Raw genomic sequence first — 111,975 nt, 5'->3', positions numbered from 1 at the left:
TGGAATCGTGCCGGGTTGAGTAGAGACATTGGTGGCGAGGGACTCGCGGAGTAAGCTGGATATCCCGGCGCTTAAAGGCTGGCTGTGGGAGGCGGCCTGCGTTATTCGGGGTCCTGTGGACGCTCCGAAGTTTAGAGACTACATTCTCTCCCTCATCTTCTTGAAGAGCGTCTCTTATGTCTTCGAGGACGAGATTCGCCGGTACGCCGAGGAGCTGGGCGGCGAGGCTCTGGCCGCCGAGGCAGCCGGGGGCGACCGGAGGATGGTCCGCTTCTATATCCCCCCGGAGGCTCGATGATGTGGAGCCGGATATCCTGGGGGCAGGACTTACGAGTACCTGTTGAGGAAGTTCGCGGAAGGGCAGGGACAGAGCGCGGGGGAATTTTACACTCCGCGTGAGGTGGGGGTTCTTATGTCCCGCATCCTGGACCCCGCCCCGGGAATGAGCGCCTACGATCCATGCGCCGGGTCGCTCGGCCTCCTCATTAAGTGCCACCTGCGGCTGCTTGAGAAGTATGGGAAGAAGGAAAATGGGCGAAAACTCCCTTCTGAAATTCATCCTCTGATGCTGGATGGGCAGGAGATCAACCCCTCCACTTTCGCTATGGCGAAGATGAACGCCTTTATCCACGAGATGCAGGGGGAGGTGGCTCTCGGGGATACGATGAACCACCCGAGGTTTGTGGAAGACGGGAGACTGAAGCGGTGCTGCGATCTCGTCGCCGCAAACCCGATGTGGAACCAGAAATTCTCCTCCGAGGTCTACGAGCACGATCCCTACGAGAGGTTCTCCTATGGCCTTCCTCCCTCCTCAAGCGCGGACTGGGGATGGGTACAGCACATGCTCTCTTCCCTCAACGAGGGCGGTAGGATGGCCGTCGTCCTCGATACCGGGGCCGTGAGCCGGGGCAGCGGGAACACCGGCTCGAACAAAGAGCGGGACATCCGCAAGGCGTTCGTCGAGGGCAGCGCCATCTCCGAGGGGGATCTCATAGAGGCCGTTATCCTCCTGCCCGGGAACCTCTTCTGCAACACCACTGCCCCCGGAATCATCCTGATATCAACAGGAAGAAGTCCCATCCAGGGGAGATACTCCTGATCAATGCCTCCAAGCTCTTTGAGAAGAGCAGGCCGAAGAACCACCTCACCGAAGAGCACGCCGACCGGATAGCCAGGATCTACCACGAGTGGAGGGAAGAGGAGGGCATCTCTGCCATCGTCTCCCGCGAGGAGATCGCAAAGAACGGCTGCAACCTCTCTCCCAGCAGGTATGTAGCCGGGACAGAGCAGGAGGAGGCCGTACCCCTTGAAGAGGCTCTGTGGTGCTCCTGCAGGAGGCAGAGGAGGAGTGGGAGGAGGCCGACAGGAGGCTCGATGAGGTACTGCGCGGTTTGGGGCTGGGATCGCGGCGGGCTGTACAATAGAGGTTATGAACTTGCGAAGCGAGGTGCCCCGGGAGGCTCTGGAAGAGATTTGCCGACGCTACCACGTTAAGCAGCTCTCTCTCTTTGGCTCCGTGCTGCGCGAGGACTTCGGGCCGGAGAGCGACCTGGACGTGCTGGTCGAGTTTGAGCCGGGAAGGACTCCCGGCTTCGGTTTCGTAGAGCTGCAGCGGGAACTCTCTGAACTCATGGGGCATCCGGTGGACCTGCATACATACCGGAGCCTCAGCCGCTACTTCCGGGACGATGTTGTGAGGCAGAGCCAGCCGCTTTATGAGCCGGCCTCGCGGGTCTCGTAGGCCGGGGGATGAGGCCCGGCTCAGGCACATGCTAGACGCCTCCCGCCGCGCCATAGGATTAGGAGCCTAGACCCGGATGAGGAGACCGCGCTCGCTCTCGCAAGGCTACTGGAAATACTGGGAGAGGCAGCCGGGCGGGTTACCCCTGAGCTTCGGGAGAGGCATCCCGAAGTGCCGTGGAGGGAGATAGCGGATACCCGCAACCGCGTCATCCACGAGTATTTCGACGTGGACATGGAGATCATCGAGGCCATCGTCCGGGACGACCTTCCGAACCTGGCGGGCCGGCTGGAGGTTATCCTGAAGGAGATGGAGGAGGGAGATGACAACGCCTGAGAAACGGCATCCCGGCAATCCTCGTGGAAGCGAAGGCCGCTACGAGAAGAGGCGGCATGGGCGAGGCGCTGGAGCAGGTGAGGCGTTACCATCGGGAGGGAGAGATCATACTGAGGTATCTCGATGAGAGCGTCTTCTACCTGTGCTTGCCCTCGACACACACCTGGACGAAGAAGGGCCAGGCTTACCAGCACCGAGTGAAGAGGAGATGAGGTTCTGAGGGACGCGTCAACCTCATGGGCACGCTGCTCCGGGTGGAAGGCGAAGGCCATGAGCGTCTGGAATACAGGATGCTAGAAGGTTCGTGCGACAGCGGGAAGGTGCTTCTCTACCTGGACGCCCGGGCTCACGAGGCCGAGCAGGGGGGCAAACCTTGCGTGGTGGTCTTGGACAACGCCCCGTTTCACACCGCCGGAGTCCTCCGGGAGCGTGAGGCGGAATGGGAGGGGCGGGGGCTCACTCTCTACCGGCTACCGGCCTACTGTCTGCACCTGAATCTCATCGAGGGAGTGTGGCGCAGGCTCAAGGGTTTCCTGATGCCACGGCGGTTCTATGATTCGGTGGCTGAGTTGAAGCAGGCTGTGATGCACGCTTTGCGCCTACTGGGAGCCGTGGAGGTTCAATATTCACTTGGAGATACTTAGCCTCTCTTCTTCTCTACATAGCGCACCCCGGGGATGTCTTTGAAGTCGGAGTCTTGGGTAAGAAGGATAGCCCTGTGGCGGCGAGCGGTGGCCAGGATCACGCTGTCGGCCATCGGAAGACCGAGATCGTATGCCGTCCTCGCCGCCTCCAACGAGAGCTCCGCATCCAGGTCCACCACCAGCCCGCGCTGCATCACCGCGACTACCTGCAGCGCATCGTCCTCACCACCCGGCTCCCTCAACAGCCTCTTGAACACCTCATAGAGGCTTATGGTCGGTACCACCAGCGCTGAAGTATCCTCGATCGCCTCAGAGAAGAAGTCCGCGTTCGGGCCATCGGCGAAATACTCGATCCAGCCCGAGGAGTCGACCACACGCTTTTCGGGAGCACTCACAGCTCTCGATCCGGCTCACGCTCTATAGTTGGCTCAACACCACGAAGAAATCCTCGCATCTGGCGCACCGGCCTCACCGGCACCAGCTCGATACGCCCTCGGTAGCGCATAATCGCAATTTCCTGCCCAGGATGGAGATCAAGGTCCTTGCGGATCCGCTTCGGGACCACTATCTGATACTTGGGTGATAGTTTGACAGTTTCCATCGCTTTCTCCAATCGATTATCCAGATGTGTAACACTATGCAGTATATTCGATGGCCGTATGATATTCCACATACTTGTTCTAATAAGTAATAACAAATAACACCGGCTCAGCGAGGTGAATTTCAGCGGGTGAGAAGGGGTTGAGCACCTCGATGCCGGTGCGCTTGAAGTTACGGGTGTTGGCGGTGACGAGCGCATCATACCCCTGGAGACTTTGCCTGGGTCGCCATCAGGCTGTCTATGGTACGTGTCCCGTCAAGTGTGTAATTAACACCGTGTGGCCCTACTTCCACCTCTTCTCTAGCCTCCTATTAGAGGAGGCTGATGCGCACCGGCCTGCTCTTCGCTTCGATTCTCCAGCTTCGCCAGCGAGCCGGCATCGAAGTAACGCTTGCCTACCTGCCACTCGTCATGCTGCTCATTCAAGATCGCCCCGACAAGGCGGATCACAGCAGCCTCGTTAGGAAATATGCCTACCACCTCCGTCCTACGCTTGACCTCCTTGTTTAACCTCTCCAAGGGATTGTTCTGTGAGCTCTCTGTTGCGGAAGCGACCCACCTCTTCGTCCAGCTCTTCGCAGAGCCTACTGACCTGGCTTTTTGGAGATGCCGCTCATCCCTAGAGCCTGCACCAGCTCGTCGACCTTGCGGGTCGATACCCCGTGTGTAGGTAAGCTTCCTGTACCACCGCACAGGAGCGCCCTCTCGGCTTTCCTTCTCGGATCCAACAGCGAAGGGAAAAAGCTTCCGTCGCGGACTCTTGGGACCTTCAGCTTCACCGTGCCTACCCTGGTCTCCCAGCTCCTATCCCGGTAGCCGGTGCGCTCTGCGCTACGCTCGTGGCGAGAAGCTTCGGTAGGTGCTCCTCGACCTCCAGCTCCATCAGCACCTGGCTGAGGGCTCTGACGCCCTCCCTAAGGAAATCTGCGTCGTGCTCGATGTGGGCCTTGCGCAACAACTGCTCTAAGCCTATCCTCAGTTCGTCGGCCATCGCGTGTGTCCTTCCTGTTCGATTGGCTCTCTTTCAGGAACCACACGGTGGCCTTCTCTTCGTCAACGACCTTTTCTACACACTCCCTGGGACACTACCGAGGCGCCTCTCCAAGAAGATAGAGTTTTGCTACACGCCGGTGCATGGCTCATGGCTCAACATGGCCGAGATCGAACTGAGCGTGCTCGGTAGGCAGTGTCTGGATCGACGAGTGCCAGATTTCGAGACCCTGCAGGCCGAGGCGCTAGCCTGGCAGGAACGGCGAGATGCCGCCGGCAATAAGATCGACTGGCGCTTCACTACGGAGGATGCGCGCATCAAGCTCAAGCGACTCTACCCTTCACTGCAAGAGTAACAGAGCACTAGGAAGCCGCTGATTTATTGGCCGTTTTCGGCTCGCGGATGTAGGATCGGAGCACCCTTAGCGAAGGAGCTTTTCCGATGATGCGCCGTCGCAGCGATTTGCCTCCCGTTCCTCATCAGCCGTGGTCGGAGATGATCCCCACCGACTCGTTTTACGCCCGCCTGGCCAAATATGGAGGGATGTCCTTGTTGACGACGAGGACTACGCTCCGCTATACAAGAATTCACCGAGGGGCAGGAGGCCGTCCATACCTCCGTCTTTGGTCGTCCTCGCGATGCTCCTTGAGTACCATGACGACTGCTCCGACGCCGAGGCCGAGCAGCGGATGCGCTTCGATCTGAGATGGAAGTACGCCCTCGGAATCGGACTCGAAGACGGGGGCTTTGACGCGACCGTGTTGTGCCGCTTCAGGCGCAAACTGCTCGAGTGTGGCCTGGAGCGCTCGTTGTTTGAGCGACTGGTGAACTCCGCCCGAAAGGTCGGGCTGATCGCGAAGGACGCCACCCAGCTTTTGGACAGCTCTCATATCCTCGGGGCCGCGGGAGCGAGGGATACGTACACCCTCATCCGGGGTGCTACTCGCAAGCTGTTGCGCTCGCTCGGATACGCACCGGCGAGCTGAGCCGGGCTTTCTCGGAGAGGCTTCGGTGGTACATCGATCCCCAAGCTCCCGAGAAGCCCGAGATCGATTGGTCCGACCCGGAGGAGCGCGCCGCCCACCTGAAGGAGATCGTATCCGGTAGCGAAAACAGCTCAACCACCCTCCCGTTTCTTCAGGAAGAGATCGGATAATGACAGTCCGAAGGCCTGGACGATCTTGTTTGCTACGACGATGCTGGGGATTCTCTCTGCCCGCTCAATCGTCCCGATGCAGTTGCGGTGCAGGCCGCAGATCCCGCCCGGCCGCTCCTGAGATAGACCTTGCTCCAATCTCATTCGCCGGACTAACGCTCCAAATTCCCTCGCCAGCTTCTCCCCTGCCATAGAAGCTGAAAGTCTACACCTTCTTCTTGCCGGATCATCTCCCGGCTCCGCTTCCAGTACGCTGCGTTCCGGTGCAGGGCGAACATGAATTCCTTCGGGTCCGAGAGAAAGTCAGCGCTTGTCAACCCATCGCACCTGAAATCTACCAGATCCAGCATAGTGATAGGGTTTATGTATCCAGACTCGGGCTCTTGATCGCACCCAATTGCACCTGGTCTCGATTCCAGCTTGCAGGAAGGCGTAGGCTACGGCTCTCCGAGAGCCACGCTCTAGCGCTCGAAGCGCTTCGTCCCCGGTGCCCGGCGGTAGGTGCCATACCGCTCTATGACGCCGCACATCCTCTCCGCTCCGGGAGGGTTGGCCGAGTGTACGGCTATTCTGCGGGTGGGCCATACCCCATGCTCGGCCATCCACAGGCACAGGGCGTAGCCCTCTTCTATCCCCTCTCCGAGGTCATGGTCGAGCGACATCTCCTTCACCTCGTTCTCAGATAGCAGGGAGATAATAGCCTCCTCGACCGTCCTGGCCCACTCCCAGCCCCCGGGGGCCGGGCGCAGGTCATCGAGCCACACCCTCATCCACTCTGCTCCTCTTCTCCTCGTGCTTTTTCTGCTTCTTTGGGGCGCAGGCCCGGTAGTGCTCTATGGCTTCAGGAGACTTCCATCGTTCGCGAGGGATCTCGCCCGAGATCACCCCGGCCATGAACCCTACGGCCCTCTGGGCGTCCTCGCCCTCAGCCCGCACGGTAACCCGCTCTCCTGCGAGCAGGGGAGTCTCAAAAGCTCCCATGAACTTCAGCATGTTCCGGACGCTGGCCGAGTGCTCTCCCTGACAGACCGTGATCTCCGACTCGGCCACCTGCCTCACCTTCCTGTCCCCCTTCCCGAAGAGATCGGGGAGGAGATTATACAGCGCGGCCGGACGGGCCCCGGAGACGCTTCTCCGGAGCCCCTCGGAAACAAACGGAGGAGGAAAGAGCCTCCCTCAGAGAGAGAAGCGCCTCTGGACCTTCTGTTCGGTCAGGTAACGGTACGCTCCGGGATAGCGACTCTTGAGAGAGTGCAGCATATAAGCACTGCCCTGAGACTGGTGCCCTTTCTCCACCAGATCCCGAAGTGCAGGAGGGATATAAGGGGGGTATCCTTCCTCCCTGATCGCTCTCTTGCGCTCCTCAATGAGTTTCTTGTGGAGATCCATTCCCAAGACATTTTACCAGAGCGTGGAGGGGGAACTCGGACTCCCGCAGGCCAGAAGCTAATAAGGCAAGTAGCGTATCGTATAATTAAATCAGACCTTGTGGTTATGGTGAGGAGGGGGTTCGCAAGAGATAGGGGAAGGGAGTAGGCTGCGGACGGCGGTAGTCTTGCGCGGGGCCGGGAATGGTGACCTCGATGCGATGCTCGATGAGAGCTATGCGGAGCGCGGATGCGACACCGGGCGTCCCGTGGATCTCGGCAGCTGATGCAACTTCTCGACACGGATATCCTGAGCAACTTGATGGAGCGCTCCCCGCCCGGCGGGCTGGTTTCGAGGGTGTCGGAGAGCTCATCTACGGGGCGTACAGGCTCAGGGAGCATACCGCCACCATCGAAGACACACTGCTCCCCAACCTGACCGTCTTACCCTTCGATGCTGCCGCTGCCAGGCGCTATGGAGGGATACGGGCGAGCTGGAGCGGTTGGGCGCGCCCGTAGGCGACGCCGGCGTGCGGATAGCCCCCATCAGAGAGAGGGCAGCGGCGTGACGCGGCTCAGAGCCAGCCCCGTCTCCGACATCCAGATGGCCCCCGAGTGCATGAGCTGCGCCCGCCGCTGCAGCACACCCGGCCACCTGTCCAGCTCCGAATCGAGCACAGTGGTCATGATCACGAGCTCGCTGTCTCTGGCCAGCTCCGTAATACCGCGCTGCTGCTCGAGCGCCGCCTCCGGAGGGAGGCGGCGCTCCCAGTCGTAGTTGACCCACATGGGGCGCCCGTCGTCCGGCCGGTCCTCTACCAGCCGCCTCAGCTCATCGGCGCGCCTCCCCGGAACCTCGCTCTCGGCAGCGAGATGCAGCGCCGCGTCCAGCCCCTCGCTCTCCAGCTCGGCGCGCAGCCTCTCCGCGGACTGCTCCCGACCCTCGCCACGGTACTTGACGAGCGTTCCGCCCCGCGCCTCTCCCACCCGGAAGAACGCCGCGTTCAGCCGGAGCATGAGATCGGGGGTCTGAGTGACGGCGAATACGTTGTCCGGTATCTCCAGAAAAGCGCGCAGCCTGTCCGCCAGCGTGCCGGAACGCTCGTTCCTCCGCACGAACTCCTCAACCGCCGAGCGCCGGATGCGCCAGGAGCGCCCAATCTTAGCACAGGGTAACACCCCCTCCCGACACCAGCGCCAGACCGTTACCGGCTCTACCCCCAGATACCCGGCGACTTCCTCAGTGCTGAGCAGCTCCTCTTCCAAATCTTCCCCCTCTGCTCGACCGAACCGGCCACCCCCGCCTCACAATCATCGTACTATAGCGTACTCCACCTCCCTAAACCGCCACAGAGACGGCGGCCGGGGACACCCCGCCGCTCTCCGTTCCTTTATATTATAAAAAGCGCTAATGTACGGTAAAATACGGTAAATTTGAGGATGATTCTCCGTGGCGGCCGGGTGCCCGGGGTGGGGTGGTGAGATTCGTCCGGTTCGGCGGGGATACGAGAGTGAAGGAGGAGAGGATGGGAGAGGCACGGAGGATACGGGAGCCTTCCGGGAAGCTGGGGGTGCTTCTGGTGGGCATGGGGGCGGTCTCCACCACCTTCATCGCGGGGGTGGAGCTGATCAAGAGAGGGCTCGGCCGGCCGGTCGGTTCCCTGACCCAGATGGCGCTCATGGAGCCTGGCGGTGAGGATGGGGCTCTGCGGAGGGTAAAGGAGCTTCTTCCTCTCTATAGACTTGAGGATCTGGTATTTGGAGGGTGGGATGTGCTGCCCGACGACGCCTACGAGGCGGCTGTTACGGCTGGGGTGCTTGAGAAGGGGCATCTTGAGGCGGTCAAGGAGGAGCTGCAGCGGGTAGTACCGTGGCCTGCGGTCTTTGAGCGGCGCTACGTGCACAGGATAGAGGGGACGAACACCAAGAGGTTTGGGTCTTTAAGGGAGGCGGCGGAGCTAATAAGGGAGGACATAAGGCGCTTCAAGCGCCAGCACGCTTTGGAGCGGGCGGTGATGATCAACTGCGCCTCAACGGAGGCCTACCTTCAGCCTGACAAGGAGGCTTACTCCTCTTTGGAGGCATTTGAGCGGGCACTGGATGTTTCGGATGAGGCCATCTCTCCGGCGATGCTCTACGCCTATGCGGCGATTAAGGAGGGGGTTGGGTATGCCAACGGGGCGCCTTCTATAGCGGCGGATATACCGGCTCTGGTGGAGCTTGCTAGGGAGAGTGGGGTACCGGTAGCGGGCAAGGACTTCAAGACGGGTCAGACGCTGATAAAGACGATAATGGCGCCTGGGTTGAAGGCCCGGATGCTTGGGATTGAGGGGTGGTACTCGACCAACATCTTGGGCAACCGGGACGGGGAGGTTTTAGACGATCCGGATTCCTTAAAGAGCAAGGAGCTAAGCAAGCTCTCGGTTCTGGAGTGGATACTGCAGCCTGAGCTCTACCCGGAGCTCTATGGGGATATATCGCATGTGGTGAAGATAGACTACTATCGGCCGAGGGGGGACTCTAAGGAAGGGTGGGACAACATAGACATCTTTGGGTGGCTTGGCTATCCGATGCAGATAAAGATCAACTTTCTGGCCCGCGACTCGATTTTGGCGGCGCCTGTGGTTTTGGATCTGGCGCTGTTTGTGGATCTTGCCGGGCGGGCGGGGATGGGGGGCATACAGGAGTGGCTTTCGTTCTACTTCAAGAGCCCCATGACTGCTCCTGGGCTCTATCCTGAGCACGATCTCTTCATACAGCTGATGAAGCTCAAGAACACCCTCAGGGAGCTGCGCGGGGAAGAGGTGCGGCGGCATGAGATCCGCCGGTAGTGAGCTCGGTGCGGCCGTCCTGGCCGCTGGCCTGGGCGAGCGGCTGCGGGCCTGCGGATGTCCGAAGCCGCTGGTGCGGGTCGCCGGCCTCCCTCTCGTAGAGCGCGCTGTGCGGACCCTGCGTGCCGGGGGCGTACGGGGGAAGACGATGGTCGTCGTTGGGCACCGGGGGGAGGAGGTCGCCGAGTTCGTCCGCTCCCGGTTTCCGGACGTGGAGGTGCTGGAGAACCCGGACTATGCGCGGGGGAACGGCACCTCCGTGCTGGGCGCCGTACCACACCTTCCGGAACGGTTCGTTGTCGCCATGGTCGACCACGTGCACACGCCCGATTCCGTGCGGCGGCTGATCGCGACACCCGGAGACTTCGTGGCGGCCGTGGACAGCCGGCCGTCGTTCGCCGATCCCGGGGAGGCCACCCGGGTGCGGCTGGAATCCGGGCGCGTGGTCGCTCTGGGGAAAGGGCTTGAGCCCTACGACGCCCTCGATGCGGGGTTGTTCGTCTGCTCGCGGGCGGCTCTCGAGCCGCTCGGGGGGGAGCCGGGACCGCTCTCCTGGAACGCGATCAAGAGGAAGTGGCTGGCCTCCGGCGGCGAGCTGGCAGCCTGCGACCTCGCCGGGGCTCCGTGGGCCGACGTGGATACGCCGGAGGACATCGAGCGCGCCGTAGACGCGGTGCTGGCCGCAACCCGGGGGAGCCGGGACGGGTTCATCTCCCGGCATCTCAACCGGCGGCTCGGACGCGGCATAACCCGCAGGCTGCTCGACACCTCCGTGACCCCCGACCAGGTAAGCCTGATGAGCTTCGCTCTCGCCGCCGCGAGCGCCGGGCTCCTCGCCCGGGGCTCGCTGGCGGCGGGTGGGGTGCTGGTGCAGCTCTCCTCGGTGCTGGACGGCTGCGACGGGGAGCTGGCCCGCGCCCGGCTGGAGAGTTCGGCCGAGGGGCAGGTTCTGGACGCCGTTCTGGACCGCGGGGCCGACGCCCTGATCATCGCGGGGATGGCGCTCGGGTCCCGTTCGCGCTGGGGTGTGCAGGCCGGGTTTCTGGCGCTGGCAGGAGCTCTAATGGTACCCTACACGCGGGCGCGGTGGGAGGCGGCGTTCGGCGAGGTGCCGGAGGAGTTCACGGGCTTCGCCGCCACCCGGGACGTCCGGCTGGGGGTGCTGGCGCTCGGAGCGCTGACGGGGGTACCCGCATCGGCGCTGTTAGCGGTCGGAGCCGGCGCCGCCGCCGAGGTTGTAAGACGCCTGCTGGCCCTGCGAGGCAGGAGGCTCGGAGAGCGAGACGGCCGGGAGGAGTCAGGCGGTGAGCATCTTTCCGACGAAGATACTCTTGGCGACCGACGGTTCGGCGGACGCGGAGCTGGCGGCGCATACGGCGGTGGAGCTGGCTAACGCCACCGGATCGGAGCTGCACGTGGCATACGTCGAACCGGCTCTGCCCATGATCGCCGGCTTTGCAGAGGCGGATGAGGAGCGGATCGGTCCCGAGTCACGGCGCCTGCTCGACGAGCAGGTGCGGCGGATAGAGGCGGCCGGAGGGACCGTCGCCCGGGCGCACCTCGATCTGGGCCGCCCGGACGAACGGATCGTCCGGCTGGCCGAAGAGATAGGCGCCGGCCTGATAGTCATGGGCAGCCGGGGGCTGGGCGGCATGAGACGGGTGCTCCTGGGCAGCATCTCGGACTCGGTGGTCCGGCACGCTCACTGTCCCGTTCTGGTAGTGCGCGGCGGAGAATCCGGCCCCGGTCCGCGGTGAGGCGCTGACCTCCAAGAGAGCCTGATGGAGATCAGGGCCGAAGGCCGCGTGGAGCTTGTGTGCGTACTCTCGCCGTGCGCGCTGTGCGATACCCCCTTCGAGCTCGCCGACGGCGACCCGCTGCTCGTGGCCCGCAGCGGCCGCGGCGAGCTCGTGGGCCGGGTGTGTTCGGGGTGCGCCTCGTCCGGCGAGGAGGAGCTCCGGGAGAGGCTTCTGGAGAGGGCCCGGCGCCTGCGGGAGAGAGCCGACCGGCTGGAAGATCTGGCCTGTGAGGAGATCCGGCTCCCGCCGCTCCGGGAATAGAAATTCCCGGGCGGATTTGTTACACTCTGCTCTGGCCTGACGCGGGGGCGTAGTTCAGTTGGTTAGAACGCCGGCCTGTCACGCCGGAGGCCGCGGGTTCGAGTCCCGTCGCTCCCGCTCTCTCCGCCGTTCAGACCCCTTGACGCCCGGGTATACTCGTTGGAGTCGGCAACCTGCGGGAGGCGGATCATGGCCAAGCCGGTGGAAGTGACGTCGGCGAATTTCGAGGAAGAGGTCCTGAACTCGGATATCCCGGTGCTCGTGGATTTCTGGGCCGAGTGGTGTCAGCCCTGCCGGGCGGTGGCGCCGGTGATGGAGGAGATCGCCCGGGACTACGAAGGGGCGGTCAAGGTGGCGAAGGTGGACGTCGACGCCGAGAACGAGCTCGCCGGACACTTCGGGATTTCCAGCATCCCGACCGTAGCCTTCTTTGAACCGGACGAGCGGCCGAAGGCCGTCGTCGGGGCCATGCCGCGTGAGATGCTGGAGGAAGCGTTCAGGCTGGAGCGTTTCAGGCGCTCCGGAGACTAGACAGCCCTTGATACGGCTCTCTCCGTAAACTAGAATCTGCACGCGGCCACCGGGCGGGATAGCTCAGTTGGTAGAGCACATGACTGAAAATCATGGTGTCCCCGGTTCGAATCCGGGTCCCGCCACTTATAAAATCCCTGCAAGTGGCAGGAAAAGCCCTCGGGCGGTGACCCGGGGGCTCTCCTTTTGACACCACCGCGCTGCGGCCCGGAGTCCTATCTCCGTGTGACTGGGCGCACCGGTCCGTTCGCGGTTTCTCACTGCCCGTTATAGCGTGAGGGGCTCCGGCTTCCCCGCCGCTCCTTTTGAGACGGAAGCGGCTTCACGCAACCGGCCGCCGGATGCTATCTTGTTGGCAGAAGAGCGGGGTAAGAGAGGAGGTTATCGGACCGTGACGGATCTGGCACTGCTGGTCTTGCGCACCGTCATGGGCTCCCTGATGCTGGGGCACGGAGCCCAGAAACTGTTCGGCTGGTGGGGAGGGTACGGGCTGGAGGGTACCAGCGGCTGGCTGGAGTCGATGGGGCTTCGCCCCGGACGTCCCTGGGCCATCCTGGCCGGAGGCTCCGAGTTCGGCGGCGGAGTGCTCTCGCTGCTGGGACTGCTCAACCCGCTCGGCCCCCTCGGAGTCATAGGCGCTATGACCATGGCCACGAGAAAGGCTCACTGGGGCAAGCCCATCTGGGTGACCGAGGGCGGGCCGGAGCTGCCGGTCACCAATATCTCCATCGCCACGGCCCTCATGCTGGCCGGCCCGGGTAAATACTCTCTGGACCGGGCGCTGGGCATCCGGCTGCCGCGCTGGATAGCCCTCGCGGGCCTCTTGATTATAGCCATCACCGTCTACCTCGCCGCAAAGAGCGAGCCTCAGGGACAAGAGGAAGGGGAACAGGGCGAGTAACCACCCCCCCCGCAGCCCGATATAGGCCGCCCGGCACATGCCCGGTCCGCGCAGACCAGACTACACTTCCATCGCCGGACGCAGCCCGGCGGCCTTCGCCCTCCCGGCCGCCGGGCCGCTACTCTCCCCAACATAGATGTTATCTATAAAAACGATCAAAACAAAAAATTAGACTTATGCCGCGATCTGGGTGTAGATTGTCGGTGCAGGGCCGGGAGCGAGAAGGAGGCGTGCGATGGTTGCGGTGCATTACAGAGACGCTGAGACTGGGGAGCAGCTCGGGCGCAGGTTTGAGGAGGTTCCGCCCCGGTTGGGGGAGAGGGTTTCGCTGGACGGTGCCGGCGATTGCCTCATCCTCTACTACTGGGAGCTCAGGCCGGAGTCCTGCGACGTCTTCGCCCGGCGGATAGGCTCTCCGGGCGACACCGCTTAGTTTCGCCTGTCCCACACCCTGGGAGGCCCGGTCCCCCATCCGCCGGGCCTCTCTTTTTTCAGCTCAGGAGCAGGTAGAGCAGCATTGAACCTGACGAGAGCCCGGCCGTCCTGGATCAATGATCCGCTCGGGCACCCTTCGCTGCTCTGGCCTGCAGGTGAACAGGCTTCAAATCCTTTATAGATACATCGATTGGCAGCACAATGTGGCGAAGGATATGCCGGGTTTCTTCTCCACGCTCGATATGATCGAGCAGCAAATGCATGGCCTTGCTGCCCATCTCATACGAGGGCAAAACAGCGGCAATCGTGGCAAACGGCAGGAGATCGTGGGGACCTACATCGTCCATCCCGGCGAGAACCGCTTCTTCCTCAGACAAGTTTACTCCGAGGTGGATCAAGTCTTTAACCAGGAGCGCCATCACGTAGCCGTTCACACAGAGGAAAGCGGATGGACGGTGGGGCGCTTCCAGCCACGATTGCAGAAGTTCGCTGCGCTTTCTCTCCGGCAGCTTCTCGTATGAGATTAGAGCCGCCAGCTCGGGAATGATAGGAAGTCCGTGCTCTTGTAGGGCCCGCCGGTATCCGGACAGGCGATCCTGCACACTTGTACACTGGGTATCTCCCCAAAGAGTGGCGATGTAGCGGTGTCCCTTGCCGATCAGGTAGTCTGTTAGCTGATAGCCGATCGCGAAGTTGTCCGGCACCACCACGTCGGTTACCAGACCGGGGTAATAGCGGTCGACCATGACTAGCGGCAGCCCCCGCTCGAGCAGTTTGTTGAAGTGAGTGGAATTGGAGTAGCCATCAACTGGACACACGATCAGGCCGCTGACTTCGGCGTCGAGTGCCCGCTGCAGGTTGTGTGCTTCCTTCTCAGCCGACTCGGCCGAGTCGAAGAGCAGTACGCGATACCCAGCTTCCCTGCAAACGGATTCGATTCCACTGAGCATCTCCGACATATGCCGGCCCTGGAGCCCACTGAAGATACAGCCCAACGTTCTGGTGTTGCGGCTCGGGATGCTCTCTCGCACTTGCCGTTTGTCAGTGACGAACGTACCGCGCCCCCGTTTCCGAACCAGTACGCCTTCCCGTACGAGATCATCAAGAGCGCGCACGGCGGTGGTGGTGCTCACTCCAAAACGGCTGCAGACCTCGCGCGTGGTGATGAACGGCTCATCCGGAGCGTAATCGGAACTCTCTATCTCCCGGAGCAGCGCTTGCTTGACTCTATGGTACTGTGGAACCGGAACCTCGGACACGTTCCCCTCTATGCGGTCGGTTTCTTCTCCACCCTAAGTTTAACTGGCGGAAAATAGCACATCAATATCCTTTTATTTATACGGTACAGATCTTGAATATTTAATGTATTGACACATTAAACTAGTCAGACGTAGAATAGGCGGCAATCGGGGGGAAGCGGCACGCGCAGGGGTGAGGAGAGTGGGCAGGATCGACCACTGCACTTTTCTACGATGGACAGGGCCATGGCCGCGCTCGCAGGAGCAGGCCGGTTGCAGCAGGCTGCCCTGGTTCGCCCGGGAACTTTTGGCGACACACCTTCTCATCTACCGGAGGGTGCGGGTTTATCCGCATCTGCACTGCATTGCGTCTCTCAAGCGCAGGGGAGTGGTCAGAGAGATGCACCGCCACCTGCCAGAAGGACAAGTAGTGGAGAGGAGGGGCCGGGTCGAACAGAGCGCCAAGCCACCAGATGTATGTATCACATTTGCAAGTATAGATCTGCCTGACGGGGAGGGAGGAAATCATGATGCGTGAGGTAAGAGGAAACATTCTGTGGATAGTCCTGCCGGCGATGTTGGCGATGACCTTGCTTCTGGTTGCCTGCGGTGGTGGCGGGGACAGGGGAGAGGAAGCGGTCCCGGAGGGAGGCGAGGTTCTCACCGGGGGTGAAGGAGACCCTGATGCCGAGGAGGTAGTCTTCTGGATACCGTCGATCTTCAATGAAGTGGATACCGAATCCATAACTGGCATAGTCGAGAGCTTTAATGAAGAGAACCCAGACATCCGGGTTACGATGGTTCGGGTGCCGGGGGATGAGACCGATACGGCCAAGCTCATGACGGCCGTGCGCGGCGGCGTCGGTCCCGACGTGTATCTCCTCGACCGCTTCACTGTGGCCCAGCGGGCGGCTGACGGTGTTCTGCAGGACCTCGGCGGGTTTATGGAGGAGGGTCTTGCGGACCAGTATCTGGAGTTCGCCTGGAGCGAGGTGATGTTCGATGGCAGGCCGTATGCTCTGCCGTTCGATACCGACGTGCGCGCTCTGTTCTACCGGAAGGATCTCCTGGAGGAGGCGGGCGTGGACCCGGCGGAGCTGGATCCCGGTAACGGACTCATAACCATCGAGCGTCTCAATGAGATAGCCGCTCGGGTCGACGAGACCGATAACAGCGGTGCGTACACCCGGATGGGAATGGTGCCCTGGATAGATCAGGGCTGGCACTATACCTGGGGGTTCGTCTATGGCGGCGAGTTCTTCGACCCGCAAAGCTGCGAGGTAACGCCGACGCATCCGGGAGTGGTCGAGGGATTCCGGTTCATGTACGACTGGGCCGAGGAGAAGGATCCCGCCAGGGTCCAGGCGTTCGTAGACACCTACGTACCACCGGACAACCCGCCCTCCCAACACCCGCTCATAACTGGCCGGGTCGCGATGATGGTCGGTGTCGACGCGTTTATTTCCCTCATAGATCGGTACGCGCCGGATCTTGATTACGGGATCACCTACATCCCGGTGCCGGAGGAAGGCCAGGAGCCAGCCACCTGGTCCGGAGGATGGGCGCTTGTCATTCCGGAAGGCGCAGAACAGCCTGAAGCAGCCTACCGCTTCATGGAGTACATGGCTGGAGAAGAAGGCCAGCGAGTCTACGTCCGAGAGACCCAGCACCTGCCGACGCTGGAGCGGTTGCTGGACGAGGACGAGATCTACGCCGAGAGCCACATCTTTCTCAAGGAGCTGCTGCCCATATCAAATAACCGGCCGCCGCTTCCCGTGGGAGCCCAGTATTGGGACGAGCTGACCGCAGCCCAGGAGGCGGTTACGTTGAACCGCCAGCACCCAGAGGCTGCTCTGGAGAGCGTCGCCAACCGGGTGCAGCCTAGGCTGGAACAATTCTGCCCCCTGGAGGTGGGATGATGTAACAGAGGCGAGAAAGGGCATGAGGGGAGCATGTGTGGAAGGTAGAGTGTTATGAGCGCGTCGGAGTACGTTCCTGCCAGAAGTGGGCTGGCGAAACGGTTCAGGCTCAACCTGAGCCGGAAGGAGCGGCGCAACCTCTTGCTGGGGCTGGCGTTTATAAGCCCGTGGATCTTCGGCTTTCTGGCCTTCATGGTCTATCCCATCTACGTCTCCCTGCGGCTGAGTTTTAGCCGGTACAGCGGCTTTGGTGAGCCTATCTGGATTGGTCTGGAGAACTACAGGACCCTGCTCGGCGACGGTCTGTTCTGGCAGTCGCTGTACAACACTCTGTACTACACGGCTCTGGCGGTGCCGATGGGGGTTGTGGCCTCCATGATAATCGCGCTGGCGATGAACCAGCCGGTGCGGGAGGTCTCGATCTACCGGACCATCCTCTATCTGCCGTCGGTGCTCCCCATATTCGCCCTGGCGTTCATCTTCGTCTGGCTGATGAACCCCCGGTACGGGCTCCTGAACTTCATCCTCGTACAGTTGGGGCTCCCGTCCATCAACTGGCTGGGCGATCCCGCTTGGGCCAAGTTCTCCATCGTATTGCTGGCCCAGTTGGGAGCGGGGCAGGTCGCCCTGATCTACCTCGCCGGGCTCCGGGCGATCCCCCGGGATCTCTACGACGCCGCGAAGCTCGACGGCGCAGGAGTCTGGCGTCAGTTCTGGCACATAACCCTACCGCTGATGACGCCGGTGATCCTGTACTCCGTAATACTGGGACTGACGCTGGGCCTGCAGGTGTTCGTTCAGGCCTACATAATGACCGAGGGCGGGCCCAACAACTCCACGCTGTTCTACGTGTACTACCTCTACCAGAACGGCTTCCAGTACAGCCAGATGGGCTACGCGTCGGCGATGGCCTGGGTTCTGTTCGTTATAAGCCTGATTCTCGCCATGCTCGTGTTCCGGTGGTCCAGGCGCTGGGTTCATTACGAGTTGAGTTAGGAGGAGCTCGAGATGGCCGCTAAAGCCGTTAGCGCCTTCAAAAGACCCGATGATGTTCGGCACCGGCAAGCCCGGCGCCAGCGACACTACCGCTGGTTCAGAGAGAAAGTCTTGCCCAGGCTCGTCCTGATCTTCATGTGCCTGCTCTTTGTAACCCCGCTGTACTGGATGGTGGTAACCGCCCTGAAGCCGACTGCTGAGCTCACCACATTCCCGCCGACCCTGTGGCCCGAGCAGTTCCGGTGGTCCAACTTCTCGGAGGCCGTCAACTTTATTCCGTTCTGGAGGTATCTGGCGAACACCTCGATAATCACCTTCTTTACCGTGCTGGGTGCGGTGATCTCTAACCCAATCATCGCCTACGGGTTCTCCCGCATCGAGTGGCCGGGGCGCGACACCGTCTTCTACTTCGTTATCGCAACCATCTTCATTCCGTTTCCGGTGCTTATGGTCGCCTTGTTCGACATCTTTGCCCGGCTGGGGTGGGTGAACACGTTCCTGCCACTAATCGTGCCGATGTTCTTCGGTAATGCGTTCTGGATCTTCCTGATGCGCCAGTTCATGATGCAGATACCGCACGAGATCTCAGATGCAGCAAGGGTGGACGGAGCGAACGAATTCCAGATCTTCGTCTGGATCATTCTACCGCTCTGCAAGCCCGCCATCGCGGTGGTGGCGATCTTTGCTGCGGTGACTGCCTGGAACGATTTTCTGGGACCGCTGATCTATCTGCAGGACGAGAGCATGTACACGCTAGCGATCGGGCTGCAGTTCTTCCGCTCGCTTTATGACGTGGAGTTCAACTTGCTTATGGCAGCATCAACCCTAGTGGTCCTGCCCGTGGTGGTGATCTTCCTGGCCTTCCAGAGGTTCTTCATCGAAGGCATCTCTCTGGGGAGCGTGAAGTAACGGCAGGGGTCTCTGCACAAGAGGGATGGGCAAATTCTAGTCGGGAGGGATTTTTGTGATCGTGCACATGATAGGTAACGCGCATATAGATCCCGTATGGCTCTGGCGCTGGCAGCAGGGTGTGGACGAAGCGCTGGCGACATTCCGTTCGGCAGTGGATCGCTGCGATGAGTACCCGGAGTTCATCTTTACTCGCGGAGAAGCTTGGCTCTACCGGCAGGTCGAGAAGATCGACCCCGAGCTCTTCGAGCGAGTGCGGCAGCTGATAGAGCGCGGTCAGTGGCATATCACAGGCGGACAGTACATCCAGCCGGATGCCAACCTGCCCACGGTGACCGGCTGGCAGCGACAGATCCTGCACGGCCAGCGCTACTTTCAAGAACGATTCGGCATCACACCGAACGTTGGCTACAACGTGGATACCTTCGGCCATCCAGCTGCCCTGCCCGACATCCTGGAGGGTTTCGGATACATCGGCTACGTCTTCCACCGCCCGGGAGCGCACCAGATGGAACTGCCGGCCCAGACTTTCCGCTGGAGGGGCGCTGGTGGGGGGGAGGTGCTGGCGTGCCGGATAGTACCCAACTACGTCACCCACACGGACGATCTCTATGGCCAGATCATGCTCTCCGTAGAGGCAGCCGACCCGAACCTCGGCCATACGATGTGCTTCTACGGGGTAGGGAACCACGGTGGAGGTCCGACAAAGGGCAACGTCGAGTACATTCTCGAACACAAGAACGCTCTGCCAGGGATCGAGCTTAGATTCAGCACTCCCCTGGCTTTCTTCGAAGCCGTCGCGGAGCAGCGTGAAAAACTGCCGGTGGTGGTAGGGGAGCTGCAACACTGCTTCCCCGGCTGCTACAGCGTCATGCATGATATAAAGCAGCGCCAGGTATACAGCGAGCACCTCCTTGCCCAATGCGAGCAGGTGATAGAGACCCTGGTCGAAGACGGACCGGAGAGGCGAGAGTACCACGAACGGCTCGATGCCGCCTGGAACGACCTGCTGTTTACCCAGTTTCACGATATCCTGGCGGGAACCTCCATTCCTTCAGCTTGGGAGTCGGTAAGGGCGATCCAGGGTCGGGCCAGGATAACAGGCGAGGAGATTGTTCTGGAGGCCACCCGGCGCTGGGCGCGCCGGAACCTGCCCCAAGTTAACCAGCAACAGATAGCAATCCTGAATCCCGATCCGGTGCCGTGGGAGGGCTTTATCGAGACGGAGCCGTTTCTCGACTTCGATGCCTGGGGTGGCCGCTGGTTGAGCGATCTGGACGGCAACCCAGTAGATTTCCAACTCGTCCAGCCTGAGGCTCCGCAGATGGTGAATCGGATTGTTTTTCCTGCTTGCGTGCAAGCCAGAGGACATCATCTGGTCCTAGTGCGCGACGATCCCCGACCCGAGCATCCGGTCACCACAGACCTGGAGGTGTCGCCGCGGAGGCTCTCCAACCGGCACCTTGAAGTAAGACTATCCGACTACGGTATCGCCAGCATCGTGTTCGACGGGAAGGAATTGCTGGGTGATGGAGGTGTCAGCCTACACCTGCGCCACGACCACACGGATACCTGGACCTTCCACACGGATCGTTTTGTCGAGCCGATCGCCAAGACCTTCTCGGGCGGGGAATGGGTGGTCGAAGAACAAGGTCCCCTGAGAGCCCGTGTCCGCCTGGAGAGCCGGCTTGGAGATTCGCCGTTCCGCTGGACGCTGACCCTGTACAGAAGCGAACCCCGGCTGCTGGTACAGTTAGAGGTCAACTTCAATGAGAGGTTCAAGATACTTCAAATGCCAGTGCGGCTGGCGGCGGCCCCGGCAGCTTGGATTGATGGCTCTGGCAGCGGGTATGTGAAGCGTATGCCGGGCCCGGTGGAGTGGCCGGTGCAAGGCTGGTCCCTTGTAGATGCAGGGGGCAAACAGCTGGCCGTGGTGACCCACGACGCCTACAGCCTGAGCCTGGACGGAGAGAGCTGGCAGTGGACTCTGTTGCGCAGCCCAAAGATGGCCTGGGGAGGCGCGGACCCGGAAGTCTATGCTGGGCGCGACTGGTACACGGATCAGGGTGAGCACGTCTTCGAGTTCCTTCTGGAGATGGGAGACCGGTTAGGAATTGCCGAGTTGAGCACCACGGCGCGCCAGCGAGCCCGGCAGCCGGTAGTGTTCGACCGTTACGAGGGGCTGAATCGCCCACCCTGGGGCAACAGCCCACCGCGAGCTTTGTGGCTAGGGGCGGAGCAACGGGCTCTGGCAGATGGTCGAATGCTCCACCTGCTGGCCGAGACCGAGCCGGGGGATAGGGTGATGTAGAGTAAAGAGTCTGCGGTAGGTTCCCGCTTTAGCTCAGGAGCAGGTAGAGCAGCGCCTTCTGGGCGTGCAGCCTGTTCTCGGCCTGGTCGAAGACGCGGCTCTGCGGGCCGTCTATGACTCCGGCGGTCACCTCTTCCTCGCGGTGGGCGGGGAGGCAGTGCAGGAAGATGGCCTCGGGTGCGGCGCGGCTCATGAGCTCCTCGTCGACTTGGTAGGGCAGGAACTTCTTGCGGCGCTCCCCGGCCTCGTCTTCCTGGCCCATGCTGGCCCACACGTCGGTGTAGACGGCACGCGCTCCGGCGGCCGCTTCGTACGGGTCTTCGGTGAGGTGAGGCGAGCCGCCGAGCCTGTGTGCCAGATCTACTACCTCCGGGCTCGGGGCGTGGCCGGGCGGGTGCGCGATAGCGAACTCCGCGCCGGTGAGGGCGCAGCCGAGCATTAGCGAGTGGGCGACGTTGTTGCCGTCTCCGATGAACGCCACGCGCACGCCCTCCGGCGAGCCGAATTCTTCCCGGATGGTGAGCAGGTCGGCGAGCGCCTGACAGGGGTGGTGCGTGTCGGAGAGCCCGTTGATGACCGGGACTTCGGCGGCTGCGGCCAGCTCCTCGACCTCCTCGTGACCGAAGACCCGGGCCATTATGGCGTCGGTGTACCGGGCGAGAGTTCTGCCGGTGTCGGAGATCGTCTCCCTTACTCCCATCTGGAGCTCCTGCGGCCCTAGAAAGATGGCGTGCCCGCCGAGCTGGTACATCCCGGTCTCGAACGAGACCCGGGTGCGGTTGGAGGGCTTTTGGAAGATCATGGCCAGTGTCTTGCCCCGCAGCGGCTGGAACGGGGCCCCGGCCCTGCGCAGGGACTTCAGCCGGGCGGCCTCGTCCAGGATGAGCGACACCTCCTCCGGCGTGTACTCAGCCAGCGTCAGGCAGTCGCGGCCGAAGAGGGGAGAGGTGGCCGGCTGTGGCTCGTATTTAAGCGGTGAGATCATTGCTTCCTCCCTCTAGGCGACGGCCCGGGCGGGGACGCCCGCGGCCCGCCGCAGGGCGTCCAGACCCTGTCTTATCTCGGAACGGGTCACGGTGAGCGGGGGCGCGATCCTGATGGTTCTGCCGCCGACGAGGTTCACCAGCACGCCCTGCTCCAGACACTTCTGGAAGACCTCCGGCGCGGCCTCCGGGCCGAGATCCAGTCCCAGGAGCAGTCCGGCCCCGCGCACCTCCGCGTCCGGGAAGCGCGCCGCCAGCGTCTCGAGCGCGCTCCGGAGCACCTTGCCCTTGAACCTGACCTCCTCTAGGAAGGCGGGCTCGGAGACGGTCTCCAGCACGACCTTCGCCGCAGCCATCGCGAGCGGGTTGCCGCCGAAGGTGCAGCCGTGATCGCCGGGACCGAGAGCTGCGCACTCCTCTTTGACCAGCAGCGCCCCGACCGGGACGCCGCCGCCCAGGCCCTTGGCGCTGGTTATGGCATCCGGCACGACGCCCGCCCCCTGATAGGCGAAGAGGTGGCCCGTCCGGCCGACGCCGGTCTGCACCTCGTCGAAGATGAGCAGCGCACCGTGCGCGTCGCACAGCTCCCTCAGGCCCTGCAGGAAGCCCTCCGACGGGACGTTGACGCCGCCCTCACCCTGCACCGGCTCGACCAGCACCGCGGCGGTCCTGCCGCCCATCGCTTCTTTCGCGGCCTCCAGGTCGCCGAACGGCGCGTACTTAAACCCGGGGAGCATGGGGCCGAAGCCCGCGTGGAACTTGGTCTGAGCGGTAGCGGTAAGCCCGCCGTAGGTGCGCCCGTGGAAGGAGGAGGTGAAGGTCAGGATCTCGTGCTTCTCCGGGCCGTGGCGGGTGGCGGCGTGCTTGCGGGCGAGCTTGATGGCCGCCTCGTTGGCCTCGGTCCCGGAGTTGCAGAAGAAGACCCGGTCGAAGTCCGTCAGACCGGTCAGCAAATCCGCCACCTCGGCCTGGAGCGGGATCTCGTACAGGTTGGAGCAGTGGATCAGGGCCGCCGCCTGCTGCTGGACGGCCTCGACCAGCCCGGGGTGCGCGTGCCCCAGGGTGTTGGTGGCGAGGCCCGAGATGAAGTCCAGGTATCCGCGGCCCTCAGCGTCGAAGAGCCAGCTGCCCCGGCCCCGCTCCGGAGCTATGTTGAGCCGTTTGTATGTCTCCATCACGGACTTCATGCGACCACCCTTTCAGATACCAGCGTCCCTACCTGCTCCCCGGCGAGCGCCCTCTTCAGCGCGCCGGGCCTGTTGCCGTTCAGTATCCTGACCTGAACCCCCCTCTGCGCCGCTGCACGAGCGGCTCGCAGCTTGGGGATCATGCCCTTCACGGCGAGCCCGTTGCGCACGTAGTGCTCGCAGTCTTCCGGGGTGATCCCGGGTACCACCTCGCCGTCTCTGAGGAGTCCGTCTACGTCCGTGAGCAGGAACAGGTGCCCGGCCTCCAGCCCGGTGGCGAGCGCTGCGGCGGCCGCGTCGCCGTTTACGTTGTACGCGCCCTCCGGCCCGAGTCCCAGCGGAGCCACGACCGGCACGAAGCCTCCGCTCCAGAGCGTCCGCACCAGCTGTGGCTCTACCCGCTCCACCTCCCCGACCCGGCCGAGTGCCTCGACGGGCCGCACCAGCAGCGTCGGTCCATCGGTGCCGGAGATCCCGACCGCAGGTATCCCGAGCTCCTGCAGCCCGCGCGCCAGCTCCTTGTTGACCCGCCCGGCGAAGACCATCTCCGCAACCTCGACCGTCCGCTCGTCGGTTACCCGCATTCCCTCGCGGAAGCGGGTCGGGATCTCCAGCGCGGCGAGCATCTGCGTGAGCTGCGCGCCGCCGCCGTGCACCAGCGCCACCGGCCAACCCCCGGAGGTCACGTCCCTCAGATCTTCCAGCGCGCTGCCGGAGATGGCTCCGCCCCCGACCTTGACCACGACCGGCTTCACGTCCGGTAATCCCCGTTGATCCTGACGTACTCGTAGGTGAGGTCGCAGCCCCAGGCCGTCGCCGCTCCGGGCCCCTCGCCCACGCTGGCGGTTATGTACACCTCGTCGCCCGCGAGCGCCGCGTTCGCCGCCTCCACGTCGTGAGGAACGGGGGCTCCGGCCGCGAAGACCTCCACCGGCCCGAAGGAGATGCGGGTGCTCTCCGGATCGAAGCCCACCCCCGCATATCCCATCGCGCAGAGCACCCGGCCCCAGTTGGCGTCCTCCCCGAAGACCGCCGCCTTGACGAGGCTGCTTCCCGCAACGGACCGCGCGAGCGCCGCCGCCGCACCCTCGTCCGGCGCGCCTTCCACCACCACCTCCAGCAGCCGGGTGGCGCCCTCGCCGTCGCGTGCTATCTGCCTGGCCAGCTCCCGCATGACATCCTCGACTGCCGCGTAGAACACCGGATACTCCGGAGCGCCCAGGGTCACGGGCTCGTTCGCCGCCACGCCATTGGCGAGCAGCAGCACCATGTCGTTGGTGGAGGTGTCGCCGTCGACCGTGATCCGGTTGAAGGTCCGGTCCGCAGCCCGCCGGACGGTCGCCTCCAGACACTCCCGCTCCACCGCGGCGTCAGTGGTGATAAACGCCAGCATGGTCGCCATGTCGGGGTGGATCATGCCGCTCCCCTTGGCGGTGCCCCCGACGGTGACGGTCGCTCCCCCGATCTCCACCCGCGCCACGGCCTCCTTGGTGCAGGTGTCGGTGGTCAGGATGGCCTCTGCGAAAGATCTCCCATCCCGGCTCAGGCTCGCCGCCGCCTCCCGGATGCCGGACCCGACCCGATCTACCGGCAGATACTCCCCGATCACACCCGTAGACGCCACGACTACCTGCCGGGGCGCGAGCCCGAGCTCCTCAGCCGCCAGCCGCTGCATCTCATAGGCATCCCGCAGCCCCCGCTCGCCGGTGGCCGCGTTGGCGTTGCCGCTGTTCACGACCAGCGCCCGCACCTCTGCGGCCTCCACGGCCTCCCGCGCTACCCGCACAGGAGCGGCCTTTACCACGTTCGTCGTGTAGACGGCCGCCGCCGCGGTCCGCTCGCTCGGCGTATACAGCAGCCCCACGTCCCGGAGCCCCTTCCGCCGGACGCCACAGCTCACCCCGGCGGCTAGAAAACCCTCCGGCGCAGTCACCCCGCCGCGAGCTTCTATTCCATGTACTGAATTTTTATCGGTGATCTCCAAAACTCTCTTTGTATAGCCACATGTCCGGTCTTCAGGTGCCGTATTCTCGCATGCGCAGACCGGATGATCAACCTTTTTATTCAAATATTTGAATATTTATCGGGGAGATGGTCTAATACCGGGCATGGGACTTAGCGTTGGGATATACGGTGGCAGCGGGTATGCGGGAGTGGAGCTGGTACGGTTGCTCTCCGGGCACCCGGAGGTGGGGAGCCTGCTGGTCGGGTCGCGGGGGTATGCCGGGTGCCGGGCCGGGGAGGTTTATCCGCAGCTGGGATGGGACGGGGAGTTCGTAGGGCCGGAAGCTCTCGATGCGGCGGAGCTGGACGTTGCGTTCGTCGCCTACCCGCACGGGGAGAGTGCGGCGGTTGTGCCGGGGTTGCTGGAGCGGGGGATTCGGCTGGTCGTGGATCTCTCGGCCGACTTCCGGCTGCCGGACGCCGGGATGTACGGGGAGTGGTACGGTACAGAGCATCCTGCGCCGGAGCTGCTGGCGGAGGCGCACTACGGTCTGCCGGAGGTGTTCGGGGTTGCGGAGGGGCGGCTGGTAGCCAACCCCGGCTGCTACCCCACGGCGGCGATCTTGGCGCTAGCGCCGGTGGTGAGGCGGTTGCGGGCCGGTTCGGTGGTCGTGAGCGCGCTCTCGGGCGTGAGTGGGGCCGGGGCGAAGCCGAGCGCGAAGACGCACTTCGTGAGCGTCAACGAGAGTGCGGCGGCGTACGGTACGCCGCGGCACCGGCACACGCCGGAGATAGAGTCGGCGCTCGGGGCGGTGGGGGAGATCCCGGCCGCCGTTACATTCGTGCCGCACCTCATCCCGGTGACGCGGGGCATTCTGGAGACGATCGTCGTAGACGCGCCGGAGCTTCCGGACGCGGCCGAGGTTCTGGGCTGGTATGGGGAGGACTATGCGGGCTGGAAGTTCGTGAGCGCGGCGGAGCGGTACCCCGAGATCTCGCACGTCGCCAACACTAACCGCGTCCGGCTCTCGGCAGCGGCAGACCGGCGGGCCGGGAAGCTGCTGCTCTTCGCCGCGGTGGACAACCTGCTCAAGGGTGCGGCGGGGGCTGCGGTGCAGAACATGAACCTGGCGCTCGGGTATTCGGAGGAGCTCGGGCTCGAACATCTGGTGTAAGGAGGCAGAGTGGGAGTGACGCTATCTTCCGTGGACAAACAGACCAGGCAGGATCTCATACTCGGGGTCATCTCCGAGCGGGAGGTGGGTACCCAGCAAGAGCTGATCGAGGCCCTGAAGGACGTGGGGGTGGAGGTCGCGCAGGCGACCGTCAGCCGGGATCTGGCCGAGCTCGGGGTGCTGAAGGTGGGCAGCCGGTATCTTGCGCTGCCGCACGAGCCGGGCTCCGCGGGCATAGAGGTTTTGCCCAGCTTCGTGCTCGGCGTGACCCCGGCGCAGAACATCGTCGTCATCCACACCCGCGACGGGACCGCCGGCGCCGTCTCCAACGTGCTGGACCGCGTGCGGGGGCTCAGGCTTGTCGGCACCATTGCCGGGCAGGACACCGTGATGGGCGTGGCCCCGGACAGCGGGGCCGCAGAAGAGGTGGCGAACCTCATCGCCGACGTCTGCCGGGCCAGGACCCGCCCGGCGGGGAGCATCGAGTGACGGAGGGGGTGATGCTGGACGGAGTAAAGGTGGTGCTCTCCTACTCGGGCGGGCTGGATACCTCGGTCTGCCTGAAGTGGTTCCGGGAGCAGGGGGCGGAACCGTATGCGCTGTACCTGGATCTGGGACAGGGCGAGAGCGCGCAGGACGTGGAGGCGAAGGCGCTGCGGATCGGCGCGGCCGGAGCTTTCGTGCGCGACGCGAGGGAGGAGTTCGCCGCCGAGTATATAGCCCCCGCTATCAAAGCCAACGCCCTCTACGGCGGGAAGTACCCGCTCTTCACCGCCCTGGGCCGCCCGCTCATCGCTAAGAAGCTGGTGGAGGCGGCACGCGAGGTGGGGGCGACGCACATCGCCCACGGCTCGACGGGCAAGGGCAACGACCAGGTCCGCTTCGACGTGACCACGGCCTCCATCGCACCGGACCTGAAGGTCGTCGCTCCGGTACGGGACTGGAACATGAGCCGTCCGGAGGAGATCGAGTACGCGAAGAGACACGGCATCCCGGTCCCGGTGACCAAAGAGTCGCCCTACAGCGTTGACGCCAACCTCTGGGGACGCTCCATCGAGGCCGGGCCGCTCGAAGACCCGGACCACGAACCGGCCGAGGACGTCTTCGAGCTGACCACCGCCCCCGAAGCGGCCCCGGACGAGCCGGAGTACGTCGAGATCTCCTTCGAGGAAGGGCTTCCTACCGCGCTGAACGGCGAGGAACTGGAGCTCGCCGAGCTTATCGGGGCGCTCAATGCACAGGCCGGAGCACACGGCGTGGGCCGCATAGACATGATCGAGGACCGGCTGGTCGGTATCAAGAGCCGCGAGATCTACGAAGCCCCCGCAGCCCTCACCATCATCCAAGCCCATAGAGAACTGGAATCCCTCACCCTCACCAAAGACGTGCTGCGCTTCAAAGCGCAAGTGGAGCAGCGCTACGCCGAACTCACCTACGACGGCCTCTGGTTCACCCCGCTCAAGTCCGCCCTCGACGCCTTCGTCGAGGAGACCCAGAAGACCGTCACCGGAACCGTGCGCCTCAAGCTCTACAAGGGCTCCAGCACCGTCGCCGGCCGCTCCGCTCCCCGGGCCCTCTACAACAAAGAGCTCGCAACCTACGACCCTAATAGCACCTTCGACGAATCCGCCGCAGCAGGCTTTATCACCCTCTGGGGCCTCCCCGCCCGCCAGTGGGCCGCCGTCAACGGCGGACAGACCGTCCCTCATTAGCCAGTCCCACCTCTCCAAAGGCTCCCGGGAGCCCCCCGGGAGCCTTTGTCTTGACATATCAAGATAAGTTGATATAAGTTGGCCAGGTCATATATGCGGTTGCCGAGGGGCGGTGCATTGCTCATGGGTGATGAGTTGAGGGATCTCGTCCGGAAGAAGTATTCGGGTGCGGCTCAGGGGGTGAGGAGCGGTGGTTGCTGCGGCTCTGGCGAGGGGGCTTGTGGTGCAGACCTCACGGCCGGCGCCTACTCGCCGGAAGAGGTGTCTGGGATGCCGGAGGCCGCCGGGGCTTCGCTGGGGTGCGGGAACCCGGTGGCTCTGGCGGAGCTTGCGCCGGGGGAGGTGGTCCTGGATCTGGGCAGCGGGGGAGGGCTGGACGTGCTGCTCTCGGCCCGGCGGGTCGCTCCCGGCGGGAAGGCTTACGGGCTGGACATGACCGAGGAGATGCTGAAGCTCGCCCGCCGGCATCAGCTGGAGGCCGGGGTGGAGAACGCGGAGTTCCTAAAGGGAGAGATAGAGGACATACCCCTGCCCGGCGGGAGCGTGGATGTCGTGATCAGCAACTGCGTTATCAACCTCTCCACCGACAAGGACCGGGCGCTCGCCGAAGCTTACAGGGTGCTCAGGCCCGGGGGACGGTTCGCGGTCTATGACATGGTGTTCCCCGGCGAGAAGAGCGCCTTCCCCGGGGAGGCCCGGTGGCGGGCCGAGCTCTGGGCCGGTTGCATCTCCGGGGCCCTTTCGGAGGGTGAATACCGGGAGAAGCTGGAGGCTGCGGGGTTCTTGGACGTCTCCATCGAGAAGACCCGGACGTACTCTGCCGGGGGCGCTTGCTGCGGGGACGGCGGAGTCTCCATCGCCAGCGCGTTCGTCCGGGCCCGGAAGCCGGAGTAGCCGTGGCGGAAGCGCCGATCATGCCCGAGGAGCGGGTCGAAAAGCTCGTCGCGCTCGGGCGCGCGATCTCGGACCCCATCCGGGTGCGGATGCTCGCTATGATGGCCGCCGGCCGGGGCTGCTGCGGCTTCGCCGGCGGTGGGGTCCCGGCCCGGGGTGAGGGCGACGGCATCTGCGTCTGCGAGTTCGTGACCTACTTCGGAATGGCCCAGTCGAAGGTCTCCTACCACCTCGGCAGGCTGAAGGAGGCCGGCCTGGTAAGGGAGGAGAAGCGCGGCCGGTGGTCCTTCTACTCTCTGAACCGGCCCGTGGCGCAGGAGCTCGTCCGCGAGACCGCCGGGTTGCTGCAGGTGCCGGCACCCCGAAACGGTTCCTCCCCCGGCGGCGAAGTCCGGAAGAAAGCCCCGTGAGCGAGCCCCTCGACACGGAGATGATGCAGCTCGCCCTGGAGGCCGCCCGCCGGGCCGCCGAACGGGGCGAAGTCCCCGTCGGCGCCGTCGTGGTGCGCGGCAGAGAGATACTCGCGGTCGCCTCCAACGAACGGGAGACCACCGGAGACCCCACAGCCCACGCCGAACTGCTCGCCATCCGGCGCGCCGCGGAGAAGCTCGGCGGATGGCGGCTGGCCGGCTGCACCCTCTACTCCACCCTCGAACCCTGCCCCATGTGCGCCGGAGCCGCCCACGCCGCCCGCATCTCACGCCTGGTCTACGGAGCCCCAGACCCCAAAGCCGGCTTCGCCGGAACCCTCCACAACCTCCCGGGAGACTCCCGTCTCAACCACACCTTCCCCGTAACCCCCGGCGTACTCCAGAAAGAAGCCGCCGACCTCCTGCAGAGCTTCTTCCGTACCCGCCGCAAAACACATAGAAACAGATAGATACTAAACCTGAAGTTATAGTACAATGTATAGGCGTGGTGTTCGGCATTCATAAACCACGGCTTCAGGTATTCGTCTCTCCTTCAGATAAAGGTATTCGTTTTGCTGGAGATTTCTCGAGATCTGGTACAGGTGAAAAAAATTCGCGAAAAAATTTTCGCCGGGTTCCGCAGGGCTGAAGTCGGCTAAGAAATGGGGATGTGGAGCGCTGGCGGTACGTTAAGTTGAACAAAAGGGTTAAATACTGGCTATTGGATTCCAAAATGTGGTGTGTTAGGTTTTTCCCGTACCAGATGTGGTGTTGAGGAGAGGGCCTGGAGTTCTTGAGATGCGCTGTCCTTACTGTGACTTTGAGGATACCAAAGTAATAGACTCGCGTCTTTCCGAGTCCAAGGACGCTGTACGGAGGCGGCGGGAGTGTCTGAGTTGTGGCGAGCGTTTCACCACGTACGAGCGCCGGGAGCCGTTACGGCTTACGGTTGTGAAGCGCGATGGTGGGCGGGAGCCGTTCCGGCGGGAGAAGCTCCGGGCGGGTTTGATGAAGGCCTGTACCAAGCGGGGGATAGGGGAGGAAGAGATTGAGGAGATCGTTGATGAGATAGAGGCGGGGTTGCGGGAGCGGCGGCGTCATGAGGTCACTTCGCGGCGCATAGGGGAGATGGCTCTGTTGCGGCTCAGGAAGTTGGACATGGTGGCGTACATGCGGTTCGCCTCGGTCTACCGGCAGTACACGGATGTGGATCAGTTTCGCTCGGAGCTGGTCAAGCTTGCGGGCTCGAACGCGACAAACGGGAGGTAGGGGAGAAGCGAATGGAGCAGAAGCGGAGAGAGCGGCTTACGGACATTGAGCTCACGGACAACGCGCTGGCGATTTTGAAGAAGCGCTATCTGAAGAAGAACGAGCGGGGCGAGGCCATCGAGGAACCGATAGACATGTTCCGCCGGGTGGCGTCCAACATCGCCGAGGGGGAGTTGTGCTTCAAGGAGGGTGAGGAGGGCCGGAGGCTCTACGAGGAGTGGAGCGAGAAGTTTCTCCAGCTGATGCTTGATAGGCGCTTCATGCCCAATTCGCCCACGCTCATGAACGCCGGCAGGGAGCTGCAGCAGCTCTCGGCGTGCTTCGTCCTGCCGGTTGAGGATTCGATCGACGGCATCTACGACACGCTCAAGCACCAGGCCATCATCCACAAGAGCGGGGGCGGGACGGGGTTTGCCTTCTCGCGTCTGAGGCCCAAGAACGACATCGTGAAGAGCACGATGGGCGTCTCCAGCGGGCCGGTTTCATTCATGAGCATCTACGACGCTTCGACCGACAAGATCAAGCAGGGAGGCACTCGGAGGGGGGCGAACATGGGCATCCTCCGGGTGGACCACCCGGACATCGAGGAGTTCATAGAGTGCAAGCGCGACAACGAGAAGATAAACAACTTCAACATCTCGGTCGCGATCACCGACGAGTTCATGGAGGCTGTGGACGGGGACGATGACTTCGGTCTGGTGAACCCCAGGAACGGCGAGGTCGTGAGAACCGTGCGGGCCCGCGACCTCTTCCGGAAGATCGTTGAGGGGGCGTGGTTGAACGGCGAGCCGGGTGTGATCTTCATAGACCGGATCAACGCCACAAACCCCACGCCGCAGTTTCCCATAGAGTCCACGAACCCCTGTTCGGAGGCGCACCTGCCTCCCTACGACTCGTGCAATCTGGGGTCGATCAACCTGGAGCGGTTCGTCAGGACCTCCAGTGGGGAGCGGGCCTCTCTGGCGGACGGCAACACGGCCGGCTCCACCCATGTCGACTGGGAGGATCTGCGCGAGGCGGTGCACACGGCGGTCCGCTTCCTGGACAACGTGATCGAGATGAACAACTACCCGCTGCCCGAGATCGAGCAGATGAGCAAGGGCAACCGCCGCATCGGGCTCGGGGTTATGGGCTTTGCCGACGCCCTGATCAAGCTCGGCATCACCTACGACTCGGAGGAGGGCCTCGCCTTCGCCGAGAGGGTGATGAAGTTCATCGATGACGAGGCGTGGGAGGCCTCCCGCAAGCTGGCCGAGGAGCGCGGAGTGTTCGCCAACTACGAGGGCTCGCTGCACGAGGCCAGAGGCGACAGGGTGCGCAACGCCACCGTTACCACCATAGCCCCTACGGGCACGATCTCGATCATCGCGGGCTGCTCGGGCGGCATAGAACCCCTGTTCGCCGTGGCGTTCATGCGGCGGCAGGCGGACATGGAGCTGCCGGACGTAAACCCCGAGTTCGTGAGGCTCGCAAAGGAGCGGGGCTTCTACTCCGAGGAACTGATGCAGAAGGTGGCCGAGCACGGCAGCGTGCGCGAGATCCCCGAGGTGCCTGAAGACGTGCGCCGGGTGTGGGTCACCTCCCACGACATCACGCCCGAGTGGCACGTCAGGATGCAGGCGGCCTTCCAGAAGTACACCTCGATGGGTATCTCGAAGACGATCAACCTGCCCAACGAAGCCACGCCGGAGGACGTGGGCGAGGCCTACATGCTGGCCTACAAGACCGGCTGCAAGGGCATCGCCGTCTACCGTGACGGATCAAGAGAGGCCCAGGTTCTCAGCACGGGCAAGACCGAGAAGAGCTCCCACGAGCCACAGGTCAAGCACGTCTCCCTGGCCGAGGCCCGCAACGGCCGGCCGCGCACCCTCTCCGGAGTGACTAAGAAGGTCAGGACCGGTCACGGCCCGCTCTACGTCACGATGAACGACGATGAGTTTGGCCCGCGCGAGTGCTTCGTGGTCCTGGGCAAGCCGGGCGGCACCGCCGCCGCCTTCTCCGACGCCCTGGGGCGCATGATCTCGCTCGCCATGACCCATGGAGCCACACCCGCAGAGATCGTACACCAGCTGCGGGGTATCCAGGACGGTCACCCGGCCGGAGTCGGCCCCAATGCCGTGCTCTCGGTGCCCGACGGCGTCGCAAAGGCCATGGCCGAGCACTACCTCATCGAAGAGAACGCGGTCGCAGAGGAGAGCAAGCTGCCGGTCATCGGGGCCTGCCCCGAATGCGGCAGCGGCTTGACGCGCCAGGAGGGCTGCGTGGTCTGTCACTCCTGCGGCTACTCCAAGTGTAGCTAACCCTTATTTACAGGGTTGGAGATGCGGCGGGCTACACGTGTAGCCCGCCGCCCGTCTTTTTGGGTGGGAGTGCTTGCGGGGAGGCGTGTTTGCCTCTCCGGTTTCGGAGCACCCTGAACCCAAAGTGTTCGGGTCGGGAGGGCGTGCTTGAAGGGACCGGGGGCAGCGGTTACACTCTCGGCCGGAGAGGTGGCAGAGCGGACGAATGCGGCGGTCTCGAAAACCGTTGTGTCGGTTACCCCGGCACCGAGGGTTCGAATCCCTCCCTCTCCGCTCTCGCCGGGGTTTGATCTCTGGTAAACTCTGTACTCGCGCGGAGAGGTGTCCGAGCTGGCCTAAGGAGCGCGACTGGAAATCGCGTAGGCGGTTTGTAGCCGCCTCGTGGGTTCGAATCCCACCCTCTCCGCTCTTACTGCTTCAGAGCTCAAGTTCCCAGTACTCTCCGGTGAGCCTGTGCCCGAAGCTGTGGTGCTCTTCTTCTTTGGCGAGCTCGAACCCGTGTTTCTCGTAGATGTGTCGAGCTGCCTCCAGCACGCTGTTGGTCCAGAGTGTGAGCTTTTTGTAGCTGCGGCTTTTGGCGAAACGGATGCACTCCTGGACGAGGCGGCTTCCCAGGCCCAGACCCCGCGCCCCGGGTTCGACCAGGAGCAATCTTAGCTTGGCGATCGTCTCGCTCTCTTTAACCAGAAAGACGCAGCCGGCGACCTCGCCTTCCATCTCCGCGATCCAGCAGCGTTCTTTCTGCGGATCGAAGTTGTTGATGAAGTCGGCGACGATCCGGGCCACCAAAGCCTCGAAGCGCTCGTCCCAACCGTACTCCTGGGCGTAGAGAACGCCGTGCCGGTGAACCACCCAGCCCATGTCTCCGGGTTCGGGCGGGCGCAGGTAGAAGGGCTCCGAGAACTTGAAGGCCTTGCTCCCGGCGAGGATCTCCTCGATGGTCCGCATGGCTTCGAGGAGGCGTCTCTGATCCCCCTCGGAGAGATCCCTGAGCATCTCGGCCACCTCCTCGCTGGCGAGCTTATCTAGCAGGGAGAATTCCTCTCTGCCTTCAGGAGTGAGAGAGAGGAGCCGGCGGCGGGCGTCACTCTCCGAAGGGGTCTTCTCGATGAGACCTTGCTGCCGCAGACGTGCCAGGGTGCGGCTGAGGTAGCCCGGATCCAACCCCAGCTCGCGCGAGAGATCGGTCGCGGTGACCTCGTCGCGGTTGGCGATCTCGAACAGGATGCGGACCTCGGTGAGAGAGTAGGGGCTGTGCAGGAGTCCCTCGCGCAAGACCCCGATGTGGCGGGTGAAGAAACGGTTGAAGCGCCGGACGGCCTCAACCCTCGCCCCAAACTCTTCCTGCTGCATCTTCTACCTCCTCCTTTACGCAAAGTTTACTCTATTTAATTGACAGAGGCAAATAAATAATAGACATTAGCAACTGTATGGGCGGGAGATTGGAGTCGGGGAGCTGGCGTCTACCGGGTGTTGTGATGGGATTGAGGTGTGGTGGAGCTGTTGGAGTCCAACGGCGGGAGCCGCCGGTTAGCGGACGAGAGGCAGGTGGGGGCGGAAGGAGGGGGAATATCTGTCTTCCGGCTTTCATTTTGCCTGTTCGCTGGTAGAATCGGGGGTGCCGCGCTAAGCGGGGAGCTGGCGATGCCCTGTACCTGCGATCGCCTCAGCAGGGCCTAGATCCCCGCCCGAGGCGGTCCGGGTTCGGTAGAAGCCGGTGTCGCCGGCGTTGATGGTTGGGTCCCGGGCAATGAGGCCCCGTGAACCGTGTCAGGACCGGGAGGTAGCAGCACTAAGCGGGTAACCTCATGTGCACCGGGGCGGCCCGGCCGGAGCCGGCAGCCGGAAGTTCGCCGGGTCCGGGTTCGTCGACGGCGGGGTGCGCGGCACTTTTTCGGTCTCTTAAAGGCGGGGGTGCTCTTTTATACTGTGAGCGTGGATATGCGGGAGCACAGGAGCCCTCTGTAGATGGACCACGTCTCTCTCTACCGCAGATGGCGCCCCCGGAGGTTCGGCCAGATCGTGGGCCAGGAGCCCGTCGTGCGCACGCTGCGGCGGGCGATCGAGACCGGCAAAGTGGCGCACGCCTACCTGTTCGCGGGACCGCGCGGGACGGGCAAGACGAGCACGGCCAAGGTGCTCGCGATGGGGCTCAACTGCGAGCGGGGGCCGACGCCCGAGCCGTGCGGTGAATGCGCGAGTTGCCGGGCCGTCGTCAACAACTCTTCGGTGGATGTGCTGGAGATGGACGCCGCCTCCAACCGGGGGATAGACGAGATCCGGGAGCTGCGGGATCGGGTGAACCTGGCGCCCGCGCAGGGGCGGAAGAAGGTCTACATAATCGATGAGGTCCACATGCTCACCACCGAGGCGTTCAACGCGCTGCTCAAGATGCTGGAGGAGCCTCCGGAGCACGTGGTCTTCGTTCTCGCCACCACCGAGAAGCACAAAGTCCTGCCCACCATCGTGAGCCGGTGCCAGAGCTTCGACTTCCGGCGGCCGGGGGTGGACACGCTGGTTGAGAAGCTTGAGGAGATCGCCGCTGCCGAAGGCATCGAGGCCGAGCCGGAGGCGCTGGCCGCGATCGCGCGCGCCGGGAACGGCTCGTTCCGGGACGCCGAAGGGCTGCTGGACCAGCTGGCATCTTTCGCCGAGGGGCCGGTGACGGCGGCGCAGGTGCGGGAGCTTCTGGGCAGCGTCGGCCCGGAGGTGCTGCTGGAGACGGTGGATGCGCTGAACGAGCGCCGGGCCGGGGACGCCCTGCGCGTGGTAGACCGGATCTCGCGCGAGGGCCGGGACCCCGGGCAGTTCCTGCAGGACCTGCTCGCGCACTGCAAGCGGCTGATGCTGCTGCCGCACGCGCCGGAAGTAGCGCTGGCCGAGGTCGGGGGTGAGGAGAGGGCGACGCTGGAGGAGCAGGCGCGGCGCGTGCCGGCCTCGGAGGTGGTCCGGATTATCGAGACGCTCGGGGAGACCGCCGGGCGCATCAGGCGCGGCGGCGGCCCGCGGCTGGAACTGGAGCTGGCCTTCCTGAAGCTCGCGCGGGATTATGTGGAGCCCTCGGTCGAGGGCCTGCTGCTGCGTCTGGAGCGGCTGGAGAAGGCGGTGGAGAGCGGTGCAGCGCCGGCCGCTCCGCGCGAGCGCCCCCCGGAAGAGCGGGCTGAGGCCGCTCCGGAATCCGGCTCTCCAGGTTCCGGAGCGGCTGAGGGCGGGCTGGAGCGGTTCGTCTCCGGGTGGCAGGCGGTACTGCAGGATCTCAGGGACCGGCGGCAGGTGCCGACGGCGGCCGTGTTTCAGGAGGGCCGTCCCGTGAGGTACGAGGCCGGCACGCTGGAGGTGGCCTTCCCGAAGGAGCAGGCCTTCTACGTCAGGCTGGGGGAGAGCGGGCGGCACGCGGAGGCTCTGGGGAGCGTGCTAGAGGATCGGTTCGGGGAGAAGGTCAGGGTCCGGTGCAGTGTTGCGGAGGATGGCCGGAGGAGCGGGCCGCGCCCTCCTGCGGAAGAGGGGCCGGAGCGGGTCCGGGTTGAGCCCCGGCGGGAGCCGCCGCAGACCCCGCCGCCCGGCCCGGAGCCGTCCCGGGCGGAGCCCGAGGGGCGGCGAGAGGGCGATGATATAATCCAGAGCCCGCAGGAGGCCGTCGAGATGCTGCGGGACGCGCTGGGAAGCGAACGGAACGGAGGCAGGTGATACCCCGATGGGTCGCAGGAACATGCAGAAGATGATGCAGCAGGTCCAGAAGATGCAGGCCGAGATGCAGAAGGCTCAGGAAGAGCTGAAGAACGAGACCGTGACCGCCTCGGCCGGTGGCGGCGCGGTCAAGGCCACCATGACCGGTGGCATGGAGCTGGTCTCCATCGAGATAGATCCCGACGTGGTGGACCCGGAGGACGTGGAGATGCTGCAGGACATGATCCTGGCGGCCGTCAACGAGGCGCTGAACAGCGCGCAGGAGCTGGCCCAGCAGAAGCTCGGGGGCATCACCGGCGGTCTGGGCGATCTGGGGATACCGGGGCTCTAAGGGGCTTTGGCCAGGTACGCCAGACCGGTAGAACGGCTCATAAACGAGCTCTCCAGGCTGCCCTCCATCGGGCCCCGGAGCGCCCAGCGCATAGCGTTTCACATCGTCCGTGGCCGGCCGGAGGACGCCTACGCGCTCGCCGAGGCGCTGAGGGAGGTCAAGGAGCGCATAAAGCCCTGCCGGAGGTGCTTCAACCTGACCGAGAGCGAGGAGTGCGAGATCTGCACCGACCCCCGGCGGGATGCCTCGATCATCTGCGTCGTCGAGGACCCTTACGATATCGGTCCGATCGAGCGCACGGCCGAGTACTGGGGGCTCTACCACGTCCTGGGCGGTGCGCTCTCGCCGCTGGACGGCATGGAGCCCGAGGACCTGCGCATAGCCGAGCTGCTCGAGCGCGTCAGGCGGGAGGGGACGCAGGAGATAATCCTCGCCACCAACCCCAACACCACCGGGGAGGCGACCGCCATGTTCATAGCCGAGGAGCTGCGGGACCTGCCGGTGAAGGTGACGGCGCTGGCGAGCGGTTTGCCCGTAGGCGGCGACCTGGAGTACGCCGACGAGGTTACGCTGGGGCGAGCCTTCGCGGGCCGGCGCGCCATCTGAGGGGGAACGCCGTTGAGCGTCCCCGCCTTGCATCAGATAGAGGGACTGGGGCGCACCGTGGCCAAGATGCCGCCGCGCGATCCCGAGCTTGCGGATCTGCCGCCGCTGCACCCGCAGCTGAAGGAGGCCCTGGAGAACCTCGGCGTCCGGCGGCTCTACGCGCACCAGCGGGAGGCTATCGAGCTCGTGCGGGGCGGGCAGAACGTCATGGTCGCTACGGCGACGGCGAGCGGCAAATCCCTCTGCTACAAGATCCCCGCCTTCGAGAACGCCCTAAGGCGGCCGGCAGACCGCGCCGTCTTCCTCTACCCGACCAAGGCGCTCGCGCAGGATCAGCTCGGGAAGATAGAGCGGCTCGGGCTGCGCGGTGTCCGCGCCGCCACCTATGACGGCGACACCCCGCAGGCGCTCCGGGCCGATGTGCGCCGGCGGGCCAACATCGTGCTCACCAACCCGGACATGCTGAACGTCGGCATCCTGCCCAATCACGAGGGCTGGGCGGACTTCCTGCGGAATCTGAAACTGGTCGCCGTGGACGAGGCGCACGTGCTGCGCGGGATCTTCGGTTCCCACGTGGCGGCCGTGCTGCGGCGGCTGCGGCGCGTGGCGAACATCCACGGCTCGGACCCCACCTTCGTCCTGACCAGCGCCACCATAGCGAACCCCGCCGAGCTGGCCGAGGGCCTGGTGGGGGAGCCGTTCGCGCTGGTGGACCGGGACGGGGCGTCTGCCGGCGAGCGGCGGGTGGTCTTTCGCAACCCGCCGCTGCTGGACAGGGAGTCTGGCAAGCGCCGCAGCCTGCTCACCGAAGGGGCGCACGTCTTCGCCGCGCTGGTGAGCCAGGGAGTGCGCACGCTGGCCTTCGCCAAGAGCCGCAAGGGCGCGGAACTGATCTACCGCTACGCCGCCGACCGGCTGGGGCCGGAGCTGGCGCGGCGCATCTCGCCCTACCGGGCCGGGTACACCGTCCGGGAGCGGCGGGAGATAGAGGGGCGGCTCTTCAGGGGCGAGCTGCTCGGCGTCGTCTCCACGAACGCGCTGGAGCTGGGGGTGGATGTGGGCTCTCTGGACGCGGTGGTCTGCTGCGGGTACCCGGGGAGCGTGGCCTCCATCTGGCAGCAGTGGGGCCGGGCCGGGCGGGGCCGGAACCCGGCGCTCGCCGTATACATCGCCGGGGAGGACGCCCTGGACCAGTACCTCTACGAGAACCCGCAGAGGGTGCTGGGGCGGCGGGTGGAGGCCGCCAGGGTTACGCTGCAGAACCCTTACATCCTCGCGCCGCACCTGCTGGCGGCGGCGCACGAGGCCCCGTTGGAGGAGGAAGACGGGCGGTACTTCGGCCCGGAGTACGGGCGGTTTAAGGAAGAGCTCGTCGGGGGCGGGGCTCTGGTCGAGAGCGGGGGCCGGGCACACTACGCGGGAAGCTCCTCTCCGGCGCAGAACATCTCCCTGCGGTCGGCCTCTTCGGAGACCGTGCTGGTCGCGGACGAGGAGGGGGAGGTGATCGGGACCTCCGAGAAGGCTCGGGCGCTGAAGGAGCTGCATCCTGGGGCTACCTACCTGCACCGGGGCCGGGCGTACGAGGTAGAGGAGCTGGACCTCCCCCTGCGGCGGGCGCTCGCCCGGCGCGTGGCTAACCGCTTCTACACCCAGCCCCGTGTCGAGACGGACGTGGAGGTTCTGCGGGGGCTTATGAGCCGGAAGCTCGCCGGAGGGGCGGAGCTGCACTGGGGCAGGGTGCGGGTCACGGACGCCGTCACCTTCTACAAGAAGATCCGGGTCTCCGACGGCCGCGTCGCGGGCATCTTCCCGCTGGACCTGCCGGACGTGACCTTCGACACGCAGGCGTTGTGGATCACGCTCCCCCCGCCGCCCGGGCGGCCCAGCTTCCAGAGCTTCGGCGGGGCGCTGCACGCCGCCGAACACGGTGCCATCGGGCTCCTGCCGCTCTACGCCATGTGCGACCGGGCGGACATCGGGGGGCTCTCCACGCCGCTGCACCGGCAGACGGGGCTGCCCACCATCTTCGTCTACGACGGCTACCCCGGCGGGGCCGGGATCACGCAGCGCGGGTACGAGGTCTTCGAGGAGCTGGCCGGGGAGACGCTGAGGACCATCTCCGGTTGCCCCTGCGAGAGCGGCTGCCCGTCGTGCATCCAGTCCCCCAAGTGCGGCAACTGGAACGAGCCGCTGAGCAAGGGCGGGGCGATCCGGCTCCTTGAGTACCTGCTCGGCCGGACGGAGCGTTACCCGGTCTCTTGAGCGCCGGGCCGTACATCTCGGTCGTGGGCTCCGGCACCGCTTCGGGAGAGCTGTACGGGCTCGCGCGGGAGGTCGGGCGGCTCGTGGCCGGTGCGGGCGGGATCGTGGTGTGCGGAGGGCTGGGCGGCGTTATGGAGGCCGCTGCCCGCGGCGCGGCCGAGGCCGGCGGCCCCTCCATCGGCATCCTGCCCGACGAGGACCGCCGCCGGGCCAACCCGTACCTCTCCTACTCCGTCCCCACCGGGACCGGCCAGGCCCGCAATCTGGCCGTGGTCTGCTCGGGGGACGCCGTGATCGCGGTCGGCGGCGAGTACGGCACGCTCTCGGAGATCGGGCTGGCCAGGAAGGCCGGCCGGCCGGTGGTGGTGCTCAGGAGCTGGGATCTCGGCGGGCACGTGGCGGTAGCAGGGACTCCGGAGGAGGCCGTGGAAGCGGCCCTGAGGCTCGCGGCCGGTTGAGCTACCTGCGGCTGCGCTTGACCCGGTAACGGCGGTAGACGTACAGACCGGCGAGCAGCAGCACCAGGGCGACGAACACGAATCCGGCCGAACGTGCGGCCTCGACCAGATCGCTCCAGTACTGCCCGAAGAAGTACCCGGCGGTCGGGATGGTGAGGGCCCAGACCGTGACCGCCAGAAGGTTGAAGGGGAGGAAGTAGGTGTATCTCATCCCGCTCACCCCGGCGAAGAGGGGGGTGGCGCTGCGCAGCCCCGCGCCGAACCGGGCCAGAAGCAGGGTCTTCCCGCCGTGTTCGGCGAAGTACCGCTCCACCCGGCCCAGGTGCCGGAGGTCGAAGATGCGGGAGAGGATGCGGGTCTTCGAGAGCCGCTCTATGAGCGTCCGGCCGCCGATGCGCCCGATCCAGTACATCGCGCTGTCCGAGAACGCGCCGCCGAGCCCTCCGACGAGCATCACCAGCCAGAGCTCGGCCCGCTCGGTGTTCGCCAGCCAGCCCCCGGCCAGCATCACGATGTCCCCCGAGGCCGGCAGACCGAAGTTGTCCAGCGAGGTCCCGACGAAAACGACCAGGTACCCGTGCTCCAGAAACAGGTAGGTTATGAACTCCAGCAGCCCCCGCGGAGAGTCCGGTATGGACCGGATGATGGCCACTATCTGCTGTATGAGCTGTTCCATAGCCGGGCGAACGGAAGTTATATCATCTGCCGCGGAGACTCAAGACGGCTCTGCGGAATCTTCGAAGTATCAGACCCCCCAACTCCTCTTGGCGCCTTACTCGCCCCGAGCATCTCTGCCGAGAGATGGACCGGAGGATGCCCATGGAGGTCGCAGCAGAGATCAGGACGAAGCCGCGTTGAGGATCTGCCGCAGCCGCCCGGATGGTTCGGGATCAGCGCCGGTCGGGGTTGAGGGACCTGAGACTCGTCCTGAGCCTGTGCTGGAGGGAGTTGCAAACGAGATCGCAGAGGGCGTAGATGGACTCATCCGCAACCCGGTAGTAGGCGTGCAGGCCCTGCTTGCGGCGGCGGACGATCCCGGCGTCCAGCAGGATCCCGAGATGCTTCGAGACATTGGCCTGCAGGCCGCCGGTCTCCCGTATGAGCTCCGAGACCGTCTTCTCCCCGTCCATCAGGGCGTAGACGAGCTTTAGGCGCATGGGCTCCGAGAGTATCTTGAAACGGGCCGCGATCATCTCCAGCGCAGCCTCGGAGAGCTGTTCTTTCTGCTTCATCACCATGTGCTGCTCTGCCTCTCAAATCCTACCTGCTTTGTGTACTTTATCATTGTACCACTGCATCGCTGCGCGGTCATAACGGCATATAGTATCCTGAAGTATCTCCAGCGCTATGACCGGACGAGCCGGGAGGTGTATGCGGGGATGAGTCTTGAGGGGCGGGTTGTGGTAGCGGGTGCGGGGCCTGGAGGCGTGGCTGCGGTCCGGCGTCTCAGGGAGCGCGCCGGGGGCCGGCTGGAGTTGGTGCTTATCGAGCGGGAGGAGAGGGTCTGGTATCTACCGGGCACGGTGCCGGTGGCTCTCGGGGATTCGCGGGCAGATGACTGGAGTGCCGGGGTTAGGATCGAGGGCGTTCGCTTCGTTGTGGGCGAGGCCGTGGGGTTTTGCGGGGGCGGGGTTGAGCTCTCCGGCGGGGGGCGAGTGGAGGCTGATGCGGTGATCGCCGCTCCGGGGCTGCATCTGGAGACTGGGGCGTTGTCCCGGCGGCCCGGCCTGCACGCTTTCTGGGATCCTGCCGGGGCTGCCCGGGCTGCCGGCGCCGTGCGGGAGCTGCGGGAGGGTGTGGTTGCGGTGGTCATATCCTCGCTGCCGTACCGCTGTCCGCCGGCGCCCTACGGTCTTGCCATGCAGCTCTCTCACCTCTACCGTTCGCTTGGGCGGGGAGGGATCCGGGTGGTTATGGTCACGCCGGAGGAGGAGCCGCTGGCCGCTCTCGGCGAGCGGGTCTCCGGGTTTATCCGGGGGGCGCTGCTCGATGCCGGCGTGGAGCTGGCGACGGGGTTTGAGCTGGATCTGGAAGCGGCGGATGGCCGGGAGCTGCGCTCGGCCGGCGGTGAGAGTCTGGCCTACGATCTCGCGCTTGCGGTGCCGCCGCACGGCCGCTCTCCGCTGTTAAGAGAGCTGCCCGGAGGGGCTCCGGTCGTCGAGGTCTCTCCGGTCTTCGAGACCTCCGAGCGAGGGCTCTTCGTCGTCGGGGATGCGGCGGCGACTCCGCTGCCGCGCGCTGCCGACGCGGCGTCGGCGGCCGGGCGCACGGCGGCCGACGCCGTGCTGGAGCGGTTGGGGCTGACCCCGGAGGAGCATCTGCCGCGCCCCGAGTGTTATATCGGGCATGGGGGCGGCAGGTACAGCAAGATCTCGCTCTCCTATCCCGGGGGGCTGCCTCCGGAGGGGCGGGCCGCGGTCTCTATCGGCGGGCCTTCCGAAGAGTACGGGCGGGAGTTCGGGGCCGCCTTCGAGCGCTGGCGGGCGCTCCGGAGCTAGGAGTCCGGCCGCGGCGGGTCTCTGCGCGGGACGACCACGACCATGCAAGGGGCGTAGGAGATGACCTTGTGGGTGGTCGAGCCCAGCCGGAAGCGCCGCGAGAGCCCCTGCCCGCGGCGGCCCAGCACGATGAAGTCGTAGCCCATCTTCTCGGCCAGACCGACGATGGCATCGGCCGGGTTGCCGTCCAGCAGGTGTGTGGCCTCCACCTCGACCCCGCTTGCCCGGGCTCTGTCTCCGGCCTTCTCCAGCACGCGCGAGAGGTTGCGCCGCTGGTGCTCGGTAGCTACGTCGGCCTCTCCGGAGGTCGTCACGTAGGCGGGCAGCCGTTCGGCCACGGCCACGACGTGCAGCGACCGCCCCCAGGCCGCGGCCAGCTCGATCGCCCGGGCGAGCGCCTTGTCGGAGGACTCGGAGCCGTCTACCGCTACCAGGATCCGGCCCAGATCGGATTCCGGGTCCTCCCGGCGGGGTACGACCACCACCGGGCAGGGCGCGTAGGTTACCACCTTGTGCGTCGTGGAGCCGAGCCGGAAGCGCATCGCCAACCCTTCGCCGCGCCGCCCGAGCACGATGTAGTCGTAGCCGGTCTCTTCGGCGTGGCGCACGATCTCCTCGGCCGCATTCCCCTCGAAGATGTGCACCCCGGCGATCTCCACCCCGGCCGCCTCGGCTATGGCCCGCTCCCGCTCCAGGACGCGCTCGATCCCCCGCCGGAAGAGATTCTCCTCCTCGCCGCCCCCGCCGAAAGCCCCGAAGAACGCCGAGCGCTCCGAGACGCTGATCAGGTGCAGCTCCTTGCCGAGTATCCTGGCCCCCTGAATCGAGCGCCTCAACGCCTTGTCGGAAGCCTCGGAGCCGTCGACCGCCACCAGAATCCTGCCGAACATTCTCCTCCCGAACCACGGCCGTCCTGTCAGACGGGATTATAACCAAAGGGGATGCACGTATGTGCCCCGGTTCCATAGCCTGAACCGATGGTGTCCTTGGACTTTGCTTATTAAATTCCTTTTTGCGAGCTGCTAGCATCATCTCACAGAGACCGTTTGCCGGGAAGGAGCGTCTGGATGTGACCAATTACGGGTTCATCATAGACAACCGCAAATGCATCGGCTGTCACGCCTGCACGGTGGCGTGCAAGGCCGAGCATGAGGTTCCCGTTGGGGTGAACCGCACCTGGGTGAAATACATCGAGAAGGGGGAGTTCCCGGACTCCCAGCGGGCTTTTCACGTGATGCGCTGCAACCACTGCGCGGATGCTCCGTGCGTGGAGGCGTGCCCGGTGACCGCGCTGTACACGCGCGAAGATGGGATCGTGGACTTCAACTGGGAGAGGTGTATCGGCTGCAAGGCGTGCACTCAGGCGTGTCCCTACGACGCGCTGTACATAGATCCCGAGAGCCACACGGCGGCCAAGTGCAACTACTGTGCCCACCGGGTAGACATGGGCCTCGAGCCGGCATGTGTCAACGTCTGTCCGGAGCACGCGATCATCAGCGGCGACATGGACGATCCCGCGAGCGAGATCAGCCAGCTGTTGGCCCGTGAGAAGGTGACGGCCCGGCGTCCGGAGAAGGGCACGAAGCCGAAGCTCTTCTACATCAACGGCGACGAGGCGGCGCTCACGCCCGAGGACGCGCCCGTGCAATCGGACTACATGTGGTCCAATCAGCGTCGCGGGGTGGGACACCACGCCCCGAACGGGCGCGGCGGGAGCGCTTCGGTGGTTCAGGGCGTCATCCCTCTGGGCACGAAGCCCGGCAGGGACTCGGTGGATCCGCCGCCCGCGCCGCAGCCGGAGCGGGCCCGGCGCACCTACGACGAGCCCAACAAGGGTGTCATGTGGGGCAAGGAGGTGCCCGGGTACGTCTTCACCAAGGCCGTAGCCTCCGGGGCGGTCGCGATACCGTTCCTGGCGGCCGGACTCGGGTTTGGGGTGGCCGGCTCCGCGCTGTGGGCCGGGGCCGTTCTGGGGCTCGTGTTCATGGCGCTGACGGGCATCCTGCTCATCCTGGACCTCGACCGCCCCGACCGCTTCCACTACGTGCTCCTGCGGCCGCAGTGGAGGAGCTGGCTGGTGAAGGGGGCGTACATAATCACCGGGTTCGGCGGGGTTATAGCGCTGTGGGCGGTGCTGGAGCTTCTCGGAGCCGGCGGCGTTGCGACGGCGGTTCTGAGCTGGCCGCTCGTAATCCTGGCGGCCGCGACGGCGGTGTACACGGCGTTCCTGTTCGCGCAGGCCAGGGGGCGCAGCTTCTGGCAGAGCCCGGCGCTGCCGGTGCACATGGCCGCTCATGCGGCGGTGGCCGGCGCGGCGGCGCTCTATCTCGCTTCGTTCTTCGTACCGGGTCTGCAGCCGCTGCGGGTGGCGCTGGAGCCGACTCTGGTTCTGGGGCTCTTGGTCGGGCTCTTCGTGTTCTGGGCCGAGCTGGGCGTGAGGCATCCGGACCGCGACGCCGAGCGGGCGGCGGAGATGATCTACAGAGGCCGTTACAGGGCTCTCTTCTGGGGTGGTTCGGTGGTGCTGGGGACGCTCGTGCCGATCGCGCTCGCTCTGGCCGGGAGCCTCCTCTCTGTACCGGGGCTCGTCGCGCTGGCCGGCGTTCTGGCCCTGGCGGGGATACTCATAACCGAGCATATCTGGGTTGAGGCTCCGCAGCTCATCCCGCTCGCCTGAGAGAGTCTGGAGGGAGAGAGAATGGCACTCAGAAAAGAGCCCGAGAGGTCCCTGATCGAGCGGATAGCCACGAAGCTCGGGGTGATCCCGAACGTCGACCAGCCCGGGGAGGAGCCAGAGCGTCTGGTCCCCGGTTCGGCCCTCGTCGACTACCCGCCGCCCCGGAAGTGGGACGACTGGGAGGAGTACGAGGCCCGCGGCTGGACGCGGCGGCAGAAGCGGCGCTACCAGATCGTGCCCACCGTCTGCTTCAACTGCGAGGCTGCCTGCGGGCTTCTGGCCTACATAGACAGAGAGAGCGGCGAGATAAGGAAGTTCGAGGGGCACCCGCTGCACCCGGGAAGCCGCGGGCGCAACTGCGCCAAGGGTCCGGCGACCATAAACCAGGTCAAAGACCCCGAGCGGGTGCTCTACCCCATGAAGCGCAAGGGGCCCCGCGGCGGCGGCGAGTGGGAGCGCGTCTCCTGGGAGGAGGTGCTCGAAGACCTCGCCGCGCGTATCCGGAAGGCCATCCGGGAGGACCGGCGCGACGAGGTGATGTACCACGTCGGACGGCCCGGCTTCGAGCACCAGCATATGGAGCGCGTCTTCAGGGCGTGGGGCGTGGACGCCCACAACTCGCACACCAACGTCTGCTCCAGCTCCGGGCGCTTCGGCTACCAACTGTGGGGCGGCTTCGACCGGCCCTCGCCCGACTACGCCAATGCCCGGGCGACCATCCTCGTCAGCTCTCATCTGGAGAGCGGCCACTACTTCAACCCGCACGCTCAGAGGATCATCGAGGGCAAGATGAAGGGTGCGAAGCTCATCGTCATCGATCCCCGCCTCTCCAACTCGGCTGCGATGGCCGACTACTGGCTGCCTGCCCGGCCCGGCACCGAGCCGGCGCTGCTGCTGGCGATGGCGTACGTGATCCTGCGCGAGGAGCTCTATGATGCGGATTTTATAAGGGACTGGACCAACTGGCCCCAGTACATGCGGGAGCTGCATCCGGACCGGGAGCGGACGTTCGAGAACTTCATCGAGGCGCTCAGAGCGGACTACGCGCGCTTCACGCCGCAGTACGCCGAGCAGGAGTGCGGCATCCCGGCGGCGAAGATCGTAGAGGTCGCCCGCGTGATCGGCCACGCCCGGCCGGCCGTGGCCGCCCACAACTGGCGGGCGGCGGCCGCGGCCAATCTGGGCGGCTGGCAGGTCTCGCGCTGTCTGGTCTTCCTGAACGTACTGACCGGGAGCTGGGGCCGGCGCGGCGGCACCAACCCCAACGGCTGGAACAAGTGGCTGCCGCATTTCTGGAAGGAGGCCCCGCCGCAGAAGGCGTGGAACAGGCTCACCTACCCGGACGAATATCCGCTGGCCCAGTACGAGATGAGCTTCCTCTTGCCCTACTTCTTGATGGAGGGCAGGGGCCGCCTGGAGGTGTACTTCTCCCGCGTGCTGAACCCGGTGTGGACCTACCCGGACGGCTTCGCATGGATCGAGGCGCTCACGAACGAGGAGTACATCGGCTGCCACGCGGCCCTAACCCCCACCTGGAACGAGACCGCCTACTTCGCGGACTACGTGCTGCCCCTCGGGCACGGTCCGGAGCGGCACGACCTGATGAGTCAGGAGACGCACTCGGGCAAGTGGCTCTCCTTCAGGCAGCCCGTACTGAGAGAGGCGGCGCGCCGGCGGGGAGAGGAGTTTACCTACACCTACGAGGTCAACCCCGGCGAGGTGTGGGAAGACGATGAGTTCTGGATCGAGCTCTCCTGGAGGATAGACCCCGACGGCTCGATGGGCATCCGCGAGCACTTCGAGAGCCCCTACCGGCCCGGAGAGAAGCTCACGGTGGAGGAGTACTACCGCTGGATCTTCGAAAACGCCGTGCCCGGGCTTCCGGAACGGGCCGCCGAGGAGGGGCTCTCGCCGCTGGAGTACATGCGCCGCTACGGCGCGTTCGAGATCCAGCACGAAGTCTACGAGCGCAACATGCGCGAGCTCTCCGAGGAGGAGGTCAGGGGAGCGCGCCTCGAGGAGGACGGCACCCTCACCACCGAGGAGAGCCGCACGCAGGGGGTGATCCGGGCCAACCGCCTCGTCCCGCACGTGGGGGTGCAGGTTGCGGGCAGGCCGCGCGAGGGATTCCCCACGCTCTCGGGCAAGCTGGAGATATGGTCGCCGACCATGGCGGCCTGGGGATGGCCGGAGCACGCCACCCCCGGCTACATCAAGAGCCACGTGCACCCGGAGAACCTGGAGGAAGGACAGCTCGTCCTCAACGCCACCTTCCGCCTGCCGACCCTCATCCACACGCGCAGCGGCAACTCCAAGTGGTTGAACGAGATCTCCAACAAGAACCCGCTCTGGATACACCCCAAAGACGCCGGAGAGCGCGGGATAGAGACCGGGGATCTGGTGCGCGTTGTGACCGAGATCGGCTACTCGGTAAACCACGCCTGGGTGACCGAAGGCATCGCCCCCGGGGTCGTGGCTTGCTCGCACCACCTCGGCCGGTGGCGCAGGAAGCAGGACCGGGCGGACCGCTGGAGCAACTCACTGGTGGACATCACGCGGGAGGAGGGCGGCTGGAGACTCCGGCAGCTGGAAGGGCCGGCCCCCTACGAGAGCTCCGATCCCGACACCCGGCGTATCTTCTGGAGTGACGGCGGAGTGCACCAAAACCTCACCTTCCCCGTCCACCCCGATCCGATAAGCGGGATGCACTGCTGGCATCAGGCCGTCTACGTGGAGAAGGCCCGCGAGGGAGACCGCTACGGCGATATCTACGTGGATACGGCCAGGAGCCTGGAGGTCTACCGCCGGTGGCTTGCGATGACCCGCCCCGGCCCCTTGAAGAACGGCCTCCGGCGCCCGGAGGTCTTCGACAGGCCCTACCGGCCGGCCCGGGAGGTCTACCTGGTTGACAAGAAATAGAGGGCGCGCCCCGGACGGGGAGACGTGAAGCGCTGCGGCGTGCGGGGGACCTGCTCCCCATAGCAGGCTGGCTGCCCCGCTACGAGCGCCGGGATCTGGTACGGGATCTCGTATCCGGTGTCACGCTGGCCGTGATGCTGGTGCCCCAGGGCATGGCCTACGCCCTTCTGGCCGGGCTGCCCCCGATAGCGGGACTCTACGCCTCCACGGTGCCGATGGTCGTCTACGCCTTCTTCGGCTCCTCCCGCCACCTCTCCGTGGGGCCGGCAGCGATCGTCTCGCTTCTGACCTTCACCGGACTCTCGGCGATTGCCGAACCCGAGAGCGGCGAATATCTGGGGCTGGCCCTGCTGCTCGCGCTGATGGCCGGGGCCATGCAGCTGGGGCTCGGCCTCCTGCGCGGCGCAACGCTGCTCATCGGCGTGGAGGAGGGCCTGATGCTGGGGGTCTTGTTCGCCCTGCTGGCCTTCGTCCACCGCTCGGCCCGGCCGCAGATAACCGAACTGGGCTACTCGCGCGAGAACGACGCCTTTCTGGACGTCCGGCGCAGGGGCGTCGTGACGCACCCCCGGGTCCTGATCGCCCGCTTCGAGGCCCCGCTGTACTTCGCCAACGCCAACTACCTCTCGCAGTGGATCTCCGCCCGGATCAAGGAACGGCCGGAGACCCGGTATGTGGTCGTTAGCTGCCGCGCCGTAAGCGATATAGATGCGACGGCCATCGGGACGCTCGAATCGATGGTCTTCGCCTGCCGCGAACGGGGGATGGAGATCCTCTTCTCCGGTATGAATCCCTCCGTGCGAGAGAAGATAGAGCGAGCCGGCTGGCCCACCCGCCTGGGAGACATGGCCCGCTTCGCCACTACCCGCGAGGCCCTGGAGTCCCTCGCGCTCCTGAAGGAGATGCGCCACCCCCCGTCAAAGAGAACGGATTCATAGTTAAAGGTATCTCCTATAACCCGCCGGCACACTATATGCCTCTTCGGTGATATTCTTTCCAATGTATCAAACGGTGACTTTTGAGTTACATTACAAGGGGGACCGGCCGTGCTGAGGGATCCGTTTTCCTGGGCTCACATTCTGGAGCTTCTGGCCATAGGGGCGGTTACGGGGCTTCTCTCGGGGCTTTTGGGGGTGGGGGGTGGGTTCGTTCTGGTACCGCTGCTGACGCTGGTGGGGCTGGACATCAAGGTAGCGATAGGGACGAGCCTGGCTTACATAGCGGTTACGGCGGCTTCGGGAGCCCTGAGGCACCTGCGGCAGGGAACGGTGGATGTGGTTCTGGCGGCTTCGATCGTGCTGGCTGCGGCGGTCTCGGCTCAGGCCGGGGCCGAGGTGGCCGCGGCGCTCGAGGGGGCCGTTCTGACGATAGCGTTCGGCCTCCTGATAGTCGGGGTTGCGCTGTGGTTTCTCTTCGGGCCGCGGGTAGAGGACCGGGAAGTGAAGGAGCCGAAGATCTCTGGGCGGTGGGGGCGCTGGCTCTCTTTCAGGCGCGTGCGGGAGCTGCACGGGCGGAGCTACACCTACTATGTAGATGTGCGCAAGGGGGTGGTGATCGGGCTCATAGTCGGTTTCGCCTCGGGGCTCTTCGGGGTCGGGGGCGGGTTTCTCATGGTGCCGCTGGTCACGATGTGGATGCTCGTCCCCATACCGGTGGCGATCGGGTCGGACCTGCTCGGGGTCCTGATCACGGCCCTCTCCGGCGTGGCGGCGCACTACCGGCTGGGGAACATAGACTTCCCGATCCTGCTGCCGCTGCTGGCCGGCGGGGTGATCATGGCCCAAGTCGGGGCCTGGCTGGCTTACCGCCTGCCCCAGCACCGAACCCGGGCCATCTTCGTGACCGTGCTGCTGATCGCCGCCTCTTACGTCATCTACGGCGGCGTGGCAGAACTCTTCTTCGACACCGGAGTCCCCGAACCGGGCGGAGCACATTGAGGCTCCTGCGCCGCCCGATGGAGCCCCGGCCGTAGCCGGAGTGAACTGCGCCCTGATCTTGTACCCACCCCGGCCACCGAATGTATGGAAAATGATCGCCGGTCTGAACCCCGAAGAGATAGCTCATAACTTGTTTGACTGGATCACCATACGGTGATATAAAAGAGCAGCAAAAGAGTTGATTAAGACAGAGGAGGAGTTTCCGGGATGCTCTTCGAGAGGGTTTACGACGAGGATCTGGCTCAGGCCGGCTACTTCGTAGGGTGTCAGGCTACGGGGGAGGCTATAGTGGTCGATCCCCGGAGGGACGTTGGGGTTTATCTGGAGCTGGCCGGGCGCAACGGCATGCGGATAGTAGCCGTGACCGAGACGCACATACACGCCGACTATCTCTCGGGTTCGAGGGAGCTGGCTGCTGCCACGGGGGCTGCGCTCTACCTCTCGGATGAGGGCGATGAGGGCTGGAAGTATGCTTTTGAGGGGGAGAGGCTTCGCGACGGGGATGAGATAAAGGTTGGCAACATCCTCGTGCGGGCCGTGCACACGCCCGGTCACACGCCGGAGCATCTCTCTTTCCTGATCACCGACGGGGCAGCGGCCGGCGAGCCGGGCTATATCCTCACCGGCGACTTCGTGTTCGTGGGGGATCTGGGGCGTCCGGATCTCCTGGACGAGGCCGCCGGCGGGAGGGACACGCGTTACATCGGCGCGAAGCAGATGTTTATCAGTTTGAAGGAGAGGTTCCTCACCCTTCCGGACTACGTGCAGGTGTGGCCCGGGCACGGGGCTGGGAGCGCGTGCGGCAAGGCGCTTGGGGCGGTCCCGGTCTCTACGGTGGGTTACGAGCGGACCTTCGCCTGGTGGTCCCGGTACATAGCTGAAGACGACGAGGCGGGTTTCGTGGAGGCCCTGCTCGAGGGTCAGCCGGATGCACCGGCGTATTTCGGACGCATGAAGCGCCAGAACAAGAGCGGTCCGGCCCTGCTCGGCCGGCGGCCTGTGCTCAGGCACTACGAGCCACGGGAGATGCAGGAGAAGCTGCGAGCCGGCGAGATAATCTTCATCGACACCCGGGGTTTGGATGCCTATCTCGAGGGTGCGGTACCCGGCGCTCTCCACGTCCCCGGCGGCAAGAGCTTCGCGAGCTGGGCGGCCTGGGTCATAGATCCGGAGAAGGACGGCCGGCCCATCGTCCTGCTCGCCCGGGACGAGGCCGATGCCCGGCGCCTGCGCGACAGGCTCTCCTACGTCGGCATCGATAACGTGGAGGGCTACGTCACGAACCTCGAGGGCGTGGAGAAGGAGCCCGTTCCGACGGTCTCCCCCGGGAGATTGGAGGAGCTGGAGGCCCCCTACATACTCGATGTGCGCGCCAGGGGCGAGTTCTCCGCCGGCCACATACCCGGTGCAAACCAGCTGCACGGCGGGCGGGTCCTGTGGAACCTCGGCCGGCTGCCCAAGGAGGGAAGGACCATAATCACTCACTGTCAGAGCGGCGCGCGCAGCGCGGTGGTGGCGAGCATGCTGCGGGCCTCCGGCTTCGAGAACGTGCTGGAGCTTGAGGGAGGATACGACGCCTGGAGGGCCGCGGCGGCGCGGCATGCCTCCGCCTGAGAGGTTAAGCAGGGAGAGGTCTGGCACATGCTGGATAACGCTGCTTACGCGGACGTGATGCCCGGGGAGCTGGAGGAGTGGCGGAACCGGGGAGCACGTCTGGTAGACGTGCGGGAGCCGTGGGAGTACAAGCGGGGGCACCTGCCGGGCGCGGAGAACCTGGATGTCGGGACCTCCGGGGAGTATGGGTTCGGCGCACATTCGTGGTTCGTACAACGTGCCTCTCGGCGGGCTATCTACCGGAGCGCAGGGTTTCGCCCATCCTCACCGCAGCTATAATGCCGGCCGCCAGGGGAAGGAGCGCCACGAGCCCGATGGACCACGCTACCCCGAAGAGGTCGGCGAGTGCCCCGGCGATCAGCGCTCCGAACGCGTAGCCGGAGTCCCGCCAGGCCCGGTAGACGCCCAGCGAGGAGGCCCGCCAGGAGGGATGGGCCGCATCGCTCACGGCCGCGAGCAGCGTCGGGTAGACGAGGGCCGTTCCGAGGCCCAGCAATACCGAGGCCGCGAGCCAGGGACCGTAGGAGTCCGCCAGCAGGATCAGCCACAGCGCCGCTGCCTGGACGAGCATCCCCGAGACGATCAGCCACTTGCGGCCCAGACGGTCGCTCAAGGGTCCGGTGAAGAGCTGGAAGACGCCCCAGGCGGCCGGGTAGACGGCGACCACGAGCCCGATGCGCTCGACCGCAAGCCCGGCCGCCGCGAAGTACAGCGGGAAGAGGCCCCAGGCCATGCCGTCCTTGAGATTCGTCGTCAGGCCCGAGACGCTGCAGCTCGATAGGGTGGGGTCCGTGAGGGTGGTGCGGGAGATGATCTCGCGCGGGGAGAGCTTCTCATCAACTTCGGAGAGCCCCACTCCCCGGCTCACCTGACTCCTCAGGTGTTCTCCGGTGTCCCGGACGGCGACCGACAGGCCGAGGCCCGCCAGCGCAAAGGCTATGCCGAGGTAGAAGGGCTCGGGCCTCAAGAAATACTCCGCGGCCACCAGCCCGGAGAGCCCGCTCGCGAGCGCGAGCCCGGCGTAACCGGCGAACTCGTTGAGCCCCAGAGCCAGCCCCCGCTCCCGCGGCGTTGCAAGATCCATCTTCATGTTGACCGTCATGGACCAAGTGAGGCCCTGATTCACCCCGAGCAGAACGTTAGCCAGCACTATCTGCCACCAGGCGGTGGCGGCGATGACGGTCACCGGCACGAAGATCCCCACCCCCCAGCCGAAGATGAGGATCCTCCGCCGGCCGAAGCGGTCGGCCAGAGCACCCGCTGCCAGGTTCACGAGCGCCTTGGTGAAGCCGAAACTGACTATGAAGGAGAGCGCGGCGCTCGCCGAGGCGAGACCGAAGACTTCGCTGCCCAGAAGCGGCAGGACCGTGCGCTCTAGCCCCACCATAGAACCGACAAAGAGGTTTATCACGACCAGCAGCGAGAACTGGAGGAGGTTCTCTCTCAGACCAAGCTGCGCCTCGTGGAGGTCTTCTCCCTTCATCCTCCCACTCTCTACCGCCCTACTCTTCCACCGGCAGCCCGGCAGCGCGCCACTCCGGGAAGCCCTCCAGCAGACGGCTCGCCCGGTAGCCCTTCCCGGTTAGCAGCCTCACCGCTTCGTCGGAGAACACACAATAAGGTCCGCGGCAGTAGGCGACGATCTGCTTCTCCCGGATCTCCTCCGGCGCGTCGCACAGGTACTCCTCCAGCCTCTCCAGCGGTACCGAACGGGCCCCGGCTATGTGCCCAGCCCGGTACTCTTCCTCCGGACGGACGTCCAGCACAACCGCCGCATCCTCCCTGAGCAGCTCCAGAAGCTCCCGGGCGCTTACCGCCCGCATCGAGTCCCGTTCGTGGAGATATGCCCGGATGAGGCGCTCAACCTCCGCCAGCCGCCGCTCCCCGACGCTCCGTACGGCCCGCAACGCTTCGAACACACTCTCGTCCGCGAGCCGGTAGTAGACCCGCTGCGCTTCCCGACGCGTCATGAGCATGCCGGCGGCGCGAAGGTTCCTCAGATGCTGGGACGCCACCGCCACCGAAACACCCGTCCGGGACGCCACCTCCTCGACACTGCGCTCGGCCTGGGCCAGAAGTGCGGGGATCAAGGGCCCTTTGGGTATGGGGTTTAGGCCAGCCCTTTGAGCATTCCGTGCCAGTAGACGGCGGGCAGGATCCGGGTCTTGAGGATCCAGTTAGGGTAGGTCTCCTTACGCGAGTCGTGATCCCAAGGCGGGAAGGTGGGTCTCGGCTTGAGCGTGTAGTCGAACTCGGCCAGCATCATCTTGCCGTAATCGGTCACCAGCGGGCAGGAGGAGTAGCCGTGGTAGTCTTTAGAATCTATCTTCAGATCGGTGCCTTGCATGGCCCGGATCAGGTTGTGGACCAGGACGGGGGCCTGTTTGCGGATCGCCGCTCCCGTCTTGGAGGTTGGCAGGTTGCTGGCATCTCCGAGCGCGAATACGTTCGGGTAGCGGACGTGCTGCATGGTGTGTTTATCGACCTCCACGTAGCCCGCTTCGTTCGCGAGCGGGCTCTCGGCGACGAAGTCCGGGGCGCTCTGCGGGGGGCAGAAGTGCAGCAGGTCATAAGAGAGTGTTTTGTGCTTGACTTCCCCGTTTCCGTTCTTGACGGCGAAGACCGCCTCCTTCTTCGCGGCGTCGACGGCGACGAGATCGTGTTCCAGGATGCGCTCGATCCCCTTGCGCTCCATCACCCCTTCGAGGGCCTCACGGTAGTAGGGGGAGGAGAAGATGGCGGGTTTACCGGTCACGAACTTCTGGTCTATCCTGTCCCGCACGCCCGTCCTCCGCCAGTGGGAATCGGCCATGTAGGCGATCTTCTGCGGCGCTCCGCCGCACTTGATCTGGCCCGCCGGCTCCGCGAAGAGCGCCGTACCGCCCCGAAATTCGCGGATCGCCCGCCAGGTTTGCTCGGCACCGTCCGCCGTATAGTTACTGACGAGCCCGTTCTTCCCGAGGTTGCCGTTGAGACCCTCGATCCTGTCGTAGTTGAGTTGATGGCCGGGGCAGACCACCAGATAGTCGTAGCCGAGCCCCCTGCCGCTCTCGAGCACGACGCGGTTCTGCTCCGGTTCGAAGCCCACGGCGCGCTCCCTGACCCATTTTGCCTCCCTCGGGATGAAGTCTTCTTCTCTCCGGATGAAGTGCTCCTTGCCGAACACGCCGGAAGAGACCAGCGTCCATCCCGGCTGGTAGGCGTGAATCCCGGACGGCTCCACTACGGTCACATCCGGGGTCTTGATCTCCCGGCAGAGCCGCGCCGCGACGGAGATGCCCGCAGTTCCACCCCCGACGATCACCACGCGCCCCCGGACGTCGTGCTTGAGCCTCTCCTGAGCCAGCTTGGTCGTCCCCGCCAGCGCCAGCGAGGCTCCGCCCGCTGCCGCTAGCTTGCGAACGTCAGGCATCCTGACCCTCCTCTCCTTCCGCGAAGTAACACATACATTCTAAGTCCGCCGCGGAGTGGAGAACCGCATCCGGTCATCAGGTTTATGTATATCGTTATCGGATTTACCCGGGCACGTGCGCTGAATGCCCGGCTGCGGAGCCCATGGACCGAAGTTAACGGGCCGGCTTTCACCGGCGCCCCAGCCCACCGGTGGGCTCGACGGTGCCCCGGCGTTCCGGGATACCGGGCCCGACCGGCGAGGACGTGTGCTGGTAGAGGAGGCCTCCGGTTCAAAATCCTCCCTCCTCTATCCTCTTCTGCCGGGACCGTAGCGGTTAAGGAGTCTGCGGAGCTTGAAGAAGGTTTCGAAGATCCTCCTGTTCCTGCCGGTAAAGAGCAGTTCCCGGTAGTAGATATCCGCGGCGCGCTTCACCCCTTCGGAGAGGGTGGGGTAGGCGTGGATCGTCTGCGAGAGCTGGCCCACCGGGATGTTTCTGTGCATGGCGAGGGTGATCTCCTGAATGAGGTTGCCCGCGCCCGCCCCGATTATATGTCCGCCCAGGATCCTGCCGCGCCGGTCCGCCACCAGCTTCACGAACCCCTCCGGTTCCCCGTCGGCGATGGCGCGGTCCAGATCCGCAAACGGGTAGCGGAAGACCTTCACCTTATCGTGCTGCCGGCGGGCTTCGGGCTCCGTAAGCCCCACGCGCGCGACTTCCGGGTCGGTGAATGTGACCCGGGGCACCACCCGGTAGTCCGCCCGGCTGCCCAGGGGGAAGAGGGCGTTCCTGAGCGCCAGCCGCCCCTGATACTCGGCCACATGCGTGAAGAGATACTTGCCGGTCACATCGCCCGCGGCGTAGACGCCCGGGGCGGTGGTGCGCAGGTTGGCGTCCACCCTCACGCCGGTCCGCTGCAGCTCGATGCCGGCGTTCTCCGGGTTCAGCCCCTCCACGGCGGGGAGCTGCCCGGTGGCGAGCAGGATCTCTTCGGCGCGCAGCTCCAGCCGCTCTCTGCGGTCGTTCTCGCTGATCACGGCCTTCTCGCTCCCGGTCCTGCGGACCTCTATTACGCGCCGGCCGCCGTGGAAGCTCACGTCCTCGGCCTCCAGGCGGTCGCGCAGGGTGACGGAGATCTCGGGGTCCTCCCGCGGCAGCGGGTTGGGGAGCACCTCCAGCAGGCTCACCCGGCAGCCGAAGCGGGTGAAGATCTGGGCGAACTCGCACCCGATGGGTCCAGCCCCGATTATTATCAGGGACTCCGGCAGGCGCTCTAGCTCCAGCGCCTCCACGTGCGTTATGTACCCCGCCTCCCTGAGACCGGTTACCGGCGGGACGGCGGGGTGGGAGCCCGTGGCCAGGATTACGCTCCTCGCCCGCAGGCTGCGGCCGTCGACCGAGATCTCGTCCGGCGCCTCGAAGCTGGCCTGCTGTTCCAGAAACAGCTCCACCCCCAGTGCTCGGAACCGCTCCGGAGAGTCGTGCCGGCCCACCTCACCGATCACGCGCCGCATCCGGCGCATGACGGCCGGGAAGTCCACCTCCGCTTCTACGGGCTTCATCCCGAACTCCTCCGCGCGGCGCAGGGTGTGGGCGACTTTTGCGCTTCTTATGAGGGCCTTGGTCGGGACGCAGCCGTAATGGAGGCACTCGCCGCCCAGTCTGTCGCGTTCGATGAGCGCCGTTCTGGCACCCATGGAAGCTGCCCCCGCGGCGGAGACCAGCCCGGCCGTCCCGCCCCCGATCACCACGAGATCGTACACCCAGACCCCCTGCTTCCTACCCCCGCCGCAGCCGCCTCGCCGCCATCCAGAGAACCGCCAGCCCCAGGACACCGGCGGCGTACGGTCTGGCGGCGTCCGCGACGGTCGTCAGGCGGTCGGGACGGGTCTGTATGGGCAGCTCGCTGTTGCCCCACTCCTTCCAGGACCCGTCGTAGTTCTTCACGTTGTCGTGGCCGAGCAGCTTGAGCGCGAAGAGCTGGTGCCCCGAGCAGGCCGCACTCTGGCAGTAGACTATTAGCTCCCCGTTCGGGTCGAAGCCGGCCCGGTCGAACATCTCCCGCAGCTCGGCGGCAGGCTTCATCGTGTTGTCCCGTCTCAGAGAGCGCTTCCAGTTGAGCCACGTGGAGGAGGGGATGTGCCCGCCGCGCCGGGTCCGCTTGCGGTAGCCGAGCGGGACGCCGCCGGCCGCTTTTTCACGCGCCAGCGAGGAGACATCGTCCGTTGCAGAACACGGGGTGCCGCCGGTCGCCGCCCGCAGGGCGCCGGGACTCTCTATGTTCACCCCCACGTCGCATACGTCCTCTTCGCTCAGGCGCTCGAAGTACTCGGCCACCTCTCCCGGCCGGTCCTCCGGATACTGAAACCTTCGCATGAACCTGGTGTCTATGTAGTGTTTGAGGTCCCAGGCCCGCTTGCCGCTCCAGACCAGAGGACCCCAGATCGCCAGCCCCTCGTAGTTGCCGAGGTTCAGGATATAGAGGAAGACGGGCTGCGGGCGGAACTTTTTCAGCGGCTCACCCCGGAGGAAAGCCTGCAGGTTGTGAAAGATCACCGGCCCCTGCCGGATGGCGAAGACCCCGAGCCGGGTGAGCGGCTCGCCCCTGAAGGCGACCGAGTCCCCGCCGCCGAAGATGCGGGGATCGGTGACGCTCTGAAGGTGCTCGTTGATCCACAACCCGTCGTCGTAAGCGACCTTCAACCCCGATTTTCGGAAGATGTCCGGGGGTTTGATGCCTACGGCCAGTATGAGCAGGTCGAAGCGCAGCCGCTGCCCGTCCTGAGTGTGGGCCACGCCGTCCTCCACCTTCACGACCCGGGTTCCGGTAAGCACCTCTATGCCGCGCCGCTGCATGAACTCCCGCATGATGCGCCGGGCCTTCCCGGGCGCGCTCTTCAGAAGCTCCGGGTTGGCGTCGACGATCGTGATCTGGCCCTCTATCCCGTGGTCCTCGAAGACCTTCCTGCAGTTGCAGGCCATCTCGCAGCCGCCAGGGCCGCCGCCCACGATCAGAACCCTGGGCCGCCCGTTCCACTCCTCGAAGCCGCGCAGCTTCCAGTAGAGGTTCTCCATGTTCTCGACCGGTTTTACGGGCGTGAGGTGATCTATCGAGGCGGCGAAGTCCTGATTGGGCACCCCGCTGCCCAAACACAGGCTCATGACGTCGTAGGGGATCGTCCGCCCGCCGGCGAGCGAGATCTCCCCGGAATCCGGGTGTATCTCCGTCAGATAGTCCTTCACGAACCGCCCGCCGCCCTTCTCTACCAGATACTTGATGTCTATCCGCCCCTCCTCGGGGCGGTAGATACGGGAGAGCATCCCCGGCGCCATGCCCGAGTAGTAGAGGAAGCGGCTCGGGTTGACGAGCACGACCTCAAACCTCTGCGCGGTCAGCTCGTGCGTGCGCCGGAGCGAGTAGAGGTGCGCATGCCCTCCGCCCCCGAAGACTATGGTCTTTTTGCCTCTCTTCTGCATGACCTCCGTACGATCCTTCCCTTAGCTTCTAGATGATCCGGATCCCGGCCGCACCCTTGATGATACCGCCGAAGAGATACCCTATCCCCACGTACAGCAGAACGATGGCCAGAACCATCCCCAGCCAGCGCTCCCTGAAATACTTGGAGAGGTAGGGGCCGGCGATCACGAACACCGGCAGCCCCAGAATACTGGCTACTGTCCGCCGACCGCATCCTCAAGCCCCGGCCTCAAAGTCTTGGATCTCCGCCTCCAGGCCGGCCACTGCCGGAAAGCCAGCAGAGAAAGACCGGCCAGCACGTAGTCACCCACCCGATCCCGTGATCCAGATCATAGAAGAGGACGTATCCGGGTCAATATGAATGTTACATCAATCCTATAAACGCCTGCCCATAGAGCTTCCAGGACCGTGGACGCTTACTATGACTGGATGGTAATATAGAAACTCAGTATATTTACGATGAGTTGAGTACCGCGAGGTTGATCGGCAGAAGGGTGTGATGAAGCTAAGGTCTCTTGAGGCATTCTGTGCGGCGGTCGAGGAGGGTACGATCTCTGGGGCGGCGCGGCGGATGTATCTTTCGCAGCCTTCGGTTTCGGAGCGTCTGGCGGAGCTGGAGCGGGAAGCCCGGGTGTTGCTTTTGGAGCGTTCGCGGCGCGGGGTTGAGCCGACGCGGGAGGGGGAGCTGCTCTACCGGCATGCGCGCAAGGTTCTGGATGAGATTCGGGCTCTGGAGTACGTGTTGCACACGCTCAAGAGCAAGCATGACATGCGGCTGCGGTTTGCGGCCAGTTCGACTCTGGGGGAGCATCTGCTGCCAGAGTGGCTGTGGGGATTTCGCAAGAAGGTTCCGGGCACGCTCCCCGATCTGTTCGTCGGAAACACGCGGGAGGTGGCGGAGCTGGTGGCCGGGGGGAGGTTTGCTTTCGGGTTGATCGAGGGCGAGTGGTATCCGGAGTCGCTGGAGGGCATTCCGCTGCTGGACGACGAGCTGGTGGTCGTGGTGCCGCCGCGCCACCGGTGGGCGCGCGGCGGGGTGCGGGCGGAGGAGCTCTCCGAGGAGCCGTTTATCTCGCGGGAGAAGGGGTCCGGGACGCGGGAGGTGGTGGAGCGCGCTCTCTCAGAACTGGGCGTTGAGCTCAGGGTCGAGATGGAGATAGGGAGCACGAGCGCGATCAAGGAAGCCATAGAGGCGGGGATGGGGTTCTCGATCTTCTCTCGGGCCGCGGTTCAACTGGAGCTGGAGGCCGGGCGGCTCGCGGTGGCGGAGGGGTTTGAGATTCCGCGGCGGTTCACCCTGATCCGGCACCCCTCCGCGGAGATGACCCCGGCAGAGGAGAGGTTCTGCGAGTACTTGTTCCGGGTGTGCGAGCGCTTCAGGGGGGCCGCCCGGGAGCCGGCGCGCGGCTGAGGGGGGCGATCGCCGCGCCTTCGAAGGCCGTATCCTGCTGCTTATATCCGACCTCAGATACGGAGAGGCTTGTGATCGACCCATCCGCGCGCTTGCGATGGGCGCAGTTCAGAGGGCCGAATCCGGATATCCGGGCACGCCCATGGTGCTAACGCCGGTAGCTTACACTATCTACATGAGGTTTCTCCGGCACAACCCCGCCTGGCCGGACCGGGAACGGCTCGTCCTCTCCGCCGGGCGTACCTCTATGCTGCTCTACTTCGGCCTGCACCTGACCGGCTACGAGCTCTCGCTGGAGGACTTCAGGCGGCCGTGTTCGAAGCCCCCGGGACGCCCGGAGTACGGACAAAGACCGGGCGTTGAGACCACCACCGGACCCTTGGGACAGGGTTTCGCCAACGGGGTCGGGATGGCGCTGGCCGAACGTTGCAACCGTCCCGGCCATAAGATAGCCAGCTGCTCGGATTCCCTCGCCGGACAGCTGGGACTCGGCAAGCTCATCTACATCTACAACGGCAACCACGTCGCAAGACCGGCCGATGCCAGCGAGGCCTCGGGGGCCTCGCAGACAGCGCTTGAGGCCGGAGGTCCGGCCGTGCTGCTGCTCCCTCATCAGAACGTGCCGGTTCTGGACCAGACTAAGCTGGCCGGAGCCGGAGGCACTCCGCGGGGGGCTGCTTGCTCCTGATACCGGCATGTGCTGCGGGTCCGGGTGACCGGCATGTCACGAGGTCCGGCTCATCGAGAGTGGGGGCATTGCCGTGTTAGCGCGGTTCGCGGCCGGAGCGGCGGGTGCTCGGGCGGCGGCTCGCTCGGGGGCGGCCGTCGCGGTGGTCGACGCTTTCCGGGCCAGCACCAGCATCTGTGTCCTGGCTTCGCGGGGGGTTAGGGTCGTTCCCGTGGCTTCGCTCGAGCAGGCGGCGAGAGCCGAGGCGGACTACAGGATCGGAGAGCGGGGCAGCGTCAGGGTTGCCGGATTCGATTTCGGTAACTCGCCGACGGAGTTGATCACGGCCGATCTCCGCCCCGGAGCGACCGCGGTCCTGAGTACCACCAACGGGACACGAGTCCTCAATGCCGCCGATGGCGCTCCGGTTTTGCTCACCGGAGCCTTTGTGAACGCCACCGCTCTGGCCGGAGAGCTGCTCTGCCACGGCCCGGAGGTCGCGGTCGTCGGCTGCGGCTGGAAAGGCAAGCGGGCCCTGGAGGACGAGATGGCCGCCGGAGCCATACTGCACCGGCTGTGCGAGCGGGGGGTGAGGCTGGACGGGCGCGCTCGCCGGGCGGCGGAGATGTACAGGGCCCGCCCGAAGAGCGACGTGCTCCGGGCCAGCGCCGCCCGCCGGCTGAAGCGCCTGGGTCACGCGGCGGATCTGACCCTCTGCCTCGAAGAGGATACCTTGCCGGTGGTGCCCCGCCTGGTTGACGGTGTATTCGAGCCTCTCCGGAGAGGAACGGGGGAGATAGGGTGTCGCTAAGTCTTCGAAGATTGAGCGTTAATCAGATGCGGATCGTCTCGCTCCTGGCGCTCGCCGGTGCGGCCGGGGGAGCTTATCTACTCTTCCCCGGCATCCGGAGCGAGGTCCAGCTCGTCGCGAATACGCTGGCTCGGGGAGATGTGGAGGGCCTGAGAGACTACATCCTCTCCTACGGCGTGTGGGCCCCCATTATCTCCGCTCTGATCATGATCCTCCAGGCCGTCTTCGCGCCGCTGCCCGCCTTCGTGATAACGTTCGCCAACGGCCTCGCCTTCGGTGCGCTCCAGGGCGGCCTTCTGAGCCTCGTCAGCGCCGCCATCGGGGGCTCGATCTGCTTCTGGATCTCCCGCATCCTGGGCCGCAGACCGGTCGAGATCTTCGTCGGCAGATCCGGCCTCGAAGCCGCCGATGCCTGGTTCGAACACCGGGGAGCTTACGCGGTCCTCGTGGCACGCCTGATCCCCATAGTCTCCTTCGACGCGGTCTCCTACGCAGCCGGCCTCACGCGTATGGGCTTCCGGGGATACCTGCTCGCCACCGTGGTCGGAATGAGCCCCGCCACCTTCGTCTACTCCTACCTCGGAGAACACGCACCCCGGCATGTGGAGCTGCTGCTCGTGGTCTTCGGACTGGTGATCGCCGCCTCCATCCTCACCGCAGCCCTGCGCCGCAGACGCTCCAGAAAACCCGGCGGTACACCGCCGTAATGCTCCCGCACACTACTTTACTGAATCGTCATGTAATGTTAAATTGAGGGACGGGCCGTATTCGAGTCTTACAAGGAGGGTGAGATCTGTGGAGAACTTTACGCCGGTCAGCGGCTTCATCGGGGGCCTCTTGATAGGGTTGTCCGTTGTGCTCCTGCTGTGGCTCAACGGGCGCATAGGGGGCATCAGCGGCATCGTGGGCAATCTGGTGCTGCTGCGGCGGGCCGGTGAGCTTGGCTGGCGGCTGGCTTTCGTGGTGGGGCTCTTGCTCGGGGGCGGGTTATATGCGCTGTTCGCCGGGGGGCCGGTGGAGGTGAGCATGCAGGCTTCGGGGCTGGCGTTGATCGTCGCCGGGCTTCTGGTAGGTTTCGGCAGCCGGCTGGGCTCCGGGTGCACCAGCGGGCATGGGGTCTGCGGGATAGCGCGGTTTTCGGGGCGCTCCATTGTGGCAACGGTGGTCTTCTTCTCGGTGGCCGCGGCCACGGTGTTCGTGTTGCGGCACGTGGTGTGAGGTGGTATCGGTGAGGATAGTTGTGGCTCTGATCTCCGGTGTGATCTTCGGTCTGGGGTTGGCGATCTCCGGGATGGCCAATCCCGCCAAGGTGGTGGGCTTTCTGGACTTCTTCGGGGACTGGGATCCCACGCTGGCGCTGGTGATGGGAGGGGCTCTGCTGGTCGCGATCCCGGCCTTCCGGCTGATACTGCGGCGGGAGGGACCGGTGCTGGGCGGCGGGTTTGATCTGCCCGCCCGGCGGGATATAGACGGGCGGCTGGTCGGAGGGGCCGCGCTCTTCGGCCTGGGCTGGGGGATATCGGGCTTCTGCCCCGGTCCGGCGGTGGTGGCTCTGAGCAGCGGCGTGGGGGCGGTCTTCGTCTTCGTGGGGGCGATGGTGGCCGGGATGGCGCTCTACTCGCTCGTCGCACAGCGCCCGGAGCTCGCCGGGGAGGGACTGCGTCCGGGTGCCGGCAAAGACACCCGGGTTGGGCGCGGGGCAGGGAACGGGGCTGCAGGATAGCTTCCCGTTCTCAGGCCTCCTCGATCTCGTACCGGCTGCTCACCTCGGCCGTTCTGCCGACCATCGCTATGGCAGGGCAGTAGCGGGTCTCGGAGAGTTCGATCGCCCTCTCGACGGCCCGGGGGTCTACGTCCCGGCCCCGGACCCGGTAGACGAGCTCCACCCGGTCGTAGACTCTGGGATGCTCCTTCGCCCTGCTGCCCAGTACCTCTACCTCCAGCCCGCTTACCTCCTGACGCTTCTTGCGCAGGATGGAGATCACATCCATCGCCGTGCAGCCGGCCGCACCGAGCAGCAGCAGACGCAGAGGCTCGGCGCCCGCACCCCGGCCCCCGAAGCTCTCCCGGGCGTCAAGGTCTATGCGGAAGCCGTCTATGTCCCCGATGAAGTGCATGCCTTCGTCCAGAACGACGGAGGCCCTCTCCCAGCCCTCAGACTTCATGTGATCCCCCTCTTTGCGCCTGCTACAAAGGTCATTGTGCCGGATTCTAACCCCCGCGCGAGCACGACCCTTGCACCAGCGCGCTTGAACAGAGAGATAAACCCCCTATCCTCCCACTCCAGACCTGTGCCGACCTGCAGCTCATAACTCGAAAACGTGATAGAATATGTAAAACCAAATAGTCATATAATAATCCAATTGAGGAGGTGGAATACGGTGGCCGGACCGGTAGAAGTTACGGCTGAGACGTTCGAGGAAGAGGTGTTGCGCTCGGAGGTTCCCGTGGTGGTGGACTTCTGGGCCGCTTGGTGTGCTCCGTGCCGGATGGTGGCTCCGGTGATGGAGCAGCTGGCCGAGGAGTATGCGGGGAGGGTGAAGGTCGCTAAGGTGGATGTCGACGCCGAGCCGGAGCTGGCCGGTCGGTTCGGGGTCTCCAGCATCCCGACCATAGCCTTCTTCGAGCCGAACGAGCAGCCGAAGGCCGTTGTGGGCGCGCTTCCCAAAGCGGCTCTGGAGGAGGCGTTCGGTTTGAAACGCTTCTCGGACCGGGCGGCGTAGCAAGAAGCCGCAGCCGGATACTTCGCCGGGCGGGGTCACCCGCCCGGCTTTTCTCTGTGTGCTCTTTGCCAGGCAAGACCTGCAAAGAGCCCTTGACTGCGCCCGTCACAGAGCATATTCTATGACTTATAATATAATAGTTAGTTGTGAGGGGCGCTGATGTTGGGTTCGGTGATCCACACGCTGCATGTATTGCTGGCCGGGGTCTGGCTGGGAGGGGTGGTTTTCACGATGTTCGTCGTCTCTCCGGCGCTGGCGGCGATGAAGTGGAGCGAGCCCGAGCGGGTCGTGGTACGGTCTGGCATCGGCAGGCAGTACGCGAAGATGGGGAGCGCGAACCTGGTCTTGCTCCTCATCTTTGCTGTTCTGGACGGGGTGTTCGGCGGTTTTGGTGGGGTGCTGTATGTGGAGTACGCCCTGATCCTGGCGCTCTTCGGGCTGGTGGCGCTGCATGGGGCGTACTTCGGGCGGCGGCTGGCGGAGCTGGCCCGCTCGGAGGCGGCGGCTTCGGGCGAGGCCGCCGCCCGGGAGTTCGCCGGGCGGCGGCGCGGGCTGCAGAGGGTCTCGCTGCGGGTCTCGTGGGTGACGCTGGGCGTGAGTCTGGCCGTGATGGTGCTGGCGGTGAATGCTTGATCCGGATTGATCAATCCTGCCCCGCACTTTGGGCAAGATTGATCATGCCGGGGGTCGCGGTGACGCCTACGGTGTAGGCATGATGTCCCGCCGCAGAAGGAGGTCCCGGTTTGAGCGCGGTTAGCGTTTCGGGCAGGGAGTCCGCGCGGGCTCTCGTCCTGGCCACAGCGGCCTTCGCTTTATGCTTCTCGGTGTGGGGGCTTATCGCGCCGCTGGCCCCGCAGTTCCAGGAGCAGTACGGTCTTACAAGTACCCAGATAAGCATCGTCGTAGCGACGCCGGTGCTGCTGGGCTCGCTCTTTCGCATCCCGATCGGGCTGCTCACGGACCGCTTCGGGGGGCGGGCGGTCTTCACGGTCCTGATGCTCTTCCTGTTGTTGCCGGTGTTCATGATCGGGCTCTTCGGCGGCTCGTTCAGCGGGCTGCTGTTCTGGGGCTTCCTGCTCGGGGTGGCGGGCAGCTCGTTCGCCGTGGGCGTACCCTACGTCTCCAAGTGGTACCCGCCGGAGAAGCAGGGGCTCGCTCTGGGCATCTACGGCATGGGCAACATCGGCCAGGCGATAGCGGCCTACACGGCCCCGGTCATAGCGGCGGCATTGGGCTGGCAGTGGGCGTTCTGGCTCTTTCTCGTCCCGCTCGGTGCGATGGCGGCGGCCTTCTGGTTCGCCGGGCGGGACGCGCCGGTCGCCGGGCCGCGACCGTCGCTCGCGGAGGGCGTGGCGCTCTTCCGCGAGGAGGCCGGGCCGTGGGTGCTCTCCCTCTTCTACTTCCTCACCTTCGGCGGGTTCGTGGCGTTCGGGATCTACCTCCCCACCCTGCTCGTTGACGTCTTCGCCCTGGACCCGGCCGACGCCGGGCGGCGGGCCGCCGGGTTCATCGTGCTCGCCACCTTCGCCCGGCCCGTCGGCGGCTGGCTCGCGGACCGTGTGGGCGGCGTCCCGGCGCTGGGCGTCATCTTCGCGCTCTTGCCTCTGCTGGCGGTAATCCTCGCCTTCATCCCTGGCATGGTCCTCTTCACCTTCGCCGCCCTCTCGATAGCCCTGCTGCTGGGGCTCGGCAACGGGGCGGTCTTCAAGCTGGTGGCCCAGATGTACCCGGGCAAGACGGGAGCCGTCACCGGGGTGGTCGGGGCGGCGGGCGGTCTGGGAGGCTTCTTCCCGCCGCTCGTGCTCGGGGTGGTGCGGGACGCGACCGAAAGCTACGGCTTCGGCTTCGTCCTGCTAGCCCTCTTCGCCGCCGGATGCTTCGCAGCCAACATGTTCTACCTTCGCAAGCGGCTAGAGAAAGGAGCCTGATACGTATGCCGGAGGCGACCAACCCCCTGCTGCGCGGGATGCAGTACCTGCGCCGCGGGGAGCCCCGCTCGGGTGGGCACTCGGAACTCAACGCGCGCGACCGGGACTGGGAGCGAGCCTACCGCGAGCGGTGGCAGCACGATAAGGTCGTGCGTTCCACGCACGGGGTGAACTGCACCGGTTCCTGCTCCTGGAAGGTCTACGTCAAGAACGGCATCATCACCTGGGAGTCGCAGCAGACCGACTATCCCTCCAACGGCCCCGACGCTCCCGAGTACGAGCCGAGGGGATGCCCGCGGGGAGCGTCTTTCTCCTGGTATACCTACTCCCCGATCCGCATAAAGTACCCCTACGTCCGCGGCGTCCTGCTGGAGATGTACCGCGAGGCGAAGGAACGGACCGGAGATGCGGTGGAGGCCTGGGCGCAGGTCGTCGAGGACCCGGAGAAGGCGAAGCGGTACAAGGCCGCGCGGGGCAAGGGCGGGCTCGTACGCGCCTCGTGGCCGGAGGTCGCGGAGATCCTGGCCGCCGCCCACGTCTACACCACGAAGAAGTACGGGCCGGACAGGATCATCGGCTTCTCCCCGATCCCGGCCATGAGCATGGCCTCCTACGCCGGGGGCTCGCGCTTCATGTCCCTCATCGGGGGTGTCATCCCGAGCTTCTACGACTGGTACGCCGACCTGCCGCCCTCTTCGCCCCAGATCTGGGGCGACCAGACCGACGTGCCCGAGTCCGCCGACTGGTGGAACGCGACCTACCTGATGATGTGGGGCTCGAACGTCCCCATCACCCGCGCTCCCGACGCTCACTTCATGACCGAGGCCCGCTACAGGGGGCAGAAGACCGTCGTCATAAGCCCGGACTACTCCGACCACACCAAGTTCGCCGACCACTGGCTCCCCGTGCAGCCCGGAACCGACGGCGCTCTGGCGATGGCGATGGGGCACGTGATCCTCAAGGAGTTCTTCGTGGACCGGCAGGTCCCATACTTCCAGGAGTACGTCAGGAAGTACACCGACCTCCCGATGTTGGTGACCCTGCGCGAGCGTGAGGACGCCTACGCTACCGACCGCTTCCTGCACGCCGCCGACCTCGGAGAGGCGAGCGAGAACGCCGAGTGGAAGACGGTGCTGGTGGACGCGAAGACGGAAGAGCCGGTCGTGCCGAACGGCTCGATGGGCTTCAAGTACGGCGAGGAGGGAGCGGGCCGGTGGAACCTGGAGCTCGGCGACGCCGACCCGGCGCTCTCCCTCCTGGGCCGCCACGACGAGCTCGTAGAGGTAGACCTGCCGCGCTTCGACACCGGCGAGGGCAGCGAGGGCGGGACGGTGATGCGCCGGGGCGTACCTGCAAAGAGAATCGGCGGTCACCTCGTCACCACCGTCTACGACCTCCTGCTGGCGCAGTACGGCGTCTACCGCGAGGGACTGCCGGGAGAGTGGCCCGCCGGCTACGACGACCCCGAGCCCTACACCCCGGCCTGGCAGCAGGAGATCACCGGCACGGACGCCGGGCGTGTGAGGCGCATAGCGCGCGAGTTCGCGCGCAACGCCGAGCGGAGCGAGGGGCGGTCCATGATCCTCATGGGCGCGGGCACCAACCACTGGTACCACTCCGACCAGATCTACCGCGCCATGCTCGCCCTCGTGCTGCTATGCGGCTGCCAGGGCGTAAACGGCGGCGGCTGGGCCCACTACGTCGGCCAGGAGAAGGTCCGGCCCATCACCGGCTGGTCCACCATAGCCTTCGCCTTCGACTGGGCCCGCCCGACCCGCCACATGGCCGGCACCGCGCTCTGGTACCTGGCCTCAAGCCAGTGGCGCTACGACACCTTCAAGGCCGACGAGTTCGCCACTCCCCTCGGGAAGGGCCTTCTCTCGGGCAGGCACCTCGCAGACTGCCTGGCGCTCTCCGCCCGCCTGGGCTGGCTCCCCTCCTTCCCGAGCTTCAACCGCAACCCGCTGGACCTCACGGACGAGGCTGAGGCCGAGGGGATCAGCCCGCAGGAGTACGTCGTGCGCGAGCTGAAGGAGGGCCGGCTGCGCTTCGCCGCCGAGGACCCGGACGCCCCGGAGAACTTCCCGCGCGTCCTCACCCTGTGGCGCTCGAACCTCCTCGGCTCCTCCTCCAAAGGCCACGAGTTCTTCCTCAAGCACCTGCTCGGCGTCTCGGACGCCGCCGTCAGGGCCGGGGAGTCGCCCGAGGCGATGCGCCCCGAGGAGGTAGAGTGGCGCGAGGCCCCGGAGGGCAAGCTCGACCTCCTCACCACCATAGACTTCCGCAAGAACGGCTCCTCACTCTACTCGGACATCGTGCTCCCGGCGGCGACATGGTATGAGAAGCACGACATCTCCTCGACGGACCTGCACCCCTTTGTGCACCCGTTCAACCCGGCGATAACGCCGCCGTGGGAGGCGAAGAGCGACTGGGACATCTTTAACTACGTCGCAGAAGTCTTCTCGCGGCTGGCGAAGGAGCATCTCGGGGTGAGGAGGGACATCGTCGCCGCTCCCCTGATGCACGACACCCCCGACGACCTCGCGCAGCCCTCGGGCAAGGTGCTCGACTGGAAGAAGGGCGAGTGCGAGCCGGTGCCCGGCAAGACGATGCCCAGGCTGGTGGTCATCGAGCGCGACTACGGGGCCGTGGCCGAGAAGATGCAGGCTCTCGGCCCCGCGGTCGAGCAGTCAGGCATCCAGGCCAAGGGGAACGTGTGGAAGCCGCGCGAGGAGGTCGAGTACCTGAAAGGGCGCAACGGCGTGGTGCGCGGGGGCGTGGGTGACGGGAGGCCGGAGCTGAGGAGGGCGGATCAGGTCTGCGAGGCGATACTGGCCCTCTCCGGGACGACGAACGGCCGGCTCTCGGTCGAGGGCTTCCGGCAGCTGGAGAAGCGCACCGGCGTGAAGCTCGCCGACCTCTCCGAAGAAAGGGGCGAGGAACTCATAACCTTCGCCGACATCACCACCCAGCCGCGCAAGGTCATCGTCTCGCCCGAGTGGTCGGGCACGGAGAGCCGCACGCGCCGCTACTCGCCGTTCACCATAAACGTGGACCGCTCGGTCCCGTGGCGCACGCTCACGGGTAGGCAGCAGTTCTATCTGGACCACGAGTGGATGCTGGAGTACGGTGAGGGCCTTCCCGCCTACCGCCCGCCGATGCGCATGGCGAAGCACACCGGCGACATAAGGAGCGGCGAGGAGGGCCGGGCGGAGGTCGTCCTCAAGTACCTCACGCCGCACTCCAAGTGGTCCATCCACTCCGAGTTCCAGGACAATTTGCGGATGCTCACCCTCTTCCGGGGCGGGCCGACGATGTGGATGAGCGAGAAGGACGCCGAAAAAATAGGGGTCAAGGACAACGACTGGATCGAGGCCTTCAACAGGAACGGGGTGGTCTCCGCGAGGGCCGTCGTCTCCCACCGCATCCCGGAGGGGACCACGATCATGTACCACTCCCAGGATAGGCACCTCAACGTGCCCAAGACCGAGCTTACCGGCAGGCGGGGCGGCACGGAGAACTCTCTGACCAAGATCTTCGTCAAGCCGACGCACATGATCGGGGGCTACGCCCAGCTCTCGTACTTCTTCAACTACTACGGCCCCACGGGGGCTCAGCGCGACGAGCTTACCGTGATCCGCAAGCGCGAAAGCGAGGTGGTCTACTGATGCAGGTCAAGGCGCAAATAGCGATGGTGATGAACCTGGACAAGTGCATCGGGTGCCACACCTGCTCGGTCACCTGCAAGAACGTCTGGACCAACCGCCAGGGCACCGAGTACCAGTGGTGGAACAACGTCGAGACCAAGCCCGGCGTCGGCTACCCGAAGCTCTACGAGGACCAGGAGCGCTGGAAGGGCGGCTGGACGCTCGACCGCAAGGGCCGCCTCAAGCTCAAGGCCGGCGGGAAGCTGCGCAAGCTGCTGAACATCTTCTTCAACCCGGACCTGCCGGAGATAGAGGACTACTACGAGCCCTGGACCTACGACTACGAGACGCTCACCAAGGCCGGTCCCTCCGACGACCAGCCCGTCGCCCGGCCTATATCCCAGATCTCCGGCGACCCGCTGGACCTCGCGTGGGGCCCGAACTGGGACGACGACCTCGCCGGCGGCACCACCACCGCCCGGTTCGACCCGAACATCCGGGGCGAGCTGGAGGAGTCGGTGCGCTTCGAGTACGAGAAGGTCTTCATGATGTACCTGCCGCGCATCTGCGAGCACTGCCTGAACCCCTCATGTGTGGCCTCCTGTCCCTCGGGCGCGATGTACAAGCGCGAGGAGGACGGCATCGTGCTCGTGGACCAGGAGCAGTGCCGCGGCTGGCGCTACTGCGTCTCGGGCTGCCCGTACAAGAAGGTCTACTTCAACTGGGAGACCGGCAAGGCCGAGAAGTGCACCCTCTGTTACCCCAGGATAGAGTCCGGCCAGCCGACGATCTGCTCGGAGACCTGCGTGGGGAGGCTGCGCTACATCGGCCTCATCCTCTACGACGCCGACCGGGTGCAGGAGGCCGCCTCCACCCCGGACGAGAAGGACCTCCTGGATGCCCAGCGCTCGGTCTTCCTGGACCCGAGCGACCCGGAGGTAGTAGAGCAGGCCCGCTACGACGGCGTGCCGGACGACTGGATCGAGGCCGCCCAGCGCTCCCCGATCTACCCGCTCGCCATAGAGTGGGGCGTCGCCCTTCCCCTCCACCCCGAGTACCGCACCCTCCCGATGGTCTGGTACGTGCCGCCGCTCTCGCCCGTGATGGGTTTCGTCGAGGGCGAGGGCTCCGAAGCCGACCCGGACGACGTCTTCCCGGCCATAGACGAGCTGCGCATCCCGGTGCAGTACCTGGCCAACCTCCTCTCGGCGGGGGACGAGGAGGTGATCCGGAACGTCCTCAAGCGCCTGGCCGCGATGCGCGGCTACATGCGCGAGAAGAACCTCTCGGGCGCGGGAGCGGACGAGATCGCCGACTCGGTCGGCATGTCGCCGCGGGCGGTGGAGGACATGTACCGGCTGCTCGCGATAGCCAAGTACGAGGAGCGCTACGTTATCCCGCTCGCCCACAAGGAGCTCGCCGCCGAGCTGGAGGGGCAGCAGGGGTCCTGCGGCCTGGACTTCGCCGGCGGTCCCGGCTCCTGCGCCCCGGCCGAGCCGAACGGCAGTCGGCGCAACGAGGCGTTCTACGCCATGAAAGAGAAGCTGGAGCAACGCGCCGGAGAGCTGGGTTCGGTCCCCGCGCCCAACGTGCAGTTCTTCAAGAGCAAGGCCGACTTCGAGTCGTTCCACCTCAAGGGCCGACCGCAAGGGGGTGGGGCGTGATCGTCTTCCGCCTCCTCTCCCTGCTCCTGCGCTACCCGGAGGACGAGGTGCTGGCCGCGCGGGAGGAGATCCTGGACGCCGCCCACGAGCTGCCGGAGTCTCCCACCAAACAGGCCATCCTCCACTTCCTCGCGTACTGGTACCGCGAGAGCGACTACGCCCTGCAGCAGCGCTACACCGCCACCTTCGACTTCAACCGGCGCGGCAGCCTCTACCTCACCTACTACCGCCACGGCGACATGCGCAGCCGCGGCGAGGCGCTGCTGGAGGTCAAGTCCGTCTACGAGCGGGCCGGCTACCGCCTGGACACCACCGAGCTGCCGGACTACCTGCCGCTCGTGCTGGAGTTCACCGCCGAGGAGCCGGAGGCCGGGCTGGAGCTGCTCGCCGGCTACCGGGGGACCGTGGAGGTTATCCGGCGCTCGCTGCGCCACGACCGCAGCCCCTACGCCCTGCTGGTAGAGGCCCTCGCGAGCTTCCTGCCGAAGCTCGACGCGGCGGCCGAGGAGGAGATGCGGCGGCTCATCGTGCAGGGCCCGCCGCAGGAGACGGTCGGGCTCGAGCCGTACGGCTCGGAACCGCCGGGCAAGCAGTTTGTCGCGTTCGGAGGAGGTAGAAGATGAACCTGTGGGACCAGTTCTTGTGGGTGATCTTCCCCTACCTCTCGCTCGTGATCTTCGTCCTCGGGCACATCTACCGCTACGTCTACGACCAGTACGGCTGGACGCCCAAGTCCTCGCAGATGTTCGAGCGGCGGATGCTGATGTGGGGCGTGCTGCTCTTCCACTGGGGCATCCTCTTCGTCTTTATCGGGCACGTGATGGGGCTGCTCGTCCCGATAGAGGTCTACCGGGCAATGGGCGTCTCGGACCACGCCTACCACCTGCTGGCGCTGTGGGCGGGGACGTTCTTCGGCGTGATCGCCCTGGCCGGCATCCTGCTTTTGAACATGCGGCGCTGGTTCATCTCCCGCGTGCGGACCAACACCGAGACGATGCGGTTCATCACCGACGGGCTCCTGCTGGTCGTCATCCTCTCGGGGCTGTTCGCGACCGTCGGCTACCGCATCTACGCCGCCCAGTACGACCTGCCGGCGGAGTTCGAGTACCGGGAGAACATCGCGCCCTGGTTCCGCAGCCTCTTCTACTTCGCCCCGCAGGCGGAGCTGATGCTGGAGGTGCCCCTGATGTTCCAGGTGCACGTGCTTCTGGCCTTCGTGCTCTTCGCGCTGTGGCCCTTCAGCAGCCTGGTGCACGTCTTCAGCATCCCGCTCGGCTACCTGCGCCGCGGCTACATCCAGTACCGCTCCTCCAACCCGCAGGCCGCCCGCGCCCGCGAGCGCGCCCGCCGCAAGGGCCAGCAGGTCCCCAGACCCGAGAGGAGCCGCAATGTCGAGTGAGGAGGCGTGCCCGTGCTAGAGGAGCTGAGAGGGAACATACGCTGGAAGGCGGTGGTCTCCGGCTGGATCGTCGCCATCCTGACCGGGATCGTGGTTAACGCGGCTTTCTGGATCGCCCACCGGTGGTTGTTCGTCGGGACCCCGCCGGAGTACGACACGACCGCCCTGATAACGATCTCCCTGATCTCCGGCTTCCTGGCCCACTTCGTGGGCGGCTACGTCGCCGGCAGGAAGTCCGGCGTCGCGGGCGGTCTCAACGGAGCGATGGTGGCTCTGCTCGGGACCGCCGCGCTCGTGTTCTCCGTCGTGCTGATCCCGGCGATCATCATAGCCACCGCCGGAGCCATCCTGGTCGGTGGGATCGAGGTGCCGGCCGTGACGGACGAGTTTGCCCGGGGACTGCTGCTCACCCTCCTGGCCCTCTTCCTGCTCAACCTCGCCGGGGGGTTCTCCGGCGGCAGGCTGGGCGAGTGGGAGTTCCACCCAACCCGGAAGAGAGGCCGGTAGCGAGCGGCTCAACCCTTCGCGTAGTGCTCGGCCCCCGCGAAGTCCAGAATAACGCAGGGCTCGTCTCCTATGACCCAGGCGTCGTGCCCCGGAGGGATAACCACGGCGTCGTCAGGACCGGCTTCGGCCTCCGAGCCGTCGTCCATAACGATCTTCATCCGGCCGGAGATCACGTACCCGACGTGCGAGACCTGACAGCTGTCGGTGCCCGCGATCGGCCTTACGTGCTCCGACCACCGCCACCCCGGCTCGAAGACGGCCCGGCCCACGGTGACGTCCCCGAGATGCACCACGTCCATCCTGCCCTTCTCGAACGAACGGGTCTCGTCGGGAGAGAGCAGGTGCCTGCTCTGGATCTTTGCCGGCGCTTCCATGCTGCCACACCTCCTTGCCTCGCTTGCCCCTAAAGAGCGTCCCTGTGCTCTTACGCTAGCAGAGCCAGGGGACACACCACATCCCCAAAATGAGCTATCTTTTAAGAATCTCGCGCCGCGAAGAGATGAATTGGAGAAGAACTTGTTCTAAACTACAGCGTCTAGAGAGAGCCTGCCGTCTGGAGGGGACGGAAGCAGAGGCCGGAGCCTGTTGTCTGGAGGGGGGAGAAAGACATGGGCAGGCTCCGGCCCTGCCCTAATTATATCCTGTATTTCGCTGTAACCAGACTACTATATCTTGCGCTCGCCCGAAATTCGCCGCCGGATCTCCTCCGGACCGGAGAGCCCGGGCACGATCCCTCTTCTTCACGGTCTCGTGATACTATACAGGGTAGAGTATTGGCGAAGGAGAGATTGAGGAAGGTACGAGAAGACGTGGATCCGCTGGAGGCGCTTTGCGGCGGGCGGGAGGGGCGCGTTCGGTGAGGGTGGCTGCCGCTTCGCCGTTCGGGTTCCTCATCGGGCTCTCTTTAGGCGGGCGGGGACGGGCTGGTCTTGGCCGGGGCCTTCTACACCGCCGTCCGGTCGGGGGTGAGTCTGGTGGTGTAACTCTGTGTGCAGTGGAACGCAGCGAGAGAGGTGGTAAATGAAGTTCGAGGACGAGAACGTGGTGGACGAGGCCCTCGTGCGGCTCAGAAAGGTGCAGGGCCAGCTCGCGGGGATCATCCGCATGATCGAGGAGGGCCGGGAATGCCGGGAGGTGATGCAGCAGCTCACGGCCGCCTCCAAGGCGCTCGACCGGGTGGGCTTCAAGCTGCTCGCCAGCCAGCTTGAGTTCTGCCTCCGCGACGAGGCGGCTGCCCGGGAGTCCGGCTACACACTGGAGGAGTTCGAGCGCATGTTCATGAAGCTCGCGTAGGAAGGAGGATGTCGTGGAAAAGAGCAGATACGGCATCAAGGTCAGGAGTCGCCTTAGCGCCGAGGAGGCCGAGGCCAGAGTCCGGGAGTCGCTGGCCGGGGAGGGGTTCAGCGTCCTCACGGAGATAGACGTCGCGGCGACGCTGAAGGAGAAGCTCGGCGTCGAGCGGCCCTTCTACAAGATACTCGGAGCCTGCAACCCCCACCTCGCGTCTGAGGCGCTCGACGCCGAGGAGGACGTAGGGTTGCTGTTGCCGTGCAACGTGGTGGTCTACGAGGCCGAGGGAGGCAGCGTCGTAGCCGCCCTCGACCCCGGGGCTATGGGCGAACTGGCCGCCAGTCCGGATCTCGAACCGCTGATGCGGGAGGCGCGCTCGCGCGTCGAGCGGTCGCTGGCAGCCGTCGAGGAGTGAGGAGGAGGGCGCCGTGGCAGAAGAGCGCGCAAGGGCGAAGGAAGAGAATGGGGCGGCCCCGATCCGGGCGGGAGCGGGGTACGACTACCTCTTCGAGCAGTTCCGGGTGCCGCGGGGGTGTCTGGGCTACGTGGTGGCGGACCCTGCGGCGAGGCTCGCCGCGGTGGTGGACCCGGAGATAGAGATGGTCGAGCCCATGCTGGACTTCCTCTTCGAGCGCGGGCTCAGGCTCGCCTACATCATTGACACCCACACCCACGCCGACCACGTCTCCGGGGCGAAGGAGCTCAAGAAGAAGAGCGTCGGAAAGGTCGTGATGCACGAGAAGGCTCCCTCTCAGGCGGTGGATATACGGGTCGTGGACGGCGACCGGCTCTACCTCGGGGAGCTGCCCATCAAGTTCCTCTACACGCCGGGGCACGCCAAGGACCTGGTCTGCGTGGTGCTGCCGGGGCGGATACTCACCGCCGACGCGCTCCTGATCGGCTCCTGCGGCCGCACGGACCTCCTCAACGGCAACGCCACCCAACAGTACCACACGCTCCACTACGTCTTCAGGAGCCTGCCGGACGAGCTTCTGGTCTACCCCGGCCACGACTACCGGGGCCGGTCCTGCTCTACCCTGGGCGAGGAGAAGAAGAACAACCCGAAGATGAACTTCGGGAGCGAGGAGGAGTTCGTCGAGTACATGGATCGGGTAAACCCCGAGAAGCTCGAACCCGTCTACCAGCTCGCCGAGTCGTTGAAAGCCAACATGCAGTAGGGGGAGATATATGTACAAGGTCATCCTGTTCAGCACCTCCAGCTGCCCCTGGTGCCGGCGTGCGAAGCGGTACTTCAAGGAGAACCGCATCCCGTTCAGGGAGGTAAACGTCGAGAAGGATGCGGAGGCGGCGCGCGACATCGTTCGCAGGACCGGTCAGACGGGCGTGCCGGTCATAAAGATAGGGCAGAGGTGGATCGTCGGTTTCGACCGGCCCGCCATCGAGCGCGAGCTTGAGCGCAGGAGGCTGGCCTGAGGGCGGGGGCGTTATGATCAACCCTGATCACAGAGATAGGTCTGTTTGCTCAGGGCGGAAGGGCCGCCGGGGGATACGTTAGAGATGGCAAGAGGAGAGAAAGAGGAGGCTAGATTATGAGTGACGCTGCCAAAGTTGCGCTCGGGGTTATCGGCGGGGCGCTGGCCGTGCTGCTGGTTTTCGCTCTGTTCGGTGGGACCGGCGGCATGATGGGCGGCTTCGGCGGTCCCGGCGGCATGATGGGCGGAGGCGGGTTCGGTGCGGGATGGATGCTCGTGCCGCTTCTGTTCTGGGGCGGTCTGTTGGTGCTCATCGCGTGGGCTGTGGCCAGGATCTTCCCCGGTGGTCGCAGCGCTGCCGGGCGCCGGGATTCCGCTGAGGAGATCCTGCGCGAGCGTTTCGCCCGCGGGGAGATGGAGCGGGAGGAGTACGAGCGGGCGCGTGAGGCTCTGCGCGAGGAGGCGGATCGGGAGGCGAGAGCCCGGTGACGGGGGGCGCCCGCGCGACCGGTGGGTGTGTCGGGGGCAGGCCCACCCGCCGGGAGTTCCTCCGCCTCGCGGGGTTTGGGGCGGGAGCGCTCGTCTTGAGCGGCTGCGGGTTGTTGTCTGGAGGGCGGGGAGATCTCCCCGCGCTCTCCAGGCCCGCACCGACCGGCAGGGTGTTGGAATACACCCTTGAAGCGGCCCCGACGAACTTCGAGATCGCGGGGCGCGAGCTTTCCACCTGGGGTTACAACGGCGGTGTGCCGGGACCGGAGATCCGGGTAAAAGAGGGCGACACCCTGCGCGTGAGGGTCAGAAACCGCCTGCCGGCTGGCACGACCGTCCACTGGCACGGCCTGCCGGTCCCCAACGAGGTGGACGGAGTACCGCACGTAACGCAGTCCCCGATACCTCCCGGCGGGGAGTTCGTCTACGAGTTCGCTGCTCCCGCCATTGGCTCCTACATCTATCACTCGCACGTGGGTCTCCAACTGGATAGGGGGCTCTATGGCCCCCTGGTCGTGGAGCCGGCACGGGAGGAGCTCTCCTACGACCGGGAATACATCCTCATGCTGGATGACTGGCTCGACGGCCTCCCCGGCACGCCCGAGGACGCTCTCGGAGAACTGCGGGGCTCCGGGAGAGGGATGATGGGCGGCATGATGAGAGCGAGAGGGATAGAGTACCCCAACTACCTCATAAACGGCCGCGCTCCCGAAGATCCGGCATCCCTCACCGTCCGGCGCGGAGAGCGGGTGCGCCTCCGGCTGATGAACCCCTCCGCAGAGACCGTCTTCCGCTTCGCCCCGGCCGGACACCGCATGACCGTCACCCACGCCGACGGCCAGGCGATCGGGCCGGTAGAGGCGGATGTTCTCAGGATCGGGATGGGCGAGCGCTACGACGTGCTCCTTGATGCGGACAACCCCGGCGTCTGGCAGCTGGCCGCGGTGCCGGAGGGCAAGCGCGGGCAGGCCCGTGCCGTCCTGCGCTACCGGGAGAGCGCGGAGGAGTCTGCGCCGCCGGCGGATGTGCAGCCTCCGGAACTCCAGGGCCGGCTCCTCTCCTACGCCGACCTGCGCGACGCCCGGGAGAGATCCTTTCCCGACGGCGGGCTCTTCTCCGGGCCCGACCGCACCTTTGAGCTGACCCTCTCCGGCGGCATGGGCCGGTACGTCTGGCAGATAGACGGCCAGCGCTATCCCGAGGCCGAGCCGCTCCCGGTGCGCGAGGGCGAGTGGGTGCGCGTACAGATGCGAAACCACAGCATGATGGCGCACCCCATGCACCTGCACGGTCACTTCTTCCAGCTGCGCAACGGTACGGGGTGCGGCCCCTTCAAGGATACCGCGCTCGTGGAGGCGCACATGGGCGAGCTCGCCTTCGACTTCGTGGCGGACAACCCCGGCGAGTGGTTCTTCCACTGCCACAACGCCTACCACATGGAGACCGGCATGGCGCGCGTAATCTCCTACGCGGGCGGCGCATGATCAATCCTGACCACTCGAATGGCCAACGCTGCTCAGGCCGTCCGGCGGTAGCGCGGGTACACTCCCCGGTAGAGAAGCGGCAAGCCAGGAGGAGGTCGGGTACCCGGTGAGCGAGGAGGCGTATGTGTGGGACCATCTCAGACGGGCTCATGATACCTTCCGGGGCGAGCACCAGCTCGCCGAATATGTGGCGCAGCTGGAGATAGGCGAGTGCGCCAGAATACTGGCCAGAAGCCCGATCCCGCTCTCCACTCTGGCCGATCGCAGGGGCGAGTGCCGGGTCGAGCGGGGGGAGAGGCGCGGTTTCGAAGAGGTGATCCGCACCTGGACGCTGGAGGTTCTCTCCGGCCTGGAAGGGGGCTAATGATGAACGGGACACTGGAGAAGATCCTGTTCGCCACCGACGGTTCGGAAGGGGCTGCGCGGGCTGGCGGCGTGGCGGCGGATCTGGCGAAGAGGACCGGGGCCGGGCTTTATGTGGTGCACGCCTGGCAGTTCGTGCCCCACCCGGTCGTGGTGGATCTGCGGAGCTGGGAGGAGAGGGCCGGGCGGCTCCTGACGGAGCAGGTGGAGGAGATTGAGGGGGCGGGGGGCGAGGTTGCGGCCTCTTATCTCAGGATGGGCTCGCCGGTGGACGAGATACTGGACACAGCCGAGGAGGTCGGGGCGGATCTCGTGGTGATGGGGAGTCGGGGCTTCGGGCGGATCAGGAGCCTGCTCATAGGTAGCGTCTCCGAGGGGGTCGTGCACAGCGCCCATCTGCCGGTGCTGGTGGTGCGGGGTGAGGCGTGGCCGCCCGGGCGCGTCGTGGTCGGCGACGACGGCTCCGAGCCCGCCCGGCGGGCGGGAGAGCTCGGGGCGGCGCTGGCCAGAACGTACAGGACGCAGCTGCAGCTAGTCCGGGTATTCCCCCGGGCGCTGGAGATCAACGTCGAAGGCCGGCAGATGTACGAGCGCTGGATGGAGGACGAGCTCCGGCGGGAGGAGCGCGCATTAGGGGAGCGGGCCGCAGAGCTGGAGCGGGTGTGCGGCCGGCGTCCCAAGCTGGCTCTCGGCGTGGGGGATGCGGCCGGGGAGATCCTGCAGCGCGCGGACGAGCGGACGCTCGTCGCGCTGGGCAGCCGGGGCCTGGGCCCCATGAAGCGCCTCAGGCTCGGGAGCACCTCGACCAGGCTGCTTAGAGCCGCCCGCGGTCCGGTCCTGATCTGCCCGCCCCCGCAGAATGAGTAGCGGCGGAGAGATGCCCGGCCCCTGAGACGGTGGAGACGGTGTGGAGCAGACCGGCGCGCTCGTAGTCTTCCTGCTGGCCTTGCTTACGGCGCTGGCCACGGGGCTCGGCGCGCTGCCGTTCCTGGTCAGACCCAAGCCCCCGCGCTCCTGGCTCGGCACCTCCAACGCCCTGGCTGCGGGCCTCATGCTCGCGGCCAGCTTCGGGCTTCTGTACGAGGGGATCGTCTACGGGCTCCCGCGCACCCTCGCCGGGGCTCTGGCGGGGCTCCTCTTCGTGATCGCCACCCGGCGCGTCCTGCGGCACTACGAGCACCTGAAGTTCGGCGCCCTGGACGAGGTGGATTCCCGCAAGGCCCTGCTCATCGTGGGGGTCATGACGCTGCACTCGTTCACCGAGGGCGTGGGGGTCGGCGTCTCCTTCGGCGGCGGGGAGGCTCTCGGCGCGTTCATAACGTTCGCCATAGCGGTGCACAACATCCCTGAGGGGCTCGCCATAAGCCTCGTCCTGGTCCCGCGCGGGACCGGCGTCTGGTTCGCCGCGCTTTGGAGCGTCTTCTCCAGCCTGCCCCAGCCGCTCATGGCGGTCCCGGCCTTCCTCTTCGTGGAGTCCTTCGCTCCCCTGCTGCCGGCGGGACTGGGTTTCGCGGCCGGCGCGATGATGTGGATGGTCTTCTCGGAGATAGTGCCGGATGCTCTGGAGGACGCTCCGAGGCAGTGGCTCGCGGTCGTTGTGGTGCTGGCGGCGCTCGCGATGGTCGCCTTTCAGGTCCTGCTCCGCGCCTGACCGGAGCGCTCCCGGTAGCGGTCGTTCATGCGGCCGCGGGACGCCTTGTCCCGTTTTCAGGCTCCAGATAGAATAAAAAGGCTTAGCGAAGTGAAATATATAAGTTCTCACAACCCGTAGAGGGCGGGTTTTATCGGGTTTCTGAGGTTCAGACATAATATTTTTGCGCGCGGAGGGGGCGGAGATGAGTGAGGGAAGAAAGAAGAGCGGCATCTTCACGCGCTTTCTGGACGGGATCGAGTGGCTCGGCAACAAACTGCCGCATCCCGTCACCCTGTTCGCCATCCTGGCGCTCCTCACCATACTCCTCTCCGGGTGCTGGCGGCCTTCGGCGTCTCCGTGGAGCATCCCGGCGAGCCGGGGGAGACGGTCGCGGTGCGGAACCTGCTGAGTGCCGGCGGCATCACCTACATATTCGAGAGCGCCGTGGAGAACTTCATCGGCTTCGCTCCCCTCGGCGTCGTTCTGGCGACGATGCTGGGGATCGGGCTGGCCGAGCGCTCCGGGCTGATCAGCGCCGCACTGCGGGGGTTCGTCACCTCCGTTCCGGACCGGTTGATCACCGCCACCCTGGTCTTCGCCGGGATCATGTCCAGCGTGGCTTCCGACGCCGGCTATGTGGTGCTGCCTCCCCTCGGCGCCCTGCTCTTTCTGGCGCTGGGGCGCCATCCCCTGGCCGGTCTGGCCGCCGCGTTCGCCGGGGTCTCCGCCGGTTTCAGTGCCAACCTCTTGCTCTCGGCTACCGATCCGCTGCTTGGCGCGCTGACCATCGAGGCGGCCGCCACCATCGATCCGGATTACGCTGAGACGATGAACTACGCCATGAACTATTACTTCATCGTCGTCTCCACCTTCATCCTGACCATCGCCGGAACCTGGGTTACGGAGAAGATCGTGGAGCCCCGTCTGGGCCGGTACCGGCCGGATAACGGCGCCGGCGATGAGCCGGATAACCGGGAGGCCGAGGAGATGCGCCGGCTGCGTCCGGAGGAGAAGCGGGGGCTGGTCTGGGCGGGCCTCTCCTTCGTCGTCACGATCATCGTCATGGCGCTCCTGGTGGTGCCTGAATGGGGCCCCATGCGCGGCGAGGGGGAGAGCCCCATCGTCGATTCCCCCTTCATGGCCTCGCTGGCGATCCTGATCGCCATAGCCTTCTTCATCCCGGGGCTGGTCTACGGCATCGCGACCGGGGCCATCCGCAGCGATAAAGACGTGGCCGGCCAGCTGTCCGATACCATGGGCGGCCATGGGGATGTTCATCGTGCTGGCCTTCACCGCCGGTCAGTTCGTGGCCTACTTCAACGAGACCAATATGGGGCTGGTTATCGGGGTGTACGCGGCCAACTTTCTCGAAAGCATCCAGTTTACCGGGCTGCCGCTGCTTCTGGCCTTCATCGTGGTGAGCGGGTTCATCAACCTGTTCATCGGCAGCGCCTCGGCCAAATGGGCCATGATGGCGCCCATTTTCGTGCCCATCATGATGCAGCTGGGCTACTCGCCCGAGCTGACGCAGATGGCCTACCGGATCGCCGACTCCACCACCAATATCATCACGCCGCTGATGACCTATTTCGCGATCATCATCGCCTTCGCCCAGCGCTATGACAGAAGAGCCGGCGTCGGAACGCTGGTCGCCATGATGCTGCCGTATACCCTCGTCTTCACCGTCGTCTGGACCCTGCAGCTTATCGCCTGGGTCCTGCTCGAACTGCCGCTGGGGCCGGGCTCCAGCATCTTCTATCCGTAAGGCGGCTGCCGTGTAATCAGATGAGCGTGGAAGGATCCGAAGTCCTATGCTGACACCTGTAAAAGGTGGTGTTGACTATATTGGGTTGGTGCTCAGAACCTATTGTTCTGCTTTCTCTATAGAAGAGTGTGGTAATAGCCCCAGCATTCTAGAGTCAAAACTTACTTCCATATCTTTGGCAAACTCAAGAATATGGTCCCACATGGCTCTCCCGGCTGCCGGAGAGTCACCGGTTGCAACGGCGTGGTAGATCTCGCCGTGCGCCTTTAAAACCTTCGCCGAGCGTTCCTTCGACCACAGTCCCATCCGGCGGATCTCGAAGAGCATCGGCTCAATACCGCGGTATATCGACACCAGTAGAGGATTGTCTGCGGCCCGGATGAGGCAGTCGTGAAAGGCTATATCTGCGAAGATTCGTCCGCCGAGACTGTCTTTGTCGATATTTTCCTCAAGCTGCCGCAAAGTCCTCTCTAGCTGTGCCAGGCTGGCTTTGTCAATCCGGCTTGCCGCCAGCGCTGCAGCCTGCGGCTCGATAAACAGACGGACCTCCAGCAGGGAGAGGAAGGGAACCTCGTGGTGCTGCTCCCAGAATGGGAGCAGGGAGTTTGTTTCAGGAGCTGAGAAGTCCGTTACGAACGATCCTCGCCCCATTTGAATCTGGATCATCCGCCGTGAGCTTAGGATTCGCAATGCCTCTCGCACCGAGTTGCGGCTGGCCCCGAAACGCCCACAGAGCTTTCGCTCCGACGGGAGCTTATCCCCCGGCTTTAGCACGCCCATCCGGATCTCGTTCGCCAGCTCCTCGACTATCCGCTCAACCACGGTGCGGTACCTCGGTGCACTACCGGGATACATTGCCAACCCCGTCTCTCACTTCCGAACTCCAACCTTCCAGAATGTTAGCTCCTCTGAGTATCCTGCAATCTCATACTACTACCCAAAGGCTTACCTCGCGGTCACAAATTTAACATCAGGTTGTACTGGTACTACCAGTACAACCTGTGCTATTATAGAGGCGCTTAGTGGAAAGCGAGGAGTAATGGTAGCCTTCAAGACGCAAGGAGGAGGATCTTTGTGAACCTCAAGTTAGGGAGCTTGCGGGAGATCAGGGCTCTACTGGGGGTAGTTGCGTTCGGTCTGGCTCTTGGTGTGCTTATGGGTTGTGCCGCGCAGGAGGGAGGGGACTCCTATCCGAACCGGTCGATAAGCTACGTGATTCCGTTCGATCCGGGCGGGGAGTCGGACATCACGGCCCGGATACAGCAGGGCCCGCTGGAGGAGGCCCTGGGTGTCTCTGTTGTTGTCTCGCATCAGCCGGGCGGTGGCGGGGCGCTCGGATGGTCCGAGTTGACCAGGACCGAGCCCGACGGCTACACGATCATGGGGCACAACCTGCCGCATATAATCCTGCAGCCGATGGTCCGTGACGACGCGGGATACGAGACGGACCAGATAAACCAGGTTTACATCTTCCAGAGCACGCCCAACGCTCTGGTCGTACCGGAGGACAGCCCGTACCAGTCTCTGGAGGACTTGATCCGGGCGGCCGAGGAGAATCCGGGATCTATCACGCTCGGGGGTAGCGGCGAGTACACGGCCAATCACATTGGAACCCTGCTGCTCAACGAGCTCGCTGGCGTGGAGTTCACCTATGTGCCCTTTACCGGAACGGGATCTGCAGTGCCCGCGCTTCTGGGCGGTCAGGTAGACGGTCTGATGACCTACACGACGGCTGCCCTGGACATGGAGGAGCAGGGCGTGCGGGTTCTGGCCGTTGCGGCCGAGGAGCGGGTCTCCCAGCTGCCCGACGCGCCAACGTTCCAGGAAGAGGGCTACGACCTGGTGGAGGGAGCCTTCAGGGGGGTCGCGGTGCCGCCCGAAACGCCCGAGGAGATCATCCAGACGCTCGCCGAGGCCTTCCGCGAGGTGAACAACGACCCGCAGGTCATCGAGCAGATGGAGGAGCTCGGCTTCACGCTTGAGAACCTGGGACCGGAAGAGGCCCGGGAGCTCACCCAGGAGCGTAGAGAGGTCTACGAGCGGCTGCTGGAAGACCTCGAGGAACTCGAGACCGGGTAGCGGCGACCAGGGGCAGGCGGGCGGGGTGTCATGCTAGAGCTGTTAGTCGACGCGGTAATCCAGAACCTCTCGCCGGGGCTCTTCATCCTCATCATCCTGGGCGTGATCGGGGGCATGGCCCTCGGGGCCATGCCGGGGTTGAGCGTCACGGTTGGCCTGGCGCTGCTCTTGCCGATCACGTTCACGATGGATCCCGTGAGCGGGCTGGTTCTGATGGGAGCTTTCTACATGGGAGCGGTGTACGGCGGGGCGTTCACCTCCATCCTGGTGAACGCTCCCGGCACGCCGTCCTCCATCGCCACGGCGTTCGACGGCTACCCGATGACCCGCCAGGGACGCAGCGAAGAAGCTATAGTCGGGGTGACCATAGCCTCGGTGATTGGAGGTCTCGCAGGCGTGGCGGGCCTCATCTTCTTCGCACCGCTTCTGGCGAACTTCGTGCTGAACTTCGGCCCGCAAGAGTACTTCTGGATCGGCATCTTCGGGTTGACCATGATCGCCAGCCTGGCCGCGAGATCCCTGGTGCTGGGGCTCATAGGGGGATTCTTGGGGCTGCTGCTCTCCTCCGTAGGAGTGGCGCCGGTGGGTGGGGATGTGCGCTTCACCTTCGGTTTTACCTACCTGCAGGGCGGTGTGCCCCTGATCGTGGCGCTCATAGGGCTGTTCACGGTTCCTGTGATCATCGATATGATCGCCAACCCGGGTGCCCGCCACGCCGAGATGATGGATGGGGGTGGCAGGGGAGGTGCCGGGGTGGTGTGGTCTACCGTGCGCGATGTGCTCTCGCGTCCCATGAACCTCATCCGTTCCTCGGTGATCGGGACGGTCGTGGGAGCCCTGCCCGGGGCCGGCGGGAACATCGCCAACCTCATTGCGTACAACGAGGCCAAGCGGACCTCCAAGCGATCCGAGCGGTTCGGCAAGGGAGAGGTGGACGGGGTGGTCGCGCCCGAGACGGCCAATAACGCTGTGGTGGGAGCGGGATTGATACCGCTGCTCACGCTGGGCATACCGGGCGCTCCTCCAGATGCCGTTATCTATGGTGTGCTGCTCTTGCACGGCCTGCGTCCCGGACCCGACCTGTTCGTAGCCCAGGGGCCGCTCGTGTTCACCTTCATGGTCTCCATAGCCATAGCGGCGATCGTCATGATCCCGGTCGGGCTTATTGCGGGGCGGGCCCTGCAGCGGGCCGTGGTGAGCATGCCAACCCGTTATCTTGCCCCGGCGATCGTGCTGCTTACCATCGTCGGCTCTTACGCCGTGCGCAACAACGTGGCCGACGTGGGCCTGATGCTGCTCCTGGGGATAGCCGGCTACGTTCTCAGGGAGCTGGGCATACACCCGGCTACTATAGTACTCGGGCTCGTCCTCGGCCCGATCATCGAGACGGGCCTGGTGCAGGGGCTTCTGGCGGCCTCCGGACTTGAGACTCCCTGGACGAGCTTCTTCACCAGACCCATCAGCTTGGTCATCATAGCCATGACCATTCTGGCGGCTCTGTGGCCCCTGTGGGTCAGCCGCCGGGATCAGCGGGCCCGAGAGATGCAGGAGGAAGGGTGAAGCTCAGTCTCGTTGCCGGAATCGTTACGCTGGTCATTGCCTTGTCATTCGGGTTGCAGCGCAACTTCAGCCCTCTGGGAGGTTTGTTCCCCGACGCCGTGCTCACGGTACTTACCTTACTGGGGATAGTGATGATCATCAGGGGGATTCGTGAGCCGGCTCGCGAGCGCCCCTTCGCGGGTATCGCCGCCTCCGGTCTGCTGGCTGCTATCGCGATCCTCGCCGTGTGGGTTTTCTCCCTCGGTGTGGCAGGTTTCGTCATAAGCGGTCTGGTATTCTTCCTTATCACCGCCCTCTTTCTCAGGGAGCGCCCGGTAAGGATCAGGGTGGTGTTGGTCGACGCTGCGATCTCTACATTGTTCGTGGTCGGAATCTACCTGATCTTCACCCGGGTGCTTCTGATTCCTCTTCCCCAGGCCCCGTTCTAGAAAGGAGAGATATGGCGCACAGGATAGCTGTCGTTCCTGGTGATGGCATAGGGCGCGAGGTGACCCCGGAGGCTCAGCGAGTGCTGGATCGCTGCGGTGAGATTTGGAGCTTCGAGCTTGAGTGGAGCCTCTTTGAATGGGGGTGCGAGTACTACCTCAATACCGGCCGTATGATGCCCGAGGACGGCCTTGAGCAGCTCCGGCAGCACGAAGCCATATTCCTGGGAGCGGTAGGTTATCCCGGTGTGCCAGACCACGTTTCTCTGTGGGGGCTTCTGATCCCCATCCGCCGCACCTTCCAGCAGTACATAAACCTGCGTCCGGTCAGGCTCTTTGACGGGATAGAGAGCCCGCTGCGCAAGGCTTCGGCTGGGGAACTGGACTTCGTAATCGTGCGGGAGAACAACGAAGGCGAGTACTCTGAGATAGGAGGACGCCTCTACCGGCAGACCGAGCACGAGCTCGCCGTGCAGCAGTCCACGTTCACCCGCCGGGGTACGGAGCGCGTCATCCGCTACGCCTTCGAGCTCGCGCAAGAGCGCAACGGCGTCTTGGCCTCCGCCACCAAGTCCAACGGGATAATCCACACCATGCCCTTCTGGGACGAGATCTTCGCGCAGGTCTCCGCCGACTTCCCCGAGGTAGAGACCGGGCAGTACCACATCGATGCGCTGAGCGCGCTCTTCGTGCTCAAGCCGCAGAGCCTCGATGTAGTCGTGGCATCAAATCTGTTCGGAGACATCTTGAGCGATCTGGGAGCGGCCGTAGCGGGCAGCATCGGGATAGCGCCCTCGGCCAACCTCAACCCCGAGAGGGAGTACCCCTCGATGTTCGAGCCGGTACACGGCTCCGCGCCGGACATAGCCGGGCGGGGTATAGCCAACCCCATAGGCCAGATCTGGTCCGGGGCCATGATGCTGGAGCACCTCGGCCATCCGGAGGCCGCTGCCGGCGTTGTGAGCGCGATAGAGCGAGTGCTCGGGGAGACGAGTATCCGCACGCCGGATCTCGGGGGCGCCTCGAGCACTGCCGAAGTAACCGACGCGGTCCTGGGCGCACTCAACGAACAAGCCGGCGCAAGACCTTGATCGGTGAGAAACTTAGTTCGAGAGGGGAGCGAGATTGAAGATAGCTAGCGTGGAGACTATCCCTGTCAAGCACACCCTGAAGGAGCCCTTCGGCAACGGACAGGGCTGGACTACCTCCCGCCAGTACCTGATCGTGCGCGTCACATCTTCGGACGGCATAGCCGGCTACGGCGAGTGCTGGGGACCCATAGCCGGCAATGATAGAGTCGTAGGTGAAATTATAGCCCCCCTGCTCATCGGGCAAGACCCGACCGACACGGCCCGTTTGTGGGAGCAGATTCACTTCAAGCTGCGCTGGGCCTACCACTCGTTTGCGCCTTACAGCGCCCTCTCCGGTGTGGATATAGCTCTGTGGGACTTGAAGGGCAAGCTGATCGGGCAGCCCGTTCACAAGCTGCTGGGCGGAGCCTTCCGGGACTCCGTGCCTGCATACGCCACGGGGCACTACTTCCGGCGGGTAGATCGCTTGGAGGACCAGATCTCTGCGGTACTCCAAGAGGCCAAGGAACACTTGAGTGAGGGATTCAAGACGCTGAAGCTCAAGATCGGGTTGAAGCTTCTGGGCTGGGGACCCGAGGCGGACATAGCTCTTATGCGGGCTCTGCATGAGGAAGTGGGGTCTCGCGCCTCGCTCATGATAGATGCGAACTGCGCCTACAGCCTTCCGGAGGCGATTAAAGTTGGTCGGGCTGCGGAAGAGCTCGGGGTGTCCTGGTTTGAGGAACCTCTTCCTCCGGATGATCTGGACAACTATGTCCGCCTTTCGGAGAAGCTGGATATTCCGGTGGCGGCAGGGGAGAGTTGGGCACTGCTCTCCCGCTTCCACGAGGTCTTCCGGCGTCAGGCTGTCTCCATTGCTCAACCCGACGTGTGTTCTGCAGGGGGCATCACAGAGGTCAAGCGTATAGCCGACCTGGCTCATGCGCTGAACGTACCATGTATTCCACATGTATGGGGCACTCCTATTGCTCTGGCCGCATCCCTCCATGTGCTCGCCACCCTGCCGCGCCACGCCCTACTCGAGTTCGACCGTTCCGAGAACGCAATTCGTGAGGGGCTGCTAACACGGCCTTTCGCCGTGCGCCCCGACAGCACCGTTGCAGTCCCGGACGGTCCCGGCCTGGGGATAGAGGTGGATGAAGAGCAGCTCGACCGTTTCCGGGTAGCAGCTTAGATCTGCCCGAACTGCGGACTCCTACGGGTAAGAGGTCTCGGTCATCGGGGTCACGACGAGCTCCTGAATTACCGATTCTTCCGGCTGGCAGACCATGAACAGAATCGCCGCGGCGACGTTCTCCGGCGGCTGAAGGGTCTCCTTGGGCGGGGGCGGGTCCAGGGTCCGGAAGAAGTTGGTCCGCATGCCGCCGGCGACGAGCGCCATCACCCGGACGCCGCGCTCCCGGCCTTCGGCATGCAGGGCTTGGGTCAGGCCCATCAACCCGTGCTTCGAGGAGGAGTAAGCGGTGGCGTTGCTCCAGCCCTTCTTGGCAGCGGTGGAGGCTACGTTCACGATCTGCCCGGAGCCGCGCCCGGCCATGTGCGGGAAGACGGCCCGGGAGAGCAGCCAGGGGCCCCTGAGGTTGGTGTGGTGGACCCGGTCCCACTCCTCGAGCGTCAGCTCGGTCGCCGGGCGGATGTAGTCTATCCCGGCGTTGTTTATCAGGATGTCCAGGCGCCCCTCGCCGGTGAGGATGCTCTCGACGGCTTGCTCTACGGAGCCGGGGTCGGTAACGTCCAGGTGCAGGGCGCGGCCCCCGATCTCCTCCGCGACCTTCCCGGCTCCGGCCTCGTCTATGTCTCCGGCGACCACCCGCGCTCCGTGCCGGGCGAGGATTCTGGCCGTGGCGGCCCCCAGGCCCCCGGCGGCCCCGGTTACGAGCGCCACCTTGCCCCCCAGGTCGAAGGTAAGACCGTTCTCGGGCATCTCTCACACCTCCGTGATCTGCAGACTCAGAGAGTAGACTTCTCCACAGGGAGCCCTTTTCAAACGTAGAAGCGGTAGAATCCCCCGAAAGTTTGCCGCCGGCAACCGGCGGGTATGGGCTAACGGGATGCCGGTAGAGAGAGGAGGAAGGATGGACGACGCCGTGAAGCAGCGCCTGATCACCCTGCTGGCCGCGGGCATAGCCTACGCCCTGAGCCACTTCGTGGTCAGCCGGTTCGTGGATATCCCCGAGCGGCGGGGGCTGCGGGACGACGTGCTGGAAGCTCTCATCAAGGGCGGGACGAGCGCACTCTCTACCGTGCTGGCAGCCGTGATCGTGCGGCGTATCTTCCGCTAGCAGAGCTTTGCGAGGGCTCGCAGAGCACCACGACGGCCGGATGGCCGTCGTGGTGGCGACCCGCAACCGGCGGGAAGAGCTGCTCCGCTCGCTCGGGCGCCTCGTAGCGCTGCCCGAGCGGCCGGAGATCGCCGTGGTGGACAACGCCTCCACCGACGGTACGCCGGAGGCCGTGCCGGATGCGTACCCGCAGGTGCGGGTGATCCCGCTGGAGAGAAACCTCGGAGCCGCGGCCCGCACGGTGGGCGTCCGGGCAGTGCGGGCTCCCTACGTGGCGTTCGCCGACGACGACTCCTGGTGGGAGCCCGGCGCACTGGCGCGTGCGGCCGATCTTCTGGATGCGCACCCGCGCCTCGGGCTGGTGGCGGCCCGCATACTGGTGGGACCCGAAGAGCGGGAGGACCCTATCTGCGCCGGGATGCGGGAGAGCCCGCTGCCGGAGGACAGGCCGGACCTTCCGGGGCGTCCGGTACTGGGTTTCCTGGCCTGCGCCGCCGCTGTCCGGCGCCAGGCTTACCTGCAGGCCGGGGGCTTCATTCCCGGGCTCGGGGTGGGGGGAGAGGAGGAGTTTCTGGCCGCGGACCTCGCCGCCGCGGGCTGGGGGGTGAGGTACGTTGAAGAGCTCACGGTTCATCACTACCCCTCCGCCCTGCGCGACGCGCGCGAGCGGCGGCGCACCGCGACCCGCAACGCCCTCTGGTTCCTCTGGCTCCGGCGGCCGCTCCCGGTCGCGGCCCGCCGTACCCTGCGGGTGCTGGCGGCCCTGCCGCGCGGCGGCGTGTCGGCCCGGGGCGTGGCGGACGCTCTGCTGGGAGCACCCGGCCTGATGCGCCGCCGCCGGGCCGTTCCGCCGCACGTCGAGCGGAGCCTGCGGGCTCTGGACGGGTCTTAGACCGCCGCCCGCTCGGGTAGCTCTTCGAGTGCCGCCAGCACCTCCGCAACCTGTATGGCGAGCAGGCCCGGGTCCGGGCGACCGGCGTGCGGGTCGCCCGTAGTACCGCGCCAGAGCACCCGGTGCCAGGGTCTTTCGGGCGGCGGTCCCCACCTGTCCGGTGAGGTCGGGCCGAAGAGCACTACCGAGGGGGTACGCAGCGCGGTTGCCAGGTGCGCGATCCCCGTGTCCCCCGAGAGCACCCGGCCCGCGCCAGCCACCAGCGCGGCGAGCGCGGCGAGGTCCGTGCGGCCGGCGAGGACCGCCCTGGGCGGCAGCCCCGCTTCGCGGGCGATCTCGCGGGCGAGGTGCACCTCATCTGCGCTCCCGGTGAGGAGCACGCGCCGACCCTTCCGGCGCTCGGCGCGCGCAACGGCCGCCCACCGTCCGGGCGGCCACCGGCGGGCGGGGCTCGCCGCTCCGGGGTGTATCAGGGTGGCGCCGCGGATCTCGGGCGGAGCCGGGGGCGGGTCGCGCAGCTCCAGATCGTCCGGATCGGCCGGGATGCCGGATTCTTCGAGCAGGCGGCACCAGCGTACCCGCTCGTGCTCCTCCTCGCACCACTTTGGCCCGCCCGCGCTCTCGGGGACGGCGGGGTTGCGGTAGGAGATCATCTGCTGCGGCCGGGAGTCCAGCAGGACCCGGTGGCTCTGCGGGCCGCAGCCGTGCAGGTTCACAGCGAGGCTCGCCCCGCGCAGGACGGGGGAGAGCGGGGCCAGGGGGGCGGTATCTTCTAGCCCGTCTACGGCCCCGATCAGGGCGACGAGCGGGGCGAGCGACCGCGGCGCGGCCAGCACCCGGCGGTGGTCCGGATAGGCGCGCGCGAGCGCCCGCAGGGCGGGCACGGCCGTGAGCAGGTCGCCCAGCCCCAAGGCCCGCAGGATCACGAGCGTCTTCACGGGGCGGTTTCGCTCCGGCTGATGGCTTCCCGAATCAGGCGCGTCGTCGAGCGGCCCTCGACGTAGGGCAGGATCTCGACCCGGCCGCCCCACTCCTCGAGCACGCGCGCCTCGGGCAGCTCTTCGGGCCGGTAGTCTCCGCCCTTGGCGAAGACGTGGGGCCGGATGCGCCTGAGGGCCCGTTCCGGGGTGTCCTCGTCGAAGACCAGCACCGCATCCACGCACCCCAGCGCGCGCAGCACCGCGGCCCGGTCCTCCTCGCCGACGAGCGGCCGGTCCGCGCCCTTGATGCGCCGCACCGAGGCGTCGGAGTTTAGCAGCACGATGAGGCAGTCTCCCAACCGGCGCGCCCGCTCCAGCATGCGCACGTGCCCGGCGTGCAGCAGGTCGAAGCAGCCCCCCGCGGCCACCACCGTCCCGCCGCGCTCCCGCACGCGCCCAGCGAGATCCTCGGGAACGGAGTCTCCGGCAGGAATTACTGACCCGGCCCCGCCGGCCGCGACGAACCCGGAGGCCGAGACCACGGCTCCGGAGACCGCCTCCTCGAGCGGGGCGCCTCCGGCGAGGAGCGCCGCCGCTGCGGCGGCGAACCTGTCCCCGGCCCCGCACACGTCGGTCGGGGAGACCGGGGGTGCGGGGAGGGTGAGCCGCTCTTTGGAGCGGGTGGCGAGCACGGCGCCGGAGCTCCCGAGCGTCACGGCCACCGCGCCGGCCCGCCACCGGGCGGCGAGCCGGGCGGCGGACTCTGCCGGGTCCTCGATGCCGGGCGTCAGGCGGGCGGCCTCGTCCCGGTTCGGGGTCGCCAGGCGTACGCCGGGTACCGGCTGCGCCCCGCGCGGGTGCGGGTCCCAGATCACCGGGACGTCCGGGGCCAGCCGGGAGAGAAGCTCTCTCAGCTGCTCTCCGGCGGTGATTCCGCGTCCGTAGTCCGCAACGAGCACGGCGTCCGCGCTCTCCAGCGCCCGCCGGGCCTCTTCGGCCGGCCGGCCGGGCTCGCCGGGGGCGCCCCCGCGGTCCAGCCGGAGGAGGGTCTGCCCGCCGCAGCGGACCCGGATCTTCTCCGGGGTGCGGCCGCGGAGCCCCAGGTCCACGACCCCGACCCCGAACCCTTCCAACAGCGCTGCGAGCTCGCGGCCCGCGGCGTCTCCGGCCAGGGCCGTCACGAGCGTGACCCGGTGCCCGTCGCGGGCGGCGAGAGTGGCGGCGAGGCCCGCGCCGCCGGGCCGCGAGCGGCGCTCCAGCTCGTCCACGACCGGGGCCGGGGCGTCGGGGCAGACGCGCTCCACCCGGCCCTCCACATCCCGGTCCAGCAGCGCGTCCCCGACGACCGCGATGCGGCGGCTCACCGGGCGGCCTCCCGGGCGGCGGGGGAGGAGACGCCGACGGCCGCGTCCACGGCGGCGCAGATCAGGTGCACGGCGACCTGGTGGACCTCCTGCACAGTCGCCGTCGCCGGGGCCGGAATGCACAGGGCGTCGTGCGCCAGGCGCGCGAGCGGGTTCGGGTAGCGGCCGGTCAGGGCCCAGACGGTCATCTCGCACTGCAGGGCCGCTGCGGCGGCGGCCAGCACGTTGGGGCTGCCGCCGGAGGTGGAGAGGGCGACCAGCACGTCCCCCGGCCGGCCGTGCGCCCGGACCTGGCGGGCGAAGGCCTCTTCTGCCCCGTAGTCGTTGGTGATCGCCGTGAGGCTCGAGCCCTCGGCGTGCAGGGCCAGGGCGGAGAAGGCCGGGCGGTCGTCCCGATAGCGGCCCACGAGCTCGCTCGTGAGGTGCTGGGCGTGGGCGGCGCTCCCGCCGTTGCCGGCGGCGAGCAGCCTCCCGCCGCTCAGCAGGACGCGCGCGAGGTGGCGGCCCCAGCCCTCGATGCGGTCCACCTCGGATTCGAAGCCGGCCAGGGCCTCTGCGAGAGCGGCCAGGTGGGCCCGGCCGGTGAGAAGCTCGCGGCTCACCGGAGAACCTCCTCTCTGCGGGCGGGGGACCGGTTCAGGAGCTCGCGGTAGACCTCCAGGGTCTCGGCCGCGATCCTGGACCAGCCGTAGCGGGTCTGGGCTCTGAGGACTCCGGCGGCCCCGAGCGCCCGGCGCCGGGCGGGGTCCGCGAGCAGCTCGCGGACGGTCTCGGCTAGGCGCTCCGGAGAGCGGGGTGGCACGTGGAGACCCGTCACGCCGTCCACGACCGAGTCCAGGAGGCCCCCCACGGCCGAGGCGACCACGGGCACGCCGCAGGCCATCGCCTCTAAAGGAACGATACCGAACGGCTCGTACCAGGGTACGCAGACCACGACGTCGGCGGAGCGCAGGAGCGGCGGGATCTCCTCCCGCGCCATCCGGCCCCGGAGGTGGACGCGGTCTTCTACTCCGAGGGACGCCGCCAGCCGCCGCAGCCGCCGGGCTTCGGGGTCCCGGTCGAGATCTGGGGCGTCCGGGCCTCCGGCCACGACGAGTTCGGCATCCGGGATCCCGGCGAGGGCCGAGACGACGTTGCCTACCCCCTTGCGCTCCACCAGCCGGCCGACCACGACCAGCCGGTGGCGGGCCGCCGGAGCTTCCTCCGCCGGCCCGTCCGGGCGGAAGAGCTTCAGGTCCACACCGCAGGGGACGACCGAGATCCGTTCCAGGGGAACTCCCAGGCGCGCCAGTTCGAAGACCTCGTCGGTACAGGTCGCCAGGATGCGGCCGGCCGAGCGGCCTATCTCCCGCTCGGTGGGGATGCGCTCTTCGGGGCTCGTGTCCCGGTCTCCCTGATGGCGGCGCTTGACGGTGCCCAGAGCGTGGTAGGTGTGCACGACGGGGACGCCGCCGGCCGCTGCGAGCGCCGCCCGCCCGCTCATCCAGAAGTGGGAGTGGATCACGTCCGGCCGGAAGGGTTTGAGCGAGCGCTCCAGCTCCCCGGCGAACTCGTCCATGTAGGGCAGCAGCAGATCTTTGGGAATGGGGGCCGGGGGACCGGCGTCCAGGTGCTCGACGATCACCCCGGGAGCGAACCGCACGCGGCGGGGGAGGTCCGGGGCGTCGCGGCGGGTGTAGACCACGACCTCCGCTCCCCGGCGCGCCAGCGAGTGGGCAAGCGAAGCGACGTGGACGTTCTGGCCTCCCGCGTCCACCCCGCCCACGGTGGCGAGCGGGCTCGCGTGCTCGGACACCATCGCTACCTTCATCCGGGGCACACCTCCTGGGTCCCGCAACTCTCTCACCGGCTCAGATCACCTTCCTTCTCGAGACGGCTTCTTCCAGCACCCGGTCCCAGTCGGCCAGGAACCGCGCGAGGCCGTAGCGCTCCAGGGCGGCCTCCCGCGCGGCCCTGCCGGCCGCGCGGGCCGCATCCGGGTCCTCCAGATAGCGGCGCAGAGCGCTCCGCAGATCATCCATCCGGTTGGTGACGACCCCCGCGCCGGGCGGGACGGCCTCCGGGACCTCGGTCGTGGAGAGGGCCACGACGGGCATCCCCAGGTGCATCGCCTCCAGCAGGGAGAGCCCGAGTGAGGTCCACCGGACCGGGTGCAGGTAGACCCTCCTGCGGGCCATCTCCCGGTGCAGCACCTCCTGCGGCGGGTTCTCGATCCCGCCCAGCGTCCCGGCGTCTATCCCGAAGAGGTCGAAGGGGACCTCCAGGCGGGAGATCAGGTCCGTCCCTGTGACCCGCCACCGCCGGCGTGCCTCGTTGATGGCGACCGCGGCGCGCGGCAGCTCGCCGGTGTAGCGGTATCCGGGGTCCACGATGCCGTGCTCCACGACCCGTGCCGGGGTGTCCCCGGCGTCCCAGAAGAGGGCGTTGAAGTGTGTGACGTGCACCAGCGTGAGCTCCGGCCGGCCGGCTGCCGGGTGGCGCATCTCGTTGATGCGTCCCTGCGGGGCGTTGTGCTCCACGTAGACGGCCGGGAGGTCCCGGCCGGGCCGGCGGCCGAGCCACCGCGCGGCCAGCTCTTCTTCGTGCGGCCGCTGCAGTATAACCACGTCCACCTCCGCCTCCCGGGCCTCCTCCGGTGTCACCTCCACCGCCGAGGCGGGCCAGGTGTAGGTCTCGGCCCGGCCCCGCCCGTCCGGCCCCCGGCCGGGCAGTACCGGGATCAGGTACTCGTGCCCGCCGTGGACGAAGCTCGTCGTCCAGGAGCCGTGCACGTGCCAGAGGAAGATCCTCACCCGGCCACCTCCTCCCTCACCCGCGCGAGGCGCTCGATGCTTTTGAGGACCTCCCCGGCGGTGACGCCCGAGAGGCACGGGTGGCCCTCCACCGGGCACCGGCGCGCCCGGCAGCCGGCGCACGGCACGTCGCGGTACAGCAGCGCGTGCGGCACGCGCCACGGCCGCCAGCGCACTGCCGGGACGGTCGGGGCGAAGAGCGAGACGACCGGCGTTCCCACCGCGGCCGCCAGGTGGGCCGGGCCGGTGTTCCCGACCGCGATCGCCGCGGCCCCCGCGATCACCTCGGCGAGCTCCGCGAGGGTGGTCCTCCCGCCCAGGTCCGCAACCTCCGGCCGCTCGGCGCCCGCCACCCGCGCGGTGAGCTCCCGCTCGCCCGGAGCGCCGGTCACGGCGACCCGCCAGCCCCGCTGCACGAGCTCGTCCACCAGCTCTGCGTGGCGCGCGGGCGGCCAGGCGCGGGCCGGGACGGAGACGCCGGGGTGCACGACTACGTACGGCTCGCTGCCGAAGGGGAGCGGGTGGCCGCGGGCCGGGCGGCGGACCGCCAGCCGCCCGGAGTCTCCGGGCGGGAGCCGGTAGCCCGCGCTCTCTGCGAGCGAGAGCGAGCGCTCCACCTCGTGCACGCTGTCGGAGATGCGGTGCCGCACGTCGAGCAGCGAGCCCGGGTAGTCTACGCTGGTCGCGGCGAGGTAGGGGACTCCGGCGAGGCGCAGCAGGAGTGCCAGCGGGAGCGGGCTCTGGTGAAACGAGGTGAAGATGATCCCCCGGTCCGCGCCGAGACCGGAGATCCGGTCCACCAGGGACAGGGTCTCCTCCCGGTCCAGGGGGCAGGGCTCGAAGGCCACCCAGGGGGCGTCGTAGACGATGACCTCGTCCACCCCCGGCAGCAGTTCGGCAGCGGCCCGGCCCTGCGGGCCGCAGAGCATCGTGACCCTCTCCGAAGCGGCGGCCACGGCCCGGATCGCCGGTCCCTGCAGCAGGACGTCGCCCGCGTTGTCCAGCCGGCAGACGAGGGCGTGCCCGCTCATCGCGCGCTCCCGTTCAGGAGCAGCTCCACGGCGGAGCGCAGGTCCGGCGCGACCTCCGGAGCCGCGCGCACCTCCTCGGGCCGGGTGCGGCCGGTGGGGACGAGCACGGCCCGGGCCCCGGCGGCCCGGGCGGCCTCCACGTCGGAGCCGATGTCTCCGACCACGGCGCAGCGGCCCGGTTCCACGCCGAGGTCTTCTGTGGCCTGCAGGATCATGGCCGGAGCCGGCTTGCGGCAGGCGCACCGGTCCTCCGGAGCGTGCGGGCAGACGGCCCACGCCTCGAAGGGGCCGAGCAGCTCCTCGACGCGGCGGTTGACGGCGGCGACCTGCTCCCGGCTCAGCAGCCGGCGCCCGATCCCGCTCTGGTTGGTGACTACCCCGAGCCGCACGCCGGCGCTCCGCAATCTCTCCAGCGCCTCCCGGGCTCCTGGCATGGGGATAACGCGGGCGGGGTCCCCGTTGTACGGGACGTCTACGATTAGGGTGCCGTCCCGGTCGAAGAGGACGGCCCGCGGGGGGCCGCCGTTCGGGAGCGGGGCCCGCCCGGCGTCCCCGAGCAGCGCCGGCAGGCGGGCCAGGCCCCACAGCCACCACAGCGCGGCGGCCGGCGGGATCAGGGCGCTGCTCAGCAGCACCGCCATTACCTCCGGCAGGGTGCGGGGGCCGGGGGCGATGCGCCGGGCGGCGAACTCGGCCGTGGCGGCCAGCCAGCCGGCGGCGCCCAGGAGGCCGAGCTTCCGGCGGTTGGCGAGAGCCCCGGCGATCCCCAGAAAACCGAGGGCCGTGGTGAGCAGGTGCATCTTCCGGCGGCCTTTTGGGGCTCCGGCCCGCTCCCGCCACCCGGAGCCGTGCAGCGCCCACATGAGCGCGTCGTCGGCGTTGCCGGCCTGCAGGCGGACGCTCGCCAGCGGGCCGGCCGGGCGCACGGGATGATCCACGATCCGCTCCCCGCGCACGATGCGGTAGCCCCGGCGCGTGACGCGCAGGCCCAGATCGGCGTCCTCCCGGTAGGCGCGGGGGAAGCGCTCGTCGAAGCCGCCGACCTCCTCCAGCACGGCCCGGCGGTAGGCGATGTTCGCCGTGATCCAGGCCGCCCCTTCGAGGCCGGAGACGTTGCGCTCCCAATCGGTGGGGGGCCTGTTCTCCGGCAGCGGGACCCGGACGCGGCCCTGGCTGGCGGCGACCTCGGGGCCGAGGTCCTGAATGTCCCGGGCGAGCCGGGCCGCCCAGTCGGGGTGCGGGATGACGTCGTCGTCCAGGAAGGCGATCCAGTCCGCCCCCGACGCCCGCCAACCGGCGTTGCGCGCGGCGGCGGGACCGCGCGCGGGGCCGCGGATCACCTCGACCCGCTCGCGCAGCTTTCGCGGGGGCCGGGGGAGTGGACCGGAGGTCCGCTTCCGGTCGTCCACGACGAGGATGCGGCCGGGGGGCTGCTCGCTCCCGGCTGCGAGCGCCCGGAGGAGCTCCCGCAGCTGCGGGCGGCCGCAGGTGGGTATGACGATGTCTGCCGCCGGAGCGCTCAACCGGTGCCTCCGGCGAAGCTCGCCCGGCGCACCAGGAAGGGGCCGAGGGCCAGGGCGTCTACCGGGGCGGAGCCGAAGCACTCCAGGGCGTCGCGCGGGTCGTCCACCATCGGGCGTCCGGCGGTGTTCAGGCTCGTGTTGATGACGACCGGCAGGCCCGTGCGGCGCTCGAAGGCCTCCAGCATGCGGGCGACCAGGGGCTCGTCCCGGCGGTCCACGGTCTGGATGCGGGCCGTGCCGTCCACGTGCACGACGGCCAGGATGCGCTCCCGCCAGTCCTTGCGCACCCGGTGGGTGAAGAGCATGTACGGGCTCGGCAGCGGGCCGGCGAAGATCCCGGCCGCCCGCTCGGCCAGCACCATAGGCGCTACGGGCCGGAACTGCTCCCGGCCCTTGATGTCGTTCATGCGCTCCAGGTTCTCCGGACGGGCCGGGTTGGCGAGCAGGCTCCGGTGTCCCAGAGCCCGCGGGCCCCACTCGCTGCGGCCCTGAAACCAGGCGACCACACCGTCGCTTGCGAGTATCCCGGCGACGGCCTCAGCTATATCCGCGGGGCGCTCGTAGTTCAGCTTCGCCCGCCGGAGCCAGCCTTCGAGCTCGGCGTCGGACCACTCGCGGCCCAGGGCCGCGGACCGCATCGGCCGGATGCGGTCTCCGAGCTCGCGCGCCAGGTACAGGGCGGCTCCGAGCGCCGTTCCGGCGTCTCCGGCGGCGGGCTGCACCCAGATGCGCTCGAAGGGGCCTTCCTCGGCGAGCCGGGAGTTGGCGACGCAGTTGAGGGCGACGCCGCCAGCCATGGTCAGGTCCCGGTCGCCGGTCTGCTCGTGCAGCCAGCGGATCAGGTCCAGCAGCACCTCCTCCAGGCGGCGCTGGACGCTCGCGGCCAGGTCGGCGTGCTCCCGGGTCCACTCCTCGTCCGCGGTGCGGCGCGGAGCGAACTCCTCCCACCGGATCTCACCCATCCGGAAGCCGCCGTCTCCGGTGGTGCGGACCAGGTTCCGCAAGGCCGGCAGGTGGCGCGGCTCGCCGTAGGAGGCCATGGCCATCACCTTGTACTCGTCTGAAGAGCGCCTGAAGCCCAGGTGGGCCGTAAGCTCCTCGTACATAAGGCCTAAAGAGTGGGGGAGCCGCTGGCTGGCCAGGACTTCCAGATTCCCCTCCACGACCCGGCCGGCCAGGTGGGTGGCCCGCTCGCCGCGCCCGTCTATTACCAGTACGCTGGAGGAGGGGGTCGGGGCGGAGAGGTAGGCCGAGGCCGCGTGAGCGACGTGGTGCGGGACGAAACGGACCCGGCCCGGGTCCAGGCCCGGCAGCGCGGCGCGCAGGAAGAGGGGCGCGCGCCGGGCGTAGAGCGTGCGCAGCGGCTCCCAGTTGTCTGCGGTGATGTCCCCGGCGACCGGCGGTGCGAGCTTCGGGTCGTAGGAGTAGGCCACGGCGTCGAGCTCGGCCGGGGAGAGGCCGGCGCGCTCCAGGCACCAGGCGGCCGCGCGTTCGGGCAGCTCCCAGGCAGCGAAGGGGACCGGGGGTTTGCCGTGCTTGCGCCGGCTGAAGCGCTCCTCTTCGGCGGCGGCGACTATCTCGCCGTCCATAACCAGGGCGGCGGCCGGGTCGTGAAAGACGGCGTTGATCCCGAGTATGCGCATGTTGCCGGGATACTCGTCCGTCTAGTTAGCTAAGAACACCCCGGGGGCTGTGCCTGCCGGGGCGAGTCCTTTTGCGTTGCCTCCGATCAGATGAGCGGCTCTCATCATCTATGTCCCCTCTGGCGATCTACTCTCTCTGACTGGAAGCGCTTCTTACCCCTCCTGCAGAGAAGCGAAACACATTACTCTCCCGCCGGGCCGGGGAGCCTATCAGACTTCGAACGTCACGTACGGCTTCGGGCTGACCGCGCGCCGGAGGACCGGGAGGCTCACGGTGTATCGTGGTTGCCACGCCTCGGCGTTCCGCGCCGGGGCGGAGCGACTGCACGGGATCTGCCTCCCGGGGGTCCGGACGCCGCTCTCTGTCGTCGCTCATAGTGCTTCCTCTCTCTGGTGAGATCCGGCCCGCTTGTACCGGGTCCTGGCAGCCTCCGCCTTCTATTCCTGCCTCTTTTGACGTGAGGTTCGGGAACCTCTGTCCCAGTCGGCGGCTATCTTGCGCGCCATCTCCTCCTCTTCGGCGCGGTTAGTGCGCGCGACTTCGGCCGTCTCCGTGTCTCCGGCCCGGTTGGCGAGGCGCTCCAGCAGTTCGCAGGAAGCTATCTCCATGTGTTCCGTTACGTAGCCGTCTCTTGCGTTCTTGCCCGGCTTGTCGGTGCGGAGCCGGTCTGCTGCGCCCTTGAGCAGCGCGCTGCCGATGGTCTGAGCCTCCTTACGGGCCGGAGTGTCGGCTCCGAGAGCCTCCAGACGCTCGTGCAGCCGGCTCTCCTGGCGCTGGGTCTCCGTCCTGTGGTGCTGGTGCACGGGCTGGCCGACTCTCAGGCGGCCTGGCTGTAGGGGCCGACGGTCAACAAGGAGCCCTCGGCGGAACTGCTGGAGCGCCACCTGGATGAGTCGGAGTCCTACGATGAGATCGCCACCTTCGCCCGCTACAACCCGGACCTCAAGCGCAGGATACCGGCCCGCTACCCCTCGAACGGCTCGACGACTTCATCGAGGAGCGCGGCGGCCGCTACGCTGTGAAGTGGAGCTAGCCCCGCTCTCCGCGGACCGCTCGGCGGCCCAGGCGTGCAGGGCTTCCCGGTTCCCGGCCGCGTCCAGGTTCATGGCCGCCTCGATGAGGGCCAGGTGGGTGAAGGCCTGGGGGTAGTTGCCCAAAGCTTCGCCATCCGGCGAGAGCTCCTCCGAAAAGAGACCCAGCGGGCTTGCGTGTTCCAGCAGCCACTCGAACCGGCGCCTGGCCTCCTCGACGCGGCCGGCGAGCACCAGTGCCGAGACGAGGTCGAACGAGCACATCAGGAAGGCTCCCTCGTGGCCCGGAACCCCGTCGTCTACCCGGGTGGTGTCGTAGCGGTAGAGGAGCGCCTCGCCCGCGCCGAGCTCTTCGATCAGCCGGTCGATCGTTGAGATCATCCGCGGGTCGTCTCCCGGCAGGAACCCCATCAGCGGGGCGTGAAGCACCGCCGCATCCAGCGGCCGCTCCCCGTAGACCTGCGTGAAAGCTCCCCGCTCTTTATCGTAGCCGCGTTCAAGGACGTCCCGGTAGACTTCCTCCCGGGCCCTGCGCCAGCGTTCGAGCGGCGCCTCGGTGTCCTCCAGCATCTCCGCCAGCCGGATGCCGCGGTCCAGGCAGACCCAGGCCATCATCTTCGAGTAGGTGTGCTGGCGTTTTTCGACCCGGATCTCCCACACGCCGTGGTCGGGCTCCCGCCAGCGCTCGCAGACCAGATCCACGAGCCGCTGCAGGACGGGCCAGTGCTCTGGAGCAAGGTCTCCGGTCAGCTCCCGGTAGACGAAGGCGGCGTCGAGGACGTGGCCGTAGGTGTCGAGCTGTACTTGCTCGTAGGCCTCGTTGCCGGTACGCACGGGGCGCGAGCTGGCGTAGCCCTCCAGGTGGTCCAGCGTCCGCTCCTCGCTCTCCGGCTCACCGCCGATGCCGGCCATCGGGGCGAGCCGGTCGCGGCGTACGGTGCACTGCGAGAGGAGGAAGTCCATGTAGCGGCGGCCCTCCTCTTCATAGCCCAGGCGGAAGAGGGCCAGAACCAGGAGCGACGCGTCACGGTGCCAGGTGAAGCGGTAGTCCCAGTTGCGCTCGCCGCCGAGCTCCTCGGGCAGTGAGGTGGTGGGCGCCGCAACCAGAGCCCCGGTCTCGTCGAAGGCCAGCCCGCGCAGCACCAGCGCGCTGCGCACGACCGCCTCGCGCGCCACCCCGTCATAGCGGCAGTGCCCGGCCCACTCCTGCCACGCCCGGCACGTCTGCTCCAGCAGGCTCCCGGCGGCATCCGCGTCCACGGAGCGGGGAGGCTCGCCGGCGTAGCCGAGGGCGAAGGCGGCCGCCTCGCCCTCGCGCAGCTCGGCCTCTGCCGAGAGCCGGCTTCCCTCAAGCTCCAGCGGAGCATCGCTAGAGACCCAGAGCTCCGGGTCCGCGGCCCGCCACAAGTTTCGATCCCTTCTCTGCCACTCGATCTCCTCCGCTCCATAGCCGGGGCGGGCGTCGATCCCAGCCCGCACGCGCACCGAGCCCGACTCGCAGCGCACCAGCCGGACGAGGATGTGCCCGGCCGCCAGCTCGTCGCCGGCTACCCGGCGCACCGCGAGGAAGTCGAACGCCACGGCCGCTCCCGTCCGGCCCTCGAAGCGGCTCTCGAGCACCAGGGTGTCGCCGAGGTAGCGCTGCGCGGGACGGTCTGCGCCCTCCACGCTCAGTTCGAAGGCTCCGCCGCGCTCGCGGTCGAGCATGCGGGCGAAGATGCTCGGAGCGTCAAAGCGCGGCACACAGAACCACTCTACCGCTGCGTCCGGCCCGACGAGCGCGGCGGTGTGCGTGTCCGAGAGGAAACCGTAGGAGGAGATGGGCGGGTAGCGCCGGCGCGGTTCGCCGGCGCTCATTCCGCAGGCTCCGGGGAGTACGGGGGAGCCTCTCCGCCGGACTTCTCGGTAGGGTGCCGCCGGGGCGACGGCTCGCTTCCCCGGCCACGGTTGAAGATGGGTTTCATCGAGATCCTCCGCTTCCAGGACTGCTCGTACAGCTTCAGAATACCCTCCGGTAGCTTCCGTTCCCTGCCGGTTGAGGTTTCAAACGGAGGCGGAGAAGCCGCCCGGCACTCCACCCGCGCCGGGGCTGCCGCCGAGACTCCGGGCAGGAGCGCTGGGTACTGCCGTCTCGGGCGAGGGAGAAGCGCGGGAGTTCCGAACGGGAGAACGAGACGAAGCTCGGAGCAAGCCAGGGTTTACAGTGCCCCGGGCGCCGGGTAGATCACGGGCAGGCTCACCCGACCTCTGGAGGAGACGATGAAAGCAGTAGCGTGGCACGGCAAGGAGGACGTGCGGGTAGATACGGTGCCCGATCCGGCCATCCAGGAACCCACCGACGCCATAGTCAGGATCACCTCCACGGCCATCTGCGGCTCGGACCTGCACCTCTACGGGGTGCTCGGCATGTGGATCGAGGAGGGCGACGTTCTCGGGCACGAGCCGATGGGCATCGTCGAGGAGGTAGGATCTGAGGTAGAGTACATCTCCCCCGGCGACCGGGTGGTGATACCGTTCAACATCTCCTGCGGGCACTGTTTCATGTGCGACCGCGCTCTGTACGCCCAGTGCGAGACGACACAGGTTAGGGAGTACGGCAAGGGCGCGGCCCTCTTCGGCTACACCAAGCTCTACGGACAGGTGCCGGGCGGGCAGGCGGAGTACCTGCGGGTGCCTCAGGCGCACTTCGGTCCGATAAAGGTGCCGGAGGGACCGCCGGACGAGCGCTTTCTCTACCTCTCCGACATCCTGCCGACCGCCTGGCAGGCGGTAGAGTTCGCCGACATCCCCGAGGGCGGGAGCGTGGCGGTCTACGGGCTGGGACCGGTCGGGCAGTTCTGCACCCGCGTTGCGCGGCACCGGGGTGCAGAGAGGGTGTTCGGCGTAGACCTGGTTCCGGAGAGGCTGGAGATGGCGCGCCGCCACGGTGTGGAGGTGCTGGACTACAACGACTACGACAACGTCGCGGATGCCATCAAGGAGCTCACCGGCGGGCGCGGGCCGGACTCGGTGATCGACGCGGTCGGCATGGAGGCCCACGGCGCCCCGTTCGGAGAGCTCGCCCAGAAGGCCGCCGGGATGCTGCCGGACCAGGTAGCCGCCTCTCTGATCGAGCGGACGGGGGTGGACCGGCTCTCGGCCCTCTACCAGTCGATAGAGACGGTGCGCCGGGGCGGGACCGTCTCTATCATCGGGGTCTACGGAGGGCAGGCCGACCCCTTCCCGATGATGGACCTCTTCGACAAGGGCGTGCAGATCCGCATGGGCCAGGCGCACGTCAAGCGGTGGGTGGACGACATCCTGCCGCTGCTCACCGGCGAGGACGACCCCTTGGGAGTGGAGGATCTTGCCACCCACAAGCTGCCGCTCGATGAGGCCCCGCGCGGCTACGAGATGTTCCAGAAGAAAGAGGACGGCTGTATCAAGGTCGTCCTGAAGCCGTAGAGGAGGCTGTCTGGTATCGCGGGGAGGTGGAGCGGCGCTTCAGCGGGGTGACCTTCTCTCATGCGGCTGGCGCTCCGGTGGTTTTAGGGCCACCGTCTGTGGAGCGGTTGCCCGACGACACCGTTTTATAGACGATATCCAGAACCGGATGCAATTGTATTCCCTCCTTTTCACCTCCGGAGGTGAACTTTGCAGACATGAGCCTCCGGTGTGGCGTCCTGGAGAGTTTGCCGGTGGAGCGCTGCGGGTAGAAGAATCCAAACACGCGAGGGAGAGATCCCGGAGAGACCCGGTCCTCACGGGGCCGGACGGGGGCCTAAGCAGCGTTTACAGAACAAGGGAATAGATGTGTGCGGGTGGAGGCTGTCAGAGGCGGCCTCCGCTGCCTTTATTGCCGTCCTTTGCCCCGGAGTCTGGTGGCGATCTTCACAGGAGGTGGTGCGAGGTTGCGGATGGGCAGGCGCGGGCCGGATTGTCGGAGAGGGAGTGGCGGGTCCCGGGTTTCGTTGCCAGCGTCGTGGGGCTTGTTATCGGCTTCTTCGTGCAGGAAACTTCCGGAGGAAGGAGGGCAAGAGCCATGCGGCAAGAAGAGCGCAAAGAGTGGGTGAACTGGTCCGGCAGCCTCAGGTTCACCCCCGGGGTTGTGGAGGAGCCGGAGAGTGAGGAGGAGCTCTGCGAGCTCATCCGGCGGGCGGCGGAGGAGGGGCGCACGGTGCGTCCGGTCGGCGAGGGGCACTCATCGACCCCGATCGTGGCCACCGGCGATATACTCGTCTCGCTCCGGAGGATCACGGGCCTGGTCTCGCATGATGAGGAGGCGCGGGAGGCCACCCTGCGGGCCGGCACCGGGCTGCAGGATGTCGGGCCCGCTCTGCACGAGGTCGGGCTGGCGCTGGAGAACTACGGTGACGTGGACTTCCAGGCTCTCGCGGGGGTCGTAGGTACGGGGACGCACGGGACGGGTAAGGATCTCGGCAACTTCTCCAGCATGGTGGCGGGTTTCCGCATGGTCACCGCCTCCGGCGACGTCGTGGAGGTCGGCGAGGACGATCCCGGCGTGTTGAACGCCGCGCGGGTCTCTCTGGGCGCGCTCGGCATCTTCACCGAGCTCAGGCTGCGTCTGGTACCGGCATTTAGGCTGAGGCGCCGCGAGTGGTGCGTGCACGTGGAGGACTGCCTGGCGAACCTGGACCGGCTCATCGAGGAGAACCGCAACTTCGACTTTTACTGGCACCCCCGGCGCGACGAAGCGCAGATCCGGGTCATGAACCCGCCCGGCGAGGAGCCCGAGGAGCTCTTCCGGGAGCTGCAGCCCGCCGGCGGGCTGCGCAAGGATGAGGAGGGCTGGAGCTTCGAGGTCATCCCGGAGCAGCGCGACCTGAAGTTCGACGAGATGCAGTACATGATCCCCGCCGGGGCCTTCCGCGATTGTTTTCAGGAGGTGCGCGAACGCATCAAGGAGCGCCACCGCCAGTATGTGGGCTGGCGCGTGCTCTGCCGCACGGTTGCTGCAGACGACGGCTTCCTGAGCCCCTTCTACGGACGCGACACGATGACGATAGCGCTCTTGCAGAACAACACCCTGCCCCATGAGGAGTACTTCGCGGACATGGAGCCGATCCTGCGCTCCTACGAGGGCCGCCCGCACTGGGGCAAGAAGCACACGCTGAAGGCCGACGATCTGAGGCCTCTCTACCCCATGTGGGACCGGTTTCAGGAGGTTCGCGAACGCCTTGACCCTGAAGGGCTCTTCCTCAACGATTACCTGCGCGAGATCCTGATCGGCGAGTGAGGAGGCAGCGATGAGAGAAGTAGGAAGCAGGGTCTGGGCGGTGCCCGCGGGGCGCATCCCGCCGCACACCACCGGGCCCGAGCCCGAGTTCACCAGCCGCGACGAGCTGTGCATCCTCAACGCCACCGGCGAGGAGGCCAGCCTGCAGATAACCATCTTCTACACGGACCGCGATCCCGTCGGGCCGTACACCCTGACGGTCGGGGCGCGCCGGGTCCGGCACGTGCGGTTCAACGACCTGATAGACCCCGAGGCGATACCCATGGCCACCGATTACGCGGCCCTCATCGAGTCGAGTGTGCCCATAGTAGTGCAGCACGTCCGCCTCGACTCCCGAAGGGCCGAGGATTCCATGTTCGGCTCTCTCGGATTCGCGGGCGAGGGCTGAGGCGGCCGGGGTACGGGGCTGCGTGAGTCTCGGGAGGTTCTCGGGCGGGGTCCGGCGCCGTCTCTCTGCCGGAGTGGACCGCCTCCGGGCCAGCGGCTGGCTGGTGATCCAGGCCACTCTGGCGGCCAGCGCCGCGTACTTCCTGGCCGTCTTCCTGCTCGGTCACGAGCGGCCGTTCTTCGCCCCGATAGCCGCGGTCGTCACGCTGAGCGTGACGCTCGGCCGGCGCGGGCGGCGGGCCGTGGAGATAGCGTTCGGGGTGGCGGTGGGACTCATGGTGGCCGACCTGATCGTACTGGCCATCGGCACGGGGGCGGCCCAGATCGGGCTCGTGGTGCTGCTGGCGATGGCCGCGGCGGTCTTCGTGGGGGGCGGTCCTTTGCTGGTGAACCAGGCGGCCATCTCGGCGCTCCTGGTGGTGGTGCTGGAGAATCCTGAGGACGGGCTTGCGTTCGACCGCTTCTTCGACGCCCTGGTGGGCGGCGGGGTGGCTCTGGCCGTCAACTACCTGTTCCCCGTGAACCCGGAGCGCCTGGTGGAGCGGGCGGCGCGCCCCGTCTTCGACGAGCTCGGGGCCGTGCTGGAGGAGGTGGCGGCGGCGCTGGAGAGCAGCGACCGCGAGCGGGCCGAGCAGGCGCTCGCGCGGGCCCGGAGGATCGACGAGCGGGTCAGGAACTTCGGCGAGGCGCTGGCCGCAGGGCATGACACGGCCCGGATCTCACCCACCCGCCGCCGGGCGCTCCGGCACCTCGAACTCTACGCGACCGCAGGTTCCAGGATAGACCTGACCGTCATAAACGGGCGCGTGCTGGCCCGCGGCGCGGCCAACGCCGTCCGGCGGGGGGAGCGGGTCCCCTCCGTTGTGCCGGAGGCGGTGCGGGACCTGGCCCGGGCGGTGACCGCGCTGGCCGCTTATCTGGAGGAGACCGAGGGGCCGGCCGAGGCCCGCCGCTACGCCCTGAAGGCCGCCCGGGGAGCCTCCCGCGCGCTCAAGGAGCCCCACAACCTCGCGGTCAGCGTGCTGGTGGGGCACGTACGGTCGGCCGCAGTGGACATTCTCAGGAGCACCGGGATGGACCAGAGCGCATCCGTGCAGGCGGTGGAGGAGGCCGCCGGCCGGGCGACGGAGATCGGGTGACCTACCGGCGCAGGAGGAGCGGCCTTGCGGCCAGAAGGGAGAGGGAGTGCAGGGTCTGGTCCACGGCGACCGGCAGCGGGTCCATACCCAGAGGGAGAGTTCTCGGACGTACCGGGCCGGCCTCACTCCAGCTCATGTAGCTCCGGCTCCTCTTCGAGCGCCCGCCGGGCGGCCGCCAGGTCTTCCAGCACGAGCCGGCGCACGCGCCGGTAGTCCTCGCCCTCCTGGCGGAGCAGGTAGGCCGGATGGAAGGTGGCGACCGCCGGGGTGCCGGTTACCGAGCGGAAGAGAGTGCCCCGGTGCTTCGTCATCGCGAAGCTCTTGCCGACGAGCGCCCGGGCCGGGGTGTTGCCGAGCAGGATCAGCACCTCGGGCTCTATGAGTTCGAGCTCCTTCAGCAGCGCCTCCATGCCCTCCCGGATCTCGCCCACCCGCGGCGGGCGGTTGCTGGTGCGGCCGCCCTTCTCGCGCGTCGGCCGGATCTTGACCACGTTGGTGATATAGACCTCCTCGCGCTCGATGCCGGACTGCGCGAGCAGCTCGTCCAGCAGCTTCCCGGCCCGGCCCACGAACGGCCGGCCCTGCCGGACCTCGTTGTATCCCGGAGCCTCTCCGACGATGGCTACCCGGGCGTCCGGTGATCCCTCCCCGAAGACGGCCTCCGGTCCCAACCGCTTCAGGGTATCCTGCCTGAGCTTCTCCCAGCTCGCGACTCTCTTCTCCACGCTCTCACGCTCCTCTCGTGTCCCGGGGATGCCTGTGCGGGCGAACCCTTCGGCGATCTTCCGTTCCCCGCACGGGTTGCTCCGAAACGCCCGCTCCGCGGGAGAGATTCTGGCCGTAGCCGGTGTCCACCGGCGAGATCCCGCTTTACGCCTGCCGGACCAGCCGGAACCTTCCGAGCTCCCGCCCGAACAGCGTCGAGCGGCCGAGCCAGGAGCCGTCCGGCTGCGGGCGCAGCTCATCGACCAGCGGCGAGAACGGAGGGCGATAGACGAGGGCGACGCGGTCCCCGCGCCGCTCGACCCGGAAGGGCCAGACGGGCAAGGGGCCGAGCCTGGTCTCGCCCCGGTCGCCGCGGATGCGCTTGCCGACGCCGGCCATCGGCGGCAGCGCTCCGCTCAGGCGCTCGACCCGCCAGTCGCCTTCGAGGGAAGGGATGTTCGTCCGGGAACCGCTCAAGACCGCTTGACGAGGGCCTGGTAGAGCTGGTGCAGGTGGTCGGTGATCGCCAGGATCGCGAAGATCGAGGCAAAGAGCCGCGTCGCCGCCGGGAAGAAGAGGAGCCCGTAGGTGAGGAGGGCCGCGATCCACTGCCCGAAGCAGAAGTGGCAGGTGAGCAGCTCGCCGAGTGAGCGCCGGAGACCCCCGCCGCGGGGTTCCTCCCGCACATGGGTCGGGCTCTCTACCTCCCGGAGTTCGGTGAACGGCGCCCGGATCGGGCTGGTCACCACCTCGTTGGTCACCAGCCAGCTCAGCTTGTGTGTCGCAGCGGCCAGAAGCAGCATGTCCCGCAGCTCCATCCGCTCCGGGAGCGGGCGCCCGGAACGCTTCGCCGCCAGCAGCGCCAGAGCGAAGAGGAGGTTGAACACCCCCATGATCGCTGCGTAGGAGCTCAGCGGGACATCTTCCTCTGAGTACCCGCGGAAGGGCCGGGTGGGGCTCGGCTTCTCGCTCACGTTCTGCTCCTCCTGGTATCTCTCGCTTCTTTCATAACCGGCCCCGGAGAGCGTAGGCCAGTCCGGCCGCGCCCGCCGCACCGGCGAGCGCGAGCCATCGGCGGTTTCTGGTCAGCCAGAACTGCGGGCTCCACTCCCGCGACTCTTCGTCGAAGATGCCGTGAGCGCCCAGGTCTTTGTCCACCGGTTCGAACAGGTTGTCCGGCCGGTCGGGCGGGACGGGGTCTTCCGTCTGCTGCGCGTCGTAGCCCGTGCGGGCCAGGTAGCGGTCCCCGAGGCCGGGGAAGAGCTTGTTCCCGAGGATCGTCTTCACCGCGGGAGCGCCCACGTACACCTCCCGGCGGCGCTGCCCGGAGGCCCACACGATCGCCTCCGCCACGACCTCCGGCTGGTAGACGGGCGGGACCGGGCGCGGGTGGCGGGGCATCTTCGTGCGCGAGACGGAGAACTGCGGGGTGTTGACGGCCGGCAGCTGGACCATCGTGACGTGCACGCCGCTCCCGTCGTGCAGCAGCTCCGCTCTCAGCGACTCGGTGAAGCCCTGCACGGCGTGCTTCGCCCCGCAGTAGGCGGCCTGCAGCGGGATGCCGCGGTAGGCGAGGGCCGAGCCTACCTGCACGATCGTGCCGCGGTCGCGCGGTTTCATACGCCGCAGGGCTGCCATCGTCCCGTGCACCGTGCCCAGGTAGGTGACCTCGGTCGCCCGGAGGAACTCCTCCGGCTCCACCGCTTCCAGCGGCGCGAAGACGGTCGCCATCGCGTTGTTCACCCAGACATCTATGGGACCGAGCTCGTCCTCCACCCGCCGGGCTGCCTCCTCGACCGCCGCGGCGTCCGCGACGTCGGCCGGTACCGGCAGCGCCCGGCCGCCCAGGGCATCTACCTCTCCGGCGGCCCCTTCAAGCCCCCGCCGGCCCCGGGCGAGGAGCCCCACCCGGGCTCCCCGGCGGGCGAACTCTCTGGCCGTGGCCCGGCCGATCCCGGCCGAGGCTCCCGTTATCACGACGACCTGTCCGTTACTCATGGTCTCCTTCTTCCTGGGTCGTAAATGCCTCCTGCATCTCTTACCTACCTCTGTTATCTCCAGACGCCCGGCCCGGCAAACTCCCGGCCGAACGTCCTCAGGTTTCGGCTTCTCCCGGGAAGGGTAAGGGGAGCGGCATGCGGGTCGTTATAGTGGGAGCCACCGGGAACATCGGGACGAGCATCATCCGGGCGCTGGAGGATGAACCGGAGGTGGACTCCATCCTGGGCCTGGCCCGGCGGCTACCCGAGCAGGAGTTCCCGAAGACCGAGTTCGCCGCGGCGGATGTGGCGACGGACGATCTCACCCCGCACTTCCGGGGTGCCGATGCTGCGGTGCTGCTTGCCTGGCTGATACAGCCCTCCAGGGACCTGAACAAGCTCTGGATGGTCAACGTGGAGGGGACGATGCGGGCGGCGCGCGCCGCGAAGGAAGCGGGCGTGCCGGCGCTGGTGTACTCCTCTTCGGTCGGGGCGTATTCGCCCGGACCGAAGGACCGGCGGGTGGACGAGAGCTGGCCCCCGGGCGGCATACCGGGCTCGTACTACGCGGTGCACAAGGCAGAGGTGGAGCGGCGGCTGGACCGCTTCGAGCGGGAGGCTCCCGGCGTGCGGGTGGTGAGGATGCGCCCGGCGCTGGTGTTCAAGCGCGAGGCGGCGAGCGGGATAAGGCGGCTCTTCGCCGGGCCGTTTCTGCCGGGCCCGCTCCTGCGGCCGGAGCTGATCCCGGTCGTCCCCGCGATCGAGAACCTGAGGGGGCAGGTCGTGCACTCCTACGACGTAGGCGAAGCCTTCCGCCGGGCGATAGTGCGCGAGGTGCGGGGAGCGTTCAACCTGGCGGCCGAGCCGCCGGTGGACGCCATCGAGCTCGGGCGCGTCCTGAACGCGCGGCCGGTGCCGTTCCCTCCCTCGCTGGCGCGGGCGGCGGTACTTCTCTCCTGGAAGATGCGCCTGCAGCCCGTCTCGCCCGGCTGGCTGGAGATGGCCCTGAGCATACCCCTCATGGACACCTCGCGCGCGAGGGAGGAACTCGGCTGGACGCCACAGCGCAGCGCCGCCGACGCGATCCTGGACCTGCTGCAGGGCCTGCGGGAGGGAGCCGGACTAAAGACGCCACCGCTCTCCCCACACACCGGGGGCCCGTTCCGCATTCGGGAGATCCTGACCGGCGTAGGGAGGAGAGAGCCCTGAAGGTGCGCCGGCAGGGCGGCAGGCCTCGTTTACTCAGCCAGAACGCCCGTCTCGACCGGTGTGGCTCCCGGGGACGTCTCGACCATCTCACATGCGTAGCCTATGGCTGCAAGCCTCCTTCTCACAGCTTGGGAGCGTCGTGGTCTCCGGCAGCAGCTTCTCAGGTAGACATCTGGCCTTCGCTGCCGGCCTCGAAGAGGGGAGCGTACTCCTCAGGCAGCTGAGAGCGGATGTCCTCGATCTCGCCTCCCGTGACCGCGTCCTGGAGGATGTCTATCACGACACGGGCGTGATAGACCGCTTCAGGCTCGTCCACACCCTCGCGGGCGCTCACGCGCTTGAAGAACTCTTCGAGGGAGAACTTCTCCACCTCGCCGGTCTTCGGCTCCAGATATCCCTAAAGCTCCTGCGGGAGCTGAGAGGCCAGGTCGTGGGGCTCGCCGCCGGCCAGGCGCTCGCCCAGGGTCTCGAGCACCGCCCGGGTGGCGCGCTCGGCCTCCTCCCGGGAATCCAGGCGGCCGCGCTCGCGAACCTGCCCGATAAGCTCGTCGTATCTCATGGAATTCCTCCCTGCCGGGCTGATCTGCCTGCTCCAAAAACACTACCCCGTCGCCCGGGGCATCAAACAGGGTTTAGAGTGGGCGGGCGGGGGAGATAAACCGGGTATAAGGCCACACCGCTCCTGAATACATGACCGGTGGCGGGCATGCCTGAGGGCCGTCGGGCTCCCCCTCGATGGCCGGGGACGGAGCCCGCGGCGCGAAGAGCCTGA

111 protein-coding genes, 4 tRNA genes, 1 other RNA gene and 7 pseudogenes are annotated in these 111,975 nt (G+C 66.4%); 79 read left to right on the top strand and 44 right to left on the bottom strand.

Annotated features, from left to right (window positions below; all coding sequences use genetic code 11):
- Positions 1-55: 55 nt before the first annotated feature.
- From E0L93_RS16620 to E0L93_RS09455, 5 genes and pseudogenes are all read left to right on the top strand, one after another.
- Positions 56-1,424 (top strand): annotated as a pseudogene (locus E0L93_RS16620) (type I restriction-modification system subunit M).
- Positions 1,425-1,429: 5 nt separating this feature from the next.
- A complete protein-coding gene (locus tag E0L93_RS09470; protein WP_132691227.1) occupies positions 1,430-1,741 on the top strand; it encodes a nucleotidyltransferase family protein in 312 nt (103 codons plus the stop codon).
- Positions 1,742-1,798: 57 nt separating this feature from the next.
- Complete coding sequence (locus tag E0L93_RS09465) at positions 1,799-2,077, top strand: HepT-like ribonuclease domain-containing protein (RefSeq protein ID WP_207890411.1); 279 nt, start codon at positions 1,799-1,801, stop codon at positions 2,075-2,077.
- Positions 2,078-2,133: 56 nt separating this feature from the next.
- Positions 2,134-2,289 (top strand): hypothetical protein, encoded by a 156-nt coding sequence (locus tag E0L93_RS09460; RefSeq protein ID WP_243638174.1) that lies wholly within the window; start codon positions 2,134-2,136, stop codon positions 2,287-2,289.
- Positions 2,290-2,313: 24 nt separating this feature from the next.
- Complete coding sequence (locus tag E0L93_RS09455) at positions 2,314-2,721, top strand: transposase (RefSeq protein WP_132691223.1); 408 nt, start codon at positions 2,314-2,316, stop codon at positions 2,719-2,721.
- On the opposite strand, the gene E0L93_RS09450 is transcribed toward E0L93_RS09455, so the two are convergent.
- The 5 genes and pseudogenes from E0L93_RS09450 to E0L93_RS16600 all read right to left on the bottom strand — a co-directional run bounded on the left by E0L93_RS09450 (position 2,718) and on the right by E0L93_RS16600 (position 4,313).
- Positions 2,718-3,116 (bottom strand): type II toxin-antitoxin system VapC family toxin, encoded by a 399-nt coding sequence (locus E0L93_RS09450; RefSeq protein ID WP_207890400.1) that lies wholly within the window; start codon positions 3,114-3,116, stop codon positions 2,718-2,720. The two genes, E0L93_RS09455 and E0L93_RS09450, sit on opposite strands and share 4 nt — an antisense overlap.
- Positions 3,113-3,322 (bottom strand): AbrB/MazE/SpoVT family DNA-binding domain-containing protein, encoded by a 210-nt coding sequence (locus tag E0L93_RS16615; protein WP_132691368.1) that lies wholly within the window; start codon positions 3,320-3,322, stop codon positions 3,113-3,115. Before E0L93_RS16615 ends, E0L93_RS09450 begins: the two co-directional genes overlap by 4 nt.
- A gap of 300 nt (positions 3,323-3,622) precedes the next feature.
- Positions 3,623-3,892: pseudogene (locus E0L93_RS16610) on the bottom strand (transposase); the annotation flags it as partial.
- Positions 3,893-3,906: 14 nt separating this feature from the next.
- Positions 3,907-4,113, bottom strand: a pseudogene (locus tag E0L93_RS16605) (transposase); the annotation flags it as partial.
- Positions 4,107-4,313: a hypothetical protein gene (locus E0L93_RS16600; RefSeq protein ID WP_424511423.1), complete on the bottom strand. Its 207-nt coding sequence runs from the start codon at positions 4,311-4,313 to the stop codon at positions 4,107-4,109. The gene E0L93_RS16600 and the pseudogene E0L93_RS16605, both read right to left, overlap by 7 nt.
- A 121-nt stretch (positions 4,314-4,434) precedes the next feature.
- Between E0L93_RS16600 and E0L93_RS09435 the strand changes: the two are divergent.
- Positions 4,435-4,668, top strand: a pseudogene (locus E0L93_RS09435) (IS630 family transposase); the annotation flags it as partial.
- Between the two features lie 130 nt (positions 4,669-4,798).
- A complete protein-coding gene (locus tag E0L93_RS09430; protein WP_279387471.1) occupies positions 4,799-5,299 on the top strand; it encodes a transposase in 501 nt (166 codons plus the stop codon).
- A 131-nt stretch (positions 5,300-5,430) separates the two neighbouring features.
- Here E0L93_RS09430 and E0L93_RS16595 read toward each other — a convergent pair whose 3' ends face one another.
- From E0L93_RS16595 to E0L93_RS09410, 4 genes are all read right to left on the bottom strand, one after another.
- Positions 5,431-5,661, bottom strand: coding sequence for a helix-turn-helix transcriptional regulator (locus E0L93_RS16595; protein WP_132691217.1), 231 nt, complete (start codon positions 5,659-5,661; stop codon positions 5,431-5,433).
- Positions 5,662-5,930: 269 nt separating this feature from the next.
- Positions 5,931-6,239 carry a cyclic-phosphate processing receiver domain-containing protein gene (locus E0L93_RS09420; RefSeq protein WP_132691215.1) on the bottom strand — a complete coding sequence of 103 codons (309 nt, stop codon included), beginning with the start codon at positions 6,237-6,239 and terminating at the stop codon, positions 5,931-5,933.
- Positions 6,220-6,528 carry an HPr family phosphocarrier protein gene (locus E0L93_RS09415; protein ID WP_132691213.1) on the bottom strand — a complete coding sequence of 103 codons (309 nt, stop codon included), beginning with the start codon at positions 6,526-6,528 and terminating at the stop codon, positions 6,220-6,222. Before E0L93_RS09415 ends, E0L93_RS09420 begins: the two co-directional genes overlap by 20 nt.
- Positions 6,529-7,382: 854 nt before the next feature.
- Positions 7,383-8,102, bottom strand: coding sequence for a helix-turn-helix domain-containing protein (locus E0L93_RS09410; protein ID WP_132691211.1), 720 nt, complete (start codon positions 8,100-8,102; stop codon positions 7,383-7,385).
- A gap of 260 nt (positions 8,103-8,362) precedes the next feature.
- Here E0L93_RS09410 and E0L93_RS09405 point away from each other — a divergent pair, with 260 nt between their 5' ends.
- The 9 genes from E0L93_RS09405 to E0L93_RS09365 all read left to right on the top strand — a co-directional run bounded on the left by E0L93_RS09405 (position 8,363) and on the right by E0L93_RS09365 (position 13,592).
- Positions 8,363-9,667, top strand: a complete 1,305-nt coding sequence (locus E0L93_RS09405) for an inositol-3-phosphate synthase (RefSeq protein WP_132691366.1) — start codon at positions 8,363-8,365, stop codon at positions 9,665-9,667.
- Positions 9,651-11,060, top strand: coding sequence for an NTP transferase domain-containing protein (locus E0L93_RS09400; RefSeq protein ID WP_132691209.1), 1,410 nt, complete (start codon positions 9,651-9,653; stop codon positions 11,058-11,060). Before E0L93_RS09405 ends, E0L93_RS09400 begins: the two co-directional genes overlap by 17 nt.
- A complete protein-coding gene (locus E0L93_RS09395) occupies positions 10,972-11,424 on the top strand; it encodes a universal stress protein (RefSeq protein WP_132691207.1) in 453 nt (150 codons plus the stop codon). The genes E0L93_RS09400 and E0L93_RS09395 overlap by 89 nt, the downstream gene beginning before the upstream one ends.
- Before the next feature lie 24 nt (positions 11,425-11,448).
- Positions 11,449-11,727, top strand: a complete 279-nt coding sequence (locus tag E0L93_RS09390) for a hypothetical protein (RefSeq protein ID WP_132691205.1) — start codon at positions 11,449-11,451, stop codon at positions 11,725-11,727.
- Positions 11,728-11,770: 43 nt separating this feature from the next.
- Positions 11,771-11,844 (top strand) — tRNA-Asp (locus E0L93_RS09385).
- 72 nt (positions 11,845-11,916) lie between these two features.
- On the top strand, positions 11,917-12,258 hold the full coding sequence (trxA, locus tag E0L93_RS09380; protein ID WP_132691203.1) for a thioredoxin: 342 nt from the start codon (positions 11,917-11,919) through the stop codon (positions 12,256-12,258).
- Positions 12,259-12,310: 52 nt separating this feature from the next.
- Positions 12,311-12,383: transfer RNA gene (locus tag E0L93_RS09375), tRNA-Phe, on the top strand.
- Positions 12,384-12,649: 266 nt separating this feature from the next.
- Positions 12,650-13,159, top strand: coding sequence for a DoxX family protein (locus E0L93_RS09370; protein WP_132691201.1), 510 nt, complete (start codon positions 12,650-12,652; stop codon positions 13,157-13,159).
- Positions 13,160-13,394: 235 nt separating this feature from the next.
- The gene (locus tag E0L93_RS09365) at positions 13,395-13,592 is read left to right on the top strand and encodes a hypothetical protein (RefSeq protein ID WP_132691199.1); all 198 of its coding nucleotides are present in this window, start codon (positions 13,395-13,397) and stop codon (positions 13,590-13,592) included.
- A 115-nt stretch (positions 13,593-13,707) separates the two neighbouring features.
- Here E0L93_RS09365 and E0L93_RS09360 read toward each other — a convergent pair whose 3' ends face one another.
- A complete protein-coding gene (locus E0L93_RS09360) occupies positions 13,708-14,853 on the bottom strand; it encodes a GntR family transcriptional regulator (protein WP_132691197.1) in 1,146 nt (381 codons plus the stop codon).
- 506 nt (positions 14,854-15,359) lie between these two features.
- Between E0L93_RS09360 and E0L93_RS09355 the strand changes: the two genes are divergently transcribed.
- The 4 genes from E0L93_RS09355 to E0L93_RS09340 are packed head-to-tail and all read left to right on the top strand — an operon-like array spanning position 15,360 to position 20,967.
- The gene (locus tag E0L93_RS09355; protein WP_132691195.1) at positions 15,360-16,751 is read left to right on the top strand and encodes an ABC transporter substrate-binding protein; all 1,392 of its coding nucleotides are present in this window, start codon (positions 15,360-15,362) and stop codon (positions 16,749-16,751) included.
- A gap of 54 nt (positions 16,752-16,805) precedes the next feature.
- Positions 16,806-17,747 carry a carbohydrate ABC transporter permease gene (locus E0L93_RS09350; protein WP_165874278.1) on the top strand — a complete coding sequence of 314 codons (942 nt, stop codon included), beginning with the start codon at positions 16,806-16,808 and terminating at the stop codon, positions 17,745-17,747.
- A 12-nt stretch (positions 17,748-17,759) separates the two neighbouring features.
- Positions 17,760-18,656: a carbohydrate ABC transporter permease gene (locus E0L93_RS09345; protein WP_132691193.1), complete on the top strand. Its 897-nt coding sequence runs from the start codon at positions 17,760-17,762 to the stop codon at positions 18,654-18,656.
- A gap of 55 nt (positions 18,657-18,711) precedes the next feature.
- Complete coding sequence (locus E0L93_RS09340) at positions 18,712-20,967, top strand: glycoside hydrolase family 38 N-terminal domain-containing protein (RefSeq protein WP_132691191.1); 2,256 nt, start codon at positions 18,712-18,714, stop codon at positions 20,965-20,967.
- Between the two features lie 28 nt (positions 20,968-20,995).
- Here the strand turns inward: E0L93_RS09340 and argF are convergent, their stop codons facing one another.
- Genes argF through argJ form a run of 4 tightly spaced genes read right to left on the bottom strand, consistent with a single transcriptional unit; the run spans position 20,996 to position 25,070 of the window.
- Positions 20,996-21,952 carry an ornithine carbamoyltransferase gene (argF, locus tag E0L93_RS09335; RefSeq protein ID WP_132691189.1) on the bottom strand — a complete coding sequence of 319 codons (957 nt, stop codon included), beginning with the start codon at positions 21,950-21,952 and terminating at the stop codon, positions 20,996-20,998.
- 12 nt (positions 21,953-21,964) lie between these two features.
- A complete protein-coding gene (locus E0L93_RS09330; protein ID WP_132691187.1) occupies positions 21,965-23,137 on the bottom strand; it encodes an aspartate aminotransferase family protein in 1,173 nt (390 codons plus the stop codon).
- The gene (gene argB / locus E0L93_RS15825) at positions 23,134-23,892 is read right to left on the bottom strand and encodes an acetylglutamate kinase (RefSeq protein WP_165874277.1); all 759 of its coding nucleotides are present in this window, start codon (positions 23,890-23,892) and stop codon (positions 23,134-23,136) included. The genes E0L93_RS09330 and argB overlap by 4 nt, the downstream gene beginning before the upstream one ends.
- Complete coding sequence (argJ, locus tag E0L93_RS09320; protein ID WP_243638172.1) at positions 23,889-25,070, bottom strand: bifunctional glutamate N-acetyltransferase/amino-acid acetyltransferase ArgJ; 1,182 nt, start codon at positions 25,068-25,070, stop codon at positions 23,889-23,891. Before argJ ends, argB begins: the two co-directional genes overlap by 4 nt.
- A gap of 175 nt (positions 25,071-25,245) precedes the next feature.
- On the opposite strand from argJ, the gene argC reads away from it, so the two are divergent.
- From argC to E0L93_RS09270, 10 genes are all read left to right on the top strand, one after another.
- Positions 25,246-26,256 carry an N-acetyl-gamma-glutamyl-phosphate reductase gene (gene argC, locus E0L93_RS09315; RefSeq protein ID WP_132691183.1) on the top strand — a complete coding sequence of 337 codons (1,011 nt, stop codon included), beginning with the start codon at positions 25,246-25,248 and terminating at the stop codon, positions 26,254-26,256.
- A gap of 15 nt (positions 26,257-26,271) precedes the next feature.
- Positions 26,272-26,745 (top strand): arginine repressor, encoded by a 474-nt coding sequence (locus tag E0L93_RS09310; RefSeq protein ID WP_165874276.1) that lies wholly within the window; start codon positions 26,272-26,274, stop codon positions 26,743-26,745.
- Between the two features lie 11 nt (positions 26,746-26,756).
- Positions 26,757-27,968, top strand: a complete 1,212-nt coding sequence (locus tag E0L93_RS09305; protein ID WP_279387470.1) for an argininosuccinate synthase — start codon at positions 26,757-26,759, stop codon at positions 27,966-27,968.
- Positions 27,969-28,091: 123 nt separating this feature from the next.
- A complete protein-coding gene (gene arsM / locus E0L93_RS09300) occupies positions 28,092-28,862 on the top strand; it encodes an arsenite methyltransferase (RefSeq protein WP_132691179.1) in 771 nt (256 codons plus the stop codon).
- A gap of 2 nt (positions 28,863-28,864) precedes the next feature.
- Positions 28,865-29,272, top strand: coding sequence for an ArsR/SmtB family transcription factor (locus tag E0L93_RS09295; RefSeq protein ID WP_207890398.1), 408 nt, complete (start codon positions 28,865-28,867; stop codon positions 29,270-29,272).
- Positions 29,273-29,292: 20 nt separating this feature from the next.
- The gene (gene tadA / locus E0L93_RS09290; protein ID WP_132691356.1) at positions 29,293-29,742 is read left to right on the top strand and encodes a tRNA adenosine(34) deaminase TadA; all 450 of its coding nucleotides are present in this window, start codon (positions 29,293-29,295) and stop codon (positions 29,740-29,742) included.
- A gap of 328 nt (positions 29,743-30,070) precedes the next feature.
- Positions 30,071-30,541, top strand: a complete 471-nt coding sequence (nrdR, locus tag E0L93_RS09285) for a transcriptional regulator NrdR (protein ID WP_132691354.1) — start codon at positions 30,071-30,073, stop codon at positions 30,539-30,541.
- An 11-nt stretch (positions 30,542-30,552) separates the two neighbouring features.
- Positions 30,553-32,841, top strand: coding sequence for a vitamin B12-dependent ribonucleotide reductase (locus E0L93_RS09280; protein WP_132691177.1), 2,289 nt, complete (start codon positions 30,553-30,555; stop codon positions 32,839-32,841).
- Between the two features lie 183 nt (positions 32,842-33,024).
- A tRNA-Ser gene (locus tag E0L93_RS09275) sits at positions 33,025-33,114 on the top strand.
- A gap of 42 nt (positions 33,115-33,156) precedes the next feature.
- Positions 33,157-33,247 (top strand) — tRNA-Ser (locus E0L93_RS09270).
- 11 nt (positions 33,248-33,258) lie between these two features.
- Here the strand turns inward: E0L93_RS09270 and E0L93_RS09265 are convergent.
- Complete coding sequence (locus E0L93_RS09265) at positions 33,259-34,194, bottom strand: bifunctional helix-turn-helix transcriptional regulator/GNAT family N-acetyltransferase (protein ID WP_132691175.1); 936 nt, start codon at positions 34,192-34,194, stop codon at positions 33,259-33,261.
- A 268-nt stretch (positions 34,195-34,462) separates the two neighbouring features.
- On the opposite strand from E0L93_RS09265, the gene ffs reads away from it, so the two are divergent.
- The 6 genes from ffs (at position 34,463) to E0L93_RS09235 (ending at position 40,185) form a co-directional block, all read left to right on the top strand.
- Positions 34,463-34,728, top strand: an RNA gene (gene ffs / locus E0L93_RS09260) — signal recognition particle sRNA large type.
- Between the two features lie 81 nt (positions 34,729-34,809).
- Positions 34,810-36,528 carry a DNA polymerase III subunit gamma/tau gene (gene dnaX / locus E0L93_RS16100; RefSeq protein ID WP_132691173.1) on the top strand — a complete coding sequence of 573 codons (1,719 nt, stop codon included), beginning with the start codon at positions 34,810-34,812 and terminating at the stop codon, positions 36,526-36,528.
- 7 nt (positions 36,529-36,535) lie between these two features.
- Positions 36,536-36,859, top strand: coding sequence for a YbaB/EbfC family nucleoid-associated protein (locus E0L93_RS09250; protein WP_132691171.1), 324 nt, complete (start codon positions 36,536-36,538; stop codon positions 36,857-36,859).
- A 6-nt stretch (positions 36,860-36,865) separates the two neighbouring features.
- Positions 36,866-37,465, top strand: a complete 600-nt coding sequence (recR, locus tag E0L93_RS09245) for a recombination mediator RecR (RefSeq protein WP_132691169.1) — start codon at positions 36,866-36,868, stop codon at positions 37,463-37,465.
- Positions 37,466-37,477: 12 nt separating this feature from the next.
- Positions 37,478-39,727 (top strand): DEAD/DEAH box helicase, encoded by a 2,250-nt coding sequence (locus E0L93_RS09240; RefSeq protein ID WP_132691167.1) that lies wholly within the window; start codon positions 37,478-37,480, stop codon positions 39,725-39,727.
- Entirely contained in the window at positions 39,724-40,185 is a 462-nt protein-coding gene (locus E0L93_RS09235) for a TIGR00725 family protein (RefSeq protein ID WP_132691165.1), read from the top strand. The genes E0L93_RS09240 and E0L93_RS09235 overlap by 4 nt, the downstream gene beginning before the upstream one ends.
- Position 40,186: 1 nt before the next feature.
- Here E0L93_RS09235 and E0L93_RS09230 read toward each other — a convergent pair whose 3' ends face one another.
- Both E0L93_RS09230 and E0L93_RS09225 read right to left on the bottom strand, forming a co-directional pair.
- On the bottom strand, positions 40,187-40,861 hold the full coding sequence (locus E0L93_RS09230) for a DedA family protein (RefSeq protein ID WP_132691163.1): 675 nt from the start codon (positions 40,859-40,861) through the stop codon (positions 40,187-40,189).
- A 214-nt stretch (positions 40,862-41,075) separates the two neighbouring features.
- On the bottom strand, positions 41,076-41,417 hold the full coding sequence (locus E0L93_RS09225; protein WP_132691161.1) for an ArsR/SmtB family transcription factor: 342 nt from the start codon (positions 41,415-41,417) through the stop codon (positions 41,076-41,078).
- Between the two features lie 147 nt (positions 41,418-41,564).
- On the opposite strand from E0L93_RS09225, the gene E0L93_RS09220 reads away from it, so the two are divergent.
- The gene (locus E0L93_RS09220) at positions 41,565-42,683 is read left to right on the top strand and encodes a pyridine nucleotide-disulfide oxidoreductase (protein ID WP_132691159.1); all 1,119 of its coding nucleotides are present in this window, start codon (positions 41,565-41,567) and stop codon (positions 42,681-42,683) included.
- Here the strand turns inward: E0L93_RS09220 and E0L93_RS09215 are convergent.
- Positions 42,680-43,573, bottom strand: a complete 894-nt coding sequence (locus E0L93_RS09215; protein WP_132691157.1) for a universal stress protein — start codon at positions 43,571-43,573, stop codon at positions 42,680-42,682. The genes E0L93_RS09220 and E0L93_RS09215 overlap by 4 nt on opposite strands.
- A gap of 179 nt (positions 43,574-43,752) precedes the next feature.
- On the opposite strand from E0L93_RS09215, the gene nrfD reads away from it, so the two are divergent.
- From nrfD to E0L93_RS16590, 6 genes are all read left to right on the top strand, one after another.
- Positions 43,753-45,360, top strand: a complete 1,608-nt coding sequence (gene nrfD, locus E0L93_RS09210) for an NrfD/PsrC family molybdoenzyme membrane anchor subunit (protein WP_132691155.1) — start codon at positions 43,753-43,755, stop codon at positions 45,358-45,360.
- 21 nt (positions 45,361-45,381) lie between these two features.
- On the top strand, positions 45,382-48,279 hold the full coding sequence (locus E0L93_RS09205; protein ID WP_132691153.1) for a molybdopterin-dependent oxidoreductase: 2,898 nt from the start codon (positions 45,382-45,384) through the stop codon (positions 48,277-48,279).
- 134 nt (positions 48,280-48,413) lie between these two features.
- Complete coding sequence (locus tag E0L93_RS09200; protein WP_132691151.1) at positions 48,414-49,217, top strand: sodium-independent anion transporter; 804 nt, start codon at positions 48,414-48,416, stop codon at positions 49,215-49,217.
- Between the two features lie 108 nt (positions 49,218-49,325).
- Positions 49,326-50,216 carry a sulfite exporter TauE/SafE family protein gene (locus tag E0L93_RS09195; protein WP_132691149.1) on the top strand — a complete coding sequence of 297 codons (891 nt, stop codon included), beginning with the start codon at positions 49,326-49,328 and terminating at the stop codon, positions 50,214-50,216.
- Between the two features lie 207 nt (positions 50,217-50,423).
- Complete coding sequence (locus tag E0L93_RS09190; RefSeq protein WP_132691147.1) at positions 50,424-51,830, top strand: MBL fold metallo-hydrolase; 1,407 nt, start codon at positions 50,424-50,426, stop codon at positions 51,828-51,830.
- Between the two features lie 27 nt (positions 51,831-51,857).
- Entirely contained in the window at positions 51,858-52,109 is a 252-nt protein-coding gene (locus E0L93_RS16590) for a rhodanese-like domain-containing protein (protein WP_207890396.1), read from the top strand.
- Here the strand turns inward: E0L93_RS16590 and E0L93_RS09180 are convergent.
- From E0L93_RS09180 to E0L93_RS15815, 6 genes are all read right to left on the bottom strand, one after another.
- Positions 52,063-53,313, bottom strand: coding sequence for an MFS transporter (locus E0L93_RS09180; protein ID WP_132691145.1), 1,251 nt, complete (start codon positions 53,311-53,313; stop codon positions 52,063-52,065). The genes E0L93_RS16590 and E0L93_RS09180 overlap by 47 nt on opposite strands.
- Positions 53,314-53,332: 19 nt before the next feature.
- Positions 53,333-53,920, bottom strand: coding sequence for an ArsR/SmtB family transcription factor (locus E0L93_RS09175; RefSeq protein WP_243638170.1), 588 nt, complete (start codon positions 53,918-53,920; stop codon positions 53,333-53,335).
- Between the two features lie 20 nt (positions 53,921-53,940).
- On the bottom strand, positions 53,941-55,242 hold the full coding sequence (locus tag E0L93_RS09170; protein ID WP_132691141.1) for an NAD(P)/FAD-dependent oxidoreductase: 1,302 nt from the start codon (positions 55,240-55,242) through the stop codon (positions 53,941-53,943).
- A 288-nt stretch (positions 55,243-55,530) separates the two neighbouring features.
- Positions 55,531-56,985: a dihydrolipoyl dehydrogenase family protein gene (locus tag E0L93_RS09165; protein ID WP_165874274.1), complete on the bottom strand. Its 1,455-nt coding sequence runs from the start codon at positions 56,983-56,985 to the stop codon at positions 55,531-55,533.
- Positions 56,986-57,001: 16 nt separating this feature from the next.
- Positions 57,002-58,699 (bottom strand): FAD-dependent oxidoreductase, encoded by a 1,698-nt coding sequence (locus E0L93_RS09160; protein ID WP_132691137.1) that lies wholly within the window; start codon positions 58,697-58,699, stop codon positions 57,002-57,004.
- Positions 58,700-58,727: 28 nt separating this feature from the next.
- On the bottom strand, positions 58,728-58,874 hold the full coding sequence (locus tag E0L93_RS15815) for a hypothetical protein (RefSeq protein WP_165874273.1): 147 nt from the start codon (positions 58,872-58,874) through the stop codon (positions 58,728-58,730).
- A gap of 325 nt (positions 58,875-59,199) precedes the next feature.
- Between E0L93_RS15815 and E0L93_RS09155 the strand changes: the two genes are divergently transcribed.
- From E0L93_RS09155 to E0L93_RS09130, 6 genes and pseudogenes are all read left to right on the top strand, one after another.
- Positions 59,200-60,111 carry a LysR family transcriptional regulator gene (locus tag E0L93_RS09155; protein WP_132691135.1) on the top strand — a complete coding sequence of 304 codons (912 nt, stop codon included), beginning with the start codon at positions 59,200-59,202 and terminating at the stop codon, positions 60,109-60,111.
- Positions 60,112-60,148: 37 nt separating this feature from the next.
- Positions 60,149-60,640, top strand: a pseudogene (locus E0L93_RS09150) (transketolase); the annotation flags it as partial.
- A gap of 232 nt (positions 60,641-60,872) precedes the next feature.
- Positions 60,873-61,589, top strand: a complete 717-nt coding sequence (locus tag E0L93_RS09145) for a 2-phosphosulfolactate phosphatase (RefSeq protein ID WP_165874272.1) — start codon at positions 60,873-60,875, stop codon at positions 61,587-61,589.
- A gap of 11 nt (positions 61,590-61,600) precedes the next feature.
- Positions 61,601-62,296: a TVP38/TMEM64 family protein gene (locus tag E0L93_RS09140; protein WP_132691129.1), complete on the top strand. Its 696-nt coding sequence runs from the start codon at positions 61,601-61,603 to the stop codon at positions 62,294-62,296.
- An 88-nt stretch (positions 62,297-62,384) separates the two neighbouring features.
- A complete protein-coding gene (locus tag E0L93_RS09135; RefSeq protein WP_132691127.1) occupies positions 62,385-62,807 on the top strand; it encodes a YeeE/YedE family protein in 423 nt (140 codons plus the stop codon).
- A 10-nt stretch (positions 62,808-62,817) separates the two neighbouring features.
- The gene (locus E0L93_RS09130) at positions 62,818-63,312 is read left to right on the top strand and encodes a DUF6691 family protein (protein ID WP_132691125.1); all 495 of its coding nucleotides are present in this window, start codon (positions 62,818-62,820) and stop codon (positions 63,310-63,312) included.
- 10 nt (positions 63,313-63,322) lie between these two features.
- On the opposite strand, the gene E0L93_RS09125 is transcribed toward E0L93_RS09130, so the two are convergent.
- Positions 63,323-63,754, bottom strand: coding sequence for an OsmC family protein (locus E0L93_RS09125; RefSeq protein WP_132691123.1), 432 nt, complete (start codon positions 63,752-63,754; stop codon positions 63,323-63,325).
- Positions 63,755-63,910: 156 nt separating this feature from the next.
- On the opposite strand from E0L93_RS09125, the gene trxA (E0L93_RS09120) reads away from it, so the two are divergent.
- From trxA (E0L93_RS09120) to E0L93_RS09085, 8 genes are all read left to right on the top strand, one after another.
- Positions 63,911-64,312: a thioredoxin gene (gene trxA / locus E0L93_RS09120; protein WP_279387469.1), complete on the top strand. Its 402-nt coding sequence runs from the start codon at positions 63,911-63,913 to the stop codon at positions 64,310-64,312.
- A 159-nt stretch (positions 64,313-64,471) separates the two neighbouring features.
- Positions 64,472-64,945: a DUF4149 domain-containing protein gene (locus E0L93_RS09115; RefSeq protein WP_132691119.1), complete on the top strand. Its 474-nt coding sequence runs from the start codon at positions 64,472-64,474 to the stop codon at positions 64,943-64,945.
- 110 nt (positions 64,946-65,055) lie between these two features.
- Positions 65,056-66,240 (top strand): nitrate/nitrite transporter, encoded by a 1,185-nt coding sequence (locus E0L93_RS09110; RefSeq protein ID WP_132691117.1) that lies wholly within the window; start codon positions 65,056-65,058, stop codon positions 66,238-66,240.
- A 5-nt stretch (positions 66,241-66,245) separates the two neighbouring features.
- Positions 66,246-69,908: a nitrate reductase subunit alpha gene (locus tag E0L93_RS09105; protein ID WP_132691115.1), complete on the top strand. Its 3,663-nt coding sequence runs from the start codon at positions 66,246-66,248 to the stop codon at positions 69,906-69,908.
- On the top strand, positions 69,908-71,551 hold the full coding sequence (narH, locus tag E0L93_RS09100) for a nitrate reductase subunit beta (protein ID WP_132691113.1): 1,644 nt from the start codon (positions 69,908-69,910) through the stop codon (positions 71,549-71,551). Before E0L93_RS09105 ends, narH begins: the two co-directional genes overlap by 1 nt.
- Positions 71,548-72,174, top strand: coding sequence for a nitrate reductase molybdenum cofactor assembly chaperone (gene narJ, locus E0L93_RS09095; RefSeq protein WP_132691111.1), 627 nt, complete (start codon positions 71,548-71,550; stop codon positions 72,172-72,174). Before narH ends, narJ begins: the two co-directional genes overlap by 4 nt.
- A complete protein-coding gene (gene narI / locus E0L93_RS09090; RefSeq protein WP_207890395.1) occupies positions 72,171-72,950 on the top strand; it encodes a respiratory nitrate reductase subunit gamma in 780 nt (259 codons plus the stop codon). Before narJ ends, narI begins: the two co-directional genes overlap by 4 nt.
- A 12-nt stretch (positions 72,951-72,962) precedes the next feature.
- A complete protein-coding gene (locus E0L93_RS09085; RefSeq protein WP_132691109.1) occupies positions 72,963-73,457 on the top strand; it encodes a hypothetical protein in 495 nt (164 codons plus the stop codon).
- An 8-nt stretch (positions 73,458-73,465) separates the two neighbouring features.
- Here the strand turns inward: E0L93_RS09085 and E0L93_RS09080 are convergent, their stop codons facing one another.
- A complete protein-coding gene (locus E0L93_RS09080; protein ID WP_132691107.1) occupies positions 73,466-73,831 on the bottom strand; it encodes a cupin domain-containing protein in 366 nt (121 codons plus the stop codon).
- A gap of 646 nt (positions 73,832-74,477) precedes the next feature.
- Between E0L93_RS09080 and E0L93_RS09075 the strand changes: the two genes are divergently transcribed.
- The 10 genes and pseudogenes from E0L93_RS09075 to E0L93_RS16585 all read left to right on the top strand — a co-directional run bounded on the left by E0L93_RS09075 (position 74,478) and on the right by E0L93_RS16585 (position 81,914).
- Positions 74,478-74,750 carry a metal-sensitive transcriptional regulator gene (locus tag E0L93_RS09075; protein WP_132691105.1) on the top strand — a complete coding sequence of 91 codons (273 nt, stop codon included), beginning with the start codon at positions 74,478-74,480 and terminating at the stop codon, positions 74,748-74,750.
- A 13-nt stretch (positions 74,751-74,763) separates the two neighbouring features.
- Complete coding sequence (locus tag E0L93_RS09070; protein ID WP_207890394.1) at positions 74,764-75,162, top strand: DUF302 domain-containing protein; 399 nt, start codon at positions 74,764-74,766, stop codon at positions 75,160-75,162.
- Positions 75,163-75,175: 13 nt separating this feature from the next.
- Positions 75,176-75,925, top strand: a complete 750-nt coding sequence (locus tag E0L93_RS09065) for an MBL fold metallo-hydrolase (protein ID WP_132691103.1) — start codon at positions 75,176-75,178, stop codon at positions 75,923-75,925.
- A gap of 10 nt (positions 75,926-75,935) precedes the next feature.
- The gene (locus E0L93_RS09060) at positions 75,936-76,181 is read left to right on the top strand and encodes a glutaredoxin family protein (RefSeq protein ID WP_132691101.1); all 246 of its coding nucleotides are present in this window, start codon (positions 75,936-75,938) and stop codon (positions 76,179-76,181) included.
- Between the two features lie 116 nt (positions 76,182-76,297).
- Positions 76,298-76,669 (top strand): SHOCT domain-containing protein, encoded by a 372-nt coding sequence (locus E0L93_RS09055; protein ID WP_132691099.1) that lies wholly within the window; start codon positions 76,298-76,300, stop codon positions 76,667-76,669.
- Positions 76,666-78,153 carry a multicopper oxidase family protein gene (locus E0L93_RS09050; RefSeq protein WP_132691097.1) on the top strand — a complete coding sequence of 496 codons (1,488 nt, stop codon included), beginning with the start codon at positions 76,666-76,668 and terminating at the stop codon, positions 78,151-78,153. Before E0L93_RS09055 ends, E0L93_RS09050 begins: the two co-directional genes overlap by 4 nt.
- Before the next feature lie 106 nt (positions 78,154-78,259).
- Positions 78,260-78,517 carry a hypothetical protein gene (locus E0L93_RS09045; protein WP_132691095.1) on the top strand — a complete coding sequence of 86 codons (258 nt, stop codon included), beginning with the start codon at positions 78,260-78,262 and terminating at the stop codon, positions 78,515-78,517.
- The gene (locus E0L93_RS09040; RefSeq protein WP_132691093.1) at positions 78,517-79,383 is read left to right on the top strand and encodes a universal stress protein; all 867 of its coding nucleotides are present in this window, start codon (positions 78,517-78,519) and stop codon (positions 79,381-79,383) included. Before E0L93_RS09045 ends, E0L93_RS09040 begins: the two co-directional genes overlap by 1 nt.
- Positions 79,384-79,423: 40 nt before the next feature.
- Positions 79,424-80,167: a ZIP family metal transporter gene (locus E0L93_RS09035; RefSeq protein WP_132691091.1), complete on the top strand. Its 744-nt coding sequence runs from the start codon at positions 79,424-79,426 to the stop codon at positions 80,165-80,167.
- Positions 80,168-80,351: 184 nt separating this feature from the next.
- Positions 80,352-81,914, top strand: a pseudogene (locus tag E0L93_RS16585) (AbgT family transporter).
- 99 nt (positions 81,915-82,013) lie between these two features.
- On the opposite strand, the gene E0L93_RS09025 reads toward E0L93_RS16585, so the two are convergent.
- Entirely contained in the window at positions 82,014-82,736 is a 723-nt protein-coding gene (locus tag E0L93_RS09025) for a FadR/GntR family transcriptional regulator (RefSeq protein WP_165874271.1), read from the bottom strand.
- Positions 82,737-82,988: 252 nt separating this feature from the next.
- Here E0L93_RS09025 and E0L93_RS09020 point away from each other — a divergent pair, with 252 nt between their 5' ends.
- From E0L93_RS09020 to E0L93_RS09000, 5 genes are read left to right on the top strand one after another with little or no spacing between them, the layout of a single operon-like run.
- A complete protein-coding gene (locus tag E0L93_RS09020; RefSeq protein WP_207890391.1) occupies positions 82,989-83,993 on the top strand; it encodes a tripartite tricarboxylate transporter substrate binding protein in 1,005 nt (334 codons plus the stop codon).
- Between the two features lie 30 nt (positions 83,994-84,023).
- Entirely contained in the window at positions 84,024-85,553 is a 1,530-nt protein-coding gene (locus E0L93_RS09015) for a tripartite tricarboxylate transporter permease (RefSeq protein ID WP_132691087.1), read from the top strand.
- A complete protein-coding gene (locus E0L93_RS09010; protein ID WP_165874270.1) occupies positions 85,550-85,981 on the top strand; it encodes a tripartite tricarboxylate transporter TctB family protein in 432 nt (143 codons plus the stop codon). The genes E0L93_RS09015 and E0L93_RS09010 overlap by 4 nt, the downstream gene beginning before the upstream one ends.
- Positions 85,982-85,992: 11 nt before the next feature.
- Positions 85,993-87,069, top strand: coding sequence for a tartrate dehydrogenase (locus E0L93_RS09005; protein ID WP_132691083.1), 1,077 nt, complete (start codon positions 85,993-85,995; stop codon positions 87,067-87,069).
- A 34-nt stretch (positions 87,070-87,103) separates the two neighbouring features.
- Entirely contained in the window at positions 87,104-88,243 is a 1,140-nt protein-coding gene (locus tag E0L93_RS09000; protein WP_132691081.1) for a mandelate racemase/muconate lactonizing enzyme family protein, read from the top strand.
- Positions 88,244-88,264: 21 nt separating this feature from the next.
- Here the strand turns inward: E0L93_RS09000 and E0L93_RS08995 are convergent, their stop codons facing one another.
- Positions 88,265-88,993: an SDR family oxidoreductase gene (locus E0L93_RS08995; RefSeq protein WP_132691079.1), complete on the bottom strand. Its 729-nt coding sequence runs from the start codon at positions 88,991-88,993 to the stop codon at positions 88,265-88,267.
- A gap of 151 nt (positions 88,994-89,144) precedes the next feature.
- Here E0L93_RS08995 and E0L93_RS08990 point away from each other — a divergent pair, with 151 nt between their 5' ends.
- Positions 89,145-89,351, top strand: coding sequence for a hypothetical protein (locus tag E0L93_RS08990; RefSeq protein ID WP_132691077.1), 207 nt, complete (start codon positions 89,145-89,147; stop codon positions 89,349-89,351).
- A 40-nt stretch (positions 89,352-89,391) separates the two neighbouring features.
- On the top strand, positions 89,392-90,243 hold the full coding sequence (locus E0L93_RS08985) for a glycosyltransferase family 2 protein (RefSeq protein ID WP_132691344.1): 852 nt from the start codon (positions 89,392-89,394) through the stop codon (positions 90,241-90,243).
- Here E0L93_RS08985 and E0L93_RS08980 read toward each other — a convergent pair.
- The 10 genes from E0L93_RS08980 to E0L93_RS08935 all read right to left on the bottom strand — a co-directional run bounded on the left by E0L93_RS08980 (position 90,240) and on the right by E0L93_RS08935 (position 102,405).
- Positions 90,240-91,181: a glycosyltransferase family 9 protein gene (locus E0L93_RS08980; protein ID WP_132691075.1), complete on the bottom strand. Its 942-nt coding sequence runs from the start codon at positions 91,179-91,181 to the stop codon at positions 90,240-90,242. The genes E0L93_RS08985 and E0L93_RS08980 overlap by 4 nt on opposite strands.
- Positions 91,178-92,527, bottom strand: a complete 1,350-nt coding sequence (rfaE2, locus tag E0L93_RS08975) for a D-glycero-beta-D-manno-heptose 1-phosphate adenylyltransferase (RefSeq protein WP_243638166.1) — start codon at positions 92,525-92,527, stop codon at positions 91,178-91,180. Before rfaE2 ends, E0L93_RS08980 begins: the two co-directional genes overlap by 4 nt.
- Complete coding sequence (locus tag E0L93_RS08970) at positions 92,524-93,129, bottom strand: D-sedoheptulose-7-phosphate isomerase (RefSeq protein WP_132691073.1); 606 nt, start codon at positions 93,127-93,129, stop codon at positions 92,524-92,526. Before E0L93_RS08970 ends, rfaE2 begins: the two co-directional genes overlap by 4 nt.
- Positions 93,126-94,337: a glycosyltransferase gene (locus E0L93_RS08965; RefSeq protein WP_132691071.1), complete on the bottom strand. Its 1,212-nt coding sequence runs from the start codon at positions 94,335-94,337 to the stop codon at positions 93,126-93,128. Before E0L93_RS08965 ends, E0L93_RS08970 begins: the two co-directional genes overlap by 4 nt.
- A 40-nt stretch (positions 94,338-94,377) precedes the next feature.
- Positions 94,378-95,319, bottom strand: coding sequence for a glycosyltransferase (locus tag E0L93_RS08960; RefSeq protein WP_132691069.1), 942 nt, complete (start codon positions 95,317-95,319; stop codon positions 94,378-94,380).
- Positions 95,316-96,350: a glycosyltransferase family 9 protein gene (locus tag E0L93_RS08955; protein WP_132691067.1), complete on the bottom strand. Its 1,035-nt coding sequence runs from the start codon at positions 96,348-96,350 to the stop codon at positions 95,316-95,318. The genes E0L93_RS08960 and E0L93_RS08955 overlap by 4 nt, the downstream gene beginning before the upstream one ends.
- On the bottom strand, positions 96,347-97,873 hold the full coding sequence (locus tag E0L93_RS08950; RefSeq protein ID WP_132691065.1) for an HAD-IIIA family hydrolase: 1,527 nt from the start codon (positions 97,871-97,873) through the stop codon (positions 96,347-96,349). The genes E0L93_RS08955 and E0L93_RS08950 overlap by 4 nt, the downstream gene beginning before the upstream one ends.
- Positions 97,870-99,516, bottom strand: coding sequence for a carbamoyltransferase family protein (locus E0L93_RS08945; RefSeq protein ID WP_132691063.1), 1,647 nt, complete (start codon positions 99,514-99,516; stop codon positions 97,870-97,872). Before E0L93_RS08945 ends, E0L93_RS08950 begins: the two co-directional genes overlap by 4 nt.
- Positions 99,517-99,954: 438 nt before the next feature.
- Positions 99,955-100,320, bottom strand: a complete 366-nt coding sequence (locus E0L93_RS08940; protein ID WP_165874269.1) for a DUF892 family protein — start codon at positions 100,318-100,320, stop codon at positions 99,955-99,957.
- A 186-nt stretch (positions 100,321-100,506) separates the two neighbouring features.
- A complete protein-coding gene (locus tag E0L93_RS08935; RefSeq protein ID WP_132691059.1) occupies positions 100,507-102,405 on the bottom strand; it encodes a glycoside hydrolase family 15 protein in 1,899 nt (632 codons plus the stop codon).
- Between the two features lie 402 nt (positions 102,406-102,807).
- Between E0L93_RS08935 and E0L93_RS08930 the strand changes: the two genes are divergently transcribed.
- From E0L93_RS08930 to E0L93_RS08915, 4 genes are all read left to right on the top strand, one after another.
- Positions 102,808-103,992, top strand: coding sequence for a zinc-dependent alcohol dehydrogenase (locus E0L93_RS08930; protein WP_132691057.1), 1,185 nt, complete (start codon positions 102,808-102,810; stop codon positions 103,990-103,992).
- Positions 103,993-104,569: 577 nt separating this feature from the next.
- Positions 104,570-105,784: a D-arabinono-1,4-lactone oxidase gene (locus E0L93_RS08925; RefSeq protein WP_132691055.1), complete on the top strand. Its 1,215-nt coding sequence runs from the start codon at positions 104,570-104,572 to the stop codon at positions 105,782-105,784.
- A 10-nt stretch (positions 105,785-105,794) separates the two neighbouring features.
- Positions 105,795-106,172 (top strand): sensory rhodopsin transducer, encoded by a 378-nt coding sequence (locus tag E0L93_RS08920; RefSeq protein WP_132691053.1) that lies wholly within the window; start codon positions 105,795-105,797, stop codon positions 106,170-106,172.
- A 22-nt stretch (positions 106,173-106,194) separates the two neighbouring features.
- Positions 106,195-107,310, top strand: coding sequence for an FUSC family protein (locus E0L93_RS08915; RefSeq protein ID WP_132691051.1), 1,116 nt, complete (start codon positions 106,195-106,197; stop codon positions 107,308-107,310).
- Position 107,311: 1 nt separating this feature from the next.
- Here the strand turns inward: E0L93_RS08915 and E0L93_RS16455 are convergent, their stop codons facing one another.
- The 5 genes from E0L93_RS16455 to E0L93_RS08895 form a co-directional block, all read right to left on the bottom strand.
- Positions 107,312-107,446 carry a hypothetical protein gene (locus E0L93_RS16455; protein ID WP_279387468.1) on the bottom strand — a complete coding sequence of 45 codons (135 nt, stop codon included), beginning with the start codon at positions 107,444-107,446 and terminating at the stop codon, positions 107,312-107,314.
- Positions 107,433-108,035: a uracil-DNA glycosylase gene (locus tag E0L93_RS08910; protein ID WP_165874268.1), complete on the bottom strand. Its 603-nt coding sequence runs from the start codon at positions 108,033-108,035 to the stop codon at positions 107,433-107,435. Before E0L93_RS08910 ends, E0L93_RS16455 begins: the two co-directional genes overlap by 14 nt.
- 145 nt (positions 108,036-108,180) lie before the next feature.
- Positions 108,181-108,492: a hypothetical protein gene (locus E0L93_RS08905; RefSeq protein ID WP_132691047.1), complete on the bottom strand. Its 312-nt coding sequence runs from the start codon at positions 108,490-108,492 to the stop codon at positions 108,181-108,183.
- Complete coding sequence (locus tag E0L93_RS08900) at positions 108,489-108,989, bottom strand: DUF1360 domain-containing protein (protein ID WP_132691045.1); 501 nt, start codon at positions 108,987-108,989, stop codon at positions 108,489-108,491. Before E0L93_RS08900 ends, E0L93_RS08905 begins: the two co-directional genes overlap by 4 nt.
- A gap of 31 nt (positions 108,990-109,020) precedes the next feature.
- Entirely contained in the window at positions 109,021-110,013 is a 993-nt protein-coding gene (locus E0L93_RS08895; RefSeq protein ID WP_132691043.1) for an SDR family oxidoreductase, read from the bottom strand.
- Between the two features lie 137 nt (positions 110,014-110,150).
- Here E0L93_RS08895 and E0L93_RS08890 point away from each other — a divergent pair, with 137 nt between their 5' ends.
- A complete protein-coding gene (locus E0L93_RS08890; protein ID WP_132691041.1) occupies positions 110,151-111,203 on the top strand; it encodes an NAD-dependent epimerase/dehydratase family protein in 1,053 nt (350 codons plus the stop codon).
- Between the two features lie 160 nt (positions 111,204-111,363).
- Here E0L93_RS08890 and E0L93_RS16300 read toward each other — a convergent pair.
- A pseudogene (locus tag E0L93_RS16300) lies at positions 111,364-111,762 on the bottom strand (DUF2267 domain-containing protein).
- Positions 111,763-111,975 lie beyond the last annotated feature (213 nt).

This window comes from Rubrobacter taiwanensis (assembly GCF_004337705.1).
Classification (GTDB): domain Bacteria; phylum Actinomycetota; class Rubrobacteria; order Rubrobacterales; family Rubrobacteraceae; genus Rubrobacter_C; species Rubrobacter_C taiwanensis.
The sequence above is the reverse complement of the archived record's forward strand: the minus strand, read 5'-3'. Positions and strand labels throughout refer to the sequence as shown.

What these genes read in the sequence shown, in the direction of transcription:
- E0L93_RS09470 (WP_132691227.1), top strand. Translation starts at nt 1,430, where the DNA reads ATGAACTTGCGAAGCGAGGTGCCCCGGGAGGCTCTGGAAGAGATTTGC.
- E0L93_RS09460 (WP_243638174.1), top strand. Translation starts at nt 2,134, where the DNA reads ATGGGCGAGGCGCTGGAGCAGGTGAGGCGTTACCATCGGGAGGGAGAG.
- E0L93_RS09455 (WP_132691223.1), top strand. Translation starts at nt 2,314, where the DNA reads ATGGGCACGCTGCTCCGGGTGGAAGGCGAAGGCCATGAGCGTCTGGAA.
- E0L93_RS16615 (WP_132691368.1), bottom strand. Translation starts at nt 3,322, where the DNA reads ATGGAAACTGTCAAACTATCACCCAAGTATCAGATAGTGGTCCCGAAG.
- E0L93_RS16600 (WP_424511423.1), bottom strand. Translation starts at nt 4,313, where the DNA reads ATGGCCGACGAACTGAGGATAGGCTTAGAGCAGTTGTTGCGCAAGGCC.
- E0L93_RS16595 (WP_132691217.1), bottom strand. Translation starts at nt 5,661, where the DNA reads ATGGCAGGGGAGAAGCTGGCGAGGGAATTTGGAGCGTTAGTCCGGCGA.
- E0L93_RS09420 (WP_132691215.1), bottom strand. Translation starts at nt 6,239, where the DNA reads ATGAGGGTGTGGCTCGATGACCTGCGCCCGGCCCCCGGGGGCTGGGAG.
- E0L93_RS09405 (WP_132691366.1), top strand. Translation starts at nt 8,363, where the DNA reads ATGGGAGAGGCACGGAGGATACGGGAGCCTTCCGGGAAGCTGGGGGTG.
- E0L93_RS09400 (WP_132691209.1), top strand. Translation starts at nt 9,651, where the DNA reads ATGAGATCCGCCGGTAGTGAGCTCGGTGCGGCCGTCCTGGCCGCTGGC.
- E0L93_RS09390 (WP_132691205.1), top strand. Translation starts at nt 11,449, where the DNA reads ATGGAGATCAGGGCCGAAGGCCGCGTGGAGCTTGTGTGCGTACTCTCG.
- trxA (WP_132691203.1), top strand. Translation starts at nt 11,917, where the DNA reads ATGGCCAAGCCGGTGGAAGTGACGTCGGCGAATTTCGAGGAAGAGGTC.
- E0L93_RS09365 (WP_132691199.1), top strand. Translation starts at nt 13,395, where the DNA reads ATGGTTGCGGTGCATTACAGAGACGCTGAGACTGGGGAGCAGCTCGGG.
- E0L93_RS09355 (WP_132691195.1), top strand. Translation starts at nt 15,360, where the DNA reads ATGATGCGTGAGGTAAGAGGAAACATTCTGTGGATAGTCCTGCCGGCG.
- E0L93_RS09350 (WP_165874278.1), top strand. Translation starts at nt 16,806, where the DNA reads ATGAGCGCGTCGGAGTACGTTCCTGCCAGAAGTGGGCTGGCGAAACGG.
- E0L93_RS09345 (WP_132691193.1), top strand. Translation starts at nt 17,760, where the DNA reads ATGGCCGCTAAAGCCGTTAGCGCCTTCAAAAGACCCGATGATGTTCGG.
- argF (WP_132691189.1), bottom strand. Translation starts at nt 21,952, where the DNA reads ATGATCTCACCGCTTAAATACGAGCCACAGCCGGCCACCTCTCCCCTC.
- E0L93_RS09330 (WP_132691187.1), bottom strand. Translation starts at nt 23,137, where the DNA reads ATGAAGTCCGTGATGGAGACATACAAACGGCTCAACATAGCTCCGGAG.
- argC (WP_132691183.1), top strand. Translation starts at nt 25,246, where the DNA reads ATGGGACTTAGCGTTGGGATATACGGTGGCAGCGGGTATGCGGGAGTG.
- E0L93_RS09305 (WP_279387470.1), top strand. Translation starts at nt 26,757, where the DNA reads ATGCTGGACGGAGTAAAGGTGGTGCTCTCCTACTCGGGCGGGCTGGAT.
- arsM (WP_132691179.1), top strand. Translation starts at nt 28,092, where the DNA reads ATGGGTGATGAGTTGAGGGATCTCGTCCGGAAGAAGTATTCGGGTGCG.
- tadA (WP_132691356.1), top strand. Translation starts at nt 29,293, where the DNA reads ATGATGCAGCTCGCCCTGGAGGCCGCCCGCCGGGCCGCCGAACGGGGC.
- nrdR (WP_132691354.1), top strand. Translation starts at nt 30,071, where the DNA reads ATGCGCTGTCCTTACTGTGACTTTGAGGATACCAAAGTAATAGACTCG.
- E0L93_RS09280 (WP_132691177.1), top strand. Translation starts at nt 30,553, where the DNA reads ATGGAGCAGAAGCGGAGAGAGCGGCTTACGGACATTGAGCTCACGGAC.
- E0L93_RS09265 (WP_132691175.1), bottom strand. Translation starts at nt 34,194, where the DNA reads ATGCAGCAGGAAGAGTTTGGGGCGAGGGTTGAGGCCGTCCGGCGCTTC.
- dnaX (WP_132691173.1), top strand. Translation starts at nt 34,810, where the DNA reads ATGGACCACGTCTCTCTCTACCGCAGATGGCGCCCCCGGAGGTTCGGC.
- E0L93_RS09250 (WP_132691171.1), top strand. Translation starts at nt 36,536, where the DNA reads ATGGGTCGCAGGAACATGCAGAAGATGATGCAGCAGGTCCAGAAGATG.
- E0L93_RS09230 (WP_132691163.1), bottom strand. Translation starts at nt 40,861, where the DNA reads ATGGAACAGCTCATACAGCAGATAGTGGCCATCATCCGGTCCATACCG.
- E0L93_RS09225 (WP_132691161.1), bottom strand. Translation starts at nt 41,417, where the DNA reads ATGAAGCAGAAAGAACAGCTCTCCGAGGCTGCGCTGGAGATGATCGCG.
- E0L93_RS09220 (WP_132691159.1), top strand. Translation starts at nt 41,565, where the DNA reads ATGAGTCTTGAGGGGCGGGTTGTGGTAGCGGGTGCGGGGCCTGGAGGC.
- E0L93_RS09215 (WP_132691157.1), bottom strand. Translation starts at nt 43,573, where the DNA reads ATGTTCGGCAGGATTCTGGTGGCGGTCGACGGCTCCGAGGCTTCCGAC.
- E0L93_RS09205 (WP_132691153.1), top strand. Translation starts at nt 45,382, where the DNA reads ATGGCACTCAGAAAAGAGCCCGAGAGGTCCCTGATCGAGCGGATAGCC.
- E0L93_RS09200 (WP_132691151.1), top strand. Translation starts at nt 48,414, where the DNA reads ATGCTGGTGCCCCAGGGCATGGCCTACGCCCTTCTGGCCGGGCTGCCC.
- E0L93_RS09190 (WP_132691147.1), top strand. Translation starts at nt 50,424, where the DNA reads ATGCTCTTCGAGAGGGTTTACGACGAGGATCTGGCTCAGGCCGGCTAC.
- E0L93_RS16590 (WP_207890396.1), top strand. Translation starts at nt 51,858, where the DNA reads ATGCTGGATAACGCTGCTTACGCGGACGTGATGCCCGGGGAGCTGGAG.
- E0L93_RS09180 (WP_132691145.1), bottom strand. Translation starts at nt 53,313, where the DNA reads ATGAAGGGAGAAGACCTCCACGAGGCGCAGCTTGGTCTGAGAGAGAAC.
- E0L93_RS09170 (WP_132691141.1), bottom strand. Translation starts at nt 55,242, where the DNA reads ATGCCTGACGTTCGCAAGCTAGCGGCAGCGGGCGGAGCCTCGCTGGCG.
- E0L93_RS09160 (WP_132691137.1), bottom strand. Translation starts at nt 58,699, where the DNA reads ATGCAGAAGAGAGGCAAAAAGACCATAGTCTTCGGGGGCGGAGGGCAT.
- E0L93_RS09155 (WP_132691135.1), top strand. Translation starts at nt 59,200, where the DNA reads ATGAAGCTAAGGTCTCTTGAGGCATTCTGTGCGGCGGTCGAGGAGGGT.
- E0L93_RS09125 (WP_132691123.1), bottom strand. Translation starts at nt 63,754, where the DNA reads ATGAAGTCTGAGGGCTGGGAGAGGGCCTCCGTCGTTCTGGACGAAGGC.
- E0L93_RS09115 (WP_132691119.1), top strand. Translation starts at nt 64,472, where the DNA reads ATGTTGGGTTCGGTGATCCACACGCTGCATGTATTGCTGGCCGGGGTC.
- E0L93_RS09105 (WP_132691115.1), top strand. Translation starts at nt 66,246, where the DNA reads ATGCCGGAGGCGACCAACCCCCTGCTGCGCGGGATGCAGTACCTGCGC.
- narH (WP_132691113.1), top strand. Translation starts at nt 69,908, where the DNA reads ATGCAGGTCAAGGCGCAAATAGCGATGGTGATGAACCTGGACAAGTGC.
- narI (WP_207890395.1), top strand. Translation starts at nt 72,171, where the DNA reads ATGAACCTGTGGGACCAGTTCTTGTGGGTGATCTTCCCCTACCTCTCG.
- E0L93_RS09080 (WP_132691107.1), bottom strand. Translation starts at nt 73,831, where the DNA reads ATGGAAGCGCCGGCAAAGATCCAGAGCAGGCACCTGCTCTCTCCCGAC.
- E0L93_RS09075 (WP_132691105.1), top strand. Translation starts at nt 74,478, where the DNA reads ATGAAGTTCGAGGACGAGAACGTGGTGGACGAGGCCCTCGTGCGGCTC.
- E0L93_RS09060 (WP_132691101.1), top strand. Translation starts at nt 75,936, where the DNA reads ATGTACAAGGTCATCCTGTTCAGCACCTCCAGCTGCCCCTGGTGCCGG.
- E0L93_RS09055 (WP_132691099.1), top strand. Translation starts at nt 76,298, where the DNA reads ATGAGTGACGCTGCCAAAGTTGCGCTCGGGGTTATCGGCGGGGCGCTG.
- E0L93_RS09040 (WP_132691093.1), top strand. Translation starts at nt 78,517, where the DNA reads ATGATGAACGGGACACTGGAGAAGATCCTGTTCGCCACCGACGGTTCG.
- E0L93_RS09015 (WP_132691087.1), top strand. Translation starts at nt 84,024, where the DNA reads ATGCTAGAGCTGTTAGTCGACGCGGTAATCCAGAACCTCTCGCCGGGG.
- E0L93_RS09005 (WP_132691083.1), top strand. Translation starts at nt 85,993, where the DNA reads ATGGCGCACAGGATAGCTGTCGTTCCTGGTGATGGCATAGGGCGCGAG.
- E0L93_RS08995 (WP_132691079.1), bottom strand. Translation starts at nt 88,993, where the DNA reads ATGCCCGAGAACGGTCTTACCTTCGACCTGGGGGGCAAGGTGGCGCTC.
- E0L93_RS08990 (WP_132691077.1), top strand. Translation starts at nt 89,145, where the DNA reads ATGGACGACGCCGTGAAGCAGCGCCTGATCACCCTGCTGGCCGCGGGC.
- E0L93_RS08985 (WP_132691344.1), top strand. Translation starts at nt 89,392, where the DNA reads ATGGCCGTCGTGGTGGCGACCCGCAACCGGCGGGAAGAGCTGCTCCGC.
- E0L93_RS08965 (WP_132691071.1), bottom strand. Translation starts at nt 94,337, where the DNA reads ATGAAGGTAGCGATGGTGTCCGAGCACGCGAGCCCGCTCGCCACCGTG.
- E0L93_RS08955 (WP_132691067.1), bottom strand. Translation starts at nt 96,350, where the DNA reads ATGAGCGGGCACGCCCTCGTCTGCCGGCTGGACAACGCGGGCGACGTC.
- E0L93_RS08945 (WP_132691063.1), bottom strand. Translation starts at nt 99,516, where the DNA reads ATGCGCATACTCGGGATCAACGCCGTCTTTCACGACCCGGCCGCCGCC.
- E0L93_RS08935 (WP_132691059.1), bottom strand. Translation starts at nt 102,405, where the DNA reads ATGAGCGCCGGCGAACCGCGCCGGCGCTACCCGCCCATCTCCTCCTAC.
- E0L93_RS08930 (WP_132691057.1), top strand. Translation starts at nt 102,808, where the DNA reads ATGAAAGCAGTAGCGTGGCACGGCAAGGAGGACGTGCGGGTAGATACG.
- E0L93_RS08925 (WP_132691055.1), top strand. Translation starts at nt 104,570, where the DNA reads ATGCGGCAAGAAGAGCGCAAAGAGTGGGTGAACTGGTCCGGCAGCCTC.
- E0L93_RS08920 (WP_132691053.1), top strand. Translation starts at nt 105,795, where the DNA reads ATGAGAGAAGTAGGAAGCAGGGTCTGGGCGGTGCCCGCGGGGCGCATC.
- E0L93_RS16455 (WP_279387468.1), bottom strand. Translation starts at nt 107,446, where the DNA reads ATGAGCTGGAGTGAGGCCGGCCCGGTACGTCCGAGAACTCTCCCTCTG.
- E0L93_RS08895 (WP_132691043.1), bottom strand. Translation starts at nt 110,013, where the DNA reads ATGAGTAACGGACAGGTCGTCGTGATAACGGGAGCCTCGGCCGGGATC.
- E0L93_RS08890 (WP_132691041.1), top strand. Translation starts at nt 110,151, where the DNA reads ATGCGGGTCGTTATAGTGGGAGCCACCGGGAACATCGGGACGAGCATC.